The 115343-nt window shown below is 53.4% G+C and carries 114 protein-coding genes and 2 pseudogenes (1 of these 116 cut by a window edge); 37 read left to right on the plus strand and 79 right to left on the minus strand.

The genetic code is table 11. The annotated features are described in order from the left end of the window. Window positions 1-364 (plus strand): annotated as a pseudogene (locus tag C0557_RS21860) (Shufflon protein B); the annotation flags it as partial. Between the two features lie 37 nt (window positions 365-401). On the opposite strand, the gene pilV reads toward C0557_RS21860, so the two are convergent. The 26 genes from pilV to dnaB-PI form a co-directional block, all read right to left on the minus strand. Then, entirely contained in the window at window positions 402-1736 is a 1335-nt protein-coding gene (gene pilV, locus C0557_RS21865; RefSeq protein WP_371813217.1) for a shufflon system plasmid conjugative transfer pilus tip adhesin PilV, read from the minus strand. Window positions 1737-1741: 5 nt separating this feature from the next. Continuing rightward, window positions 1742-2398, minus strand: a complete 657-nt coding sequence (locus tag C0557_RS21870) for a prepilin peptidase (RefSeq protein WP_208661026.1) — start codon at window positions 2396-2398, stop codon at window positions 1742-1744. Next, window positions 2395-2874, minus strand: a complete 480-nt coding sequence (locus C0557_RS21875) for a lytic transglycosylase domain-containing protein (protein WP_208661028.1) — start codon at window positions 2872-2874, stop codon at window positions 2395-2397. The genes C0557_RS21870 and C0557_RS21875 overlap by 4 nt, the downstream gene beginning before the upstream one ends. 4 nt (window positions 2875-2878) lie before the next feature. Further along, window positions 2879-3475 (minus strand): type 4 pilus major pilin, encoded by a 597-nt coding sequence (locus tag C0557_RS21880; protein WP_059012631.1) that lies wholly within the window; start codon window positions 3473-3475, stop codon window positions 2879-2881. A 9-nt stretch (window positions 3476-3484) separates the two neighbouring features. Next, window positions 3485-4600: a type II secretion system F family protein gene (locus tag C0557_RS21885; RefSeq protein ID WP_208661030.1), complete on the minus strand. Its 1116-nt coding sequence runs from the start codon at window positions 4598-4600 to the stop codon at window positions 3485-3487. Then, window positions 4590-6164, minus strand: coding sequence for a GspE/PulE family protein (locus C0557_RS21890; RefSeq protein ID WP_208661032.1), 1575 nt, complete (start codon window positions 6162-6164; stop codon window positions 4590-4592). Before C0557_RS21890 ends, C0557_RS21885 begins: the two co-directional genes overlap by 11 nt. A gap of 7 nt (window positions 6165-6171) precedes the next feature. Further along, window positions 6172-6669, minus strand: coding sequence for a type IV pilus biogenesis protein PilP (gene pilP / locus C0557_RS21895; protein WP_208661034.1), 498 nt, complete (start codon window positions 6667-6669; stop codon window positions 6172-6174). Next, window positions 6656-7936: a type 4b pilus protein PilO2 gene (gene pilO2 / locus C0557_RS21900; RefSeq protein ID WP_208661036.1), complete on the minus strand. Its 1281-nt coding sequence runs from the start codon at window positions 7934-7936 to the stop codon at window positions 6656-6658. The genes pilP and pilO2 overlap by 14 nt, the downstream gene beginning before the upstream one ends. Window positions 7937-7938: 2 nt before the next feature. After that, a complete protein-coding gene (locus tag C0557_RS21905) occupies window positions 7939-9612 on the minus strand; it encodes a PilN family type IVB pilus formation outer membrane protein (RefSeq protein ID WP_208661038.1) in 1674 nt (557 codons plus the stop codon). Window positions 9613-9631: 19 nt separating this feature from the next. Beyond that, window positions 9632-10075, minus strand: coding sequence for a type IV pilus biogenesis protein PilM (gene pilM / locus C0557_RS21910; protein WP_208661040.1), 444 nt, complete (start codon window positions 10073-10075; stop codon window positions 9632-9634). Between the two features lies 1 nt (window position 10076). Then, entirely contained in the window at window positions 10077-11363 is a 1287-nt protein-coding gene (locus C0557_RS21915; protein ID WP_208661042.1) for a TcpQ domain-containing protein, read from the minus strand. Between the two features lie 231 nt (window positions 11364-11594). Beyond that, window positions 11595-12026, minus strand: coding sequence for a DUF29 domain-containing protein (locus tag C0557_RS21920; protein ID WP_208661044.1), 432 nt, complete (start codon window positions 12024-12026; stop codon window positions 11595-11597). Window positions 12027-12155: 129 nt separating this feature from the next. Continuing rightward, a complete protein-coding gene (locus C0557_RS21925) occupies window positions 12156-12638 on the minus strand; it encodes a GNAT family N-acetyltransferase (protein ID WP_208661045.1) in 483 nt (160 codons plus the stop codon). Then, on the minus strand, window positions 12629-12913 hold the full coding sequence (locus C0557_RS21930) for a DUF1778 domain-containing protein (protein WP_059009374.1): 285 nt from the start codon (window positions 12911-12913) through the stop codon (window positions 12629-12631). The genes C0557_RS21925 and C0557_RS21930 overlap by 10 nt, the downstream gene beginning before the upstream one ends. 283 nt (window positions 12914-13196) lie before the next feature. Beyond that, window positions 13197-15077 (minus strand): reverse transcriptase domain-containing protein, encoded by a 1881-nt coding sequence (locus C0557_RS21935; protein ID WP_208661047.1) that lies wholly within the window; start codon window positions 15075-15077, stop codon window positions 13197-13199. Window positions 15078-15643: 566 nt separating this feature from the next. Continuing rightward, entirely contained in the window at window positions 15644-16192 is a 549-nt protein-coding gene (locus tag C0557_RS21940) for a single-stranded DNA-binding protein (RefSeq protein WP_208661049.1), read from the minus strand. Window positions 16193-16267: 75 nt separating this feature from the next. Next, window positions 16268-16762: an STY4534 family ICE replication protein gene (locus tag C0557_RS21945; RefSeq protein ID WP_059011811.1), complete on the minus strand. Its 495-nt coding sequence runs from the start codon at window positions 16760-16762 to the stop codon at window positions 16268-16270. Window positions 16763-17393: 631 nt separating this feature from the next. Next, complete coding sequence (locus tag C0557_RS21950; protein WP_208661050.1) at window positions 17394-19406, minus strand: DNA topoisomerase III; 2013 nt, start codon at window positions 19404-19406, stop codon at window positions 17394-17396. Window positions 19407-19422: 16 nt separating this feature from the next. Then, on the minus strand, window positions 19423-20142 hold the full coding sequence (locus C0557_RS21955) for a PFL_4669 family integrating conjugative element protein (protein ID WP_208661058.1): 720 nt from the start codon (window positions 20140-20142) through the stop codon (window positions 19423-19425). A gap of 688 nt (window positions 20143-20830) precedes the next feature. Next, window positions 20831-22063: an STY4528 family pathogenicity island replication protein gene (locus tag C0557_RS21960; protein ID WP_208661059.1), complete on the minus strand. Its 1233-nt coding sequence runs from the start codon at window positions 22061-22063 to the stop codon at window positions 20831-20833. A 78-nt stretch (window positions 22064-22141) separates the two neighbouring features. After that, a complete protein-coding gene (locus C0557_RS21965) occupies window positions 22142-22372 on the minus strand; it encodes a hypothetical protein (protein ID WP_208661061.1) in 231 nt (76 codons plus the stop codon). Continuing rightward, on the minus strand, window positions 22372-22971 hold the full coding sequence (locus tag C0557_RS21970; protein WP_208661063.1) for a DUF2857 domain-containing protein: 600 nt from the start codon (window positions 22969-22971) through the stop codon (window positions 22372-22374). The genes C0557_RS21965 and C0557_RS21970 overlap by 1 nt, the downstream gene beginning before the upstream one ends. A gap of 84 nt (window positions 22972-23055) precedes the next feature. Then, on the minus strand, window positions 23056-23799 hold the full coding sequence (locus tag C0557_RS21975; protein WP_208661066.1) for a DUF2786 domain-containing protein: 744 nt from the start codon (window positions 23797-23799) through the stop codon (window positions 23056-23058). Beyond that, window positions 23789-24046 carry a TraR/DksA C4-type zinc finger protein gene (locus C0557_RS21980; RefSeq protein ID WP_208661068.1) on the minus strand — a complete coding sequence of 86 codons (258 nt, stop codon included), beginning with the start codon at window positions 24044-24046 and terminating at the stop codon, window positions 23789-23791. Before C0557_RS21980 ends, C0557_RS21975 begins: the two co-directional genes overlap by 11 nt. Continuing rightward, on the minus strand, window positions 24039-25754 hold the full coding sequence (locus C0557_RS21985; RefSeq protein ID WP_208663092.1) for a ParB family protein: 1716 nt from the start codon (window positions 25752-25754) through the stop codon (window positions 24039-24041). Before C0557_RS21985 ends, C0557_RS21980 begins: the two co-directional genes overlap by 8 nt. A gap of 5 nt (window positions 25755-25759) precedes the next feature. Further along, the gene (gene dnaB-PI, locus C0557_RS21990) at window positions 25760-27127 is read right to left on the minus strand and encodes an SPI-7-type island replicative DNA helicase (RefSeq protein WP_208661070.1); all 1368 of its coding nucleotides are present in this window, start codon (window positions 27125-27127) and stop codon (window positions 25760-25762) included. 241 nt (window positions 27128-27368) lie between these two features. Here dnaB-PI and C0557_RS21995 point away from each other — a divergent pair, with 241 nt between their 5' ends. Further along, a complete protein-coding gene (locus C0557_RS21995; RefSeq protein WP_208661072.1) occupies window positions 27369-27791 on the plus strand; it encodes a hypothetical protein in 423 nt (140 codons plus the stop codon). Between the two features lie 71 nt (window positions 27792-27862). Here C0557_RS21995 and C0557_RS22000 read toward each other — a convergent pair whose 3' ends face one another. The 3 genes from C0557_RS22000 to C0557_RS22010 form a co-directional block, all read right to left on the minus strand. Then, window positions 27863-28747, minus strand: coding sequence for a ParA family protein (locus tag C0557_RS22000; RefSeq protein ID WP_208661074.1), 885 nt, complete (start codon window positions 28745-28747; stop codon window positions 27863-27865). A gap of 682 nt (window positions 28748-29429) precedes the next feature. Then, complete coding sequence (locus tag C0557_RS22005; RefSeq protein WP_208661076.1) at window positions 29430-30299, minus strand: hypothetical protein; 870 nt, start codon at window positions 30297-30299, stop codon at window positions 29430-29432. Window positions 30300-30410: 111 nt separating this feature from the next. Next, complete coding sequence (locus C0557_RS22010) at window positions 30411-30995, minus strand: RNA polymerase sigma factor (RefSeq protein ID WP_208661078.1); 585 nt, start codon at window positions 30993-30995, stop codon at window positions 30411-30413. Window positions 30996-31229: 234 nt separating this feature from the next. On the opposite strand from C0557_RS22010, the gene sctW reads away from it, so the two are divergent. Genes sctW through sctU form a run of 11 tightly spaced genes read left to right on the plus strand, consistent with a single transcriptional unit; the run spans window position 31230 to window position 41743 of the window. Further along, window positions 31230-32399 carry a type III secretion system gatekeeper subunit SctW gene (gene sctW / locus C0557_RS22015; protein ID WP_208661080.1) on the plus strand — a complete coding sequence of 390 codons (1170 nt, stop codon included), beginning with the start codon at window positions 31230-31232 and terminating at the stop codon, window positions 32397-32399. Further along, the gene (sctV, locus tag C0557_RS22020) at window positions 32396-34489 is read left to right on the plus strand and encodes a type III secretion system export apparatus subunit SctV (protein ID WP_074772736.1); all 2094 of its coding nucleotides are present in this window, start codon (window positions 32396-32398) and stop codon (window positions 34487-34489) included. The genes sctW and sctV overlap by 4 nt, the downstream gene beginning before the upstream one ends. Window positions 34490-34499: 10 nt before the next feature. Then, entirely contained in the window at window positions 34500-35411 is a 912-nt protein-coding gene (locus C0557_RS22025; protein WP_208661082.1) for an FHA domain-containing protein, read from the plus strand. Beyond that, a complete protein-coding gene (gene sctN / locus C0557_RS22030) occupies window positions 35411-36766 on the plus strand; it encodes a type III secretion system ATPase SctN (protein ID WP_208661084.1) in 1356 nt (451 codons plus the stop codon). The genes C0557_RS22025 and sctN overlap by 1 nt, the downstream gene beginning before the upstream one ends. Beyond that, window positions 36750-37217, plus strand: coding sequence for a hypothetical protein (locus tag C0557_RS22035; protein ID WP_208661087.1), 468 nt, complete (start codon window positions 36750-36752; stop codon window positions 37215-37217). Before sctN ends, C0557_RS22035 begins: the two co-directional genes overlap by 17 nt. Beyond that, window positions 37214-37834: a type III secretion system HrpP C-terminal domain-containing protein gene (locus C0557_RS22040; RefSeq protein ID WP_208661089.1), complete on the plus strand. Its 621-nt coding sequence runs from the start codon at window positions 37214-37216 to the stop codon at window positions 37832-37834. Before C0557_RS22035 ends, C0557_RS22040 begins: the two co-directional genes overlap by 4 nt. Further along, on the plus strand, window positions 37831-38919 hold the full coding sequence (locus C0557_RS22045) for a FliM/FliN family flagellar motor switch protein (protein ID WP_208661091.1): 1089 nt from the start codon (window positions 37831-37833) through the stop codon (window positions 38917-38919). The genes C0557_RS22040 and C0557_RS22045 overlap by 4 nt, the downstream gene beginning before the upstream one ends. Beyond that, entirely contained in the window at window positions 38916-39581 is a 666-nt protein-coding gene (gene sctR / locus C0557_RS22050; protein WP_208661098.1) for a type III secretion system export apparatus subunit SctR, read from the plus strand. The genes C0557_RS22045 and sctR overlap by 4 nt, the downstream gene beginning before the upstream one ends. A 7-nt stretch (window positions 39582-39588) precedes the next feature. Further along, window positions 39589-39852: a type III secretion system export apparatus subunit SctS gene (gene sctS / locus C0557_RS22055; protein WP_208661100.1), complete on the plus strand. Its 264-nt coding sequence runs from the start codon at window positions 39589-39591 to the stop codon at window positions 39850-39852. Beyond that, entirely contained in the window at window positions 39852-40655 is an 804-nt protein-coding gene (gene sctT / locus C0557_RS22060) for a type III secretion system export apparatus subunit SctT (RefSeq protein WP_208661102.1), read from the plus strand. Before sctS ends, sctT begins: the two co-directional genes overlap by 1 nt. 2 nt (window positions 40656-40657) lie before the next feature. Next, on the plus strand, window positions 40658-41743 hold the full coding sequence (gene sctU / locus C0557_RS22065) for a type III secretion system export apparatus subunit SctU (RefSeq protein ID WP_208661110.1): 1086 nt from the start codon (window positions 40658-40660) through the stop codon (window positions 41741-41743). Between the two features lie 67 nt (window positions 41744-41810). On the opposite strand, the gene C0557_RS22070 is transcribed toward sctU, so the two are convergent. The 11 genes from C0557_RS22070 to C0557_RS22120 all read right to left on the minus strand — a co-directional run bounded on the left by C0557_RS22070 (window position 41811) and on the right by C0557_RS22120 (window position 50696). Further along, window positions 41811-42632, minus strand: a complete 822-nt coding sequence (locus C0557_RS22070; protein ID WP_208661112.1) for a type III secretion protein — start codon at window positions 42630-42632, stop codon at window positions 41811-41813. Window positions 42633-42665: 33 nt separating this feature from the next. Next, window positions 42666-42851 carry an HrpT family type III secretion system protein gene (hrpT, locus tag C0557_RS22075; RefSeq protein WP_208661114.1) on the minus strand — a complete coding sequence of 62 codons (186 nt, stop codon included), beginning with the start codon at window positions 42849-42851 and terminating at the stop codon, window positions 42666-42668. Then, a complete protein-coding gene (gene sctC / locus C0557_RS22080) occupies window positions 42848-44950 on the minus strand; it encodes a type III secretion system outer membrane ring subunit SctC (protein WP_074772701.1) in 2103 nt (700 codons plus the stop codon). The genes hrpT and sctC overlap by 4 nt, the downstream gene beginning before the upstream one ends. Before the next feature lie 69 nt (window positions 44951-45019). Continuing rightward, the gene (locus C0557_RS22085; RefSeq protein ID WP_208661116.1) at window positions 45020-45253 is read right to left on the minus strand and encodes a type III secretion protein HrpF; all 234 of its coding nucleotides are present in this window, start codon (window positions 45251-45253) and stop codon (window positions 45020-45022) included. Window positions 45254-45324: 71 nt separating this feature from the next. Continuing rightward, the gene (gene sctL, locus C0557_RS22090; RefSeq protein ID WP_208661118.1) at window positions 45325-45921 is read right to left on the minus strand and encodes a type III secretion system stator protein SctL; all 597 of its coding nucleotides are present in this window, start codon (window positions 45919-45921) and stop codon (window positions 45325-45327) included. After that, a complete protein-coding gene (locus C0557_RS22095; RefSeq protein WP_208661126.1) occupies window positions 45908-46495 on the minus strand; it encodes a type III secretion protein HrpD in 588 nt (195 codons plus the stop codon). Before C0557_RS22095 ends, sctL begins: the two co-directional genes overlap by 14 nt. Beyond that, window positions 46492-47289 (minus strand): type III secretion system inner membrane ring lipoprotein SctJ, encoded by a 798-nt coding sequence (gene sctJ, locus C0557_RS22100; RefSeq protein ID WP_074772690.1) that lies wholly within the window; start codon window positions 47287-47289, stop codon window positions 46492-46494. Before sctJ ends, C0557_RS22095 begins: the two co-directional genes overlap by 4 nt. A 7-nt stretch (window positions 47290-47296) precedes the next feature. Then, window positions 47297-47671 (minus strand): EscI/YscI/HrpB family type III secretion system inner rod protein, encoded by a 375-nt coding sequence (locus tag C0557_RS22105; RefSeq protein ID WP_208661129.1) that lies wholly within the window; start codon window positions 47669-47671, stop codon window positions 47297-47299. Window positions 47672-47731: 60 nt separating this feature from the next. Beyond that, complete coding sequence (locus C0557_RS22110) at window positions 47732-47941, minus strand: hypothetical protein (protein ID WP_074772683.1); 210 nt, start codon at window positions 47939-47941, stop codon at window positions 47732-47734. A 93-nt stretch (window positions 47942-48034) separates the two neighbouring features. Next, window positions 48035-49003 (minus strand): sigma 54-interacting transcriptional regulator, encoded by a 969-nt coding sequence (locus tag C0557_RS22115; protein ID WP_208661131.1) that lies wholly within the window; start codon window positions 49001-49003, stop codon window positions 48035-48037. Between the two features lie 1072 nt (window positions 49004-50075). Beyond that, window positions 50076-50696 carry a lytic transglycosylase domain-containing protein gene (locus C0557_RS22120; protein ID WP_253073758.1) on the minus strand — a complete coding sequence of 207 codons (621 nt, stop codon included), beginning with the start codon at window positions 50694-50696 and terminating at the stop codon, window positions 50076-50078. Between the two features lie 55 nt (window positions 50697-50751). On the opposite strand from C0557_RS22120, the gene C0557_RS22125 reads away from it, so the two are divergent. Beyond that, window positions 50752-51681, plus strand: a complete 930-nt coding sequence (locus tag C0557_RS22125; protein ID WP_208661140.1) for a lytic transglycosylase domain-containing protein — start codon at window positions 50752-50754, stop codon at window positions 51679-51681. A gap of 125 nt (window positions 51682-51806) precedes the next feature. Here C0557_RS22125 and C0557_RS22130 read toward each other — a convergent pair whose 3' ends face one another. After that, complete coding sequence (locus C0557_RS22130; RefSeq protein WP_208661142.1) at window positions 51807-52679, minus strand: cycle-inhibiting factor; 873 nt, start codon at window positions 52677-52679, stop codon at window positions 51807-51809. A gap of 161 nt (window positions 52680-52840) precedes the next feature. Beyond that, window positions 52841-53368 carry a hypothetical protein gene (locus C0557_RS22135; protein WP_208661144.1) on the minus strand — a complete coding sequence of 176 codons (528 nt, stop codon included), beginning with the start codon at window positions 53366-53368 and terminating at the stop codon, window positions 52841-52843. A 612-nt stretch (window positions 53369-53980) separates the two neighbouring features. Here C0557_RS22135 and C0557_RS22140 point away from each other — a divergent pair. Next, complete coding sequence (locus C0557_RS22140; protein ID WP_208661146.1) at window positions 53981-55171, plus strand: hypothetical protein; 1191 nt, start codon at window positions 53981-53983, stop codon at window positions 55169-55171. Window positions 55172-55195: 24 nt separating this feature from the next. Beyond that, window positions 55196-56395 (plus strand): hypothetical protein, encoded by a 1200-nt coding sequence (locus tag C0557_RS22145; protein WP_208661148.1) that lies wholly within the window; start codon window positions 55196-55198, stop codon window positions 56393-56395. 242 nt (window positions 56396-56637) lie between these two features. Here C0557_RS22145 and C0557_RS27595 read toward each other — a convergent pair whose 3' ends face one another. After that, the gene (locus tag C0557_RS27595) at window positions 56638-58224 is read right to left on the minus strand and encodes a methyl-accepting chemotaxis protein (protein ID WP_208661150.1); all 1587 of its coding nucleotides are present in this window, start codon (window positions 58222-58224) and stop codon (window positions 56638-56640) included. Window positions 58225-58871: 647 nt separating this feature from the next. On the opposite strand from C0557_RS27595, the gene C0557_RS22155 reads away from it, so the two are divergent. After that, entirely contained in the window at window positions 58872-60893 is a 2022-nt protein-coding gene (locus C0557_RS22155) for a carbohydrate-binding protein (protein ID WP_208661159.1), read from the plus strand. Between the two features lie 68 nt (window positions 60894-60961). Here C0557_RS22155 and pstS read toward each other — a convergent pair whose 3' ends face one another. The 6 genes from pstS to budA form a co-directional block, all read right to left on the minus strand. Next, the gene (gene pstS / locus C0557_RS22160) at window positions 60962-61999 is read right to left on the minus strand and encodes a phosphate ABC transporter substrate-binding protein PstS (RefSeq protein WP_074772664.1); all 1038 of its coding nucleotides are present in this window, start codon (window positions 61997-61999) and stop codon (window positions 60962-60964) included. Between the two features lie 423 nt (window positions 62000-62422). After that, complete coding sequence (locus C0557_RS22165) at window positions 62423-63976, minus strand: MFS transporter (RefSeq protein WP_208661161.1); 1554 nt, start codon at window positions 63974-63976, stop codon at window positions 62423-62425. A gap of 405 nt (window positions 63977-64381) precedes the next feature. Next, the gene (locus C0557_RS22170) at window positions 64382-64549 is read right to left on the minus strand and encodes a hypothetical protein (RefSeq protein ID WP_208661171.1); all 168 of its coding nucleotides are present in this window, start codon (window positions 64547-64549) and stop codon (window positions 64382-64384) included. Between the two features lie 259 nt (window positions 64550-64808). Beyond that, complete coding sequence (locus tag C0557_RS22175; RefSeq protein WP_208661173.1) at window positions 64809-65579, minus strand: (S)-acetoin forming diacetyl reductase; 771 nt, start codon at window positions 65577-65579, stop codon at window positions 64809-64811. A 17-nt stretch (window positions 65580-65596) separates the two neighbouring features. Then, window positions 65597-67276 (minus strand): acetolactate synthase AlsS, encoded by a 1680-nt coding sequence (gene alsS, locus C0557_RS22180; RefSeq protein WP_208661175.1) that lies wholly within the window; start codon window positions 67274-67276, stop codon window positions 65597-65599. A gap of 22 nt (window positions 67277-67298) precedes the next feature. Next, window positions 67299-68078: an acetolactate decarboxylase gene (gene budA, locus C0557_RS22185; RefSeq protein ID WP_208661177.1), complete on the minus strand. Its 780-nt coding sequence runs from the start codon at window positions 68076-68078 to the stop codon at window positions 67299-67301. Between the two features lie 107 nt (window positions 68079-68185). On the opposite strand from budA, the gene C0557_RS22190 reads away from it, so the two are divergent. After that, window positions 68186-69058 (plus strand): LysR family transcriptional regulator, encoded by an 873-nt coding sequence (locus C0557_RS22190; RefSeq protein ID WP_208661179.1) that lies wholly within the window; start codon window positions 68186-68188, stop codon window positions 69056-69058. Window positions 69059-69093: 35 nt separating this feature from the next. Here the strand turns inward: C0557_RS22190 and C0557_RS22195 are convergent, their stop codons facing one another. From C0557_RS22195 to C0557_RS22205, 3 genes are read right to left on the minus strand one after another with little or no spacing between them, the layout of a single operon-like run. After that, window positions 69094-69450: a DUF1971 domain-containing protein gene (locus C0557_RS22195; protein ID WP_064563660.1), complete on the minus strand. Its 357-nt coding sequence runs from the start codon at window positions 69448-69450 to the stop codon at window positions 69094-69096. A gap of 23 nt (window positions 69451-69473) precedes the next feature. Beyond that, complete coding sequence (locus C0557_RS22200; RefSeq protein WP_074772646.1) at window positions 69474-69803, minus strand: DUF1869 domain-containing protein; 330 nt, start codon at window positions 69801-69803, stop codon at window positions 69474-69476. A gap of 10 nt (window positions 69804-69813) precedes the next feature. Beyond that, window positions 69814-70146, minus strand: a complete 333-nt coding sequence (locus C0557_RS22205) for a DUF1971 domain-containing protein (RefSeq protein WP_043956556.1) — start codon at window positions 70144-70146, stop codon at window positions 69814-69816. Window positions 70147-70357: 211 nt separating this feature from the next. Here C0557_RS22205 and C0557_RS22210 point away from each other — a divergent pair, with 211 nt between their 5' ends. Beyond that, window positions 70358-70945 carry a flavin reductase family protein gene (locus tag C0557_RS22210; RefSeq protein ID WP_208661181.1) on the plus strand — a complete coding sequence of 196 codons (588 nt, stop codon included), beginning with the start codon at window positions 70358-70360 and terminating at the stop codon, window positions 70943-70945. Between the two features lie 42 nt (window positions 70946-70987). On the opposite strand, the gene C0557_RS22215 is transcribed toward C0557_RS22210, so the two are convergent. The 4 genes from C0557_RS22215 to C0557_RS22230 form a co-directional block, all read right to left on the minus strand. Continuing rightward, window positions 70988-72073, minus strand: coding sequence for a pectinesterase family protein (locus C0557_RS22215; RefSeq protein WP_208661183.1), 1086 nt, complete (start codon window positions 72071-72073; stop codon window positions 70988-70990). 364 nt (window positions 72074-72437) lie between these two features. Further along, complete coding sequence (locus C0557_RS22220) at window positions 72438-73472, minus strand: ABC transporter ATP-binding protein (protein WP_208661185.1); 1035 nt, start codon at window positions 73470-73472, stop codon at window positions 72438-72440. A gap of 1 nt (window position 73473) precedes the next feature. Next, window positions 73474-75048, minus strand: coding sequence for an iron ABC transporter permease (locus C0557_RS22225; protein WP_208661187.1), 1575 nt, complete (start codon window positions 75046-75048; stop codon window positions 73474-73476). A gap of 22 nt (window positions 75049-75070) precedes the next feature. After that, window positions 75071-76087, minus strand: a complete 1017-nt coding sequence (locus C0557_RS22230; RefSeq protein WP_074772631.1) for an iron ABC transporter substrate-binding protein — start codon at window positions 76085-76087, stop codon at window positions 75071-75073. Between the two features lie 340 nt (window positions 76088-76427). Between C0557_RS22230 and C0557_RS22235 the strand changes: the two genes are divergently transcribed. After that, window positions 76428-76664, plus strand: coding sequence for a hypothetical protein (locus C0557_RS22235; protein WP_007370154.1), 237 nt, complete (start codon window positions 76428-76430; stop codon window positions 76662-76664). Window positions 76665-77011: 347 nt separating this feature from the next. On the opposite strand, the gene C0557_RS22240 is transcribed toward C0557_RS22235, so the two are convergent. After that, window positions 77012-77503: a hypothetical protein gene (locus C0557_RS22240; protein ID WP_253073759.1), complete on the minus strand. Its 492-nt coding sequence runs from the start codon at window positions 77501-77503 to the stop codon at window positions 77012-77014. A 410-nt stretch (window positions 77504-77913) separates the two neighbouring features. Between C0557_RS22240 and C0557_RS22245 the strand changes: the two genes are divergently transcribed. Both C0557_RS22245 and yghU read left to right on the plus strand, forming a co-directional pair. Then, window positions 77914-78471: a thioredoxin domain-containing protein gene (locus C0557_RS22245; protein ID WP_208661189.1), complete on the plus strand. Its 558-nt coding sequence runs from the start codon at window positions 77914-77916 to the stop codon at window positions 78469-78471. Window positions 78472-78530: 59 nt separating this feature from the next. After that, window positions 78531-79394, plus strand: coding sequence for a glutathione-dependent disulfide-bond oxidoreductase (yghU, locus tag C0557_RS22250; protein WP_208661191.1), 864 nt, complete (start codon window positions 78531-78533; stop codon window positions 79392-79394). A 33-nt stretch (window positions 79395-79427) separates the two neighbouring features. Here the strand turns inward: yghU and hybG are convergent, their stop codons facing one another. From hybG to yghX, 11 genes are all read right to left on the minus strand, one after another. Then, window positions 79428-79679 (minus strand): hydrogenase maturation factor HybG, encoded by a 252-nt coding sequence (gene hybG / locus C0557_RS22255; protein WP_074772620.1) that lies wholly within the window; start codon window positions 79677-79679, stop codon window positions 79428-79430. Between the two features lie 7 nt (window positions 79680-79686). Continuing rightward, window positions 79687-80025 carry a hydrogenase maturation nickel metallochaperone HypA gene (gene hypA, locus C0557_RS22260; RefSeq protein ID WP_208661199.1) on the minus strand — a complete coding sequence of 113 codons (339 nt, stop codon included), beginning with the start codon at window positions 80023-80025 and terminating at the stop codon, window positions 79687-79689. Next, window positions 80018-80500: a hydrogenase-2 assembly chaperone gene (gene hybE / locus C0557_RS22265; RefSeq protein ID WP_208661207.1), complete on the minus strand. Its 483-nt coding sequence runs from the start codon at window positions 80498-80500 to the stop codon at window positions 80018-80020. The genes hypA and hybE overlap by 8 nt, the downstream gene beginning before the upstream one ends. Continuing rightward, a complete protein-coding gene (locus C0557_RS22270) occupies window positions 80490-80987 on the minus strand; it encodes a HyaD/HybD family hydrogenase maturation endopeptidase (protein WP_208661209.1) in 498 nt (165 codons plus the stop codon). Before C0557_RS22270 ends, hybE begins: the two co-directional genes overlap by 11 nt. Further along, window positions 80987-82690: a hydrogenase 2 large subunit gene (hybC, locus tag C0557_RS22275; protein WP_074772611.1), complete on the minus strand. Its 1704-nt coding sequence runs from the start codon at window positions 82688-82690 to the stop codon at window positions 80987-80989. The genes C0557_RS22270 and hybC overlap by 1 nt, the downstream gene beginning before the upstream one ends. Continuing rightward, window positions 82687-83859, minus strand: a complete 1173-nt coding sequence (gene hybB, locus C0557_RS22280; RefSeq protein ID WP_208661211.1) for a Ni/Fe-hydrogenase cytochrome b subunit — start codon at window positions 83857-83859, stop codon at window positions 82687-82689. The genes hybC and hybB overlap by 4 nt, the downstream gene beginning before the upstream one ends. Next, on the minus strand, window positions 83849-84829 hold the full coding sequence (gene hybA / locus C0557_RS22285) for a hydrogenase 2 operon protein HybA (protein ID WP_074772605.1): 981 nt from the start codon (window positions 84827-84829) through the stop codon (window positions 83849-83851). Before hybA ends, hybB begins: the two co-directional genes overlap by 11 nt. A 2-nt stretch (window positions 84830-84831) precedes the next feature. After that, on the minus strand, window positions 84832-85950 hold the full coding sequence (hybO, locus tag C0557_RS22290; protein ID WP_007370143.1) for a hydrogenase 2 small subunit: 1119 nt from the start codon (window positions 85948-85950) through the stop codon (window positions 84832-84834). A 243-nt stretch (window positions 85951-86193) separates the two neighbouring features. Next, complete coding sequence (locus C0557_RS22295; RefSeq protein ID WP_074772602.1) at window positions 86194-86481, minus strand: DUF2623 family protein; 288 nt, start codon at window positions 86479-86481, stop codon at window positions 86194-86196. Between the two features lie 66 nt (window positions 86482-86547). Further along, complete coding sequence (locus C0557_RS22300; protein WP_208661214.1) at window positions 86548-88197, minus strand: methyl-accepting chemotaxis protein; 1650 nt, start codon at window positions 88195-88197, stop codon at window positions 86548-86550. A 986-nt stretch (window positions 88198-89183) separates the two neighbouring features. Next, a complete protein-coding gene (yghX, locus tag C0557_RS22305) occupies window positions 89184-90071 on the minus strand; it encodes a YghX family hydrolase (protein WP_208661216.1) in 888 nt (295 codons plus the stop codon). Window positions 90072-90235: 164 nt separating this feature from the next. On the opposite strand from yghX, the gene C0557_RS22310 reads away from it, so the two are divergent. Beyond that, the gene (locus C0557_RS22310; protein WP_208661218.1) at window positions 90236-91276 is read left to right on the plus strand and encodes an aldo/keto reductase; all 1041 of its coding nucleotides are present in this window, start codon (window positions 90236-90238) and stop codon (window positions 91274-91276) included. Window positions 91277-91330: 54 nt separating this feature from the next. Here the strand turns inward: C0557_RS22310 and C0557_RS22315 are convergent, their stop codons facing one another. Together C0557_RS22315 and C0557_RS22320 are read right to left on the minus strand one after the other, a co-directional pair. Further along, entirely contained in the window at window positions 91331-91825 is a 495-nt protein-coding gene (locus C0557_RS22315; RefSeq protein WP_074772584.1) for a TIGR00645 family protein, read from the minus strand. Between the two features lie 87 nt (window positions 91826-91912). Beyond that, window positions 91913-92419: an ESA_00282 family adhesion-associated protein gene (locus C0557_RS22320; RefSeq protein ID WP_208661220.1), complete on the minus strand. Its 507-nt coding sequence runs from the start codon at window positions 92417-92419 to the stop codon at window positions 91913-91915. Window positions 92420-92521: 102 nt separating this feature from the next. On the opposite strand from C0557_RS22320, the gene C0557_RS22325 reads away from it, so the two are divergent. Both C0557_RS22325 and C0557_RS22330 read left to right on the plus strand, forming a co-directional pair. Continuing rightward, window positions 92522-92926: a hypothetical protein gene (locus C0557_RS22325; protein ID WP_074772578.1), complete on the plus strand. Its 405-nt coding sequence runs from the start codon at window positions 92522-92524 to the stop codon at window positions 92924-92926. A 1-nt stretch (window position 92927) separates the two neighbouring features. Then, window positions 92928-93383: a cytoplasmic protein gene (locus C0557_RS22330; protein WP_208661222.1), complete on the plus strand. Its 456-nt coding sequence runs from the start codon at window positions 92928-92930 to the stop codon at window positions 93381-93383. Window positions 93384-93464: 81 nt separating this feature from the next. Here C0557_RS22330 and exbD read toward each other — a convergent pair whose 3' ends face one another. After that, entirely contained in the window at window positions 93465-93890 is a 426-nt protein-coding gene (gene exbD, locus C0557_RS22335; RefSeq protein ID WP_007370131.1) for a TonB system transport protein ExbD, read from the minus strand. A 6-nt stretch (window positions 93891-93896) separates the two neighbouring features. Beyond that, window positions 93897-94628, minus strand: a complete 732-nt coding sequence (gene exbB, locus C0557_RS22340; RefSeq protein WP_208661224.1) for a tol-pal system-associated acyl-CoA thioesterase — start codon at window positions 94626-94628, stop codon at window positions 93897-93899. A 252-nt stretch (window positions 94629-94880) separates the two neighbouring features. Between exbB and metC the strand changes: the two genes are divergently transcribed. Both metC and C0557_RS22350 read left to right on the plus strand, forming a co-directional pair. Beyond that, window positions 94881-96068 (plus strand): cystathionine beta-lyase, encoded by a 1188-nt coding sequence (metC, locus tag C0557_RS22345; RefSeq protein WP_043956530.1) that lies wholly within the window; start codon window positions 94881-94883, stop codon window positions 96066-96068. Window positions 96069-96183: 115 nt separating this feature from the next. Beyond that, window positions 96184-96843: a DedA family protein gene (locus C0557_RS22350; RefSeq protein ID WP_074772567.1), complete on the plus strand. Its 660-nt coding sequence runs from the start codon at window positions 96184-96186 to the stop codon at window positions 96841-96843. A gap of 31 nt (window positions 96844-96874) precedes the next feature. Here C0557_RS22350 and C0557_RS22355 read toward each other — a convergent pair whose 3' ends face one another. Then, window positions 96875-97774, minus strand: a complete 900-nt coding sequence (locus tag C0557_RS22355; RefSeq protein ID WP_208661226.1) for an AraC family transcriptional regulator — start codon at window positions 97772-97774, stop codon at window positions 96875-96877. Window positions 97775-97968: 194 nt separating this feature from the next. Here C0557_RS22355 and yqhD point away from each other — a divergent pair, with 194 nt between their 5' ends. Next, window positions 97969-99132 carry an alcohol dehydrogenase gene (yqhD, locus tag C0557_RS22360; RefSeq protein ID WP_208661228.1) on the plus strand — a complete coding sequence of 388 codons (1164 nt, stop codon included), beginning with the start codon at window positions 97969-97971 and terminating at the stop codon, window positions 99130-99132. Window positions 99133-99233: 101 nt separating this feature from the next. After that, window positions 99234-100061, plus strand: coding sequence for a 2,5-didehydrogluconate reductase DkgA (gene dkgA / locus C0557_RS22365; RefSeq protein WP_208661230.1), 828 nt, complete (start codon window positions 99234-99236; stop codon window positions 100059-100061). Window positions 100062-100123: 62 nt separating this feature from the next. Here the strand turns inward: dkgA and C0557_RS22370 are convergent. From C0557_RS22370 to C0557_RS22390, 5 genes and pseudogenes are all read right to left on the minus strand, one after another. Continuing rightward, window positions 100124-102375, minus strand: a pseudogene (locus C0557_RS22370) (YgiQ family radical SAM protein). An 83-nt stretch (window positions 102376-102458) separates the two neighbouring features. Further along, on the minus strand, window positions 102459-103871 hold the full coding sequence (gene ftsP / locus C0557_RS22375) for a cell division protein FtsP (RefSeq protein ID WP_074772552.1): 1413 nt from the start codon (window positions 103869-103871) through the stop codon (window positions 102459-102461). 72 nt (window positions 103872-103943) lie between these two features. Further along, on the minus strand, window positions 103944-104681 hold the full coding sequence (locus C0557_RS22380) for a 1-acylglycerol-3-phosphate O-acyltransferase (protein WP_208661240.1): 738 nt from the start codon (window positions 104679-104681) through the stop codon (window positions 103944-103946). Between the two features lie 223 nt (window positions 104682-104904). Continuing rightward, window positions 104905-107163 carry a DNA topoisomerase IV subunit A gene (parC, locus tag C0557_RS22385; protein ID WP_208661242.1) on the minus strand — a complete coding sequence of 753 codons (2259 nt, stop codon included), beginning with the start codon at window positions 107161-107163 and terminating at the stop codon, window positions 104905-104907. A gap of 117 nt (window positions 107164-107280) precedes the next feature. Then, window positions 107281-107670 carry a YgiW/YdeI family stress tolerance OB fold protein gene (locus C0557_RS22390; protein WP_208661244.1) on the minus strand — a complete coding sequence of 130 codons (390 nt, stop codon included), beginning with the start codon at window positions 107668-107670 and terminating at the stop codon, window positions 107281-107283. Window positions 107671-107817: 147 nt separating this feature from the next. On the opposite strand from C0557_RS22390, the gene qseB reads away from it, so the two are divergent. From qseB to C0557_RS22430, 8 genes are all read left to right on the plus strand, one after another. Then, entirely contained in the window at window positions 107818-108477 is a 660-nt protein-coding gene (gene qseB, locus C0557_RS22395) for a quorum sensing response regulator transcription factor QseB (protein ID WP_074772542.1), read from the plus strand. Beyond that, window positions 108474-109820, plus strand: a complete 1347-nt coding sequence (qseC, locus tag C0557_RS22400; RefSeq protein WP_208661252.1) for a quorum sensing histidine kinase QseC — start codon at window positions 108474-108476, stop codon at window positions 109818-109820. Before qseB ends, qseC begins: the two co-directional genes overlap by 4 nt. Before the next feature lie 106 nt (window positions 109821-109926). Next, complete coding sequence (locus C0557_RS22405; protein ID WP_074772536.1) at window positions 109927-110508, plus strand: NAD(P)H-dependent oxidoreductase; 582 nt, start codon at window positions 109927-109929, stop codon at window positions 110506-110508. A 34-nt stretch (window positions 110509-110542) separates the two neighbouring features. After that, window positions 110543-110857, plus strand: a complete 315-nt coding sequence (locus C0557_RS22410) for a putative quinol monooxygenase (protein ID WP_035889666.1) — start codon at window positions 110543-110545, stop codon at window positions 110855-110857. 283 nt (window positions 110858-111140) lie between these two features. Beyond that, on the plus strand, window positions 111141-112052 hold the full coding sequence (locus C0557_RS22415; RefSeq protein ID WP_208661260.1) for a LysR family transcriptional regulator: 912 nt from the start codon (window positions 111141-111143) through the stop codon (window positions 112050-112052). A gap of 102 nt (window positions 112053-112154) precedes the next feature. Beyond that, window positions 112155-112562, plus strand: a complete 408-nt coding sequence (locus C0557_RS22420) for a DoxX family protein (RefSeq protein WP_208661262.1) — start codon at window positions 112155-112157, stop codon at window positions 112560-112562. Between the two features lie 10 nt (window positions 112563-112572). Continuing rightward, complete coding sequence (locus C0557_RS22425; RefSeq protein ID WP_208661264.1) at window positions 112573-113529, plus strand: glutathione S-transferase family protein; 957 nt, start codon at window positions 112573-112575, stop codon at window positions 113527-113529. 12 nt (window positions 113530-113541) lie between these two features. After that, the gene (locus C0557_RS22430; protein ID WP_208661266.1) at window positions 113542-114150 is read left to right on the plus strand and encodes an alpha/beta hydrolase; all 609 of its coding nucleotides are present in this window, start codon (window positions 113542-113544) and stop codon (window positions 114148-114150) included. 35 nt (window positions 114151-114185) lie between these two features. Here the strand turns inward: C0557_RS22430 and C0557_RS22435 are convergent, their stop codons facing one another. Then, on the minus strand, window positions 114186-115343 hold the 3' portion of the coding sequence (locus C0557_RS22435) for a formimidoylglutamate deiminase (RefSeq protein ID WP_208661268.1). 210 nt of this gene lie beyond the right edge of the window; 1158 of the gene's 1368 nt are visible here — the last part of the coding sequence; its start codon lies off the right edge, out of view — the gene reads right to left on this strand; it ends in the stop codon at window positions 114186-114188.

The raw sequence follows: 115343 nt of genomic DNA on the forward strand, positions 1-115343 counted from the left end.
ACACTGTCAATCCGGTGTGTGGCGGGGAAATGTCAGCAACGGTAGTTATAGCTATGTAGGTACCTTTGATTCGCAGTACAACGGATACAATTCAGGAACAACAACGATGACTGTTTATGCCCAGGGCGGTAACTCTATTGTTTCACGCTCAGTAAAAGATGGGGCGTGCGTAAATACATGGAATTTATCAGGAATCGTTAATGGGGTAACAGTGTCTTACGGTAATGATAACAACCCTGAATGGTCAAAATCTGGCTCAATCACTTTTGAAGTTCCTGCGAATACGGCTTACACAATATTATCTACCCCTCTGCCATCAGAGGGGTGCTCTCCAGGCCGTTTTGGTGTTAATCAGTATCAGTAAAGGCCCATTGCCTGTTTTCAGGGCAGGCTGCAGGCAATCACAATGTGCAAAAATGCGTCTCGAAATACGTATCCCAGGGCACAAACATGTACGACTGCCCCGTCATATAGGCATTGTCCGTTGCACCGGCCGGGCAGTTACATCCACCTGTAACGGGGTTTGCCTGACAAAGCACCTGGATATCCGGCACAAGTGAGCCGTCTGACGAGTACCTGCGGAGAACATACTGACCGCCTCGGGGGGCCGGGGTTTTCCACACACCGGATTGACAGGAAAGTATGGCACCAGATGCATCACGGCTTACGAGCCCGTTTGGTGAGCAAGCAGCGCCCGCCGTGTTAACGCCATCGAGCTGCAGAACTTCCCCCGTGGACAGGCGTCCGTCTGCACGCACGCTACCTCCACGTACCTGACCGCCGGTGTAAATATTTTTGTTATTGACGGCCCGGACCCAGTCATTATCTGACATGTAAAAACCACCACCGTGGGTCTCATCGAGCCAGCCTTTACCGTCCCGCGTAATGAACCAGCCATTATTAGAACGGATATCGTTATTGGCTGTAATGGCATTACCGGCAGTGACATTTGAACCAGCAGTCAAGTTCTGCCCCGTCACCGTACCGTTTGCGGTGATATTTCCACTGGCCGTTACGTTGCCGCTAAAAGCGCCCGTTACGGCATTAACTGTACCGGTATTGTTCAGGTTATTGCCGCCCATATCGATACTGGTATGCATGGTATTGAGATCGGGCTTGCCGGTGACCGAAAATCGGTAAAGCCGGTCACTTTCACCGCGTGAGACGCCCAGTTCGTCAGCGGTCAGCAGAGTGGCGATATGCCCCTGTGTGCTGCTGACACCAAACTGTGCGAGAGGAACGGTCCAGCTTCCCATTGCTCCGGTCGCAATACCCGATGTCCAGACATAACCACCCATGCCGGTGGATATATCCATTGATATCTGGCGCAGCGCAAGAAACGGAAGTGCAGAGCCATCATGCGTGTAGACCATCGCCTGCAGCTGGTCGGTGTTGGTGGCATTGCGTATAACCGCAGCGGAATAAGCCTGGCCGTCAATGGTGGTCTCACTGAAGCCCTGTTCCAGAAAACCGGTATTTTTCAGCATAGCGGGTGTCACAATGACCGGCGCGGTGGTGGTGGCGCTGGTGAGCAGCGTATCGTAATAACGCCCGGTATAACTTTTTACGGCCTGCGTGAAGCGGGACACCTGCGCTGAGGTGTTCATCCAGGTCCGTTTCTGCATCCAGTCGCTGATGAGCGAATATCCCCATACGCTGACCAGCAGCAGAATCAGTAAAGCCGCACCCGTACTGAGAATAGCCCAGCCACGATCGGTTGTTTTTATTGAGTTCACTGGCATCACCATGTAATAAGCGGCTGATAAAGTTCAGGCAGTGTCACTGACATCGCACCGGCACACAGCCAGGGGCCCATCGGCCCGCCCTCGCTTATGCGACGGACGGATAACTGCCACAGGACAAAAAACATCACACCGGTCAGCAGGGCATAAAGCCCAACGGTTCCACCGAGCCATGCGGCAATGGCACCGGCCAGCCACACATCGCCCAGCCCCAGACACTCGCGACCATGAATCTTCGTTGAGGCATAACGCCAGCCGCCGAAGATCAACATCGCGATGACCGCAGAAAGGAGATGTTGGGTAAACCCCGGGTGCAGAAGTGCGGCCGCCAGCCCCGCCGTCAGGCAGCTCACCGTCATTTCGCGGGGCAGCAGTCCCGTCAGCGCATCGGTAAGCGTCATTCTGAAAAGAAACAGGCTGAGGAAAAATGACAGCAGGCGCGTCATCGCCGGTGCAGGTGCCAGCAGCATGACGCTGACAGCAGCGGCGTACAGCCAGACTATCCCGGGAGGCACAGGGGCACTGCGCCCGTTCCAGTGACCTGATGTCACCAGGTCAATACGGACGAGGCTCGCCATAAAATTAAACAAACCGAGGCTCAGTGGAAAAATGATGCCAAGCGTTGGCCACGGCATACTCAGCGTCAGCAGTGTCACAGTCTGATCCCCCGTTCTTTCAGTAAAAGGCGCCGGTAAATGGCATAAATCCGGTTGGCGTAAGATTCGCGCGTTTCGTGGCGATCCTGACGAAAACCAGCGTTGTAAGAACCCAGACAGTTCCAGCTGATGCCGCATACCTGAAAATGTTTCGCCAGAATCCATGTACCAATCTGCACATTGAGACAGGGACGGGTCAGCAGATCCTGTGAACTACGGATAACCCTCTGCGCTATCAGCGCCGGGATGTGTGAGGAGTTGACCTGCATCAACCCGTAATCAGTGCTGAGCGCACGCCCGGTCTTTTTATCGCGGTTAACATTCGTAATCCCCGGACGCAGACTGCTTTCGCCGGTGGCAATGGCCTGAATCAGCAGCGGATCGATGTGGTACTTTGTCCCTGCTGCGTCGAAGCAGAATGCCCCCGCGCGGGGGCTGAGCAGGATAAACAGCAGGAGAGCAGTCAGGCGCAGCATGTCATCAGCCGTTGTGCGTGAAGACCAGGGTGTTGTTACCGGTCATGCCTGTGTCAGCGGTACAGGCTTTGCCGGCATCTTCGGCGCTGACCAGGCCGTCACTGTAGTCGGTGCTGTTAAGGCTGATGGCACTGAACGCGCCACCGGAGCCGAGCTGGGTGGCAATGGAGATACAGTCGGCCTGCGGCACTTTCTGTGTGGTGACGGAGAAACCATTATTGAATCCGTTTGATGCCACCGGTGCCATGACAACCTGGCCGCCATAGCTGTTCCACATCGTCGCCGTGCCGGAACTGGCCGTCCCCTGAATCGTCCAGCCGGCCTTCGGCGCGCCCCCCTGCTGGATAAGCGTGCCGGTCATGGTGGTGCCACTGGTAAAGTTATACCCACCCTGGGTCTGCTTGAGCTGCTGGGCATTGGTCACAACTGTCTGGATATTTGAGGTTTCCACCGCAACAGATTTTTTGCCGGAGAGACTCCAGACAAGCGCCCCGACAATGCAGATGACGATAACCGTAAACAGGGCAATGCTGCCGTGCTCAAGGATGCCCCAGCCCCGGTCTGGCTGGCGCTGGTAATAATGTGATGTCTGAGATGACATAGTCGTTCCTTAATGTATGTTGAAGGTGTTCATGTCCTGAATCTGCATCACCATCAGCAGGATGAGTAAGAAGAAACTCATAATCAGAACGAGAGAAAAGAGTTTGGTAACGTTTGCCCGCCGGGCCACACGCGTCAGCGCCTGTTCGAGCCAGCGGTCGGCATAGTTCGTGATGAGTGACGCAGCACTGTTGCCTTTATCCAGCAGAGAGAGGTAGTTCACCGCCTCGCGACTTGGGAAGTCGTAACCGCTCTGGCGCAGCGCCATGCCCAGAGAGTTACCGTCGGTCATACACTCCATTGCCCCTTCGATACGCTCCTGCAGCCAGGGCGGAGCGAACTCGTTCAGGATCTGCAGCGCCTTGAGCTCCTGCACGCCGGCACCCAGCAGGGCCCCGATATTCATCAGGAACACCGCCCCCTGCAGATCTTTATAAACCGACCAGGGCAGCAGATAGTCGGCCAGACGACGCAGTTTTCCCCGCCAGCGCGGTAGCGACCAGAACGCCAGAATGACTCCCCCAACAGCGGCACCCGCTGTGGTCATTCCCCACTTATCCGTCCACTGTGCCACGCCGTTCATCAGCCCGAGTGCACCGGTCCAGCGTGCCGGGTCAGACATTTTGCTTAAGGTGGGCACCAGTGCCAGGTTGTTGGCCAGCAGCAGCCCCGCGCTCAGCAGGGCCAGCGCTGACGGAAAGACCGAGGCAAAAACCACCTGACCGAGGATGCGCCGGCGGGCGACAATCAGCTTGTCAGCCTGCATCAGCGCGCCGGGAATATTGCCGGTTTCCATCCCCGCGCTGATAAGCGCTGCCTCTTCATAAGGTGCCCAGGCAGCAAGCACATCCTGCAGGGAGCGCCCCTCACGGTTGTCCTTAACCCCTTCCAGGCAGTCCTGTACCAGCTCATGATAGGGGTGCCATCGCTGACCAAAGTCGGTATGCACCTCGCCTATCATGGTCAGAGCCTCTTTCAGCGGTTTGCGGTTTTCCAGCAGGAAGCGCAGGGTTTCGTAAAACGGCTGGCGATACTGACCCGTAAACGTTGCCCTGACCAGGCGATACCGCAGCATTTCCGCCAGCGACATGTCACGCTCAGGCGAAAAACGGGTCTTAACCGACATAGGGCACCTCACACTGCATGATGTCGTCCTCGTCCAGCGGACAGATAAGATCGCCTTCCACCGGATCAACGCGCCCCTCCCCGAGATAACGCAGCAGATGCATACGGCGGGTGATACCCCCCTGGTTTACCCAGTACTGACGGGCAACGGCCGGGCCGTGAGACAACCAGAGCTGCATCAGTCGGGCATCCGTCCGGACCACCTCGGCAATGGCCGTGCGACCGGTTACGCCGCGGCTGACGATGCGACCTGTCAGCGGCACCGTTTTCTGGCAGTGAGGACAGCCCTCGTGATTACGGAAGAAAAGTTTGCTTGTGTCGCACACCCCCTCCACGGTGCAGTATTTTTCCAGGCGCGCGCGGGTTTCGCCGTCAAGCTCAGGCGCTTTCACCTGCCAGGGAATACGGCATTTTTCACACAGCAGCGGCACCAGACGCTGGCCTATCAGGCCAGTAATGAGTGCGGCATCCGCCAGAAGGTGGCGGTCAATGCCGAAGTGCTCCATTCGGCGCAGGGAACCGATGGGGCTCTGGGTATGAAGGGTCGAGAACAGCGCATGGCCGGTTTCACTGGCGTAAATGGCGGCGATCAGGGAATACAGGTCACGCATTTCGCCGTTCAGGATGGCATCCGGATCGAGACGCAGCGCGGAGGCGTTGGCGTTACTCCAGGCGCGGCTGATGGCCTCCGGCGAGTTGTCAGCTGGCATGACGGGGGTCTGGATGGCGCCGGGGATACGTCCCTCCGGCGGGTTTTCCAGCGTCAGCAGGCGCTTTTTTCCCCCGGTCAGTTTCAGCCATATATCGCTGAACACACGCAGCGTGGCGCTTTTGCCGGAACCGGTCGGCCCGGTCAGCAACACCATGCCTTCCGGCAGGCGCAGGATCTGCATAATGAGCTTTATCTGCTCCGGCAGAAAACCCAGCTGCGGCAGCCCGGGAATGTTATCGCCGTCATCAGGAATGAGTCGCATGACCACAATAAGCCCGTCGGGCGTGGGGCGGTGTTCATAGCGGGCGCCATACAGACCGGCACGGCGGGCAAACTTCGCATCAATGCGCCCTGACTGCTCGCGGCCAGCAAAAAATGACTGCTCGCGTACGTCGCACATGGAAAGATAGGAGGTGGAGGCCAGCGTCATTCCCTCCACATCTTTCACTTCATCAACCACTTCCAGTTCGCCGTGAATGCGCAGCTGGACGATACTGAGCTTACGGTCGGCGCTGATTTCAATATGGATATCAGACGCACTGAACTCGTTCCCCAGTCTCATATAGCTGATGACTTTATCCTGCGACACGCTGATATCACGGCTGTTAAGGTCAGCCTCATTGACGCTCTGAGACAGGGCCAGCCCCTGACGTTCTGCCACTTCGCGCCGGCGGTTCAGCTCGCTCAGCGCCACAAACTCGGTTTTTGCCGTCGGATACTCGCGGGTGACATCCATTACCCAGCGCTGTATGGCCGGTTCTTTTCGCCGGTTACCGTCGATAAGCAGCGTCACGCCGCCAGACGGATGCTGTTCGGCAAACACAAAATCCATAATATCTTTATCGGGCGTCATCGTGGCCTCAGAAGGAGAGTTCAGAATCGTCACTGAGGCGCACGAGCGTGGACGTGACCTCCGTGACCCGTTTTGACGTGCCGGGGATCTGGTCGCCTTTTACCACCTCGGTTACACCACCGTCCGGCAGCACAATGCGGGCGCGCAGCTGTGTGCCGCGACCGTAAATCTCCTGCAGGCGCACACTGCCGGTGCGCTTCTCCGTGACAGATGTCGCGGCCGGTTGTGACTGGGCCGGTTGTGTCATGAGCGGTGCTGAGGGTTGCAGGGATGTCGCCAGATAATTACGGTCGGTACTCTGCCCGGACTGGCTTTCACGCAGCTGCTGTTCCAGACGGGCTGTCTGGACTTTCTGCTCCAGAATCAGGTTCCTGGCCTGAGCGGCTTCCAGCTCACCGAGGGTAACGTTTGGTGGCAGTACATCACCGGTGGTGGCTGACAGCGCGGGCCCGCTGAGCAGAACGGACAGCAGCAGCCCCGTCCGGGCGGGATTAATTCTGCGCATAAATGCTCCCCTTCATGGTGTATCCGAACTGCCCCTGCGGGCTCATGGTGATGGACACGCTGGTCAGGCGAAGCCCCGTGGCATCAAAATCCTGCAACAGGCGCTCAGGCTGCAGACGCGAGCTGACGGAGAAGGTAAATTCCCGCCAGTCCTGTACGGGCGCGATTTTCTCCTGGCCGGGTGCGACGGCAGGTGGCTTCACCTCGGTGAATTTCACGTCCAGGTTGCGGCGCTGCAGGTGTGAGATCAAGCGCATCAGCTGCGCATCGGCACCGGGCAGGGCTTCATCGGTGTACTCACTGACGTTGTATTTACGGAAGGGGATGAAAACATCCCCGTTTTTACCGCCTTCCTGCAGGTTGAAAACCGCCGCATGCCCCAGCAGTTCGCGGGCGCGGCGGGAGAAGTCTTCAACGGTTGAGCCGGGTGTGGCGACAAATCGCAGCCGCAGTCCTTCCGGCACACACTCACCATCGGTGAAACGCCAGCCGGCCACCGAAGCAAAGACCGGCTCCCGCGTCAGCCAGCAGTTGCTGAGCAGCACTGACACCGGCGGCTGTGAGGCCCACGGGTGCGGTGCACGGGCCGGGGCAACCGGTTTTTCCGGTGTCATCGCCATGCGGGCACGAAACGCCGCAGCGGCAGCCGCCTGTTCAGCCTTCTGCTGTACGGCGTCATACCAGTAAGCGCCGGAGGCGACGGTGACGGTCACTATGACGGCCGGCAGCATGAGTGACAGCAGTGTCCGGCGTTTTTGCAGTCGACAGCGCTTCAGCTGCGCAGCACTCAGCCGGTCCGTCAGTGACGTGGCATCGAGCCCGTCCTCTGCCGTGGCCGCACAGCGCAGGCCCGGCGCATCCGCATCGTTAAAGCGCAGAAAGTTCTGTGCTGCAGACTCAATGAATGCCCGTGAGCCGGTCACATCACCCATCACGGAAAGCTGACCACCACTGGCGGCAAAGAACACCCACAGGTCTTCATCCCGGCTCAGACGGTAAATGCCCCAGGCATTACCGCCCTCGGACAGCTGAAAGGCCACGGCCAGGGCATAAAGGCGGTAGCGCACGCGTCCCGGGGAGACTACACCCGCCATTGATGAGTTTCCTCTGCCGGCCGTCACGCAGTGGGTGTCCGACGAGGCCCTGTTCCGCAGACGGACCATGAATGCGCTCCGCTGCGGCACCCAGTGAAGACCGGCCATCCAGTCCCGCCGGTGGTGGGTGATACGAATACCGGTGCGGCGCGCTGTTTTTTTCTGTGATGACATAGTTACCTCAGCAGAACAGGGGTGATCATGATGACGAGCGTGGTACGGCCGCGCGTGCCTGTCTGACCGCCGCCCAGAATAAAGTTGCCCGGCGTGAACGTCCCCTGCTTATCCGCCGAGACGTTCTGCTGTTCAGAACCGGTCAGCACCAGCGTCTGGCCGGAACGCAGGTTGACCTTACGGGCGAGCCCTTCGGTAGAGGTGTCTGCTGTATCATTGCGGGTATTACCGTCCCGGCTGATAAAGCTTTTGATATCCGGCGGGCTGGTATAACTGAAGGCAAACTGCAGCTGCACATCACCGTTTTCCTGAATGAAGGGCAACATTGTCATGAACAGACCGGTGGTGACGTTGGTCGTGGTCATCGTTGACGTCACCCCCACGTTGGCGGTGGCCGTCGAACTGGAGCTGGTCAGCATCCCGGTGGATTTGGAGAGCTGATAGGCCACCGGCGTCAGGTTGGCGGTCGGGTCGGTCTGATTCAGCGCCATGCTGACGTTACCCTGCTCAGACAGGGCATGAATCAGCAGGCTGGAGCCGGAGAACTTCGCGGCATTGCCGCTGGCCGTATCAAGAATGGAGATACCGGCGCTGGCGGCGGATGAGGAGGCGTTCGCCATTGATCCGGTCAGGTTGGCACCCACGTTCTGCAGCGATTTATAGACCAGCCCCCAGTCCAGCCCCATCTGCTCGTTACGCGTCTGGTTGACGCTGACAATCTGGATATTAAGCTGGACCTGTCGGCTCAGAACCTTGTTCTGATACTCGATATAGCGTCCGATGCGGTTCAGCACGTCAGGCGTATCCGTGACGCTCAGCGTCCCCGTGGCCGCCGACAGCCAGAACCGGCCGGATTTTGGCGTCACCATCTGCTCAACCGTTTTTTTGATGTCATCGTACAGGTCGCTGTTCATGCCATAGTCGGTCTTCTGGTTCGAGCTGATGTCGCCGGTTGTCCCCCCGGACATACCGCCACCGCTGCCGAGCTGATTACCGGAGCCGGAATTGATGGAGGCACTGCTGTTCACCTTCGTATTGAGGATAACGAGCTGGAAGGTACGCGTATCCTGCTGATAGAAATACACGCCGCTGCTGTCGCTGCGCCATGACAGTCCCAGACCACTCGCCGCCATATCCAGCAGTCCGCGGATATCGCCCTGATATTTCAGGCCACGGATAAGCGAGGGGGCCTGCTGAGCAGTGACCGCCTGCGAAGACGTGGTGCCCATCTGGGCGAGAGGTACCCGGCCGTTATCATCCGGTGCGGGCAGATTACCGCTCATCTGTGAGGTCACGACCGATCCGGTGGAAGCACTGGTCAGTGCGGCAAAGGCATCCGGCGTGATGGAGACACGCACGCCGCAGAGCGCAGTGATACGCTGCCCCAGCTCAGGCAGCGAAATACCCTCCGGACGGTTAATGGTTATCTGGCAGGCGGGCAGGTTCTTCTCATCCGGCGTGGAGATGACCGGCGTGACAGGCTGCAGGTTCACCCAGGGTTTATCGGACCAGACAACGGTGGGCTGTGTCAGGGTCTGGCGGCTCTGCAGTACCCGCTGAGCGGTATCGGCCTGACCCGTGGCCTCCTTGTCCATTTTGCTGATTTCATTCAGCGAACATGATGACAGCGCTAACGCGGCGGCCAGCGCTGTCAGGCAGAAAGGTAAACGCGGCATCCGCAGCTCCCTGATGAGGTTAGTTGAGGTAAACAATGCTGCCCTCCGTCACGCCGGACGGCAGGGGCAGGTTCATATCAGTGCCATCCGCCATCCGCAGCCGCCCGCCGCTTACAGTCAGCGCCAGCGCCGAGGTCACGGACTGCGTAAGCAGTGCCGCAAACACGCCGTCGGTGGCGGGCACCCAGACCCAGAGGCGTCCCCCCTGTATCACGGTCTGAATACGGCTGTCAGGCACAGGGATGATGCCGGCCTGTGCAGGTGACACCGTGCCGTCAGCCACCGTCCGGCCGTGGCGCCAGTTGTTCACCGCATCTGCGGTGCGCAGCATGTCGGTGGCAAGCTGGTCAGGCAGAGTCTGCTGCAGCGCCAGCCGGACGTGTTCAGCGGAGTGACGCTGCGCATCACCGGCCATCAGCGCAATGACCAGACAGAAAACAAATATGGGCAGCGCATAGCCCATATCAGTGCCCTCCGCCCGCGGGGGTATCGCTCACCGAAATCAGGCACTGAATGCGGTTGGCTTCGGCAAACAGCGGTTTTTCCGCTTTTCGGTAGAGGTCAAAGACCTGTACCAGGACGGATTCAAAGTTGCCGTGAAACACCAGAGGCGCATCAATGCGGTAATCCAGTGATACCGGCCAGATGACCACCCAGTTCCCGCCATTGCTGCACGTAGCCTTTGATGCCCAACCGGTCAGGGTCTCTTTCAGCGTGGAACCCGGCTCGGCACGCCACGTCTGGCCGACCGGGAGGGGGGTGACCGGCGTACTCGGTATATATGAAGTGGCTGTCTGACTGGAGACAGGTGGGGCCGGCGGCAGTGAAGTGACGGGACGGACGGGCACAGTCTGGCGGGCAGCATTCACTGTAGTCGGCTGTACAGTAACGGGATGAACCGCAGTCACAGGGGGTTTCTGAGATGAGGCTGCTTTCGGTGCAGCTGCAGGTGGTAGCACCGGCGGGCTTCCGACTGGCGGCAGCGCAGCAGATTTCTGAGCTGCCGGTGCCTGCGCCGCTGTCAGTACTGGTGACGGGACGGCCAGACTCTGCGGCTTAAGTACAGGTTTTTGCCCGGAGCCCTGGGTGCTGTTGATGCGCGTATCACCGGTAAAGGGATTACGCGGCACGGCATTGACTGTGCTGGCTGCCCCTGCAGTCTGAGCTGGCTGTATGACAGGCGGGAGGCTAACTGATGCATGCTGTCGCGCAAGTGTGACCGGAACCGCTAACGGTGCAGAGAAGCTGCGATACTGGTCCCGCAGTTCAAAGCAGATTTCGCGGTTAACTTCATCCACCTTCAGTCGCCAGGCGGGTCCGGCCACAATCTGCAGGGCTTCACTTAGCCGGACCGGACCGATATCCCGCTGAACGGCCGGCAGTGGACGGCTGAGAAGTTCTGAAAATGCGGATGTTGTGGCTGAGCACAGTGAATAACCTGACTCCAGCAGCAGATAGCGAAAGCCTTCACCGACCGTGTTGACCAGCTGCGCCGGCATGCTGATATCGACAATCTGATTGAGCGGATCGCGCTGCGCATCGTCCGGGCGCGTGCTGACCAGCGTATAGCGATCGTACCTCACCACGTCGGGAGCACGGTTGCGGTAAATATCATCGAAGCGGGCGGGCTGCTGATAGCGGCCGGTTGCAAAGGGCGCGGGATCAGAAACCGCGCTGCTGCAGCCAGCTTGGATAACTGAACAGGCGAGGAGGGCGGCGCCCGTTGTCACACGTCTGGAAGGTACTGCCATCAGGATTCACCCCAGGATTAGTCTTAGTCAGGAGTGCTATTCTGGCGGTGAAGAAAAAACGGACAACGTGAAACTCTGACTGCCAAATAAAGAAAAAAGCCGGGACTCTGGGCCCGTCAGGCTGTCAGATCAGGTTTACGGACTGCCGGAGGCTCGGCAAAACCGATGAGAATTTAAAATCCCCATAAAAAAAGCGCCCTCAGGCGCTTTGTGGTCAGAAATGCTGACAGATCATTCCGGGTAAAATTCCTGCGACAAAATGTGTCCCATATCCCAGATGCAATCTTCAGGAAAAACATCGAGCTGTGTTTCCTGCGCGGCAGAAGACACCGCATCGGCCCAGACTGCCGCAATCCAGTCAGTATCAGAAAGCGCAGTTTTAAGACTGGGTGTTTCTTTTATATGAAGTGCCAGCACTTTTCTTTGTTCCTTAATGGTTCGCTGCCAGCTGCAGCCACGACGCCCCGGCTGGAACTTCCATTTGAGAAGATGCGCCAGCAGAACGGCTATGCGACAGGCAAATTCGCGCTTTTCGCTTTTACCCACGTCCTCGATCTCCTCGGCGATATTAGCTATATCAATCTCAGAGAACCGACCGGCACGGAGTAAAGCCGCCTGCTCCTGAGCCCAGGCAACAATGTCAGCTTCATATCGTGTGTTCATGGTTGATCTCCAGTGACATTCCTGATTAATACGTTGTGCCAGAAGAAAGATAAGAAAAACGCCGGAAAACCGGCGTTTAATGTGATTTCAGCTCCGGGTGTTCAACAGATGACTACCAGCATGAAACCATCATATTTTGTAGAATAACGTGTTAGTCGCAATCGGTGACGGCACAAAGCCAAAGTATTCGTAGAACGCTTTAGCCTGCTCATCAATTGCATGTACCATGATAGCCTTGATGCCGACCTGATCCGCCAGATTCGAAACGCGTACCACGGCATCATTCAGCAACCATTTCCCGAAGTTATTGCCCTGAGTAGATACATCGACTGCAAGGCGGCCCAGCAAAACAACCGGTACGGGATCGGGCATATTCTGTCGCAGGCTACGGCTCAAATCGACATGACTCACTGAGCCCGTCGCAATGGAATAATACCCCACCACACGCGCAGTACCTTCAGGACAGATGACGAATGTACGGGAAGCATTGAGATGCTGATTCTTCATCGCACGCCGGCGAAGCCAGTCATCAAGTACCTCATTCCCGCAATCGAACGAGTGAAGGACATGCTCTTCTGTCAGTAAAGCAGGCGCAGTGACATTTATTTCCATTCAGGTTTTACATCCATCAGCCGCTGACGACCTTCAACATTCTGCACAGGGGCTTCGAGCTGCCTGATGAATTCCTGGTAACGGGCATCATCAAGAACGAACACGCGCTGGTCCAGAATAATGTTCTGGGCCTCATGCACAGCCCTTTCAATGATGAAATCAGTACGGTTTTTGTTAACCAGACTCGCAGCATAATCAATCACTGCGCGTTCTTCATCCGTTGCACGGATATTGATTTGCTTATCTCGAACGGACTTACGGACAGTAGTTTGCATAATTACTCCTGTTGGTAACAAATTGCTATACACGCATGATAGCCTGAATGGTAGCAAATTGCTATACATAGTTTTCAGCTTAAGCTGAAAAAGAAAGCGCCAGACTGAACTGGCGCATGAGAGGGTATAATTATATGAATCCGTTAAGAAATTGCGTAAATGGCTTTCCGGCAAATGCCATACCCGTGCCGTTGGGTAGGGCACGTGCGCCCAGAACGGGTTAGCCGTTGCCCCCCCACCGAACCGTACGTGCACATTTCTGTGCATACGGCTCTCCATTGAATCAAACAAAGGTTCTTTGGTCTGGCAGTGTTCCTCGGTGAAGATTGACGTGACAAATCCGGCAGATCACTAATGTTTTCCTGTTACGGGCAATCATCAGTTTCTTCCAGTTATCTGTACCTGACTTAATATCCTTAAGTTTCCTCACATGGTGGACTTCAAAAGGACCGGTTCTGGTACCGCAATATTCACATTGGCGTGCAGCCATCCTGTCCAGCAATTCAGTTCTGCCAGAATATTTATGCGTATTCGGCAATATATCTGGTGAACTATGTTTTGGCGCACTTCTGTTTTTGAGTCTAAATACCTCCAACTCATATACCTTTCCATTACGATTTTCCCGATAAACATACCTGCCATCCGCTTGCCTTAATCGCTGTGCGATTTTGGTGCGTGACGTCCGATGTTTACCTGCCAGCGTCTTATAAAGACTATTTTCCCATATCCAATGCAACTTATTGAGATAGAGAACGGGGGCAAGATTGTAGTAATTCGCGTAACCGCGCATTTCGGCATTGTACTGACCAATGATTTCATAGTCAGACATGTGCATCATTGCTGGCCGACCAGTGCTATTACCATATCCACCATCGTAATTCCCATAGCCACGTAGAGAGCAGAATTTCAGGATTCTTTCCCTCGGTACGCCCAGATGGATATGTTCCGTTATCGTACGTTTTACCGCATGAGTTTTACTTCCATCTGTATTAAGCCCTACAACACATTTGACCTGTTTGCTTTCACGGCGTGTTTTAATTTCATAACCGAGAAAAGTGAATCCTTTCTTAGGGTCAATAATGCCGGATTTCTCCTTTGATATCTCCAGGTGAAGTTCAGTTTCAACAAAATCGACAACTTCCTTCATTATCTTTTTTGCCTCACTTTTACTTCCTATCACACCAATCAGAAAATCATCAGCATATCGAACATACCGCATTCTTTTGAATTCAGTATCATCCATAATAACACTGGATAGCGTGCGCAATTGTTTCTCCAGTTCATCCGCTTCATATTTCCATTTTTGGATTTTCTGCTCATCAGCAGGCATTCCTGAAGCGCCGAAACCTTGCCTGATCCATTTAATACGATTTGCCCGGTTCTGTAGTGCTCTTTTGTATATGGGATTGGGTTTCCTCCGTCCCCCTTTGCCGAACTCGCTGATTCTATTTTTCATAAACTCATCAAGTTCATGGAGAAATACATTGGCAAGAATAGGGGAAATAATACCACCTTGCGGTGTCCCACTGTGGGTGCCAAAGTAACGCCAGTTGTCCAGATAGCCAGCTTTCAGGAACTTCTTGAGAAACGCCAGAAATTTGTTATCAGCGATCCGCTTACTCAGGAACTTCAGCAGCAGGTCGTGGTCAATGTTGTCGAAGTAACCTTTGATATCAACATCACATACCCATTTTGTTCCTTTCCAACCGTTTCTGATTTCTTTTAATGCAGAGTGACAGGAACGTTTAGGCCTGAATCCATAGCTCCAGTCGCTAAACACTGGTTCATAGATTTCTTCCAGTAACATCCTCATTACTTCCTGTATTAATTTATCGTCTCCAGTTGGAATACCTAATGGACGTTTCTTTCCATTCGGTTTTCTAGCATCTTTAGGTATGTGTGTGCGCCTGCAAGGTTTGGGTTTATACGAGTCTGAGTTTATAAGCTGAATGAGATTAATAATCCTGTCCACGCTCATCTCATCCATCGTATTATTATTTATTCCTCTCGTCATGGCTCCCTGATTAGAATAAATATTGGCATAGGCCTGCGCCCAAAGATCTTTATTGCTACACATGATTTTGTGCAGCTTCTTGATCTTATGGCCTTGTGTACTGGCTTTGTTTATACCACTTAGAGCATTGAGTGTTCTTTGTGATAGCACTGACTATCGAACCTCGCTTCTATTAGTATAGATCCAACTGACTCCCTTCCCCCTTACGAATATAACTTCACCGATAATTACTTATCGACTTATATATTTTTTCAGATTGGTTAGCCAATTGCGACTCCATTACAGAGCTACGTTGGGTACTACGGAGTCTCCGTTACCGTATTGGTTAATGACTTAACCAACTTAGGTAATCCCGTATTTCTTTGTAGTCAAGGTGCATCCCACTTAGGTTCCACTTACGTTCAATTACCACTCTCACCGAGCAGGTGCCAATATTGTTGGATATAGTAGCCTTCTACACATAATTACTATAAATATTGGTATGACTCCTGAATAACCGTGAGCCATAGATATCCCGAAACCCACTATGAACTATGATTCAACCAATCAGGCTTAACCATATGGGACTTGCAATGGCTGGCGCAAAGTAGGTTATTTCCCCGCAACCAGCCTTTTCCTGACATGCTACACTCCCCTCCCTCTTTCGAGGTTCAAACCCATTACTGGGTAAGGATAAGTCAGGCTTGCAATAGGCACTCCAACAGCCTATGATTAACTCAATGACTTGAATTAACCACTTGATTTACAAAGCAAAACGGCGCACCCAGAAACGGTATGTCATCGTCAAAGTCCATCGGTGGCTCATTCTGCGGATTTCGTGGCGCTGACTGGCTCTGCTGAGGTTGCTGAGGCTGACCCCAGCCACTCTGCTGACCTGACGGCGCATTATTTCCACTGGTGTTGGTGCTGTTGCTACGGCTACCGCCCAGCATCTGCATCGTTCCGTTAACGCCCACAACGATTTCGGTTGTCCAGCGGTCAGTACCACTGTTATCCGTCCACTTGCGGGTGCGCAACTGACCTTCGATATAGACCTGTGAACCCTTACGCAGGTATTCACCGGCAACCTCAGCCAACTTGCCAAACAGCACGACACGATGCCATTCGGTATTTTCACGGTTTTCACCGCTCTGTTTATCACGCCATGATTCTGATGTGGCCAGACTTAAACCGGTCACAGCTTTACCATTTGGCGTATAGCGTACTTCGGGGTCCTGGCCTAAGTTGCCGACAAGAATGACTTTGTTGACGCCGCGTGCGGACATAATGATTTCCTCTTAAGAATGGGGTTGAGAGGAGCACATCCACCGGGATGTGTTCCGGTGGTGTGTCCGTGGCGCTTAGAATGAGTTCGGATCGTACTCTTTAGGAGCAGATGAACCGGATTCCGGCGTCTGGGAAGCATTAGGTGCTGTATAGACAACGTCCTGCCCTTTCTTGATAAACTCAACCTTAATCAGGCGAGCCTTCAGGGAAGGACGGCTTTCACCGGCATGATCACCCGACTGCAGGGTGAACACTTCAGCTTTAAGCCCACTGAGAACGAAACCGATTAACACCTTTTCCTCTTCATCCACCGCCTTCTGGCAGCGATTGATGAGTTTGGTGTTATCGGCGCCCGCGACAGTGACGTCGAAACGCTGGTAACTGGCATTATCTGTCGGACCGGTCAGGGCATTGATAACAGCGCAGGTGAACTCGCCATTACCACTCTGAACACGGCGGATCGAACTCAGATAGCCGATACCGTTAACGTTGAGGTTGAAATACTCTTTTTTCTGAGTACCAGAAGCAGAGCCGTTTGAAGCAGGGGTTTGAGTCGTAGTTGCAGTCATGATGGTTTCTCCGGAGTAAAACTGAACAGGTTGCGGAGAAACATCTGTCCCCTACGGGAAGTGTTTCCCGCAGGGAGGTCAGCAAGGTTTGCCGACTGGCTGAATTGGTGAAATGGACCTTAACCTGGTCATCAGGTCCCTGTTTGCAAAGGTTAACAGGTTTGAACCGCCCGAAAGCGCCATCTCTCAGGTTATGATGGCATTGGCATGTGATTACCCTAAGGCGTCCCTCTCAAATCACCGGAACATTGGCAGTTGTCGGAACGACAACGATTAGCCTCTTTATCATTCATTCAGATGTCATGGATGTCAACGCCGTCGCGTGCAAAAAATCATCAGTACACAAAAATAAAAAAGCGGCGCCCTGCGGCACCGCCTTCTGAGGTCTGCACCATCGACCTGAGGTTAACCTGCACATGGCAGTTGCTCCGCAGGCTGAAAGGGCCCGGCACGGGTTTCACGGAGTTTATGTGCCTTACCGCCTCCCGTTCAGGTGTGGACGGGGCCGGTCAGACTGTATTCAGGCAGCACATGCATTAGATGCTGCCTGAACCCGCAGTCACGGGGTGCGGCTTCAGAGCCGGGGTCACAATAACAGAGGCCACAACGCCCCGCAATCGGAGTCAGGGGATTAATTCTTCTTTGATTCAGGAGACTTAGATCTGCGCGGCCGTTTCTTTTTGCTGCTCCCGATGTTGATGACGCCTTTGCACGCCGGATAACGCTGGCAGCTCCAGAATTCCCCTTTCTCTCCCCTGCGCAGACGGGTCTTACCGCCGCAAAGTGGGCAGGCTGGTGAGGGCGGAATACGGATACGCACCTGCTGCTGTGCGCCCTGGCTGACCAGGTTTCGCGTCCAGCCGGCCTGCCGCTGCAGAAAGTTTTCCAGGGACATTCGACCGGCGGCGACCTCATCCAGCGCCTGTTCCCAGAGCGCCGTCATGCCCGGTTCGGTCAGCTGCGGCGGAAGGGCATCAATCACATCGGCACCCAGTTCGGTCGCCATTATTTTGCTGCCTTTACGCATAATAAAGTGACGGTTCAGCAGTTGTTCAACGATGCCGGCACGGGTGGCTTCAGTGCCCAGGCCCGCATTGTCTTTCAGCACCTTACGCAGCGCGATGTCGGTGACAAAAGCCGCAGCGTTCATCATGGCACCAATCAGGGTGGCAAAGGTATAGTGCGCCGGCGGACGGGTCATCAGCTGCGTGACCTCTGCACCTGTTACCGCGCAGCGGTCATTCTGCGCCAGCGGCGGCAGGGCAACGCCTGCTTCATCATCCTCCTGAACCTCATCGTCACCGGCTTTGTCAAACAGGACCTTCCAGCCCTTTATCACCTCCGTGCGCCCGGTGGTACGGAACAGTTGCCCGCCGATGTCGAACTGCAGCCGGGTAATGTCAGATTCATGCAGGGGGAGGAACTGAGCCAGATAGTTACGCCGGATAAGCAGATAGACGTTACGCTCGGTCTCCGTCAGCGCGGACAACTGAAACGCGTTGCGGGTCGGGATGATACCGTGGTGTGCCGTGATTTTTTTGTCGTTCCAGATGCGCGAGGTAAATGCTCTGTCGAGGCGTGCCAGTACCGGCGCACATTCCGGATCGGTGAGGCCGATGGCATCGAGCACACCGGCAATCTCCTCCCGCATGGATTCGGGCAGGTAACCGCAGTCTGTGCGGGGGTAGGTGGTGGCTTTGTGCTTTTCATACAGGCTCTGCGCGGTATCGAGCACCTGCTGCGGAGACATATCCCACAGCCTGCCACAGGCCTGCTGCAGGGACCCGAGCGAGAAAGCCAGCGGCGCAGCGGCTTTTTCGCGCTTTGTGTCGCATTCTGTCACCACGGCCTGACCTGTCTGCCGGCAGAGCTGCGCCACCTGCTGCGCGATGTTCTGGTGAATACAGCGCTTTTCCTCATCAGTATACACCTTCGCCGGCACCCATTGTGCCGGAAAGGTGAGCCCCCCGGCCGAAATGAACGCTTTAACCTGCCAGTAAGGCTTTGGCACGAAAGACGCGATTTCCCGGTCCCGGCGGACAACCAGCGCCAGGGTTGGAGTCTGCACGCGGCCGACCGAAATCACGCCGTCGAAGCCGGCCTCGGCGGCACGCAGGGTATAAAGGCGGGAGAGGTTCATCCCTATCAGCCAGTCGGCCCGGGCGCGCCCCAGTCCGGCGTGATACATTCCGAGTGTGGCCTGACCGGGGCGGAGGTCCTGCAGGGCTGCCCGGATGCTGAGTTCATCCAGCGCAGACAGCCAGAGCCGCTGTACCGGGCCTTCCCAGCGGCAGTAATCCAGCAGCTCGCGCGCAATGACCTCACCCTCACGGTCAGCATCAGTGGCAATGACCACGTCATCAACCTGACGCAGCAGCCGCTCGATGACTTTAAACTGATCCTGCGTCTCTTTTTTGACAACAACCTGCCAGGGTGCCGGCAGTATGGGCAGAGCAGAGAGCGACCAGGGTTTACCGTACTGCTGACCGTAGGCCTCCGGCGGGGCGGTTTCCAGCAGGTGACCCACTGCCCAGGTGACAGTGACGCCACCACCCGCCAGAAAGCCGTCACCACGTCGGGTGGCACCGAGAACCCCGGCAAGATCACGCCCCTGGGAAGGTTTTTCACAGATATAAAGCCGCATACCTGCCTCCTGCGACTCAGACTGCCTGATAACGCAGGCGCAGCAGGTTCACGCTCGCTTCATTCACCGGCGGTGAAAAGGCTGAGCGCTTTTCTCCGAGCAGAACGGCACGATCGGGCTCACCCGCCTCCTGACAGGCTTTCTGCCAGACTTCATTATTCTCAACCGCATCCAGACGGGTTGCGCCGGTTTTACGATATCGCAGCACGCATCCGTAAATTTCCCGCAGAAGGCGGCTGCCATCGCTGAGAAGATCATAGCGATGGGTACGGGAAATAACCCCATAGTGCGCTGCCTGAAGAACTCTTTTAGCAAACTGATCAAACCCCATCAGCAGGAACACGCAGCGATACCCCAGCGGAGTACCACTGAACACGGTCAGGTCCAGTGGTTCGGCAGCCTGGGCATCGCTGATGGTCACACCGGCCGGAATGAAGTTCATCTGCCTGTCCAGCGTTTCAATCAGCGTATTCATTTCTTTGCCGGCATACTCAATTTTTTCCTCCAGGGCCAGCATGGCCATATCTGCCCAGGGATCATTCTGAAGTGAGTCTTTGTTAATGAGGTTGGCACGGTAAAGGAACTGGGGCATTCCCATAATGGGTTGCTTTCCCTTTTTACCGTCCTCCCGCTTTTCAGCTTTTCTCCCTTCCCATAAACCGATCGCATAATTGGTATGGAGTTCAATATGAAGTTCGGACTGGAGCGCACCGGCCCGTTTTTGCTTTTCTGCCATCGTTGTCGTCACCTGTATTCAGTTAAGAAGAGCTGGCATAGTCCTGAATCACACGCATGACCAACAATGTGAAACTCATAACGCCAATTAAGAAATTAACATCTGGTTGTTTTTTTGATCTTGTTGCGCCCCGCAGTAAGCTCACTTTTTAACTACTTTGCAGCCCACAATGCCATTCACCTTTGAGCCACTGTTGCGCCTTGCAGTGTTGTTTATTTTTCAACCTTGCTGCGCCCCGCAGCAAGCTCACTTTTTAATCACTTTCGCAGCCCATAATGCCATTCACCTTTAAGCCACTGTTGCGCCTTGCAGTGTTGTTCATTTTTTAACCTTGCAGCGCCCCGCAGCAAGCTCACTTTTTAACCACTTTTGCAGCCCACAATGCCATTCACCTTTGAGCCACTGTTGCGTCTTGCAGTGCTGTTCATTTTTTAACCTTTCCGCGCCCCGCAGCAAGCTCACTTTTTAACCACTTCCGCAGCCCACAATGTCATTCACCTTTGAACCACTGTTGCGCCTTGCAGTGCTGTTCATTTTTTAACCTTGCTGCGCCCCGCAGCAAGCACACTTTTTAACCACTTTCGCAGCCCATAATGCCATTCACCTTTAAGCCACTGTTGCGCCTTGCAGTGTTGTTCATTTTTTTACCTTTCCGCGCCCGCAGTAAGCTCAAATTTTAACCGTCTGCTTATTTGGCAACACTCTGTCGAATGCTCGCGATCATCGCCTTGACCTCTTCCGCAGAAGGCCGGCTCGCAGGCTGAACAGGCAGGGTGGCTGCCGGTACAGCACGCATGCCGGTTGTCCGGGGATTGTTGCTGCCGGAACCGGCAGGTGCCGCGGCTTCCGGCAGATTCAGCTCTCCGCTGCGGGCACGACGCAGCATCGTGAACAGCCAGCCCACCGGGTTGTTGAGCCTGCCAAGCCGCAGTTGCTCGCGCAGCATGTCAGCCAGCGTTTTCGCTACCGTTTCAGGCAGTGAGGCCATCTGGGTTGTCAGCATCTGACGGTCCTCGCTGTTCAGCCCGTTCACAAAATCGTCAGGCAGAAAATGCGCTCCACCCGGTACGTACGTTTTTTTATTCACACTCTGTGTGAAAGAACGTACGTTACAGTCCGGATTTCGGACTCCGATGTAACTCGTTGATTTCAGACTGAGTCCTGATTCCGGACTCAGTGTTTTATCCGGTGACGGGGTACTGAGTCCGTTTTCCGGACTCAGTGAATCTGGATTGTTTTTTATGCTTTTCTGACTGAGTCCGGAATCCGGACTGCGGGGCAGGGACTGGCGATGACGGACCATCTGCTCAGGCGTGGACGGCACGCTCAGGCGACTTTCGATAAGGGCCAGGCGACTGTGACGGTGACGCATCCCCGGGTCCTGAAGGATGTCATTCACCACGGCCAGCGCGGTCATGCGAACCGCTTTATTACGGCTCAGGCAGCTCTCTTCAACAAGGGTCAGCCAGCCCGGGTCAAAGGTTTCAGCGTCACGGTAACCCAGCGGTTCATCATGCTGGGCGTAGATGTTGCCCCGGACGCGGCCACGGTCATCGCGTACCCGCTTACACAGGCTGAGCCAGCCGGTCAGGCGCAGCATCAGCAGAACGCGGCTCACCGTATCCCTGGAGGCTTTCTCTGAATGCGCGGAGGCAAGCTGAACCTGCAACTCATCGTAAGTCGGGAAGATGGCACCCTCATTCTGCTGCGCGTAAAGCCTTATCATCACCCAGGCGGTTTTATCCAGTGGTGACAGGCGCGTATCCAGGAACAGCCTGCGCGGAAACGCATCGTGGACGTTACCCATGAACAGCAGCCCGCTGCGCTCCTGGCTGACATCGCCGGTATCGGCGCGCCGCTCAAGATTCTGCTGCATTCTGGCGAGCGTGTGCGCCACAATACTGTCGGCCGGAATGGTCATTTTATGCTCTCCTCTTCAGCCTGAGACAGCACAGTGCCGGGATAAACCCGGCACTGTATGGTCATCAGCGGCAGTCCGTTACCTGCGTATTTCACGGTTGTAGGTCTCATGGTCCATCAGCCACCACTGCAGGCCGCCGTCTTTGCTGAGAATTCGCCAGAACGGCCCCACGTCTATCTTGAGGTAGCCATTCATCGCCAGCCGGCGGAACACCTTTTTTCCGCAGCATGCAGCATGAAACAGCTGCTGCGAACGGCGACGTACTGCCGGTGACACCTGCTGGCGGGGAGAAAAATCGCCCATTTCCATCACGCCTCCTTACGCACCTGAGGTTCAGCCTTGCGTGAGGCAGTATTTGCCTCACGACACCACTGGCAGACCCGGCTCCATACGGCCGTCAGGGAAAGACCCAGCTGTTCGGCTGCGAGCATCATCGCCTCCAGCGCCTGGTGGGAGTCAGGGGATGACAACCCGGCCGCTTTCCACTCGTCCCATAGCGCAGCGTCCTGTGGCTCTGTCAGGGCCTGAGTTCGCCCCTGACGGGACTCAATACCCATCAGACGGCGGCGTGCACTCACCTCCGAGGGGGACAGACCAAAGTATCGGTCAATCAGCTCCATCGATCCGCCGAGCTCCAGTGCGCGGTCAATCATCATGAAGCGCTTCTGCTCATTGCGGGCCTGATTCAGCATCAGCCAGAAGTTTTCATGATTCAGGGTGACATCGAGCACGGAAACGTGTGACTGGCTGAGGTAGTGCAGTTCATCAAGACTCAGATGGCTCAGCGCGCGGATTTCCTCAACCGACATACCCAGCGACTCACAACGGCGGATATTGCCGTTTTTGACGTCCATCAGCAGTGAGGACAGAATGGCCGTGGTGGCCTGAGAAAGATTATGCTGGCTCACAGGCCACCTCCTGATATCGCCTGGTCAGCGACAAGCAGAACATCGAAAAGCCAGCCCGACAGGCAGGCACACCATAAAAGAAAATCAGTCATGTGAATGTCCCCCTGCCGCAATCTGCCGGGTAGCCTGTGCGCCACTGAGGCCATGATGCAGGTCGGTATCACGACCGGTGAGAAAACCGGCCACCCGGGCCGCTCTGTCACCGCGACAGTGACCCGCCACCCGGACAGTCAGACCGGCCAGCGTATTACCTTCATGACGCAGAGACAGCCAGCGCTGCAGTACGGCGTTCTCTCCCTCTGAGGGCGCGAACGACTGCAGCACCTGCCAGACGCCGGATACCCAGCCTTCACGGAACTGGTCTGCCCGGCGACGGCGCGTGCGCAGAAGAATGCGGCGGGTACGATATCCGGCCATGTGGGCGTCAGTCGCTGCACGCAGCTGGCGCTGGAGAACGGTATAGATGTAGAGCGCCACCTCCGGCCGTTCGCTGAAACCATAAAAGTGCAGTGAACGGCGCACGCTTTCCACACCCTGTGTACTGACATGAATATGCCAGCCAAACCAGCATCGGCACCCCGTGGCGATACAGCCCCCTGTTGCCAGCGAGTTAAGCCAGGCCGGCACCTTTTCCGCATCACTGGTCAGGCTGAGGCAGACTGTTTCAGTGACGTCACTGAGGGAAAGCATGTCCGGCGTCAGGCCGTGACGTTGCATCAGGCGCTGAGCCAGTGCCACCGCGCGGGCGGCTTCATGAGGGTTGCTGTTGCGGGTGCCCAGCGCCATCAGACGCCGGATACGGGCGGTAATTTTTACGTTATCCGACATGGCGCATCCTCCTTCCGCCAGAAGCATGGTGACGGCCCTGCCGCTCTTTCACGTCCTGGCAGCCGGCACAGAGTTCCACGCCGGGAACCGCCCGCTGGCGGGCAACCGGAATATCTGCACCGCAGCATTCGCAGAACGCTTTTGACGGTTTTACAGAATGCACCTGTGCCCGGATGGCATCGATGCCGCGCTGGGTGAACAGGGCCGTACTGGCCTGCGCCATTTCATCGTTCAGGTCATCAGACATTGTCCCCTCCTTTTGCAGCCAGTCGCTGCAGCTCGCGCAGACGGCGGATAACGCGGATAAGACGCAGGGTCTTTACCACGGTGATATCGTCGAATACAGCTGTGTCAGCCGGTGACTGAGAACCGAAGAAATTCAGGCAGAACATGAACATGTTGAACTGTCTGTTGGGGAGCGAGCCGGACAGACCGGCAAGAAACAACGAGAATTCACTGCCGGTTTCAGAAACGGAAAAGCCAGCTGACTGAGGGTGTTTATCCTCACGCACATTATCCGCGCAGCCCATCGCCTCAGCGATTTCGAAGACAAGCCGGTAGGCCATATCCTGCAGGTGCTCAATATCATCCTGGAGTGCCGGGATGTGCCAGATATCGCTGACCGGCTCAAGGCCGGTTGCCGCGAAGGCAACTGAGTTCACGCCAGCAGAAGAGGATTCCTCCTGCTCACCGAATGCCGATACGAGCTCACTGTTCCCAAAATCAGGCAGAACAGTGCTCTCAGCACTGCCAGCAGAGATGCCACTCTCTCCGGTAATAACCGGACGTCCGCCAAACAGGTCATTCTGAACCTCACGACGCGGTTCACTGCCGGCAGTAACAAATGGGCTGTCCGGCAGAACGGCACTGTCAGGCAGTTCCGGTGCGGGTTCAGGCCGCCCCTGCGTGGTCAGCGTACCGCTGCGCAGGCCTGTGAGCGGCGTTTCAGATGCAGTATCCGGAGGCAGGACAGTAACCTGTTGCTCAGAAAATTGACGGCCTGCCGCTCTTTCCGGCGGTGGCGTCATAGCCGGCAGTGGCGGTGGATCACCAAACTGCTCACGGCGTTTCTGCTCACGGGGGTCCAGTTCAATCAGCCAGCGATCATAGTTCAGGCTTGAATGGGGCAGCGCCTTAACCAGTTGGCCGATGAACTCATCCCTGAAAACATCAAGAGCATAGCTGTCCGGTTCGTCAAAACACCGGCACGTTGCACCAAAGACATCATCAAGTGCGCAGTCAGGTTTGACGTCACTGCTGAACGATTTCCAGACTTTCATGGCTGAGGAGCGAAGGCTCAGGAGCGGTGTTACCTGACCGCGGCTCATACCACTTTCGAGAAGGTTTGGCATATAGGGATATAGATAATTAAGCGTATCCTCCATCCGGCTCACACTGGAATTATCAATGGGATAGCCTTCCTGGCCGAGCAGATCAGACAGCTCCCGGAGGGTCACAGACCGACCAAGTTGTTCTTCATAAATGACGCGTGCCTTATGAACGCCAAAGGCTTTCTCGATATAGGTCAGATCACCGCGTACCTCATTTTCTGCCAGGTGGCCGACGAGACATTTAAGCCGCCCTGGCCACGGTTTAAAAATGGTGTGAACCCGATAAAAACGCTCATCGCTGGTTTCCTGCCACAATTCGCAAAGGATCTGATACCGGGTATTGCCGCCGTCACTGAAGATATAGACGTCCTCACCGTCCGGATCGCGTGTCACTTTGGGAATGGAATCCAGTCCACGCGCACGCACGGAGGCTTTAATTTCTTCATAACGCGGATTGCGCCCTTTACGGGGGTTGTCAGGATTCGGGCGCAGCTGGTCGAGAGTGAGCACCATTGCCATCTCGCTGACCGGCAGTGGCACCTCCGGCGTCTCCGCGGTCTGAGACGGTGACTTACCCCGCTGCAGCATGGCTGCACCGAGATTAATGTGACGCACGTTGTTCACGTTGCTCATGCGTACCTCCCTGACCGATCAGCGATATCAGAAAAACGGGTGTGGCGCCCTTCATACCGCAGGCGGATCGTCCCTGTTGGACCTTGCCGCTGTTTGCTGATGATGATTTCAGCAACACCTTTATCCTCGGTATTTTCGTGATAAACCTCATCACGATAGATAAAGACAATAACGTCAGCATCCTGCTCAAGTGACCCCGAATCACGTAAGTCACCGTTATTGGGGCGTTTATCAGCACGGCTTTCCAGTTGGCGGTTCAGCTGTGACAGCGCCACTACCGGACACCCCATCTCTTTGGCCAGCGCTTTAAGGGAACGTGAGATTTCAGCAATCTCCTGAGTGCGGTTTTCCTGATCCGGGCAGCGCATCAGTTGCAGGTAATCAAGCCCGATGATCGAGGGATGACCATAGCGGCGGGCATTACGCCGTGCACGGATACGCAGTAATGAGGGGGTAAGGTAGCTGGTATCATCGATAATAAGACTGTCGTTCAGATCACCCATCAGCAATGCTGCCGCGTTTGAGGTACGAGCCCAGTCCTCGTCGTCCATGAGGCCGCTCTTTAGATGCGTGAGGTCAACGCTGCCAAGCGAAGCGAGCATACGCATCAGGATCTGATCGGTTGGCTGCTCCATGCTATAAAGCTGCCCCTTTGAACCCACTTTTTTCTGAAGTGAGTTGAGTAAAAGGCTTATCAGCAAAGCCGTTTTACCCATTGAGGGGCGTGCCGCGATAAGAACCAGGTCGCCCGCCTGGAGACCGCTGGTCATGGCATCAAACTCGTCAAATCCGGTAGGGGTCCCGGTGATACCGTCAGGCACATTACAGCGCCGCTCCAGCTCTGGCAGCAATTTTTCCATACCATCAATCAGTGTGACACCCTGTTCCGGTTCACCACGCTCTGCCAGTCGGGTAATTTTCTGCTCGGCAGCCTCCATCACCCTTTCGATATCGGTTCCGGGCGCCCTGACGGATTCTGTTATCTCCGCGCCAATAGCAGCCAGCTGCCGCGCCCGGCTGTTTCTGGCCACAATGTCAGAGTAAGCGGCAATATTGGCCGCACTCGGGGTATTTTTACTGAGCTCAGCCAGGTAGGCGAAACCACCCAGTTGTTCAAGGGCATCTTTACCACCGCGACTTTCAATACTTTCGGCAAGGGTAATCAGGTCAAGTGGCTTTCCGGCCGCAACCAGACGGGTCATTTCCTGAAAAATAACCTTATGAACTTTTTGAAAGAAATCATCAGCATTAAGACGGAGAGCGACTTCATCCCAGCGCTCGTTATCCAGCATCAGACCACCGATAACGGACTGCTCCGCATCAGGCGAATAAAGACCCGGGATATTTCTGCGGTTGTCAGACATACGCACCTCCACTGAGGGAAGGCATTACCGCAGGGCGCTTCATTACACTTGCCTCACACGATAACTCTCGTCTTTTCAGAGAACTGACATTAACGCAAACATACGTAAAGGGTGCCAGACGAACAGCTGCCGGGAGTACACTCCCCGAGACTGTCTGCACATTTTCAGGCCGGTAAGTTTGGCGACCCCGGAATGAAGGTGCGGACAGCATATTCATATCAACATTTTTGAAGGAGAATCTATGAATACACATGCACACCTGCCGTCCAGCGGCGCACATGCTCAACTGCCGTCCGGCATTGATTTGGTTTATAACGATGACGTTTTTGACAATCTGAGCAAACGTTTCTGGGAAGAAGCGAAGAAAGCCCCGAAAGAAGAACGTCAGATGGTCTATCGTCTGTTGTGGTTGGGGGAGTGGCTCAGCAAAAGCAACCAGTGGAAACAGCAATTCCGAAAATGCTCGCCGAAAGATGCCCTGCATTATGCAGTAATCCGTCGCCATCACCTGCTTCCTGCAGATGTGTCCAAAATGTCCTGGGCCGAACTGTCCCTTGCTCTTACAGATGACTGGACTGACTTCGCCGGTCTGAAGCAATTGCAAACCCGCATCGAGAGAAAACTCGACTGGCTGGATACGCCTTTTCGCTTTGAGGCTGCGTGATTGTTTGCCTGCTGGCAGCTCATGCTGCCAGCATGTCAAAACTGATTCAGGGGTTGGTTTAACGTCAGACATTATTCCCCCTCACCAGCGTTTGCTAATGCATCAAACTTCTCTTTCCATTCAGGGAAAAGTTCACAGGCGAGTTTGTGCATAGAATCAAACGCAGAATCACTTTTACGGCTGGTTTTCTTCTCAAGGCGGTGCACGGGCTGACCGGCCGCATGCCCCTGCTTGTAAACATCCAGATCATAAATGCGTGTCTGGAGCATATCGATGAAGATCTTATTCGCATGCTGGCTGTAATCACCGCTCAGTATGATGCTCTCAGCTTGTTCAACCGTAGTTTTGGCAAGCAGCGTATAATCCATGCAGTTCACCAGCATACGTATGCGTGGAAGACTGATACCAAAAGCCATGTACGGGAGCAGCTCTTCCATCAGAGCAACGGTGCCGCGCATAAATTCACGTACATCAGGCAGCACCGGCTTGACCATTCCAATCATTTCACCGGTAGCTGCAAGAATAATCAGTTCCGACATCACCGAGCGTGAACCCTGTGAATCAATCAGGATGACGTCATACTGGCTGAAGACCGGGTTTGATAAGGCATTGCGGAGACGCACGCGTCCGTCAGCAACATTGAGCATATAGGTAGGTAAAAGGTTGCGGGGATCATTGGAGACGATGACGTCAAGATTATCGATCTCGGTGCGCGAAATAATGTTTTCGGTCTTTGAGAGGTCTACGGTCTGCATGAGCAGTTCATAGAGGCCACATGGTGCTTCGTATGCTAAGGGATAGATACTGCTGGCAGTAGGCTGGGCGTGGTCGCCGTCAATAATGAGGGTTTTTATGCCTGCATCGGCGAGAAAACCGCCGAGATTAGCGGCCTGGGTTGATTTCCCCTCGCCACCTTTGGTAGAAACTACGGGAACAACTTTCGTTTTTGAATGCATTTCGTCACCTGAATAACATTATTCAGATGAGAACGATTGCTCACTTCACTGCTTTCCAAAAACACGGGGATTGAAAATCCCCGTGTCCTTGGTTCGATTCCGAGTCCGGGCACCACTATTTAAAGAACCCAGCCTATGGCTGGGTTTTTGCTTTTCTGTTTCCGGACTCTCCATCGAACTTCGTTCGATTATTCGCCGCAGGCGGCTCACCCCTTCGGGGCCAGCGCGACAAGCGCGCTGTTCAACGCCTGACGGCGTTAGTCCGGGTCCGGGCACCACTATTTAAAGAACCCGCCCAAAAGGCGGGTTTTTGCTTTTCTGTTTCCGGACTCTCTATCGAACCAATGCTTCCTGGACCACCGGAAGTGTGATGCCCGGCGCCGGGTTTTATGCAGCAACGAAAGCAGCATTGCTTGCAATAATGCGTACACTTGCCGTGGAATGAGGTAATAGCTTTTAGATCAGGACCATGTGATGAAATCATTTTTATGACATGGTCGCTGGCAATCGCGGTGATTTCTCCACAGGAGCGCGACCTTCTCTACGGCTGAATCAGTCTCACCGCGGCCTCTGCGCACGAGCGAGATAACCATCCATTGCGGATTTTCTGTTTCCAGAAGTGAATGAGTCACTTAAGCGGAATACTTACAACAGTAAGCTAAAACCCGCTTTTAAACTGTAGTCACAAAACCTGACTTAAAACATTTCCCGGAAAAGCATCCGAATTACCGTGGAAGAAAGAATTGACTTCTGTTGTTGATGTTCTGGCGTTGGCAAAATCTTTGTATTTAATAATCGCGTTATTGTTGAACCCCGATCTGAATTCACTTGCCCAGGTATTAAGGTACTCGGTAGAAGGAAAAACGTTATCAAATTGTCCGCCGGTCGGATCAATGGCAATTTTGATACCCTCCTCAGGGCAAGCGACAACCACATAGTGTGTTTTAGGAACCGTATCGTTTTTGTTAAACCAGATATACATCGCTCTGGTAAAGTGCGGAATGTTTTGATAGTTCAGCATCTTTTCTACTCGTTGTGCGCAGTCAAAACATTTCTCTCGCGGGGAGAGCATCATCGACTGAATTTCATCATCGTTACTCATATAATTATCGATATCTTCAGGCGTTGATAACCCTGCTCCCCCTCTCAGCCCCGTATAGGGTGCCAACATCCAGGCCTGTTTTCCGCTAAAAAAATCCTCCCTCCCATTAATTATCCGGCTTTCTGCCAGGGTGGTTTTCTTTAGCGTGGCAATATGCGCTCCGCTATCCCGATCTTTAACATGGAATTCAGCCGGATTTTCAGGATTAAATTGCCCCACGACCTTGTTTTGATGTCCATCATTAGATAAAAAAACAACAACATCATAGCCAGAGGGTAATTGTTCTCCATTTTTGTATACCGAATTTTTTATCGGGTCGTTCTTTTCAGGAACGTCAGGATACGCGTCTGCTGCCGTGCGGGGGAGTGATTGATTCGCCTGAGTATTTTGAAAATAACTATTCGCATGATCAGAGAGTTGTACAGCAGTAAAATCAGCGGAAATTTTCATAGCGTATTCCTGATATTTAACAGATAAAGGGTCTGATTACGTCTTCCCAAAATATAAAGCTGTATCAGAAAGTGATTTCCCCCCCTTCCCTGGATGGTTAACGACATGACACTACTCCTCCGACTGCCAGTCGACTTCATTTTTTAACGTCTGGCGTAGTCGGGACAGCCGGGATCGCACAGTGCCGACAGGAATCATTAATTCGTCCGCGACTTCCTGATAACTAATATCGTGATCGACAATCAACTGAAGGATCTGCTGGTAATCCGGCGGCATCCTGGCAATATGCCTTAATACCTTGTGCAACGTATCTTTATATTCCGTAATATCATCAGGAAGATCGTTTTGTGTTAACACATTGTCGTTCAGTTCATCATGTAAATAACTTACCTTGAGCGACTTATAGTGATTTTTTACCAAATTAAGGGCAATACCAAACATCCAGGTTTCAGGCTTTGATAATCCTCTGAATCTATGACAATTGCAGAGGACTTCCAGCCATGTTGACTGTACTAAATCTTCCACATCAGACGTATTCGCTACCCGCTTGTGAATAAAATTATAAAGCCGCTTCTCATTTTCACGCATCAGAATCTCCCAATAGGCAGGATTTAAATTTCCTTCTAATGCTGCAGGTTCAAAACAAAAAATTGCTGACATAATCGCATCCTCATTATTAGCAAGCGAATCTTTCATAGCAAAAGACATGCCACGCCAAGAAATGAGTCAACGTCTTATTTTCATTAAAAAAAGCAAATACCCATAAAATATTAATGAGAATAAACAAGCACACCTGGGCGCTTATTTTTACGCAATTTCTTGCACAACCCCTATTAAGAAAAAACACAATGTAAATATTCACCCGTACAGGGAACCGGGAAAGAAACGCCATTACACATCAGTAAGCATGCAAGCCGAGGCGTAAGTGCAATGAATATGAAAATCCCACAGCACTATTTACACAGACAGCCGCAGGAACTGAGGCAGCAAGAGAGCCTGCTGGATGCGTTAAGCCCGGACGAAAAGAGCCAGCCCCGCGATCCCAATGTGAGAACGCGGCAAACCCGCGTCGCCAGTACGCCGGGAGATGTCGCCACGTTGCTGGCTGAAACAAATGAAATGCAACACAAACGCGATGAACAACGAGTCCTGAGCCGCAATCAGATTCGTGGTCGCATTGCGCTGACGAAAATCGAGCGCCTCACCGATCTTTACCAACTGCTGGAGAGCCCTGATCCTGCCGCCCGGCAACAGCGTCAAAAGAAAATTGAACATCTTTTATCCAGCGATAACGCCCCTGACGCCGGGCAATGGGTTGCGGTAACAGAGGGCGATCCCGTGCTGGCAGATACGCTACTGCGTGCCGCGTTGAGTACTGCGCAACGCCTGGGGCAACAGGAGAAAATTGATGCAATCAACACGGCATTAAAAACGCTGGAGCAGACGTTTGCACAAGAGATCGGCGCGGGTATCAATACGGCAGAGGCGATCGCGGCATTCACCACGCATCCGGAACATAAACTGGCTATGCGCCAGCTTTACTACAGCGCAGTCATCGGCCAGCAGTCCGTGGAAACCCTGTTTGATGTCTTGCTGGAAAAGTTCGGTAGCAGCCGCTTTGAACTGGCATTACGCACCATGAAACGCGCTCTGGCAGACGATATCGCCGCCCTGGCTCCCTCCTCACCACGCAGAGCCTTACACCACATCGCCACTGCGCTGAATGACGCCAGCGCTATCAGTACCACGCTGGTGATGGTTGAGGATTTTCTTGCAAATCTGAAGGGAAAATTCGCTGACGTCACCACGCCCACAGACTCGCTTATCCGTTCTCTGATAGGTATGTGCCATAGCGGTTTTCAGTCTCACCAGTTAACGCAATTAGGCCCACAGATTGTTGGCCAGAACCCGCTCCATCAATCCTTTTTTTACAACCAATTCCTGATGTTGGTGGTAAAGCTCCCCTCCTCGCTGTGGAAAAACGATCCAGCCGATCAACAACGGGCAGTAAAAATGGTGCGCATGCTCACCAGTGAATATCGCGCCTGGGAAGAGAAGGTTCGCCCGCGCGCGGCTGCGAGGGTGAATGAATCCAAATGAACATGTTGTTTGTCGTCCTGAACAGGATCGCTATCAGCGCCATGCAGCGTTCGGAAATTGTCGGTGCCACTATCGCGCTGGCGGTGGTTTTTATGCTGATCATTCCGTTGCCATTACCGCTGATCGATACATTAATCGCTATCAATATTAGCGCCTCGTGCCTGCTGATTATGCTGGCAATGTATCTGCCTAAACCACTGGCATTCTCAACATTTCCTTCCGTGCTGCTGCTAACCACGATGTTTCGCATGGGTTTGTCGATATCCACGACGCGCCAGATTTTGTTGCAGCAAAATGCCGGACATATCGTTGAGGCTTTTGGCAACTTTGTGGTGGGAGGCAACCTGGCGGTAGGGCTGGTGGTGTTTTTCATCCTCACCGTAGTGAATTTTCTGGTGATAACCAAAGGCTCGGAGCGCGTGGCGGAAGTTGCCGCTCGTTTCACCCTTGATGCCATGCCCGGCAAGCAGATGTCTATCGATAGCGATCTGCGCGCCGGCTTAATTACCGTGCAACAGGCCAAAAGTAAACGTGAAGATTTAGCGAAAGAGAGCCAGTTGTTTGGCGCGATGGATGGCGCAATGAAGTTCGTGAAAGGTGATGCTATCTCTTGCCTGGTGATCCTGTTTATCAACCTGGTCGGCGGCTTTTGCATTGGCGTTTTGCAATCAGGAATGGATGCCAGCGACGCCATGCATATCTATTCTATTCTGACCATCGGCGACGGTCTTATCGATCAAATTCCGGCATTATTGATTTCTCTGACCGCCGGGATGCTGATTACCCGTGTTTCCGGCGATGAAGAGGTGATTGATAACAATATCGGCCGCGAAATCACCCAACAACTTACGAGCCAGCCGAAAGCGTGGATTATGGCGGGCTGCGGTATGTTCTGCTTTAGTCTGTTGCCGGGTATGCCCACGCTTATCTTTATCGTCCTGGGAGCCATTACCCTGGGCTCCGGTTTGTTTCAAATCTGGCGCGCGCGCATACAAGTACAACAACATTCCGTCCAGCAGATCGCGCCGGAAACCAACGGCGAAGAAGATCTGCGCACCTTTAATCCCAGCCGTCTCTATTTGCTTATCTTTCCCGCTTCCCGCATCGGCGATCCGGCGGTAACCGCGCTAATCGAGGATATTCGCCGTCTGCGCAACCGCATTGTCAACCAGTTCGGCTTTACTCTGCCGGTATTCAATATCGAGTACAGCCCGCAACAGGCGGAGGATGAGTTTCGTTTCTGCATTTATGAAGTCCCCAAAGTGATTGGCACTCTCGTCAACGGGCGACGGATGATCGACAAAAAGTGGCAGGAGGAACTGGGCGATAACGCCGATGCGCAGCCAGGCAATGCGCTGCGAAATGAAAACCAGTGGCTATGGTTAGGGGAAACGCATCCGCTACTGCAACGTGAAGATGTGGTCTCCTGGGACGCGCATCAGATGCTGTTGGCGCGGATGGAAGAAGCACTGTTTGCCAGCGGGTCGCGCTTTATTGGCCTGCAGGAAACCCGGGCAATCATGACGTGGATCGAGATGGAACAGCCTGAACTGGCGCAGGAGTTCCAGCGTATGTTTCCTCTCCCCTTGTTTAGCACCGTTCTGCAACGCCTGGTTTCCGAACGTATCTCGTTGCGCTCGGTGAGAACGATCTCCGAATCGCTGCTCGGACACAGCCAGAACGGGCGCGACATCGACATGCTGGTTGATCAGATTCGTATCGATATCAAAGAACATATCTGCCACCAGTACGCACAGAATAACAGCATGCAGGTCTGGCTACTGACGCCGGAAACCGAAGAGGTACTTCGCGATAGCCTGCGCCAGACGCAAAACGAGACCTTCTTCGCCCTCGATCAGCAGCATTACGCAAATTTGCAGGAGCAACTGCGCGATATCTTCCCGCCGTTTCGTGCATTTAATGGCGTATTGCTGACGGCCCAGGATTTGCGAAGCCCGCTGCGCTTGCTAATTCAGAATGAATTTCACCATGTTCCGGTCCTCTCCTTCGCCGAGTTGCAGTTCAACCTCCAGGTCAGCGTGATGGGGCGCATTGCGCTCAGCAGTACGCCTGATTCCTTCGACGCATAAGGAGCCCATCATGTTCGAGCTACGAGTTCTGAATGGGTTACAGGAAGGCGCGGCACTGCCACTGAGCGGCGAATCATGGTCCATTGGTAACGCCGCGGAACGGGAACTTCAGCTATCTGATAACGGCATTGAACCTCTTCACTGCCAGCTTGCATTGACGGCTGAGGGCTGGAAACTCACCCCCTGTGCAGGCAACGTTGGTAACCATCAGGGTGAAAAGAGTGATGTTCCGCTGCTGCTCCAGCCGGGTGATATTTTTACGCTGAATGGGATCTGGCTCAGCCTTGACGACGCGGCCTCGCCGTGGAAAAAGGCTCCGCCAGGCAGCCCCATCATCGCGGTTGCCGCGCAAGATAATACGCCGCCAGCAACCAGTGCGGCACCGGTGAGTTTCGCGTCTGTCCTGCCGCGCTGGGCACAGATCGCCGCCATGACGCTCTTACTTCTGCTGACCGTCACAATCACCAGTTGGATTCTGCAACCCGGCATGGCGCAAGAAAACGCTAACGAATCCCTGAACGTCCGGCCATTGCTGAAAGACAACGCCGCATTGCGCCAGGTGCTGGTGCAAAAATTACGTGAACGCGAGCTGTGGCCGCAAGTACAACTCATTTCCAGCACCAATGGCATCACCCTGAGTAGCGAGCTATCACCGGAGCAACTGCCGGTCGTTCGCCGCATGGTAAAAGCGATCCGCGATGAATATCAGCTTGGCGTCGCGCTGAATGACGATACCCGACTGAAAAACATTTCCCTACCCTTTCGCATTATCCAGATCACGTCCGGCCTGCGCGCCAATATCGTCACGGAGGGCGGTCAGCGCTTGTTTATCGGAGACGAACGCGACGGATGGCGCCTGACCGAAATTACGGATGACCATGTGAAATTCGCGGGCCGGGAAAACATTACGGTGAAATGGTGATGAATATGACGGCGCTGGAAAACTGGTTCGAGGAACGGCTGAATGCACTGACACAGGTGTCGGCGGTTTCAGCACAGGGCAAGATCACGGGTATTAACGGTATTTTGCTGGAAAGCAGTTTACCGCAGGCGCGGATTGGCGATCTGTGTCGCATCAGCCGCACGCAAGATACGGAAATCATGGCGGAAGTGGTCGGTTTTAACCCCAGCCATACCTTACTTTCCGCGCTCGGCCCTCTTGATGGTATCGCCCAGGGCGCACGCGTCACGCCGCTGTTTCAGCCACACAGTATTGTGGTATCAGAGCAGCTCGCTGGCAGCGTGCTTGATGGTTTTGGCCGCGCGATCGATGAAAAGAGCCTCTCCGCCTTCGCGCTTGCCAGTGAGAATGACAATACCACCCGCGTTCTGGCTGATGCGCCATCGCCAACAGAGCGTCCCCCCATTGATACCGCGTTGCCCACCGGTCTTCGCGCCATTGACGGCCTATTGACCATCGGCATCGGTCAGCGGGTTGGCATCTTCGCCGGGGCCGGCTGCGGTAAAACCACGCTGCTGGCGGAAATCGCGCGTAACACGCCCTGCGACGCCATCGTCTTTGGAATGATTGGCGAACGCGGACGCGAGCTGCGCGAGTTTCTGGACAACGAACTGGACGCGGAATTACGTGCCCGTACCGTATTGGTCTGTTCGACGTCCGATCGCAGCAGTATGGAGCGCGCCCGCGCGGCCTTTACCGCCACGGCTATCGCCGAAGCGTTTCGCGATCGCGGCAAAAATGTGCTGCTCATTATCGACTCGTTAACGCGCTTTGCTCGCGCCCAGCGAGAGATTGGCCTTGCGCTGGGTGAGCCGCCGGGACGAGGCGGTTTGCCCCCCTCTGTTTATACCTTACTGCCAGGTTTGCTGGAACGGGCCGGGAAAACGTCGCGCGGCGCAATTACCGCGCTCTATTCAGTACTGATAGAGCAGGACTCGATGAACGATCCGGTGGCGGACGAAGTGCGATCGCTGATCGACGGGCATATCGTTCTGGCGCGTCGTCTCGCCGAACGCGGTCACTATCCGGCCATTGATGTGCTCGCGAGTCTGAGTCGCACCATGGGCAACGTGGTGGAAAAAGAGCACGTCAGCGACGCATCGCGTATCCGCCAGTTAATGTCGGCGTATCAGCAAGTGGAAATGCTGATACGCCTGGGGGAATACCAGCCAGGAAACGACGCCACCATCGATGCCGCCGTCCAGATGCAGGACGAGATTAACGCCTTTTTGCGTCAGGCCAACCATGCTCCCAGCGATTTCGCTCTCACCCGTCAACAATTACAGGAAGTCGCTCATCATGCGCCGTCACATTGATACTGAAACGCCAGCCGACATCGATCCCCGCGAACAAGAATTACAGCGTGTTCTTACCGTGCTGTTGCCGATCCGTCAGCAGCGCCTGAACCGCAGCGAACGCCTGCAACGCAAACAGAAACAGCAGCTACAGCAAAGCCAGCAGACCTACCATCACGGTACACAACAGTTGCAGCAGAGCCAGCAGCGCTATCAGCAAATGGTGGACGCTTTTACCAAAGCGCATCAGGGGAAAAGCGAGCCGCAAAGCCAGTTATACGACGCGATAAATACTGAGCAACGGCAGCGAACCGACATGCTGTGCCAACAACAGCAGGTCATCCTGCTGCACCAGGAGATGCAGAAGCAGCAATTGCTGACGGATGACGCACAGCGCGAAGTGCAACGCAACCAGCGTGACGTCGAGAAAATCGAATATCTGCTGAAAATCAGCGGGGTGACGAAGCCATGATCAACAAACCTTCGCGCCGCCTTGCGGACTGGCACGACGCGGAACAAAACAGCCAGCCCACTAGCGTATCACCGCTCCCCGCCAAGAATTCTCCGCGCCAGAAACTGCCTGCACACCCGCTGTCACAAAGGGCTACGGTTCACCACACCACGCAAACGCCGATGAAAACGCCTTCCGGGGTTGCGGATAACGCACCGCTGGGGCGTGACAAAGAGGCGTTCAGCCAGTGGCTCAACGCAGAAGATGCGCCGTTGGCTCTGGCCACACTGTGGTTGTCTGGCAATCCTGATGCGTTACGCCAGTCAGCGCAGGAAATGGCGCCCCCGGAAAGCGCGCAAGCCACCGTGCTGTGGCAACAAATTGAACCTGCGCTTAGCCAGAATCTGGCGGCGCAAGCCGCGTTTCCGGCCCGCTTCAGCCTGCTGCTGCCGCTGTTGGGCGAGGTACACGCGCATGTCGGCTTACTGAGCGACGGCGGGATGGATATTGCGCTCGGCTTTTCGCCTTCGTTGTATGACCGCGTGCGCGGCAGCGAACTGAGCTGTCGCGAGGCGCTGGCGCGCCGCACGGGGAAACGGATACGTCTGCGTTTTCAACATCAGGATACGTTGTCATGAAAATCGATTTTACGCCGCAAACCTGGGACGAAGCCCGCGCCCGCCTCTGGCTTGGCAGCGGCTGGCGTTATCCGTTTACCCTCGGGGAGAGGCAAGGCGAGCTGTATCTGCTGCCCGCGCCTGAAAGAGACGAAGACGATGGACTGGCGCGTAGCTTTCACAGCGACGCCGGTCTGCTGATCTTCAGCCATCCCTCGCCGCTGCTGACGCTTCTGGCTAACTGCCCGGCGCTGATGGGGGAAGATGACAGTAATGACGACTGGTACTGGCCTTTTTTCAGTCAACAACTCAGCCCGCAAATTATCGACTTATTTGGTCCGTTGACGAGAGTACTCACCGAGGCAAAAACGGCCCCCGGCTTAACGCTACGGCTGCATGCCTATCTTGGCGAAGAGCACGCCTGGAGCAATTTGCGCATCACGCCACAGACATTGCAGCAGTTGGCCAATCGCCCCGGCTGGCAACGTCGATGGAATACGTTGCATCAGGGCATACCGCTAAGCCTGCCGCTGATCATCGCTACGTTGACACTCTCTGTACGCCAGCTTGCGGCGCTGCGTTGCGGCGATCTGCTGATGCCTGGGCGTCTTTTTTTTACGCCGCAAGGCCAGGGCTGCGTGACGGTCGCCCGGCAACAATTCCAGGGGCAACTGACAGCCACTTTTACGTCAGGCGAACCCGAACGGTTTCTCATTACATTGAAAAAGGAGTTAACCATGTCTCACTCTCAGGAGCCGTTGTTACCGGAAGACGATCGGGGCGTTAGCGCAGCGGGAGCCGATGAAGAAAAACAAAATGTAGATGTTCCTGCGGAGAAAATGCCAGCACATGACGCCAGTTTTGATGAACTGCCGCTTGAGCTCACCCTGCGTTGCGGCACGCTGAAACTGACACTCGGCGAACTCCAGCAACTGGACGCGGGTTCAACGGTACTTGTCGAGCATGCCTCGCCGGGAGAAGCCCTGTTGTGCCACGGCAATTTTCCGCTGGCAAAAGGCGAACTGGTGAATGTTAACGGTAGCCTGGGGCTGCAAATCACCCACGTTCTCTGCAACCGGCCGCAAGCGGCAGACGGCACGTTATGACCGAAAATATTAGTTCATTCAATCCGTTGGCGCTGGCCATTTTACTCGGCGCACTCTCGTTATTGCCGCTGGCATTGATGATCACCACCAGCTTTCTGAAGATTTCAATGGTACTGATGCTGACGCGCAACGCGCTGGGCGTACAGCAGGTGCCGCCGAATATGGCGCTATACGGCATTGCGCTGGCAGCGACGCTGTTTGTGATGGCCCCCGTTTTTAACGGCATGCAGGAACGCTTCAAAGAACATCCCATCGAAACCAGCACCGCGGAAAAGCTGGAGGAGAGCCTGATGTACGGCATACAGCCGCTAACCTCGTTTATGAGCCGCAACACCGATCCTGATGTGGAAACGCATCTGATGGAAAACAGCCAACGTATGTGGCCTAAAAAGATGGCAGACGAAGCGATACAGAACCGCGACAACCTGCTGCTGTTGATTCCTGCATTTGTCCTGTCTGAGCTGCAAAACGGCTTTAAGATCGCGTTCCTGATTTTCATCCCGTTTGTGGTCGTGGATCTGATCGTGTCCAACGTCCTGCTGGCGCTGGGGATGCAGATGGTCTCCCCGATGACTATCTCCCTGCCGCTGAAAATCCTGCTGTTTGTGATGGTCAGCGGCTGGACGCGATTACTGGATGGCCTCTTTTATAGCTACCAGTGAGGCGGGCATGGATATTATCTATATGTTTAAGCAGGCAATGCTGATGGTGGTCATGCTCTCGGCACCGCCGCTGGCGGTTGCAGTTATCGTCGGGATCGTCGTTTCGCTGTTGCAGACGGTGATGCAACTTCAGGATCAGACGTTACCCTTCGCCATTAAGCTGGTGGCGGTGGGCGCGACGCTGGCGCTTTCAGGCCGCTGGATCGGCGTACAGCTTATCGATCTGACGCAATCGGCGTTTACCATGATGTCCGCGGCAGGGTCGTTATAATGCTGGTGCCGATGATCGACTCGCTGTTTACCGCCATGCTGGGGCTGGGGCTGGGTATCGCACGTATTTTCCCTTGCGTACTGATTGCGCCAATTTTTGCTTTCTCGACGCTAAAAGGCATGGTCCGCACGGCCATCGTGGTCTCTCTGGCGCTTTTTATTACGCCCACGATCGTGCCGCAGATATCTGCCTTATCGCTCAGTGCCTGGGCGATGGTTGGGCTGGCGCTGAAAGAGATCATCCTCGGCCTCGTTCTTGGGCTGTTGCTGGCGTTGCCCTTCTGGTTATTTACCTCGGTCGGCGCATTGTTCGACAACCAACGCGGCGCACTGGCTGGCGGGCAGCTCAACCCGACGCTGGGGCCAGATGCCACGCCCCTCGGCGACATGCTCCGGCAGTGGTTTATCATGTTGCTCATTCTGAGTTTCGGCCTGCGTCTGGTGACGCAGGTTATTTGGGACAGCTACAACGTGTGGCCGGTCAATGCCTGGCTTCCGGCATTCAGCCAGGCGGGTTTCGCCGAACTCCTTAAGCGCATCTCCGGTATGTTCGTCGATATGGTGTTGTATGCCGGGCCGCTGGTGTTGCTGCTGATGTTGCTGGATTTTTGCATTGGTATTCTCAGTATTTACAGCCCGCAGCTACAGGCCACAGTTCTCACCGTCCCGGTGAAATGCCTGGCCGGGACACTGTTTTTTATTATTTATCTTCCAACGCTTGAATATCTCGCCAGACACCAGTTGCTGTCGCTGCACGATCTTATCCCGCATCTTTCGCACATTCTGCCGCCTAAAAGGAAATAGTGATGGGAGAAAAAACCGAAAAAGCCACTTCGCAAAAACTACAGGACGCACGTAAGAAAGGCCAGGTTAGCCAGAGCCAGGATATTCCCAAACTGCTGGTGATGCTCGGCGTGATGGAAACCGTCTTTGCATTGATGGACGACAGTATGAGGAAGCTGGTCGCGTTAATGTCGCTACCGCTCCGGCGGCTGGATCAGCCTTTTGTACTGGTGGTGGGAGAAATTGTCAGCGCCGCACTGCTGACACTTCTGGTGTTCTTTATGCTTACCGTCGGCGTGGTTATTCTGCTGCGCGTTCTCGGCGGCTGGCTCCAGTTTGGCCCCCTGTTCGCCACCGAAGCGCTGGCCCCGAAGTTTTCTGCACTTAATCCACTCAGCAAACTGAAGGAGATGTTCTCCGCGCGCCAGTTTATACAGATCCTGACCAGCCTGTTAAAAGCCATCGTCATCAGCGTGGTGTTCTGGCTGCTTATCAAACCGCGATTGCCGCAACTTGCCGCCATGTCGGACGGCTCTCTGATCGGTTTCTGGCACGATGCCGCCGCCATGTTAAAAACGCTCTCCCATACCATTATTGGCGTGTTGCTGGTGTTCGCCATCGCCGATTTCGCGGTGCAAAAGTATTTTTTCCTCAAGCAGAACCGCATGAGCCATGAGGATATCAAGAATGAATACAAGCAAAACGAAGGCGATCCCCACACCAAAGGACACCGGCGCCAGTTGGCGCGCCAGCTGGCGAATTCACCGCCCAAAAAAGTAACGCCCAAACAGCTGGAAAAGGCCGATGTCCTGCTGGTAAACCCTACCCATTTCGCGGTGGGGTTGTACTACCGGCCGGATGAAACGCCATTGCCGATACTCCTGTTCAAAGCAGAAGACAAAGAGGCGCAGGATCTGATTACCCTGGCGCACCAGGCCAATATTCCTACGGTGCGTTATATCTGGCTGACGCGCACGCTATTTCGTACGACCGATGAAGGGAGTTATATCCCGCGTGAAACGCTGAAAGCGGTAGCGCAAATTTATCGTTTGCTGCGCAGCCTCGAAGACCATCTTCGCGGCGAGTTAATCGAATTCGACGAAGAGTAAAACGCGACCGACAAAAACGGGCCGGGGGTGATTTCCCGGCCCGTTGTGGGTGACCCGATCTGGGGTTTCAGGAGAGTAATTTTAAGGCATCCTGTTTTATGTTGCTGGCATACAACTGCGCATCCGTATTGACCAGCGCAGAGATATTAGGCGCAGAGCCCTGAGGTGCGGAAATCGTGCCGCCAGTCATCACCATCTGTAGATCATTTTTCGCGATCTGGAACTGTTTCAGTGAATCGTTGCTTAATGGTTTGCCGTCTTTAAGCGCGTCTTCCCAGCTTTTGGGGTTCTCCGCGCCATTCGGGCTAGTGGGGTTGCCGAAAATCTCCGGGTGTTGATCCATAAATTTACCCAGTTCAGCTCTGATCTGCGGCGAAGCGCCAGCAACTTTTCCGCCGCCGTAAAGTGCCCCCTCGACACCTTTTACCGAACTGGCACTCACATCCATCAGCGCGCCCAGTCCCGCTTTATTGGCCAGTTCAAAACCCATGATATTGCCGAGTTGATTAAAATCCCGGCTGTTATGCAGTGACAGCATATTCTGTAGCGGCATCCCGCTGATGCCTTCCATCATTCCCTTGGCCAGCCCCTGGTTGAAGGCATTCATTTCATGCTGGCCCGAACTCATCGTAAAGGGGCTGTTATGCGGCATAATGCCCATGTGTCTGAGCACCTGATCCATGAGGTTGTCCCGCAGAGAGGGCGCACCTGACTCATGAGACTGTCCCCCACCAGAAAACAGACTGTTGGTTAATTTTTCAGCGAGATTGCCAATCATCGATTCACCCATATTTTTCAAAAGATTTGCCGCTGCTCCCTGCGGTGTAAGGCTGACTAACGGTGATATCTTGTTAAGCATCCCCAGCGTTCCACTAATTAATTGACTCATAGCGTTAACCTCATATATCAGGATGATTGCACTTCAGCGAACGGGAACCAGGGAGTAATCCTGTGTACCATTACGCATATCCGACGGCCACCAGATGACCAGTTGGTGACTCGCCGACAAAGGACGGCACTGGGCTGAACCGCAGCCATTACCGTGATAAGAAGAGCAGTGGGAAAGCAGAGCGCACAGCAGCGCCAGCATGAATAAACGCAGCCTCATCGTGGCTCCTTACGTTCTGCAATGGGGGACAACAGAGAATGGCGGGAACGGCGAGCGCCGTCGCGCGTCTGCCAGGCAACGTAAACTTCCGCCGACGCTCCCGGTTGCAGTAAAGCGCCCGGCCATACTGCAACGGCCAGCACTTCATCGTCGCGGCATACCGCCTCATCAAAACGCAGGGGTTTCAGGGTGATGTTTCTTATCACGCCGACCGTTATCTGTATGTTGCGGTTGCTGTACCACTGACTGCGCGAGACGTCGTACTCGATACCGTTGAGGTTGTCGCATAACCCCGCCAGACTGACTCCTTCGCCGCCTGCGCTAAAACCGAGCGGTATTTTATCTTCCGCCAGATCGCGCATCGCATTTTCGACGTCACCTTTCATGGAGACGTACTTCTGCCGACGCTGGACCTCACTCATCGCGTCGCTCAGTTGGTTGCGTGATTCATCACCGATATAGCGGGTCGGATCGACCTGATCCCCCACCAGGTGCGGCGTGATAATAAACAGTCGTTCGCGTTGCGAGGTTTCATGCCGGGTATAGGAAAATAACGCGCCAATAAAGGGGATGCTGCCCAGAATCGGGATGCGGCGGCTAACATTGCCGGTTTCGCGCGAGTGGAAGCCCCCCATGACCAGCGAACCACTCTGTTGCACCAGCGCCTGGGTACTGACAGTCGCGCGCTGCGCACCGGTCGCCTCGCCCTCGGCGCCCCGGTCCACTTTGCCATCCTCGATATCCACCACCAATTGAACCGTCCCTTTACTGCCGCTGCCAATGGCACGCGGCACCACCTGCAAACTGGTCCCGGCAGTGACAGGTTCGATATCCACGACGCGTTCACCGGTAGCGGTAATGAAAGCGGTGTCACTGAGATCGATCACGGCGGGCTGGTTTTCCAGCGTCAGTACCGATGGATTGGCGACAATTGAGGCATTTCCCTCCCCTTCCAGCGCCTGAATCTGCGCAAAGAAACGGCGGTAATCCGTGACAAAAAGCGTGCTGCTGCCTTGCAACATTGAGGAACCCACAGTCACGTTGCCAAAAGTGCCGCCAGGGTTGGCAGAGAGTGTTGAAAGGGCGTTACGGTCAACATCCACGATCAGCGCGTCGATCTCCACCAGCTTTTGCGGGATGTCGATTTGCGACACCAGCGCCCGGTATTGTTCACGACGTTTAGGATCGTCGCGCACTAACAGCGCGTTGTTACGCACGTCCGCTGAAATCATCGGGTTCATGCCGGGAACGATGGGATCGTCGTCATCGTTAATACGCGTGTCCTGACTTTGCACTAATTGGGATAAAATGCTGTCCGATTGTTCTTCAAACGCGCTAGTGGTGGCTTTGTGACCGGCATCGTCCCCCGCGCGCACGCCCGATGCAGTCCGGGGGTTTTTCTTGCCAAGCAACTCATTAATGATGCTGGCCACGCCCGGCACAAGCAGCGTTTTGTCGCGGTATTTAATCTGACGATCGGCCACTGAGGCATAGCGCAGCGGGAAGACCATCATCTCCTTATTCTCTTTGTTATCCTTATCCTGCACGCTGAAATCGTTCACCAGAGAGACATATTCCGGCGGTCCGGTGACCAGAACGACGCCATCATCCGGCAGTTCGCCCCAGCCGAATTTCGGCTCCAGCAGGCCAATACCTTCCAGCGCCTGTTTCAGGTCGGGCGCGGCATCGGCCGAGATATGAATGCGCTTAGAAACCTGCGACGATTGCGGACTGATATAGAGCGTGTCGTTGTAGACAAACCACTGGAATCGATACTCCAGCGCCAGACGGTCAAGAAAAGTGGCGGCACTGTCGGCGCGCAACCGCCCATTAACGGTGCTGTCCGGAATTTCGCCCAGATGCAAATTCACGCCGTGACTGCTGGCGAAATCCTGCAAAACCGTACGCAAGGGTGTCTCCTGCGCCGCGTAAGCGTAAGCGCCGTTTTGCCATTCGGCAGGCACCCGCGCCAGGGCGCTATTTGCGTAAATACCCAACGCGCTCGCCAGTAAAAACAGGATGACGCGTAACAAACGAGCAAACGCATGCAAGGCGTCGCTCTCCCTGTCTTCGCCCCGGGTAAGGAGTGTTCTCAGCATTATTGATGCATCCCGAATGATGTTGACTGCGCAGTACAAGAACGGCTCAGAAACGAGCCGTTCCGGGCATTAGTTAATCGAGTCGATAATCTCTTTACTCAGATTGTGTTTCAGGGAACCAAGCTGGCTTGCGGTGTAATTCGCGGCGGACTCTTGCAGCAGTTCCTGTTTAAAGGCCATGACATCGCCGATCCCCGGCCCGCCTTCCAGTGAGAGTGTCCCTTGCGCAAATTCAGCAACCGAGTGGTGAACGCGCGCCAGCTGCAAATCCAGGTTTCGTTGAATATCGTAGGAATTACTCATACTTTCCTCCTTTGGGTGGATATCACTTAGTAAGTGGGAAGTTTTCCTGAAAGTTCCTTGCGGCAAAAAAATTATGCCTGCAGCGTGTTCAGCAGCCGTTGTTGCAGATGTTCCCAGTTCACACTGAGTTCACCGTTGGCGGTTTGTAATCGCAGTTGATGTGTTTCAAGCGCGTCGTCGGTCTGAAGGAGCCAGTCGAGGCTTGCATGAGCCTGCAACCAGTTGCCGACGGCATCAAACTGGGAGGGATGGCACCAGAGCGTGGCGCTGCGCCCTTCTTCATGTTTCTGCGCCTGTAATATCTGGCGCAACAGGGCGCTTATTTTTTGCTCTTCACTGGCCCGGGCAAACAAATGAGCGAATACAGCGCTGACCAACTGTTGCGCCTGCGACACCAGCTTTTCCTCCTGCTGCGCTCGCGCCTGCCGCCACTCTTCAAGCACGACTTCGGCGTTTTGCAGAAACTGCATCTCGCACTCAGCCCGTGCTGCCAGTACCTGTCGTTCAGCTTCTTCACGCGCAGCCGCAAGGATCTGCCCGGCCTCCTGTTTCGCCTGGCGCAGCAGCGCCTGAGCCTGCCGATGTTCATCCAGCACTTTGCGGGGCAATATCGTGCCCTCGTCAGCCGTCAGCGAGGGAGGCAGAACAATTTCTCTAACTTTCCACATGCGACGCCTCATTTTGCTGCTGAGTGCGCCAGATAACCGCATCCCATAATGTCTGGAGCTTGTTGCCGGGTAATGGGCGCGAAAACGCGGGAAGCTGGGTGACAGTCTGGTGATCAAAACAGAAACGCAGCCGTAGCCAGGTGGAGACGGGAAAGAGCGATGCCAGTAAAACCAGCGCCATTCGACAAGGTTCAGTCGTGAAATCCAGCGCTGACGGTAGCCACTGTTCCGGACGCAGCGCTTTGCTAATTCGCAGGCACCAGAGGCGCTGCTCATCATCCAGATCCGCGGTCATGCTGTGTTGCTGGCAAATTTCACTCGCCAGCCGCAACATTAACTGGCGTTGCGAGGCGCCCGCCTGCCACAACGCCAGCAGACGGGTATCCGGCGCACCCGGCAACGTGTCGGGCACGCTGAGCTGATGCGCCATTGCCGTGTGGTGAAAGCGGGATAGCCGGGTACGCCACTCCGGAGCGAGGCGGAAAAATGGCAGGTAGTGCCAGCTGGTATCTGCTTCAAGCCAAAAGCCCCGCATCCACCATTCAAGCCACTCGATTTCCATATCGCGCATCATTTACGTCTGCCCGAATCCGCTACCGACGCCGCAGCCAACTTTTTCTTTGCCAGCCGTTTCTGAATGCGTGGTTTCAGCACCATCACCGCGCCAGTGAGGAGCAGTAACCCCAGCACAATAAAGAACCCCTGCTTGACCGTAGCGTATTCAGACAACGTAAAGCGAAATGGCCCAAGGATGACCTGTTCAATATGATCGTGGTACACCTCGGCAGGGACAAAAACGATAGAAATTACGTCATCGCTTTTTCCCGCAAGCCCAGGAATGCTGGCCGCCACCAACTGGCGAATTCGGGGTCTAATGCTGTCGGGATCCAGATCGGGCGTGTGTTTAATAAACACGGAAGCAGAAGCGGGCTGTACTGGCTCGCCAGGCGCTACGCGTTCCGCCAATACGACGCTGACGCGCGCCACAACCACACCGTCGATTTGCGACAATGTGGCTTCCAGTTCCTGTGACAACGCGAAGATATAACGCGCCTGCTCTTCCAGCGGGCTGGAGATAATGCCGCTTTTTTGGAATTCCTCACCCAGATTGGTTCGGGCCTTATGCGGAAGCCCGCTGGTATTCAGAATTTGCACAGACCGGGCGATGTCATCGCTATCAACCCGTATCGTTACGCCCTCTTTATCAATCTGCTTATCCACCGCGATATTGTAGCGGGAGAGTTCGGCAATGATGTCGTTAGCATCATTTTCAGAGAGCCCGGTGTTCAGCACGACCAACGGGTTACATCCTGTGAGCGAGAGGGCCAGCAGCGCAGCCAGAAGTGATTTTCGCCAGAATTTTTGCATGATGCGATCACTGCATGTTGGTGAGTTTTTCCAGACCCTGAACTGTTTTAGACACAATTTTGGCGTTCATCATGCTTTCCAGATAGTAGTTGGAAAGCTGGCTATCGACCTGGTTCAACACCAGCGGGTCGGTCGAACGGGAAGCCTTACGCAGCGCGCTATCCATGCTTTTTTGATCGCTTTCAAGATTGTTGAACGCAGAAGAGAGCTGGTTGAAGAGATTGCTGGTGCCATGTGCGCTCAATGAAGCCGTCGCGGCTTCGGGCTGCTCAAGGACGGAAGAGAAAAAAGCGACATCGCCGCTCTCGGGTTGCATCCCGGCCGGTGCCAGAGCGTCATTAACCGGCAAAACATGTTGTGATGCAGAAGAGGTGATCTTCATGGTAAGTACCTCAGCAAATTAAAAAAACAGGGAACCCATGAGAAAGGGCTCCCTGTTGCTTTAAAACTGAATTTTGTTCTGCGCCAGCGAGCTGATCATTGTCGTCACTGAGTTCGCATAACCCGATACGAATGCGTTTTTACGATCGCGTTCTGCTTTAGCCACATCATCCTGCATGGATTCACTTTGTACATTATCCATCTCAGACTGGTACTGATTACGCAGAGCATCGCTGTTACCGCTACTTACACCGTTAGTCGTATTGCTCATGACCTTACTCCTCATCAGATTTAGGATTGAATGACGTGTCATTCATCTGTTGAGTATTGCGGCCAGCTGACGCGTTCCCGCCGGAATAAAAAATTAATCCTGCCGGGACGAAAGAGATTTAATGCGTTGGTATAGCGTGCGTCGCGGTACTCCCAGTTCATTAGCAGCGCTCACGATGCGATTGGAATGGCGGATCAGGCAATCTTCAATCAGACAATATTCGATGCGCCGCATGCGGTCGCGCAGGCGCAGACACTCATGCTCCGGGCAACTATCATTGTTCAACGGCGGTATTCCGAGCACAAACCGTTCTGCCGCACCACGCAGCTCGCGAATATTCCCCGGCCAGTTATGCAACAATAAGCGCTCCACAAGTTGCGTGGACATCTTTGGCAATGCACACCCCAGCCGTTGTGCTGATTCATCAGAAAATTTACGGAAAAGCGGAATAATACATTCAATTCGCGTGCGCAAAGCGGGTAACGCAATCTTTACGGCGGCCAGACGGAAATAGAGATCCTGGCGGAAAAACTTCTTTTCAACCAGCTCATTCAGCGGTTTCTGGCTGGCGACAATCACACGTAACTTCAGCGGCACGCTTTGCGTGCTTCCAAGCCGGCAGATGGTACGGCTCTCCAGAACACGCAAAAATTTAACCTGCAGGCTCAATGGCATACTGTCGATTTCATCAAGAAACAGTACGCCATCATTGGCGCTTTCAATATAACCCGCCCGAGAATGGTTGGCCCCCGTATAGGCGCCCGCAGTGACGCCGAATAGCTCGCTTTCAGCTAACGACTCGGGAATAGCCGCGCAGTTTATCGAAACAAAACGGCCCTTTAACCCGGAGTTATTATAAAGCCGCTGAGCCAGGGTATCCTTCCCGGTACCCGTTTCCCCCTCCAGTAATAAATCAACGTTAAGCGGCGCTATGGTGTTTAGTAAAGGCATTAAATCACGATGAATATCCTCCATATAATTGAGTTCATCGATTTCTTTTGCATCACCCAGTACTACAGGTAACTCCATTATTGTTCTTGTTGCCATTTCATCTTTTTTCATATAGCTCAATTCCGGACCAGTTCAAACACATAACAAATTATTAGCGCTTGCTTATTGTTAACAATTCATCACTTAAATACTCATCCGCAAAACAATAAGAATCATCTTATTTAATAAATAAACCGCAACAATAGGCAGAGCAATCCCCGATAAAAATATCAGGGGATGTTTTCAATAAAAAAATAAAACCAGTAAATCTCCCTTCAGGAACCAGCATAACTATTAGCTATATTTATAAATAGCATAAAATATCCTGATGGAATATCCGTCAGCACGGTAAAAACAGGAGTACTCACCGTTGCCCACCCTGACCTCATTGAAATAAAAAAACAAAAATTAATAAAAATAAAGAACAATAAACCATGATTAAAAATAATTTAAACATTAAAAACCAACTCAATAGGATTCAACTATTGATTGAGCACAGGACAAACGTGACAAAATAAAAATAGTGCATTAACATCCAGCAATTAATTAGCTTTAAATGTCACATTTTTACTAAAAACTGGAATAATATTCCATTTGCCATGCAAATAAAACATATAAATTCATTATCATTTTAAATGTATTTTTTACTTTCATCAAAATTAAGAATAATCATGCGCAAGCCAAAAACCTCCTTCAGAATATCCACCTTATTCCCTTCAATATGACAACACTGCAAAAAACATCATGCACTCTATAATGTCCCCCTATCGACTGACAGAATTACAGGTCAGCACAGATCGCTAAATAGCGGGCTCGCGGTTATGATCGCCCCCTTCTTTTTATTAAAGGGGGGAGCCTGATTTATTATCAATAAGTGGATATGCGGTTCAGCTCTTTACAACCCAGGAGGGGAAATAAGATCTTATTTCGCTGAAACAAGAATCCTCTGTTACATAATTCTCTTGACAAAAAAGATAATAAAAATTGCACAGGATTGCGAAGAGTGGCGTTTCATCGGCTCTGTATACGCAAGCGCGGTTCCTGCCGGGAGGCGCGTCTCGTCATGGCGTCATACCTCATCTCCTTGTGGGCGTTTAAATACAATTCGATTTGTGAAAGCAGGCCGGGTTTAATTTCATCCTTTTTATATTTTCTGACTTACCAGGCGTTCAGCGAGCATCTCGCTTTGATACTGATTCTTTTCCTGTAGCAACTTAATGTAGATATTTTTAATTTCACGTGCATAGCGCATCCGCAGCGTTTGCCGGGCGGGAGAAGAGCCCGCGTTATACATGCCGACGGTGTTCCAGGAACGACCATAATGTTGAAAAAGGCCATGCAATACCCACGCGCCTGTCGACACGCAGGTACAAGGTTCAAGCAACAAACGTTCGGGCGTGATCCCCAGGCGGGCCAGACGGGCAAAATGCGTACTGTTAATCTGCATCATACAAACATCCTGCGTATGGTTACGATTAGCCTGGTTTACGGCGGCAGGATTCATTCCGGACTCTTTAATCGCTATTGATTTAAGCAGCACAGGCGAAATACCAAATGCCCGTCCGACAGTATTGAAACAATCGGCGTGAGCGAATGGCGAAATGCAGAATGTGAAAAGGCCAATTTTCAGGAGTTTCATTTTTCTTTTCTCAACGGACGGTATTTCTGGGTGACATTCGGTAAGGGAAAGTTCCGACAGAGAAAACACAAATAAATAAGTGGGAACCAGCTCGATGGTGCGGTCACTTAAGCTATATAAAACCAAACCATTCTTAATTGATGGATTGTGGCTTTGTCACCACTTCGTTGAGGAATATCCTATGCAAATTACGTCAAATGCATCCCACTCTCCGCTTACTGACATTCCCGATGCAAATTTGTCACCGGCAGAGGATGGAAAATTCTCAGGAAATCATATTTACCGGGCAAGCGCGAACGCTTCAATCGCACCGCGGCCTGTCGATTTCAGTGCATCACCGCAGGGGAGTAAGGTCGATAAACCGACATCTCCGGCAGGTTCTTTCGGAGGGAGTGAGGTGAATTCCTCCGAAGCCCTGGTGAAAATGATGCAAATTATGCTGACTGAACTGATGCAGCTACTTTTTAAAATGCTCGCCAGCTTTCAGGACCCTGCTAACGGCCAATCGGGCGGAAGCTCTGTTGACGGTGGAGGAGATAGCAGAACCCCTTCGTTCAAACTATCACCGAATACGACATCGCCAGCAATGGGATCTGGCAGCCCGGTTAATGCTGACACCCCTGCGAATACAGCGGCAGAGACGTCAATGCCTGGTTTGCCGCCACAATTACAGCCGTTCAGTAAGGAATATGCCGATGCAGCAAAAGAAACTGGCGTTCCTGCCAGTACCCTGGCAGCGCTGACCTGGACAGAATCACGCGGCAATGTCCAGGCGACCTCGACCAACCCCGGTAACGGGGAGACGGATGGCGGTATGAATCAGATAAACCCGGATACCTACGAGGCGATGCGCCAGAAATACCCGGATAAATTATCCGGCGATGCGAACGATCCGCACAACCAGATCCTCTGCTCCGCTCTGATGTTGCGTGATTATCAGCAACAGTTCGGCGGGAATATGGATGCAGCGTTACGCGCATATAATTCCGGGCCGAATCAGGTCAATCTGAATGACTTATCCCTCGTGACGCTTGGTAACCCAAACTATATCAATGAGGTTAACAGTACGGCTGAAATTATTGCATCCGGCCAGGGTACTGTCCCGGCTTGACCATTGACGGACTATTTATAAAAAATTGCCCATATAACAACCTGACATAATAAAAGAGTGGTGAATTTTACCTTGACTTGCCTTGCTGTCATATTGATAAGCCACTCACCGTACGACTCAGGAGGTTAACTACAACGGGCCTTGATAGCAGCAATATTACTTTCCAGGTTTTTTGGGTCATATTCAGCTAACTGGAAATTAAAGCCCTGATAATTACGCGAGTTTAAACGCTCAAGGCGCAACATTTTCGGATTGCTGTCAATATCAAATAGCTTTGCAATATGTTCGGGATCTATATTTCCATGCGCCATATTTATAAAGTGCGCATTGATATCGTTCAGCGACAGCGGGTGTGAAGCTTTTTTATTCATCCAATCCCTGAAGCGCAATGGGCGTGTTGCACCATCGCCTAAATCTGACTGATAAAGAAACGCATCGCGTTGTGGCTTCGCATTGTCAGGAAGATCAATCACGTAGGCATGTCCTAACCGTGAGTCGTTAACGCGCAGAACAAAATGCTTATCGGCAGATAAGTTGACTAATTGCTGCTGAAGTTGTGGCAGGGATAGCGTTTGCCCTCGCTCGAAATCGTAGCTGAAATGATCGGTATCGAGGAACAGCTTCATCACGTTATTAGCCGTTACGCCACAGACTGGTTCATTGATGCGCTTGCTGCTCCCCAACATCGCTTCCACCTCCATTGTTGAGCATCCCCACTCTTTGGCTGTCTGTTCGATATTGTCATCGATCGCTTTCAGCAATGCGGACGGGCTTTTATGATGGATGGGTATAGCGTTGTCAATACTGTTTAACAGCACGTTAGCTCTCAAATTGAAGGAGCTTAATATGGCAAAATCCAGGACGTGTTGGGTGGAGAGGTTATATACGCTGCGCGAAGACGAAATATCTTTTTGAACGGCCAGACTTTGCGGGTTGGCATAAACGTGCATATTTAAATCAGGATGATTCGAATAAAAAGGAGGGATTGTATTTTTCATCACGGCCTATTCCTGTCGTTGTATCATCATGCTTACAAGGCGAAATAAAATCAGCACAAAATATTTCTCTAATAAACTCATAAATCATCTTCATATTCGTGAAAGTGGCGTGACGTCACGACCCTCATGTGAATACATGGGTATTCCCTTCATTTTCAATATCACTTCGCATTATTATATTGCATACTAAAATACTCAATACCGAACAGCGTTCTGTATTTTCGCCAGGTATTATAGATGAGTAAAAGCTCAGACAGACTATTCAATTTTAACTTATGCAGAACAATGTTTTTATAATTACTAGAAATTTTGGAATTAAAACTAAACAAGGAGGAGATTTCATAATTTGTTTTGCATGCCAAAAGTGCCAGCAGAACATTATTTTCAACGTTGCTTAAATGGGCCTTTCTTATTCTTGGCTCATTTAAATTTCGTTGAAAGAGCTCCAGTTCATAACTAATTTCTTGTAAAGGGGATGATTTATGTACCCGCCTCACAAGAGGGGAAAATAAACATAAAAAAGACGAATCATCACCATTAACAATATAATGGAGAAGTTCTTTTTGTAGAAGAAGAAGATATTCATCACCGCGATCATATAAAACCACGTCCATGCAATGAAAATGACTTGTTTTTGAAAAAGTCTTCATTCCCATAAGAACATACCGATCGAATGAAATAACATCCATTGACAAATCCCTTACGTGATTTTTTAAATACATACCCTGACGCTCAGTTAACATATGTAATATATGATGACATCAGGAGGAAATTTTATTGCAAAACTTATAACGGACTTTAAAAATAGCGGCTAAAAAAAATCGAAACATGCTTTGAGATAGCATGACGGAATGTCAAAACAGGCCTACTGTAACGTACTGCGAAGTTTATCCAGTGCTGCGTTTACGTCGGCTCAATAAATAATCTAAGCACAACCCATCAATTTAATTCGCAAATTAAATAAAAACTTAATGGGATCACAACATCGTCACCGGATAAGTTTCTCTAACTGAGTGTAAGTCTCGTCATATTAGTTCCAGGCATTTTTGTATTTTTATCTGAGAGAGGGAATGCAGACACAGGAGCTGCATAGGGAGGCATCAGTGAGCCCGATCTGAAGGCATAATACCCTTCTTTAAAGGTGGATATTCGCGTTCAAATACAACCCCTCCCTTTATCGTGATAACACAGGTGTTCCCATGCTAACGACTGAGATAATGAACTATGCATCCGGGAACTACGTTCTTCCTCAATACACTAAAGTGAAAATTTCATGACGCTGTGTTGAGGCTTGCGTACCGATGAATATTTCCAATTACAACCCGCCAGTGAATACCCATAACCTGTCTGAACATCGACATGATCAATCGTCTATGCAGAATACCCAGCACAGCAGGGATATTCAGCGACCGGGAGATGGAAGCATTTTTATCAACAAACAGCGAGTAGAGCTCACCGCGATGAATACTTCAGGCTTTGTCTCTTCTTTTCGCACCAGTGTCGAACGCCGGATGATGCATCGTAATAAGCTGGTGATACCTGTCCGTTACGCAGAAAGATTGCTGAAAGGTGAAATAAAAGACATCGCTAAAAGCGCCAGCCAGGATATGTATGAGATAGCCACTAAGCAGCTAAATCGCACCTCCGAAAAATATCAGCAAATACAGCAAAAAGCGCTCGATCATCTTGCTGGTTTTTCAGAAGATGATATTACAAACATATATAATGCACTACTGACTTACCAGGATGTGTATGGTGATAATTTTTTGATGAACGTGGCCAGCATGGGTTATAAAAAACTGGAAAGTTATCTTTGTGCACAAGACGAAAAATATAATGACCCAAAAGAAATAGAAGATTTCCTCCATGAATTTAATGAGCATTATGAAGATAATATCATCATGGACAATCTCGGCCTGCAATACTCACGTGGGCGGCTGGAAAATGAAATATCAGACAAAGCAAAAATTCTTGACCATTTTTTACATACAGCTCCGCGGCTGAACGATATTCCTTTACTTAAAGGTGCGGCGGGCCTCAATAATTCTCTCAGTACCCAGGTCGACGGAAAATTAATGGTTAACTCTCTTTTACAAGGGAAAGGATTGCATTTCAATGGTTTTCTGAGCACAACTTCAAGTTATGAGATCGCCCGTCGATTCTGTTCAAGTGAATTAGGGAGACCAATTTACAGTATTGATCTCATGGATACGAGTGATGAATCCGAGGTGCTGAGACGCGACATATTGCATGCGCTTGAATCCCCTGACGGAAAGATCGAAAACATTTTATATTCATTTAAAGCAACCAATGTTGCGGGTATAAGCATGAGAGCATTAAAAAATGTGATTAGATCTGAAGGTATTAATAAGAGTCTGGATGCAGAAGATGAAATACTTCTCGCACCGGGTCATTACCTTATTCCTGAAAAAATAGTGCGTTTGCAATATGGTGTCGCGATAACGGGCTCTCTTGCATATGGAAGAGAATAAAGATAACGGTAGAGTGAGGTTTATATGCCACTAAATATTTCCAGCAACAACCCGGCTTATGATATCCATAACCAGTCTGAACATTCAAACTCTCCGTCACCTGTTCATCATTCTCAGGAAAACAATCCCATTCTGCAGCGGCCAGGCTTTAGCCATGTTTTTATTAAAAACCAATATGTTGAACTAACCCCAATGAATACTACGGGCTTTGTCTCTTCGTTCCCATCCCCTATAGAAAAAGAAATGTTACATCGCGGCAACATGATGATTCCTGTTCGTGTTGCGAAGCGATTATTAGTCGATGAATCAAGTTACCTCTCTGAAGTCGCCAGCCAGGATATGCATCGTATGATGATGTCAGAACTTAACCAATATCCCAATAAACTGGCCCAACTTCAGCAAAAAACACTGGAGCATGTTGGGTCATTTTCAGGTGATGATATTGGAGACATCTATAGTGCTCTTCTGGCTTATCAGGATTTATACGGTGATAATTATTTGATGAATATCGCCTGCCTCGGTTATACAAAGCTGGATGAGTATCTTCGCAATCAGGATGATGTATTTAAAAAACATGAAAACATAAACTATTTTCTTAAAAAATTTAACATTAAATATGACGATAATATCATCATGGATGAGCTTGGTTTGAAATATTCACTCGGTCGACTGGAGAATGAGATAGTAGGACAGGCCAAAGTGCTGGATCATTTTTTAAAAACAGCGCCTCGTCTTTCAGGCGTCACTCTGTTTAAGGGAGCGGGAGGTCTTGATCAACCCTTAAGCACTCAGGTTAATGGAAGTCTGCTCGCACAATCTCTGCTGCACGGACAGGGGCTACGTTTTAACGGATTTCTGAGTACAACCTCAAGTTATGAAGTGGCTGATAATTTTTGCTTCAGTGAAATAGGTGGCCCCCTTTATACGATTGATCTTACTACTAATAGTGATGAATCTGAGGTGCTAAGGCGAGACGCATTGCATTTCCTGCAAGATGATGACTTAGAAGTAGAGAATATTATGTTTTCCTTTAGGGCAAAAAATGTCGCAGGCGTTAGCGTTAAAAGCATAAAGAACGCAGCCGAGTCAGGGGAATCAGCAAACGCACTGGACGATGAGGATGAAATACTCCTCGCCCCTGGCCATTCTTTTACCCCCGAAAAAGTGGTGCGTATGGAAAACGGCTTTACTGTCATCGGGACGCTAACATACGAAGAGGAATAAACCTTCGCTAAAACCCGGCGCGGCATCAGGATGATGGCAAACCCGGTTTTTAGTATCACAGTCAGTTACAGCGCGCGGCGCTCGCGGGTCTGATGTTCGGTATAACGTCATGCGCCAGGACACGTTTCCTCATTATTAACGCTTTTTTTTGCTGCACCGCGATATTCCCCTGCGGCACGGGTTAACCACATGCAACCCATGCCGGAACAGATAACAGAGAAACGGGAAAGTTATGAGGGAGTTTAAGCCACAGTTAATTGGTCGCTGGAACGCCTGGCCGCTTCATTATTCACACGGAAAGTGGATATTGCCTGCGCCAGCGCGCTGGCTTGCATCTCCAGTGAATTGGCGGCGGCGGCGGCTTGTTCAACCAGCGAGGCGTTCTGCTGAGTGACGCCATCCATCTGCGAAACGGCAAGATTAACCTGATCGATCCCGGTGGCCTGTTCGCGCGAAGCATGTGATATTTCCGCAACGGTATCAGTCACATGTTTAACGGACGTCACAATCTCGCGCATGGCAGCCCCCGCCCGCCCGACCTGCTCAGTCCCCGCGTTGACCCTGTCCGTTGAGTTCTGGATCAAGTCTTTAATCTCTTTAGCCGCTGAAGCGGAACGCTGAGCCAGCGTACGCACTTCACTGGCAACGACCGCAAAACCTTTCCCTTGCTCACCGGCTCTGGCGGCTTCAACGGCAGCATTGAGTGCCAGAATATTGGTCTGGAAAGAGATGCTGTCAATCATGGAGACAATGTCAGCAATTTTGCTGGAGCTTGTCGCAATTTCGTCCATGGTCTGCACCACTTCCGATACCGCTTTTCCGCCCGATTCGGCAATTTCTGACGCTTTAAGAGCCAGCAAATTCGCCTGGTACGCGTTGTCAGCATTCTGCTTCACGATGGAGGCAAGCTGTTCCATTGATGCCGCTGTTTCTTCAAGCGAGGATGCCTGTTCTTCCGTGCGGGATGAAAGATCTAAATTCCCTGCGGCAATCTCCCGGGAACCCACATGTATTTCATCCACCCCGTTTCGAACCTGCGCCACTAAATTGCGCAGGCTCTCCTGCATACCACGAATAGCGTTGAGAAGTTTGCCGATTTCATTATTACCGGCCACCTGAATATTTATTGTTAAATCACCTTTGGCGACGGTATCAAGATGTTCAATAGCATTGTTTAGCGGCCGTAATATCACATTACGAAGAACATACAAAACAGCAACACTAATTAAAAGAGCAAGCAACAATCCCACAAACATCACCCATAATAACTGCTGGTATTGTCTTTGTTGCTCATCCATCAAATTATTAACAGTTTCATTGGTGCTTTTTTGATATTTTTCGAGCGCGGCTGAGAAACGCCCGCCAGCTTTATCAATTTGCTGTACGTTAACGTCGTAGTAACCTTGTACGTTCCCAGCCTTAAGCAGTTGCTCAGCTTTTTCAAGGAGTGTATTCAGCGCGCCAGCCGAGGTAACCAGCTCGGTTTTTATCTCTTCATCCCGGCTATCCATCACCGGTAGAGTTTCAAATTTTCGCAGGTTGACCAGCATCCTTTCGTGAGTGGTCTGAATATTTTTAAATACCCAATCTTCAGTTTTTCCCTCCTTTAACAAGCTTGCATAGACCAGCGCAAAACCGGCACGCGTACGGGCCGAGTCTTTGTAGATATCATTAACCAGGATCACCCGACTGTCAGAATTATGAATAAATTCAGTCGTGTTTGTTGAACGTGTAAATGCGAAAAAACCTACAGATGAGATAGCCACAATAATCAATACAAATATCGATATTGCACCTGACAGCGCCACCCTGACAGAAATATTTTTCATTAATAGATCCTTACCTGCGTGTTCCGTAAACCCTTATGTTATCGGTAACACATCATCGGCAAGGCCGCTGGATTGTTTAATCTCTTTCTGTAAATTTTTTAAGTCTGCCGTTGCGCTCCTCTTACAGGCTATTAGCAGCTGGCTGCGGTAAGAAAAAAACTTAAAAATGAATACTGGCTGCAATTAAGCTTGTGCTACGTCGGAATAGCGGGTTTACTTCCGCAGTGTTTACAAACGCGATGGCTTTCGACCATTAGCAACATTAACCAATCAGGAGGGGAAATGCATACGTTGGGAATGATTACCGGTGCAGCAATTGTGTTCTTTATTTATTTTTTGGTTAAAAAAAGACGCCATTCGGCCTCAGGCAGCAAAGCGCAAAAAAAGGATTAAACTGTTTTATCGGGGTCATTTCCTGGCCCCATAGCACGCAGCTTCTTTTCATGTAGTGCCGCGAACCGGCCTTCCCCACCGCAGCCTGACCATCGTTAAACCCGTTTAGCTACAAAAGAATACTTCCCTGCCGATAATTATATTTCTTATCCTCTGAAGAAATTACTGATATTCGTTGCGCCCTCTACTCATATTCTCTCGTTTTTCTTGCCAGTAAACTCCCACCATTATTTAACGCAAGGAAAGGGTTATCCATGAAAATTAAAATTATCGCGCTGGCCGTGGCGCTTTTCAGTGCCAATAATGCATTGGCTACCGAAAATATCTCTCTTGATATGTATCGTCAGTTATTACCCAAAGATTCCTCAGGCCAGATTGATTATGACCTGCATCTGGCGGATAAATTGTCGCTGCCGTATCACTGCAATATTAAGCAAGACAGTGAAGGCCGTTATGAAATCGATCTGGATAACTGCGAACATCATGACCTTGACTGGAAAAAAGATCGTTCCGGCGTGGTGAAACTGGATCTGCTGGGTGATAGCTCCGATGCCACCATGGTTGAACATAAACTGTGGGCCATGGCCTTCGCGCAGGCCTATGTCAGCACCATGATCCAGATGCAGTTCGGGCTGGACAAAGAGAACGGTACCTTTGATTTGCAGCGTCCTTTCGGCGTGGGTGAGAGCTTTGGTAACTATTTCGCACGAAATATGGGGCCGAACTACTTTGTCTCTAAAGGGCTTCAGGAAAGCTCATTAGGCCGCGATCTTCCGGCGCCATCGGAAGAAGGGGATGACGGCGTGCTGCAAATTGAATATCCGGGCAGCGCCTGGAGTGAATTGCAGGGAACGGGCGGCGGCGGTTTCCCGCGTATTTTTGGCATGATGCAGCCGAAAAAAATCCTCGACTCCTTCTCCGGCCCGGCACGCAATATTATTGGTTCAGCCGTAACCAGCGGATTTTATAACGGTTCGGTGATTGGAATTAATACCGGTTCTCTGCCGTGGGATAAAAATAAGACCGATACGACAGTGCGTATTCAGGACTTTATTCAGGGCAGTAAAGATAAAGATACATTAGCGATGGTAATGAGCTACATGTACAACCGTGGCCCGTACTCCGTGAAAGAACTGCTGCTGAAAAGCGAGCAAAGTTTCCAGCATTGTATGGCGCTGACAGATCATCTGGAGAGCGATCCGGCCTGTTTCGTTCAGTTGAATGATTTCGGCACTCGCTATATTCGCCAGATCCCGTATGTCACTCAAATGCTTAACGAAGCAAGCCTGAAAGAAGAAACCCGCTATGAAACGCAACTGACGCGCCTTGATGTCAGCAACTACGTTGATCTGCTGGCACGCTATGGTTTCTACAGCAATGCAGAGATGGCGAAAGCCAAGCCTGCCGCGATGGCCCGCTTCGATGAACTGGCGAAAAACGGCGAGATTTCCTGGTCTCACGATTTTGCCAAAGTTCTGGAAGCGCTGATGGTGGAACTGCCGGTCACCCAGTTTGCCGAGAAGAGCGCCATTGACGAGTCGCTGGTTTCCACGCTCACTAACAGTGACGACCAACGTCTGTTCCTCTCCGTGGCGGATAATGTGGGCACGATCGTCTCGCACGACTGGCTGGAGCCGAACGCTAAAATCGCGCTGATGCCGGGTAGCCAGGTGCAGCAGGCCGCATTTGAAAATGGTGCAGGTATGGATTGTGCAACGCTGATCCAGGATCAGCTCAGCAGCCTGGACGGTGCGGCACCGGTGCATATTTTCATTCAGCAGGAGAATGGCCAGTGCTCGATCAGCCAGGAAGGGGATGAAACCCCGTCCGAAAAACCGGGCGTTCCGCAGAACGTTCAGGCCAGCAATATCACCACCACCACCGTCACTTTAAGCTGGAAAAAAGTGGCCGGGGATGTCGCTCGCTATCAGGTATACCGTAATGGTGAACTGCTCGAAAGCCCGCAGTCAGAGTCGTTTACCGACAGCAATCTGAAGCCAGGCACTGCGTACGTTTACCAGGTCGCGGCAGAGCTCAGCAACGGTTTAGTGTCAGAGCTCAGCGCTTCGCTGAATGTGAAAACGTTAACGGATGATGCGGAAGAAACGCCAGCACCGGGTGACCTTGCGCCGTGGGCAGAAGGCACCGTATATAAAGCTGGCGATCGCGTGTCGTTCAACGGCAAAACCTATTCCTGCCTGCAAGCGCACAGCGCTATTGTCGGCTGGGATCCGGTCAGCGCTCCGGCACTCTGGAAGCTTGAAAGCGCCCGTTAATAGCGCGCGTTGGCAATAAAAAAAGCCCGGTACGCAAGTATCGGGCTTTTTTGCATGGTGAGAGAAAATCAGAACAGCGCTTTGCCGGAAGCGTCCTTGACATTCGCTTTCCAGGCGGCACGAACCTGGCTGGTTACAGAATCTGGCAGCGGCGCATAATCGAGGCTGCTCGCAATCGCGCTACCGTTTTTGTAAGACCAGTCGAAGAATTTCAGCACTTCTGCGCCTTTCGCTGCGTCATCCTGTTTTTTGTAGACCAGGATAAAGGTCGTGGAGGAGATCGGCCACGCGTCTTTGCCTTTCTGGAAGGTCAGATCCTGGGCGAAAGATTTGCTCCAGTCAGCCCCTTTAGCGCTGTTGCTGAAGCTCTGCTGCGACGGTTCAACCACTTTGCCGTCGGCATCAAACAGTTTGGTCCAGGTCAGGTTGTTCTGTTTGGCATAGGCGTATTCCACGTAACCAATGGAACCAGGCAGGCGCTGTACAAAAGCGGCCACGCCGTCGTTGCCTTTACCGCCGAGACCAACCGGCCAGTTAACGGTTGAACCTTTACCGATTTTGCTTGCCCAGTCTGCGTTCACTTTAGACAGGTAGCTGGTGAAGACGAATGACGTACCGGAGCCATCTGCACGACGCACAACGTTGATATTGGTGTCCGGCAGTTTTACTTTTGGGTTCAGCTTAGTGATTTCCGGATCGTTCCATTTTTTGATGGTGCCCAGGTAGATATCACCCAGCGTTTTACCATCCAGAGTCAGCTCGCCGGATTTCACACCCGGGATGTTCACCGCCAGCACCACACCGCCGATCACTGTCGGGAACTGGAACAGGCCATTTTTTGCCAAATCGTCATCGCTCATCGGGGCGTCGGATGCACCGAAATCAACGGTTTTTGCAATGATCTGTTTGATACCGCCAGAAGAACCAATCCCCTGATAGTTGACCTGAGAACCCACTTGTTTCTGATATTCAGCGGCCCACTTTGCGTATACCGGAGCGGGGAAAGTACCGCCTGCGCCAGTCACATTGGTTGCTGCGAAAACGGTAGTCGTAGAAAGCGCAAGTGCTGCGGCCATCAGGCGAACAGATGCATTAAACGTTGCCATAATCTCTCCAAAAACGAAAAAGTTGATAGATTTTTGAATAATTTTGCGGACGGAGGGAAGGATAGAGCGCTTATATGACAATTTTGTGTCATGACAAAAAATAGAGCGGCATCAACCAGCATAAAAAAAACTCCGGGCAGTAACCCGGAGGAGTGAATGAAAAGCGAAATAAAAATGAAATTAACCTAAGGGTTAAAATGTGCAACCCGGCAATCATAGATTGAGCGAAGTTGCAGTAGCCGGGGATTATTAGATAGTGAAAAAATCGCAGCTATATGACAAAAGCGCCGAAAGAGTGTAAGTGTATTTTTCTACGCATGACCATATTGTTACATTTTCCACAAGGCGACGCTGACGCTATTTATCGCCGCCCGGAAGACTTTCCATCCTGTTATTTTCCGGGCGGCGCTTTACTTACGCCGGTTATTTCCGTAGTGCCATAGCGTTATTTAGCATGACCGGCTCAGACTGGCCCGCAGAATCTTTACACCATAGTTTTTCATAGGCATAACCGGTCAGATCTTCCACCACCGCGCGCGCTTGCGGCGCAACATTCTGTTTCAGACCGTTCGCTTTCAGACGATCAAGTTCATCAACGAAAATCTTATGCGTGCGCTTATTCAAATGGAATGTCAGCGCCTGCCACAATGCCACCAGTAATAACCCAACGGTACCGACAAACAGCAACATCACAATGGTGGTCACCGCTTCCTGCGGCTGTACCTGGCTGCCTTTAACGAAGCCGCCGCTTTGCAGCAACAGACCGACAATAAAGGTGGCAATCGCGACGGTGGTTTTGCGTGAGAAGGTCATGACGGCGGCAAACAGCCCTTCCCGGCGCTGACCGGAAATCATTTCGTCAATATCCGGAATGAACGGGAAAACGTTCCACGGCGTGAACTCCAGCACACAGCGGCCAACCTGATACACCCCGGCAAGAATCACCAGCAATACCACTTTGTTCTCCGTCGGGAACTGGTACACCAGGAAGAAACCGCCCAGGCACAGAATCATCACGCTGTAGGCGAAAACATAAAGCCGCGATGGGCCATATTTAATCATCGCCACACCCGCCGCCAGCGTTACCGGCAGCCCGACGATACTCATCGACAGCAGGGTTCCCGCCAGTGAAGAGGAGACGTGCAGGCAGTAGACGCAGAAGAAAACAAACACCGTGTTATAGACATCTTTTGCTGTGAATGAGAACAGATAGATAGCCAGATGTTTACGAAAAGCCCGCACTTTGAGCGTTGAAGCGTAATCTTTAAACAGGGTGAAAAGCGCCTGCAATTTCTGGCTCGCGCTGGTCGGCTGGTAGCCTTTTTCCATCTCCGCCAGCATTTCCGGCGTTAATTCACGTTCCCAGGTGACTCGCCAGGAAATAAACACGCAGAGCATAAACAGCACGGCAAAAACGATACCGTTAATCAGGTAGGCATCGGCGTTTTTCTCCCCCAGCCAACCAATCAACACGCCGGGAATAAACGTGGCGAGAAATGTACCGGCAGCGGAAAGAAACATACGACAGGTGGAAAGTTTGGTGCGCTCATTAAAGTCTTTGGTCATTTCCGAAGGCAGCGTTTCCCAGGGAATAAGCACCATTGCCGCAATAACTTCAAATGCCAGGTACACGGCGAGATAAAAGAGAAAACTCATCCCGTCGAGCCATAACAAAATATAAACCAGCATTAATGGCGCGCCGATCAACAGGAAAAACCGGCGGCGGCCAAATTTCTTGCCGAAATAGTTTTTGTAAAAATGGTCGGTAAAGCGCCCCATAAATAAGCTGACGATAGCATCAACAATACGGGCAATCGCCACGATCGAAGCTGCTTCAATCGGCGACAAGCCCACGAAGGTGGTATAGAAAAAGAGTAACCATGCACCAATAACGGTAAATGCGCCGCCGCCCATAATATCCGTCATGCCGTAGCCGATACTGACGGGAATGGTGACTTTCCGGTTTTTGCGGATCATAGTATCTCTCCGCGTTTATGCAGCTTACCCGCCAGCGGGAAACCGTTAACCCAATGAGTTTGTTGTTTATTTGTCATGGACATCAAAACTCCGTAAGCGAATCTTCGTTCAACCATGTCCAGCCTGAAGCCGGGATCGTTTAGGCAAATACATCACGGCTTTCACGGTATCGCCCTTACGGTTTTTGTGTCTACTACCATACAAGATAAGGTGTTTGAATTGTGACCGAAGGCTAAGGGTGTAGAAAAAAATCTCCTAAAAAGGCAGAAATGAGAGGTGAAACGCAATTTCAAAATGGATTTTGGTGGGGTAAGAAAATAAAAAACCCGCCTGTTTTCGGGCGGGTTCTAATCCGGTACGCACAGTTCATTCCAGTAGCTGTAGCGCATCACCAGATGGAAGCGCTCATTTTTCATCGTAAATCCATACAGAAGGATGATAATCAAGGCCGTAGAGCAGACCGAATGGGATCATCAGCGCCACATGGCGACCAGAATCATATTCCCCCTCCTCCACCTGTACTGGCAGCACAGGAGCAAGTCGCTCAAGCCACTGTTGCAATATTTTCTTCATCCGCGTGTTCTCCGGTTAAGGGTTGACCTTTTCAGTTAAGCGCAAACGCTTCCATAACCCAAACGAGAATTTTTGCGCTGGATTGCCGAAAATCGCATATACCGCAGCTGATCATTGTCGCGAACAGCTGGCGATATAGGTTCGCCATCTGACGCACCTCATTTAAAACGTTTATAGATGAGAATGACCTTCATTGCGGGATATAAAAAAGCCCCTGCGCGATCGCAGAGGCAAGGCTGTGTCCGAGCCATCAAACGTATTAGTTAAATACCATACCGCCATCAATCAGCAGGGACTGACCGGTCATATAGTCTGAATCCGGCCCTGCAAGATAGGAGACGCAAGCTGCCACATCTTCAGGTTCTGACAGGCGCCCAAGCGTGATGCGTTTGGCGAACTGTTCGGTACCGTAACCGAGCGGTTTGCCCGCGGCTTCAGAGACCTGGCGATCGATTTCGGCCCACATCGGGGTTTTCACAATTCCCGGACAGTAACCGTTAACCGTAATGCCCAGCGGCTCCAGATCGCGCGCGGCGGTCTGGGTTAAACCGCGCACGGCGAATTTGCTTGAGCTGTAAACCGCCAGTTCCGGGTTGCCGACATGCCCGGCCTGTGAGCAGGCATTGATGATTTTGCCACCGTGTTTTTCCGCTTTAAAAGCGCTGACCGCCGCCTGAATCCCCCAAATCACGCCTTTGACGTTGATGTTATAAACCTTATCCACCACTTCCGGGGTGATCGATTCAATAGGCGTTGAAGGCGCAACGCCCGCATTATTGACGATGACATCAAAGCCTTTTAGCTTGCTTCTGGCCTCTTCCACCGCGGCAAAAACCTGTTCGCGATCGGAAACATCGACTGTCACAGCAATCGCGCTGCCCTGATGGCTGTTGATCTCGTCGGCCACGGCTTTGGCGGTGGCGGCGTTATAGTCGGCAACGGCGACGGCAAAACCATCTTTCGCCAGACGCAGCGCAATGGCTTTACCAATTCCCTGACCGGCACCGGTCACGAATGCGACTTTTTTCATCACTTCTCCTTGGTTATTCAAAGAATCTGGTTAAGGTTGAGCTGGCCCATCAGCAGCGGGTTATCGCTGTAATCCACCGGAATGGCGACGACTGCCGGGCCATCTGTGTCCATCGCTGCACGCAGGGTCGGTTCAAGTTCCGCTGTGCTCCCGACGGCAAAACCTTTCGCGCCAAACGCTTCGGCATAGGCTTTAAAATCCACCGGCCCGAAATTCACCCCGGAAAGACGCTGGTATTTTTTCTCTTCCTGAATCGCCACCATGTTGTAGGCGTTATCCACCCAGATGATGTGCAGCACATTCGCGCCGAGGCGCACAGCGGTTTCCAGCTCCATGCTGGATTGCAGAAAACCGCCATCGCCGGAAACCGACACCACTTTGCGCCCGGGGTTAACCAGCCAGGCACCAATCGCCCACGGCAAGGAGACGCCCATCGTCTGTTGACCGTTAGAAATCATCATCTGACGAGCGCGGAAGCTGTAGAGATAGCGAGCGATCCAGATGTGAAAACTGCCCATATCGACCGTCAGCGTCACGTCGCTATTCACGATGTCCTGCATCGCCCGCACAATGCGCAGCGGATGAATGGCGAACTGGTTAAGCTGTGCGCCTTTGCGATTGAGCAAATCGCGCTGGTTGCAGCGATCAATCAAAATCTCCGACGCGCGCGGGGTGAGGATGAGCGGTTTTTCAATCTTCGCTGCCAGTTTGTCCAGCGTGCTGGCGATGTCGCCAATCAGCTCAACATCCGGAATATAGTTGCGCTCTTCATAGGCGGGCAGCACATCAATATGCACCAGTCTGGCGCTACCGGTATTCCACATCGCAGGTTCATATTCCACCGGGCTGTAACCAATACAGATCACCAGATCCGCCAGATGCAACAGCCGATCCCCGGCCTGGTTATTGAATAAGCCAACGCGTCCGGCGAAACGGCTGAAATGTTGCTGGTTGACTGCGCCTGCCGCCTGGTAAGTGCTGGTGACCGGAATGTGGCTTTTTTCCAGCAGCAGATGTAGCGCCTCGATATTCTCCTGTCGGCTGGCCATCAGCCCAAGCAAAAACACCGGGTTTTCCGCCGCGGCGATCATTTTTGCCACGTCGTTAATCATCGCCTCCGGCGCAGCGCCTAATGCAGGAGGCGAACCGGCAGGCAGGATCGCGCCGCTGGCGGGCCGATCGGCAATATCCTGCGGCAGGCTGACAAAAGCGCTGCCTGGTCGCCCCTGTTCCGCGGCGCGAAACGCATTCGACACCACTTCGGCAATGGCATCAGAAGAAGGGACTTCTACGGCGTACTTGGTCACCGGGCTAAACATCGCGACGGTATCCATGCTTTGGTGCACCAGTTTGGCTTTGTCGGCGCGTTTAACCGCGCCGCCCAGCGCCACCACCGGATCGCCTTCACTGTTCGCGGTCGCCATGCCGGTGATAAGGTTGGAGCAGCCGGGCCCGGAGGTGACCAGCGCCACGCCCGCCTTGCCGGTAATACGTCCGACCGCACCTGCCATAAAGGCGGCGTTGGCTTCGTGACGAACCGGAATTATTTTGATGGATGAATCCAGAAGGGAGTCAAAAACTTTATCGATTTTCGCGCCTGGAATGCCGAAAACCTGTTTAACGCCCTGAGCTTCCAGTTGTTTCACCACCATGTCGGCGCCATGCGCCCACTGCTGCGTATGGTTTTCATTGCTCATTAGTCACTCCTTTGTCTGTGTCTCAACTCTCTACCGAACGAATTGCGGCATCGAGATTATCCGGGTGCAGATCGGCCTGAAGAAACGCCGCATCCGCGGGCAAATCAACCATCAGTTGGTGGATCTCACCGAAGGTCAACGTGCCGTGATCCAACTGGTAATCCAGCAAATGGCCACCGCCGCGCCGATCGTCGGTAATAAAGTGTTCGTGATAACCGGCAACATTGATTCCCTGCATATGCTGCGGCGTGCGGAAGCCGACCAACACGCCCGCGCGGCTGTTAAAGCGAAAAACCGGCTGATCGTCGAGCACGTCGGTCATCGCCCGGTAAGGCGGCATCTGGCGCGGTACGGTGCGGGTATGCGCATGGCGAAAATGGCCCTCAATGCGCAGGGCGCAAAAGAGGTTGTCGGAAGGAATCTGTTTATCAATGATCTCGTGCAGTTGTTGCCGGCTGACGGGAGCATCAAACTGCTGGCTGTAGCTCGGCCGGAACCAGGTCATCACGGCGAACGGCGTTTTTTGCTCGGGGCGCGCCTCCCTGGCGCTGCCATCTGCACGCAACTGATAGACTTCGCTGTTGAAGGCAATCAGTTCGCCATCCAGTTCATTAAACGTGCCGAGTCCAAAATCGCCGTGATTGAGTAAATCCTTAATCGTGGTATTTCCTTCGTAAACTCCACTTAATAGCGCACTCATTAGCGATGTTTGATATATCACACATTCAGGTTTGCTTTTAGAAAAAGCACGAATTGTTTCACTTAGATTTTCTTTGCAGGAACAATCAGTTAGATTAGTCATCCTCTAATACCTCATTGAGTAGACCTTTAGAAAAGCTGATTAAATATTGACTCGTTTCAGCGAGAGATTCCAATATACAAACCATCAAGGTTTGAGATGTTTTCGATATGGAACTTCGTTATCTACGCTATTTTGTCGCCGTTGCGCAGACGCAACATTTCACCCGCGCGGCGGAAATACTGGGCATATCACAGCCGCCATTGAGCCAGCAAATTCGCCGTCTTGAGCAGGAAGTGGGAACGCCGTTATTTCACCGTTTAACGCGCGGCGTGGAGCTCACCGATGCGGGCGAAGCCTTTTACGAAGATGCCTGCCAGATCCTCGCCTTAAGTGATGCCGCGCTGGAAAAAGCCAAAGGCATCGCGCGGGGGATCAACGGCAAGCTCTATCTTGGCGTGACCAGTTCCAACGCTTTTCACATCCGCATTTTTGCCGTGCTGCGCCAGTTTCAGCATGACTATCCGCAGGTCATGCTCCATCAGAAAGAGGACAATATGGCGACGCTCATGCAGGAGCTGGATGAAGGGCTGATCGACGTCGCTTTTGTGCGCCTGCCCTGTGAAAACAGCAAAATATTTAATCTGAAATTGATTGATGAAGAGCCGATGCTGATTGCGTTGCACCGCTCACATCCGCTGGCTGATGAAGCCGAACTCGCGCTGTCGGAGCTGTGCGACACGCCTTTGGTGATCTTCCCGCAGGCGGTAGCGCCGGGGCTGTACGAACTGATTTACAACGCCTGTCTGCGCGCCGGCATCGATATGAGCCACCCGCAGCAGGCATCGCAATTCTCTTCATCGCTGAGCATGGTCAGCGCAGGATTTGGTTTCGCCATTGTCCCGCAATCCATGTCCTGCTTTAGTCATCCGCTGGTGACGTTTCACCGCATCAAAGGTGAAGTGTTGAAAACAGACGTGGCGCTGGCGTGGAGGAAATTTGAGCGTTCACCGGCGGTGAAGCGGTTTATTGATAACTTCTGAACGAAAACGCCCGGTCTGCGCCGGGCGCATGGCGTTTAGCTGCGGTGCGTATTGACCACCTGACCGATCCCTTTTCCTTCCAGCGCTTCGTGCGGATCGGCAAAGAAATCAATATTGAAGTACGTGTCATCGGTAAGTAATTCAATGTGATGCCAGTATTGCGGTGGGCTGATGCCAAAGTGCCCGGCTTCAATCACCACTTCCACTTCCGGCGTGGTGTCGTGCTCACCGGCAAAACCGAAATACTTCACCGCGCCCTGCATCACCGACAAACGGCCATAAACGCCCTTTTTGGTATTGTGATGGGTGAGCAGCGCCTGCGGTACCGTCTCTTTCGTCCAGAAAGGCGTGGAGCGGGTATGGCGGAAGTGAAGCGGAATTTGATAGGCCATCATGAACCTCCTGAAGCGTCGTATTACCAGCCACACACATTGGTTTCTTCATCCGATTCGTAGCCACGGACAATGTTAATCAACTCTTTTACCGAATCGGCAGCATTAAGCGGATCTTTCAATGCATCAAGGCTGGAAAATTCTTTATCGACAGAAACGCCATTATTGTTGTTCGTAACCGTCAGAACATATTCACTGTTATTTTCGCTAAACCCGGCAGTCAGCTCGGCAACCGCTTCTACGGCGACATCCGGCACATATAACGACATCGGCTTCAGCCATATTTTTTCTTTCGTTTCATGCTTGCCGGAATGAGAAATCGCTAAAGAATAGCCTTTATTTTCAGTCGTCATGATAAATACCTCACTCTTCTAGCAAAATTTTCGGGTCAACATAGAAATCGACGCTAAATATTGTGTCGTCGGTTAATGCTTCAATGTTGTGCCATTTTTCCGGCGGAAAGACGGCAAATTCCCCGGCATTGATCGTCACGGTTTCTACCGGTTGCGGGCTGGTTTCATCCGCGTAGCCGTTATAGCGGATCGCCCCTTGCGACACGCTCAGTCGCGGGTAAACACCCTGCCGGGTACCGGCGTCCAGATGGCGTTTCCAGATAGACGCCGGGGCGGTTTCTTTCGTCCAGAACGGCGTCGTGCGGGTGTGAACATAGTTTGCGGGTATGGCGATACGTTGCATGTTTCATCCTCAAAGTTCTCAGCAAGCGGTGCTCACCGGGAGGGGAAAAGCATATGTTGCATATCATATACCTCTTTGAAAATTTGTGGACTACTTTTTTTAGTGGCTATTTTATGATGATTCTCGCTACTCAAAAAGGGTTATTGTAAAAGACCATTAACAGGGTGAAAAATAGTCTCATTACGGCTTTAAATATAAGGGAAAAGGGACAATGAAAAGCAAATCAAAACTCAACTCATTCTATTATGGCTTTCCTGTTTTTATGGTCACAACGCAAGACAGCGAAGGGAAAAATAATATCTGCGCCGCTTCATCATCAATTTCACTTGGCGAGAAAATTATTATCGGAATAAGTAAAGGTAGCAAAACACACAGTAATTTAGTTGCCGGTTCCGATGCGGTGATCAATATTCCCGATCATACCTTGTGGGAGAAAGTCGAGCAGGTTGGCAGGCTGACCGGCGGCGATATGCTGTCGGAAAACCAGACCAAATGGGGCGTGGAAATCTGCCATGATAAATTCGCTAAAGCCGGGCTGACTGCGGAAGCCTCGATTGACGTGGCACCGCCGCGTATTGCTGAATGCCCGATTCAGGCGGAATGCCGTTTAGCGTCCATCAGCGATAAAGGCCGTTTTATTCTCGCCGAGCTGGATATTGTCAATCTGTGGGTAGAAAACCCACTCTTAGGTGAAAACGGCATTGTCGATTCCAGCAAATGGAAGCCGCTTATTTTTAATTTCCGCGAATACGACACCGTTGGGGATGCGCTGGGCTTTAACGTTAAATATGGCAACTGATGACGATAATTGCCCCCGTTACCGGGGGCAATACTTAAAAATTTACTCCAGCAGGGTTTTATCCCAGCCATCAAAAATCGCGGCCAGGCTGTATTGCGCTGCGTTCGCCTTCGTGAGCTGGTAGCGCGCGCCGCCCTGCCCGGCACCAGGCCCGCGATTGTCGGATTCATAAAAACGGCTATCTTCCGGGTAGAACCAGATTTTATTTCCGGCTTTATCTTTGCCGGACATTTTGTCCCAGCCGTAAATATGGTCATCAATCTCGCAGTGAATAAACGCCGCCAGGCCAATGGCATGCGGATCGGCATAGCGCCCGTCACTGAATTCAGTGGTTGGATGCCACGGACGCCCGAGCGCAAAGCTGTTTGCCGGTACACCCGGCTCTTTGCTTAATTTACTGTTGATAATAAACAGGCCAAATTTCTGATCGATCTGGGTGGCGGGTGCGGTGATATAGCCGTACGGCGGGTCGGTATCATTGCGGTTGCGGGCAATAATGTCGCAGCGGTCAAATACCGCAATGCCAGGGCCAAAGATAAAATCGACATGACCGCTCACTTCACAATCGGTGAAATAACTGCGGCTGCCGCTTTTGCTGTAGAAGGTGTCCTGATATCCCTCCAGCCGGACATGGCGGAAACGCGCCTTATCCGCGCCTTCAGAAATCATCAGCGCGACCGCCTGCGTATCTTTTAGCTTTTTCGGATCGGTATCCGCCAGCGCGGCATTGGCCGGAAAATCAAAGCTGTTGCGGATGGTCAGGTTCTCGATCGTCACGCCGGTGGCGCGGATCTCCACCGTGCTGGTACGCCCGGTTCCCCACTTTTTCCCGCTGGTATCCAGCGCGCCCGCCGGGGTATTCGCCTCAATCTGCGTCCGATCTTTTGACTGCCCCACCAGCATGACCGGTTTTTCAATCACCAGCCGCTCGTTCCAGCGTCCCTCTTTGATCAGAATGCGCCACGGTGTACCGCTTTTCGGCGCAGCGGTCAGCGCCTGGCTGATGGTGGCAAACTCACCCGCCTGCGGCGTGGCGGAAACGACCGCGTTCCACTCTTCTGCCAGCGCAGTGAACGGGCTGGCGCCAATACAGGCCAGCAACAGCGCGGAATAGTACAGTGTCTTCATCAAAACTCTCCTTCGTTTTTCAGGGTGTCAGCCAGCGCGCGCAACGAATGTGTCTGGCGAATTTGCCATTACGGGCAAACAGCCTGGCAGCACAGTAAATTCCGGAGGGTATTGCCCAGGTATTCTCCTGAAAACAGATCCTCCCGGCCTTACAGCACCGGCGTAATCGAGAGTTTCTGTTTCCTGGAAAATGCGAACTTAACAAAATGCCGGAACGCGCAATGCACATCCGGCTAAGAGAAGGTGTTAATTATTATAGAGATAAAAACAAAACGAAGTTTTACACATTAAAAAACATCGTTTTGAGATCGAATTCAAAAATATGACAGAGGACAAACAAGCCCGCTGCAAAGCGGGCGGGCGATCACAAAGCAAACACGCGCGCGCAGCCGTTAATCTGGATATTGACCTTCATACCCGGCAACCAGCCGGGCCGCGTAACGGTCTGCACGGTAATGTGTTCGTCTGTATGCGCAAAAGCGAGCGTCAGCGCGGAGAGGTAACCGACGAAATCGATATCCACGATGTGCGCCTGCGGCAGACCCGCAGCGCTATCGCACGGTTCGACGCTGATTTGCTCCGGGCGCAGCATAATGCGCCGCGCGCCGGATGCCGACGCATCATCAACCGGAATATCGCCAAGCTGGCAGCGCGCTTTCCCTTGAGCCACCTCGGCTGGCAGAATCAGCGCGTCGCCTAAAAACAGCGCTGTTTCTTCATCCGCTGGCTGCGAATAGACCTCAAAGGGCGAGCCAATCTGGGCAAAGCGCCCGTGGCGGATCACCGCAATCTGGCTGGCGAATGACAACGCCTCTTTCTGATCGTGTGTGACCAGAATCGACGCCACGCCCGCCTGAGTCAGTAAATCTGCCGTCGCTTTACGCGTGGCGGCACGCAAACCGGTATCCAGCGCGGAGAAAGGTTCATCGAGCAGCATCAGCGCCGGTTGTTGCGCCAGCGCACGCGCCAGAGCGACGCGCTGCTGCTGGCCGCCGGAGATCTCATGCGGCCAGCGCTGGGCCAGTTTGCTATCCAGCGACACCATCGCCATTAACGCGTCCACGCGCGCACGCTTCTCATGACGGGAGCCGCTCAGCCCCCAGGCAATGTTTTCCCCCACGCGCAGATGCGGGAACAGCGCACCTTCTTGCGGGACAAAACCAATTTTACGTTGATGGGCGGGAACAAACTGATCGCCAGCAAACAGCGGCTTTCCGTTCATCATCATCTGCCCGCTGTCCGGCCGCTCAAACCCGGCAATCAACCGCAGTAACGTGGTTTTCCCCGAGCCTGACGGGCCAACAATCGCCGTACGGCTACCGGGTGGAATAAGCAGGTTCACACTGTCCAGCACACGTGCGGAGCCAAAGGATTTGGAAATATTGCTCAGTTCTAACATCTTAAAGACCCGACAGTTTTTGTGATTGCTTATAGAGAAGGCCGGTCAACGGCAGGGAAATCAAAATCATCAGCAGCGCGTAGGGCGAGGCCGCAACATAATCGATCTCGCTGGTGAGCGCCCAGAAACCGGTCGCCAGCGTGCGGGTGCCAAGCGGTGAAAGCAGCAGCGTGGCGGTCAGTTCATTGCTGACGCCGAGAAAGACCAGCGCCGCAGCCGCCGCAGCACCTGGAGCCGCCAGCCGCAGCGTGACGCTCAACAGTGCTTTGCCGGGCGAAGTGCCAAGGCTTTGCGCCACCTGTTCCAGCTCCACCGGCGCTTGCGCAATCCCGGCGCGCAGATTGATGAGCGCTCTGGGCATCAGCATCAGCATATACGCCAGAAACAGCGTGACTTCGGTTTGGTAAATCGGTCGGGCGTAATGGATAGTGACGGTGACCAGCGCCAGCGCGACAACAATGCCCGGCAGCGAACTGGTGACGTAGTTGCATCCCTCCAGCACGCGGATCAACGGACTCGGATGGCGCACCGCAAGCCAGGCCGTCGGCAGGGCAAACGCGGTTGTCAGCAACGCGCCGCAAAATGCCAGAAACAGCGTCTGACGCAAAGAGAGCCACAAATCGGCGCTGGACCAGTTCGCCAGCCCGCCAAGCCACAGCCAGCGGGCAAGCACCACCATTGGCGTACCGAGCGCGAGAAGAGCCATCACCAGCATCAGCGCGAATCCGCACGCCGAACTCCCACGCCGAAGCACAAAGCGATGCTGTTGGCGCGCTGCGCCTGCGCCGACGCGGGCATAACGCGCTTTACCGCGCGCGGCGGTCTCCAGTAATAACAACGCCAGGCAGCAGAGAGCGAGCACACCCGCCAGCATGTTGGCAGCCGGGCCGCTAAAGGTGGACTGAAACTGGTCATAAATGGCGGTGGTGAAGGTATCAAAACGGATCATCACGAACAGGCCATATTCCGCCAGTAAATGCAGCGCAACCAGCAGCGCACCGCCGCAAATTGCCAGCTTGAGTTGCGGCAAAACCACGCGGAAAAAGATGCGCCACGGAGGCGTGCCCAACGAGGCCGCAACATCTTCAAGACCCGGATCCAGCCGACGTAATACGGCGGCTACCGGCATATAAATAAAGGGAAAATAGGCCAGCACCGCGAGAAAAACGGCAGCGGGCAAACCGTTGAAACCCGGCGCGACGCTAACCCACGCATAACTTTGCACAAACGCCGGGATCGCCAGCGGCGCAACGGCCAGCAGCGACCAGACGCGCCGCCCAGGCAGCGTGGTTCGCTCCGTCAGCCAGGCCATGGCAACGCCTGCCGCCACACAGGCCGGAACGGCGCAGGCAATCAGTAAAAAAGTGTTGTTGAGCAGCTCACCAACGCGCGGGCGAAAAATGAGCGCCTTCACCGTCGGCCACCCGGTATCAATACCCACCCCAATAACAAATCCCACGGGGAGTAAAGCAAGCAGTGCCGCAAAAGTGGCTAATACCACCAGCACCCCGGAAGGGCGGCGCCGGACGGTTTGGCTGGCCGCGCGGCGTGTCGCCGGAAGACTCAAACTGGACATAAGACGCTCATTCATACCGCAATTACAGGAGACCGGCCTCGGTCATTAACTCGCTCACTTTTTTGCTGTTCAGCGCAGAAGGCTCAACTTTTGGCGCATCCAGTTGATTCAGAGGCACCAGTTTCGCGTTGGAAGCCGCGCCCGCACCAACGGCATATTCAAAAGCGGTATTGGTACGCAGCATATCCTGCCCGGTTTTACCGGTGATCCACTTGATGAAGGCCTGCGCCTGTTTCTGGTGCTTACTGGAGGCTAAAACACCGCCGCCGGAAATGCTGACAAAAGCGCCCGGATCCTGATGCTTGAAGTAGTGAAGCTGGGTGTTTTTGCTGTTTTCGCCGGTTTTGGCCTGATCAACAAAGTAGTAATAGTGGTAGATAACGCCGCCATCAATCTGCCCGGCATTCACCGCTTTTAAGACGGTGCTGTTGCCTTTATAAGGCACGAAATTGGTTTTCATGGCTTTCAGCCAGTCGAGCGTGGCCTTTTCACCTTTCAGCGTGAGCATTGCGCTGACAATCGCCTGGAAGTCCGCGCCTGACGGAGACGCCGCCCAGCGGCCTTTCCATTCTGGTTTGGCTAAATCCATCATTGATGCCGGAAGCTGCGCTGCGCTGATTTTGGTCGGGTTATAAACAAACACCGTGCTGCGCGCGGCAATACCGATCCAGCGGCCATGTGCCGGGCGGAACTGCGCCGGAACCTGCTTCAGAGTGTCGGCATCCAGCGGCGCGAACAGATTGGCATTATCGACCAGCGTCATTGCCGGTGAGTTTTCGGTGAGGAAGACATCCGCCGGAGAAACCTTTCCTTCCTGAACAAGCTGGTTGCCCAGTTCCGTGTCGCCGCCGTTACGCAGCGTCACTTTAATACCCGTTTCTTTGGTGAATTCATCAACCCAGGATTTTGTCAGGTTTTCATGCTGCGCGTTATACACCACGATCCCGTCGTCGTTAGTGGCGGCAGATGCCGCAGACGCGGCGAAAACCGAAGAGATGACCAGTGCAATTGAACAGAACGGCAAAAAGCGATTCTTCATCCTCATTCCTTTTAAAATAAGTGTAATAGCCAGTGCATGCGACCCGGCAGAAGTTTAATACTAGCAAAGGTGAAATGAGAATCGAAATAATTATCAAAAAGAGCGTTTCAAAATTAAATACCATAAAAATGCGAATAACTAAATTAATCTTCCGTTATTAACTACAGGATATTCTTAAGATTAAGACAACCTTAAGTTAAGCAGAAATATTTCATCTATTATTAAGCATGAGGTTCTGGCAACCGTTGATTTTCTTTGAGAGGATAACAAATTAGCATCTGAACACGCGGAATAAAATACAGGCATCGCATAACAGCCTGAAAAGGTAAACAAAATAGCTATGAAAAATAAAAAGATAGATACGATGGCAAAAGTGGCTATGCGCAGCAGAGGCTTGTCGGTCAAGGAGAGACGCGTTCGCTATCAGGGGAAAATTTTCACATTTAAATATGTATCCGGCCACTATGAAGTGTTCTTTAACGATGAAAAGGTCGATGTTATCGAAACAGAAAACATCAATCAGGCGATTGCCGACTACAAAGAAAAACACAACAAAACCAAACGCCAGATACCGTAAAAATTAACCGCATAATTAATGCGGTTGTACAACTCATCTTCATCATAATAACCCATCGTTTACCCGGCATATTCCTCACACAGCCAATATTAAGCCTGCTAAGTAAGTGGTGCATTCTGCCGTCAGTGAAAACAACAGCGATGTACCTTTTCTCGCGGGCGAACGCCAGACAGCCGCAATCCTCAGCAATAAATAGCTGAAGCAAAATGACATCGATACTGACTTAAACTAAATACACACCAACACGTTTACGATATTCAGCTCAGGCCGCCCATAACATATAAGATATATTTTATGGATAAATTCTGAATAGCCTTTGCCTTTATTACGGATTTACCGCCAGAGGATTATTCCAGATCCGTCGGCTGTGATTCTCCGGGAGTGAATGCCTGCACTTCCTGCGCAACCTTTTTCGCTTCCTGCTTGCGCTGCACATGTTCGCTGTTTTCTTTCGCGGCGCGGGCGATGTCTAATTCCTCCTGCGTCACTTTTTTGCCGGAAAAGGCGTCAATCATTTCCGTACTGCCGTCAGGATATTTAACAACCGTTACCAGACGTCCACCAAATTGCGGAATGCCGGTCATCGCCAGCGAATAATCAATTTGATGATTTTCGACTTCTTTCTTTTCTTCGAGCTGCTGCTCCGCCTTTATACCCTTCGCCTCTTTATGGCTTTCGGCGCGGCTGGAGAGCGTGACTTTGGTACTTTCATCCTGATGAGATTTGTTACCCGCTCCGCTTTCAGTGGTGGTGTGTAGATCGGCTTTGGTGGCCGTATTTTCTTGTGTTGCATTGGCAAGGTGCGTGGCTGCCTGAATCGCCTGAATCTCCTGCATCATTATCTCCGCTGCTGGTTACCCGGATAATTCGCTAATGACTCCTCCGATCTGAGTCGAAAAAAAACTCTCATAACGATTATCGACAGCGGAGAGAAACAGATTAATAACAAATAATGATGAAATAATCAGCGCTACAGACAAAATGTAAATAAGCAAACACAGAACAATCACATTAATAATTTACGTTAGAGTGGATTTATTAATTTGAATATCATTTAAGTTATCTCTTAAAAATTAATTATGTACATTGCAGCAGTGTTTATTTCTTATTGTTAAAACATTCATATGTGGAAATGCTATAGCCATCGACCACCGCGCGATAACCGCATCCGACGCCAAACGAACTCCCCACGCCTGCGGCATGCTGCTACTCTCAAACTCTCACAAAATGAAAAACAGCAGGAGTGACCATGAGCCAACAACCTTTACATGCCGCACCGCTAAGCTGGGGCCACGGCCCCCGGACTTTCGAGATCTTTATCGAACCCACCTGCCCCTTCTCCGTCCGGGCGTTTAACAAACTGGACGCGCTGTTAGAAGCCGTTGGCGAAGAGAACGTGACGGTCAAAATTCGCCTGCAATCACAGCCCTGGCATCTCTTCTCTGGTGTGATTGTGCGCTGCATCCTGGCAGCTTCGACGCTGCCCGATGGCAAAAACGCCGCGTATAAGGTGCTGCGCGCGGTTGCCGATCATCGTGAAGAGTTTGAATTTACGGATCATTGCAGCGGTCCGAATATGGATGCCACACCGCAGCAGATTATTGAACGCATTGAAAACTACAGCGGCGTGCAACTGGCAGAGGCTTTTGCTCGTCCGGAGCTGCAAACTGAAATCAAATGGCACTGCAAATACGCGCGCCAGAACGGCATTCATGTTTCTCCAACCTTTATGGTCAATGGGCTGGTGCAGGCCGATCTTGGCAGTGGTGATGACATCAGCGTCTGGGCGCAGCGCATCCTTGCCTGACCCCGCGACCACTTATACTCACTTAACACTTCAACACATCAACGAAAAGGCGGACCAAAATGTCAGACAACTATCAGCCACCGAAGGTCTGGACGTGGGATAAATCCGGCGGCGGCGCTTTCGCGAATATCAACCGCCCGGTTTCCGGCCCGACGCACGACAAAACATTACCGGTGGGCAAACACCCGCTCCAGCTCTATTCGCTCGGCACGCCGAATGGTCAGAAAGTCACGATCATGCTGGAAGAACTGCTGGCAAAAGGGGTTAGCGAGGCGGAGTACGACGCCTGGCTGATTCGTATCGGCGAAGGGGATCAATTCTCCAGCGGTTTTGTCGACGTCAACCCGAACTCCAAAATCCCGGCACTGCGCGATCACAGCACGACACCGCCGACGCGCGTGTTTGAATCCGGCGCGATCCTGCTGTATCTGGCAGAGAAATTCGGCCACTTCCTGCCAAAAGATCCGGCAGGACGCACAGAAACGCTGAACTGGCTGTTCTGGTTACAGGGCTCTGCGCCGTTCCTCGGCGGCGGCTTTGGCCATTTCTACAACTATGCGCCGGTTAAAATCGAGTACGCCATCAACCGCTTTACCATGGAAGCCAAACGTCAACTGGACGTGCTGGATAAACAGCTGGCCAACCATAAATTCATTGCGGGTGATGAGTACACCATTGCCGATATGGCGATTTGGCCGTGGTACGGCAACGTGGTGCTTGGCAATGTGTATGACGCCGCCGAATTCCTTGATGCGGGCAGCTACAAAAATGTGCAGCGCTGGGCACAGGAGATTTTCGCCCGCCCGGCAGTGAAACGCGGTCGCATCGTTAACCGTACGTTCGGCGCGCCGAACGAGCAGCTGCACGAACGCCATGACGCCAGCGATTTCGATACGCAGACCGAAGATAAACGCAACGCCTAATCTTCCTCACCGGGCGGAATGCCGCCCGGTTTCTTATCCCGCTGCCAGCTCGTCGCTCTCCATTTGTCGAAGCGCCGCAAGCGTCGCCAGCGCCTCCTGCTCGTCAATAATGCTCATGGCAAAGCCAACATGCACCAGCACCCACTGGCCGAGCAATTGGCGCGGCGATTCTTCGCACACCAGCGCAATATTGACATCGCGGCGCACACCACACACATCCACTTGCGCCAGTTGATGAAAATCGTCGCCAACGGCCACCACCTGGCCCGGTACGCCTATACACATCGTTGCCTTACTCCACTTCAATACTTTTGATCTGCACGCCGTCGCTGTGCTCAATATGCAACGTCGGGCAGTGACAGCGCGGACACTCATCGTGCCGGGTGATCTCTACCGACGCGCTACAGTTCCAGCACCACGCCTGCGCGGGTTTATGGATGATATGCAGCGTGCACCCCTGTGCCAGCGTATCGCGACAGGCAATATCGAAACCGAACCGCAGGGCGCTCTCTTCGATACAGGCCAGCGCGCCGATTTCCAGCCAGACGCCAGTCACGCGCTGCGCGCCGTGCTGCTTCGCCTGCTGTGCGATAATTTCCACCGCATTCTGGCACAGCGATAACTCATGCATGCTGCGCGCCTCGCTGGCCGAACAGCAGCGCACGGCGGCTTACGCTGGCATCCGTGACCGGTAGCGAGAGCGCCATCTTCAGGCAGTTATCCGCCAGTTGTACGCCCTGCTGCGGGCTGAGATCGGGCGTTAATGGCGACATCAAGGAGCAACTCAGGTACTGCCCCAGCGCCGGTAATTCGCCAACGGTAAAGGTCATCTCGCCGTAGGGCAGTTGCAACCCCAGCCGCTCGCTGACGCGCCGCACTGGCCAGCATTGCTGCGGGCCGGGATAGATGTGCAAACTCAGCATCCACGGCGTCAGCACACAGCCAAGCCACTGGTTTTCAAACAGAGTAAACGGCGTGGCGTACACCTCCATTTGCGGGTGCACAAACGGCAGCCCCTGCATTTCATGGGCGGCAATCGCCTTAAAAGCCTGCTGCACTTCGCGGTGCGGCGAAACGTCAAATCCTGGCAATTCATCATTGTGCATGAGCAGCCTCCCGTGGCGTCAGCACAACGCCGGATTCAGCCAATGCATCAATCACCGCCGCCAGCGCGCTATCAAGGCAGGCTTCCACCACCGGCGTCATGCCGATATGCGGCTCCAGCGAGGCTGGCGTAACGCCAATCAGCGTCAGTTTCGCCGGAAACTCACCGGTAAAACGCAGCGCCGACAGGACGTCCGCCAGCCCTAACTGGTGCGGAGAAATTTTATTGCTGAACAGCGTCGGCACTTCGTCATCACGCAGAATGATGATCCTTCCAGGCTCGCTTTTCCGGCTGACGATCGCGTCGGCAATAATCAGGTGATCGCGGTTAGCCATCGCGTCGAGCAGCTCCATTCCGGCGGTACCGCCATCCAGCGCTTCAACCTCTTCCGGCAGATGGAAGCGCTGCGCCAGCGCTTCCACAACCCGTACGCCAATCGCTTCGTCGGTCAATAAAATGTTGCCGACGCCCAGCACTAAAATCGACATCACAGCACCTTCACCGACACAACGTCGTTGCCATCCGCGTCCAGCACATGCACTGCACAGGACATACAGGGATCGAACGAATGCACGGTGCGCACCACTTCCAGCGGTTTTTGCACGTCCGCAACCGGTGTGCCCACCAGCGACAGTTCGTACGGCCCGGCGTCATCATTAAAGTTGCGCGGCCCGGCATTCCAGGTCGATGGTACAACCGCCTGATAGTTGGCGATTTTACCGTCTTTGATCACCACCCAGTGGGAAAGCATGCCGCGCGGCGCTTCCAGAAAGCCGACGCCTTTAAACTCGCCGCTCTGCGGAATGTCGGTTTTCGCATAGGTTTGCGTGTCGCCTTTGCCGATATTATCGATCAGCGCCTGATACTGATTTTGCAACACGCCGTGCAGTTCGCAGGCGTGAACGGTGCGGCCAATAATGCGTCCCAGCGTTGAATGTAGCTGCGCCACGCCGATCGTTTTACCGGTTAATTTCTGGTAGATAGCGACAATATCATTCAGTTTCGTTGCTGTAGTTTCGTGCTTCGCCGCCAGTTTGCAGAGCATATTGGCCAGCGGACCCACTTCCACCGTTTTGCCGTAAAAGGTAGGCGATTTCACCCAGGAATATTTGCCCTCTTCCTGCCAGCCGGTGTACTGCGGCAATGTCGTGCCCTGCCACGGCTCCTGCGGCGCCTCGTCTTTGTACCATGCGTGTTTCGCACTCTCCTGGATCCCTTTCACCATAAACGGATCGTCACCGGTGGTGATCGCCCGGAAGGTGCTGAGATCGGCATTTTCGATATACCCGCCGGGGAACAGGAAGCTGCCGTTGTTCGCATCGGTGGGAAATTCCGGCGTGCTGAGGTAATTCACCGCGCCTTTGCCGAGCGACAACCACTCGGGATAGAACGCGGCAATGACGGCGGTATCCACTTTATAAACCTGCTCAATAAAGCCCTCGAGGCGATCGATAAACGACTTCAGGTACATCAGGCGTTCAAGGTTCAGCACTTCAATGCTGTCAAGGTTGATCGGGTTGGCGACACCGCCGACCGCCAGGTTCTGGATATGCGGTGACTTACCGCCGAGCAGCGCCACAATGCGGTTAGCATCGCGCTGGCACTCCAGCGCTTGCAGGTAGTGTGCGACAGCTATCAGGTTCACTTCCGGCGGTAATTTCATTGCCGGATGTCCCCAGTAACCGTTGGCAAAAATACCCAACTGGCCGCTGGCAACCAGCGCTTTGATCTTATCCTGCACCGCTTTGAACTCACCTTCGCTGTTCAGCGGCCAGTCAGAGATCCCGTGCAGCAGCGCGGCGGCTTTTGCCGGATCGGCCTGCAACGCCGAGGTGATATCCACCCAGTCGAGCGCCGAGAGCTGATAAAAATGGACGATGTGATCGTGGATCGAGTGCGCGGCAAGAATAATATTGCGGATGTACTGCGCATTCAGCGGCACATTGACCTTCAGCGCACTTTCTACTGCCCGCACTGAGGCGATCGCGTGAATGGTGGTACAAACACCACAAATACGCTGCATGATGATCCAGGCATCGCGCGGATCGCGATCCTTCACAATCTCTTCCATTCCGCGCCACATGGTTCCCGAGGACCAGGCCTTTGATACGACGCCGTTTTCAATTTCGCAATCAATGCGTAAATGACCCTCAATGCGGGTCACCGGATCGATGGTGATACGTTGACTCATGCTTCGCTCGCCTCATGTCGCGCAGGTGTTTTTAACGGAGGAATAATCGGCAACAGACGTATGAGTAAGATGTATGCACAGACTTCAATTGCCACAAAACCAATAGAGATCATCAGCTCCTCCCCGGTCGGGAAGTAGCCGTATCCGTTGCCAGGATTGAACGCCAGCAGCGAATAGGAGAGCCGCCACAGCGCGCAACCTAACAGCATGCTGAGAGCGGCCAGGAACAGAACGCGGGAATCGTTGCGCCAGCGGGAAATGCGCAGCGCCAGCAGCGGGAACGCCAGCAGCGCCAGTTCCAGCCAGAATATCAGGCTGTAAAAATCCCCGGCGAATGCGTAATGCCACTTGCCGCGCCAGCTGATTTCACCGACGCGCAGCAGCAGGAACAGCGCCAGCAGAACGCTTATCACGCCCATCAGTTTATTGAACAGGCGCTTCTCATCCGGGCCGTTGCCGCGCAGGCTGGCCTGCATTAAGGAGCCTTCAAAGATAACGATCGAAAAGCCCATAATAAAAGCGGTCAGCAGTGAGAAGAGCGGCAGCATTTCGTAGCTTTGCCACAGCGGATAAACTTTGTATCCGGCGGCAATCATCAGCGAGCCCATCGATGACTGGTGCATCGTCGGCAGCAGCGCGCCAAGGGCGATGATAAAAAACATCACCTTATTCAGGCGGCGCAGCGAGACCTTCCAGCCCAGCCTTTCCAGCAGCGCAGGCGCAAATTCCAGCGCCATCACGCCGATATAGATGGTCATACAGACAGCCGTTTCGAACAGCACCGAATTAACGTTGAAGTATCCGGGAATGTAGAAATAGGGCAGATTCCAGTAACGGCCAACGTCAATAGTGATGGATAACCCGCCCAGCGAATAACCGAACAGGCTGCACAACAGCGCCGGACGCACCAGCGGATGATAATCGCCGCGATTGAAGACATAGACTGCCCACGCCAGCGCCCAGCCGCCGCAGGCGAAGCCGGTGCCGATCAGCAGGTCGAAGGCGATCCAGATCCCCCACGGATAACCGCCGTTCAGATCCGAGACCGATCCAAGGCCGAAGATCAGACGTTTGAGAATAAAGATCGCGCACAGCACGATCAGCGGGGCGAACAGTAGCACGGGTTTGCTCAGCAGCTTACCGCCCATGGCTTGTGGATCATGACTCATGGTCATCCTCCTCGTGGTGCTCATTCTTCGTATTGCGCCGCACCAGCGCCGTCAGACCTGCCAGCACCGCCAGCGGCAACATCATGCCTTTGTACACCGTATGCTGAACGTGTTCGGATCGCGCGCCGGTCGCCAGGGAGTCCAGCGCCGGTAAACCGAGATCGGTATAAGGCACGCCTGTCAGCACCAGCACCTGCGTGCCGCCGCCCTCTTTCTCGCCGTATAAGTGCGGGTAATAGTGCGGGACATCGTGAAGGTAAACATCGTCGGCATGCAGCGTCTGACGGGGATAGCGATATTCGGAACCCGGCTTCAGCGTGAGGCGTTTTTTGGCTTCGGCCAGCAACTCCTCGCGGGTGCCGTAAATCACCGCCCCTGCCGGGCAAACCTCCACGCAGCCGGGAAGCTCGCCTTTATCAAGGCGCTCGACGCCTTTCTGATTGCAGAGCTGGCATTTGTGGATCTGGCCGAACGGATTGTCGTAATCATATTTCGGCACGTCGAAAGGACAGGCGACCATACAGTAGCGGCAGCCGGTACAGACATCCGGGTTGTAGTGAACAATGCCGGTGACGGCGTCTTTCTTCAGCGCCTGTACCGGGCAGACCGACACGCAGTTAGCATCCACGCAGTGCATGCACTGTTTTTTGATGTAGGCATAGCCATTTTCGGCCTGGTCTTTGTTTTGCCCGTTGCCGCTGTGCCAGACCTGAATAATGTTGTTGGTATACGGAGAGAGTTTGTCGTTGTTCGACCAGGTTTGTTCACCCTGCGGGTTAGGCACCGGCGAGTTGATCGCCTGGCAGCGTGAAACGCAGGCCTGGCAGCCGACACAGAGCGTCGAGTCATATAACATGCCCAGCGCTCCGGGGATCGGCGGCCGGTTTTGCGCAGCGGCAAAACTGGCGGACGATCCCCCCACCAGCAGCGCCCCGCCGGACGCCACTTTGAGAAAATCACGTCTGTTCACGGCTATTCTCCCTGCGAATCAGCGTCGTTTTTCTTCTGTTGCCGCCCCAGCTCGCGCACCGTCATCACGCCAACGCCCGCCACCAGACCGACTACGCCACCCAGCAGGCCGACGGCCGTTGCTGACACCGTGCCGCCTTCTTTCAGTTGCACGTCGGGTTTTTCAGCGCGCGGTGTGGGATTTTCGACATGGGCAAGCTGAGAAATGCCTTTATGAAAGCCAACGCCTTCTTCATTACAGCCGTAACAAGGGTGACCGATAGCAACTGGCCATGCGCCACCAACATCGCAGAACTGTAACGTCGAGCAGTTACCCCAGGTTTCCGGGCCTTTACAGCCGAGGTGATAAAGACACCAGCCCTGCCGGTGCCCGGCATCGCCGAACTCTTTTGCAAAACGTCCGGCATCAAAGTGCGGACGGCGTTCGCAGTGTTCGTGGATCAAGCGCCCGTAAGCAAACGCGGGCCGGTTTTTGCTGTCCAGCGCCGGGGGTTTGCCAAAGGTGATGAGATGCGCCACGGTAGCGAGGAAATTTTGAGGGTTCGGCGGACAGCCAGGAATATTAATCACCGTTTTCCCCGGCAACACCGCCTGCAAACTGACCGCGCCGGTAGGATTCACACCTGCCGCCGCCACGCCGCCCCAGGCGGCGCAGGAACCGATCGCGATAATGGCGGCTGCGTTTTCTGCCGCCTTGCGAATATGGTCAACAATAGGCTCGCCGGCCACCATGCAATAAATACCGCCGTCTTTCATCGGAATGGAGCCGTCAACCACCAACACGTACTGGCCTTTATATTGCTCCAGCGCATGGTGTTTGTTCTCTTCAGCCTGATGCCCGAACGCGGCGGAAAGCACTTCGTGGTACTCCAGCGAAATGGTTTCCAGCACAAGGTTTTCAACGGTGGGATGAGTGGCGCGAAGCAGCGATTCGGTACATCCGGTGCACTCCTGCGCACCAATCCAGACAACCGGAGGACGTTGCGGATGGCTGATGGCTTCAGCCATCTCTGCGGCCGCCTTGCCGCTCAGCCCCATCGTGGCCGCCAGCGCGGCACACAGCTTCATAAAATCACGACGACTCACACCCTGGGATGCTAAATGTAAATTATCTCCTGCCATTTATTTTTTATTCCTCAGCCCGAACTAAGAATATTCTCCATCCAACAGGAAGAAGAGTGCTGCGATCGCTCCGACAATTAAGCACATAAAAATCAGGGGCATTATGCAAAAATGAGACGAGGATTACATTACACGGACTGGGTGTAGGGGTATTAGGGCACAAATGAACAAAAAAAAATGAAAGTCACCCTCGACAAAAGTGACCTTCACAAAAGAGAACTACATATTGAGCGAAGCGTATTGTTATGTTTCGAGGCGGTATCCCGCCATAAAAAATCGGATCACCGTGCTGGAGTGATTCTCGCGAAAGAAGTCCATCACCATCTCTTTATCCAACCCGTAGCGGCGAGTGAGAATGCCTGCTTCCCACGCGCTGAGTTGTCGATCGCCTGTCTTTTCAAACATGCGGTGCGAAAACCCAAGGACAAAACCCCGCTTATAGTCCGGGCAGAAATGCGCCACATTGCTGGCGCTATCCGCCTGTGCTGCATTCAGCCCGGCCATTAAACCTTTACCAAAATGGTTTTCCATCGTTATCACCCCCAATCGTTATATAAAAAATTATATAACGATCTGTTGCGAGGGTGATAGCGCTGATTAAAACGCCACCCACTCGTCCGACGATGCGGCAGATTTAGAAGTGGTTTTGCGCGACAAATCCGGTTTTACCAGCGCTGTCGTTGCTGAGTTATTCTGCTCGTTACTGGAAAGACGGAACTGCTGAACAGAACGTTGCAGCTCTTCTGTCTGGCGCTCCAGCGCCGCTGCGGCCGCAGAGATCTGCTCCACCAGCGAGGCGTTCTGCTGCGTGACGCTATCCATCTGGCTGATCGCGACGCCCACCTGAGAGATACCTTTACTCTGCTCCGCAGAGGCCGAGGCAATTTCTTTCATAATGGTGGTCACTTCGGTCACGGCCCGCAGGATACTTTCCATGGTGGTGCCGGTGTCATTCACCAGTTGCGCCCCTTTCTCGACGCGGCTGACTGAATCGGCTATCAGCGTTTCGATCTCTTTCGCCGCGCCCGCACTGCGGCTGGCAAGGTTACGGACTTCCCCGGCGACGACGGCAAAACCACGCCCTTGTTCACCCGCGCGCGCCGCTTCAACCGCAGCGTTCAGCGCCAGAATGTTCGTCTGGAAGGCAATGCTGTTAATCACGGTGGTGATCTCAGCAATTTTCTTCGAGCTACCGGAAATTCCGTCCATCGTGCTGATGACATCTTTAACCAGCGCGCCGCCTTTGCTGGCGGTAGCTGAAGCCACTTCCGCCAGTTGGCTGGCCTGGCTGGCGTTGTCAGCATTCAGTTTGACCGTTGAAGTCAATTCTTCCATGCTGGCTGCCGTCTGCTCCAGCGCGGCGGCCTGCTCTTCGGTACGGGAAGAGAGATCATTATTGCCGGAAGAGATCTCACTCGCCCCGCGCCAGATATTTTCGCTGCCGTGGCGGATACTGCTAACCGCTTCACGCAGGCTATCCTGCATCGCCAGCAACAGCGGCACGACTTTGCCGACGCAGTTACGACCAAAATCTTCCAGCGGCTGGCTGAGATCGCCCTGCGCCATCAGCGTGAAATGCGCGCGGATACGATCCAGCGGGCGCACCAGCATGGTGACCAGATAGCGGTCGGTAAAGAGCAGGATCAACAGGCCAATCACCATCGCTGAAATAATTGCCACGCGAGTGGTTTTCGTCTGGCTATCGACGACAACGCGCGTCTGATCGAGCATCTCACCCGCGGCTTTATTAAAGCTTTCGGTCGCCGCCCCAAAGCTGCGGCTTAAACCCGGCGTGACATTATTTGCTTGCTGGCGATAGGCGTCAGGCGTTCCCTGCTGTGCCAGTTGAAATTGCGGCGTGATCCCCTGTTCCAGCAGCGCCTGCCAGTTACTGATCACTTGCTCAGAGACTTTCTCATCTATCGGCCCTGGCGAAATCGCTTTAAACGCCGCCAGATAACGGGTCATATTGTCCAGCGCCTGTTGAACCGGCGCCATATCCGGCGAGCCACCCGCAGCTTTGGCTTCCATTACGCGGCTGAGACGAGTCACAAACCGAAAGTACTGATCATTGCCCTGGCTAAGCAGAGTCATCTGTGACACTAACTGGCGATCCACCTCATTGCCGTCGGCCACTTTTGACAGAGAAAAAACGCTATACAAACCGACGCCTGACCACATCACGCCGAAGATCCCGAGGATCGCCAGCATAACGGCTCGTATAGTAAAGTTACGAAGCATACTCATAATATTATCCTTGCGGTGAAGGTACATTCTCGCCTGCGGGCGAGACTTATCTCCGTTATCGGCATGGACAAGAAAATTCTGCATGGTAAAAGTGAAAAAAATGATAAAAAAATTTTTACCCTTATGCTTTTTCATCATGCTGTGCCGGGGCGGTACAGGATCTTATTCTGTCTCATCATCGGGTTATTAATCATTGTGATTCTCATGTCGTTTATTTACAAAAAATAAACATAACTAGTTGTTTTTTAACAAAATAAAAAATAAATTCCACTCAGATAATTGTTTCTTAAGTTAATGGTTTTAAAATCCATAATTAATAAGATGGAAAAAACAAACAGCCTCGTCGATATATAAAAAAGAAAAACACAAATGTTAATAACAATTAAAATAAGATTTTTTAAAAGTTGAACAAATGAATAACGGCACACAAACAAAGGATGCTTTTAATAATAAAAAAGTTATTAACAATAAATAAAAATGATGATTAAGGAGTATTGAAATTTACTTTAAGCAGGGTTAACTGATTATTTATTATTCTGACAACTGTGGTGCTTTTTCGAACTTACTGGCACGGACATCGCGCCGTAAGCCGCATGCACACTGGCCTGAAGCGATACAGCAGCGAACCTGAGAACGCAATCATGCACCCGATTTCAGCCGCTGTGAGAAGAAAGACTTATATTCGGCGCGGCATCCGTGCTATTTCCGATCGCTCACTGGCCTTTCGCCCGAAAGATTTTTCGCAGATATTTATCCAGGAATTTTCGCAGAAGAACAGCAACACCTAACGTAAATTAATAGCGCAGTTTTACTTGCAAACCGGATAATAAAAATGCGCCATTATCTTTACATAATGTGTCTTTTGCCACTTAACAGCATAAAAATCCGCAATAACGACTTCAAATACCATTGGAAATCACTAATTTATCATTAACGATACATTCCGCTACTGGCGATTTCCTGCTCTTTTTGCGGGAACGCTCCACTCAATGCAGATATTTTTCAAACCATCCAAGGGTTCGTTGCCAGGCCAGTTCCGCCGCCGCATGATCGTAGCGCGGCGTTGAATCGTTATGAAAACCATGGTTAACGGCCGGGTAGATGCAAGCTTCAAACACCTTGTGGTTGGCCTTCAGTGCCTGTTCATAGGCAGGCCAGCCTTCGTTAATATTTTTGTCCAGTGCAGCATAGTGGAGCAGTAACGGCGCCTTGATTTTTTCCACCCCGGCGACGGGCGGCTGGCGGCCATAAAACGGCACCGCACAAGCCAGCTCCGGGTAAGCAACTGCCGCTGCATTAGCAACGCCGCCGCCGTAACAAAAGCCGGTGATCCCGACTTTGCCAGTGGCATCCGGATGCTTTTGCAGAAACTCAATGGCGGCAAAGAAGTCATTCATCAGTTTTGTGGGATCGACTTTTTGTTGCAGCTCGCGTCCTTCATCATCATTGCCGGGATAGCCGCCAACGGAGCTTAAACCATCCGGAGCCAGCGCGATGTAACCGGCCTTGGCAACGCGGCGAGCGACATCTTCGATATACGGATTCAGCCCGCGATTTTCATGCACCACCACGACGGCCGGCACTTTGCCCGTCGCTTTTGTCGGTTTAACCAGATAACCGCGAACATCGCCGTGACCGTTGGGCGATGGATAGGTAATGTACTCGGGGCGAATATCCGGATCGGTAAATTCGACCTGCGTTGCCAGCGCGTAGTTGGGCTTGAGCAGATTGAACAGCGCCAGCGCGGTCATGCCGCCGACCGTGTATTTGCCAGCCATCTGTAAAAACTCGCGCTTGTTGATCTTGCCGTGCGCGTAGTAGTCATAGTAGTCGAGCAACTCTTGCGGGAAATCTTTCGCCGTCAAACGCGTCATTCTCTGTCTCCTCCATTTAGCCACTCTAAGCAAAGCATAGCGTTACAGTTTTTGCCCAAAAAATGCGCAGGTATAACCATAACCTTTTGATAAGCTGAAAACGGACGTAAGATAAAAACGCTGTTTCGATTTTCATATAAAAGCCAGATAAGAAAGGAGACATCATGCCCGGTTTCGCCAATCCGAATCGCTACGAACAGATGCAGTATCGATACTGCGGTAAAAGCGGCCTGCAACTGCCCGCGCTTTCTCTCGGTTTGTGGCACAGCTTTGGTTATGGGCAGGCGCGGGATTCGCAACGCGCCCTGCTGCGTAAAGCCTTTGACCTTGGCATTACCCACTTTGATTTAGCCAACAACTACGGGCCGCCGGCCGGCAGTGCGGAAGAGAATTTTGGTCGTCTGCTGCGCGATGACTTCGCCGCTTATCGCGACGAAATCATTATTTCCACCAAGGCTGGCTACGATATGTGGCCTGGCCCGTATGGTTCCGGCGGCTCGCGTAAATACCTGCTGGCCAGCCTCGATCAGAGCCTGAAACGCATGGGCGTTGAATACGTGGATATCTTTTATTCACACCGCGTAGATGAAAAAACGCCGATGGAAGAGACCGCAGCAGCGCTCGCCCAGGCGGTGCAAAGCGGTAAAGCGCTGTATGTTGGCATCTCTTCTTACTCCACTGAACGTACGCAACAGATGGCAGCGTTGCTACGCGAGTGGAAGATCCCACTGCTTATCCATCAGCCTTCGTACAACCTGCTGAACCGTTGGGTCGATAAAACCGGCCTGCTCGATACGCTGGAAGATAACGGCGTGGGATGTATCGCGTTTACCCCGCTGGCACAGGGACTGCTGACCGGCAAATACCTGAACGGCATTCCGGAAGGTTCCCGTATGCAGCGTGAAGGCAAGAAAGTGCGCGGTTTGACGGAGAAAATGCTGACACAGAGCAATCTCAACAGCCTGCGGTTACTCAATGAGATGGCGCAACATCGCGGGCAGTCGATGGCGCAAATGGCGTTGAGCTGGTTATTGAAAGATCAGCGCGTTACCTCCGTGCTGATTGGCGCAAGCCGTCCGGAGCAAATCGAAGAGAACGTACTGGCGCTGAATAACCTGACATTCAGTGAAGAGGAACTGGCGCAAATCGATAAGCATGTTGCCGACGGCGAGTTGAATCTGTGGCAGGCATCGTCAGATAAATAACAAAAAAGCCGGGTAGCGCTGCTTGCCCGGCTTTCCGCCCTCTTACGGCTTTTATCAGTGATTATGGCGCGTCAGACGATCCAGATATCCCATAACGAAAGCAGACAAAACAAACGTCAGATGAATTATCACGTACCACATCAGTTTATTGTCCGGGACGTTTTTCGCGTCCATAAACACACGCAGCAGATGAATCGAAGAGATCGCCACAATGGACGCCGCCACTTTGTTCTTAAGTGAAGTCGCGTCCATTTTGCCGAGCCAGTTCAGCTTCTCTTTGTGCTCGGCGATATCCAGTTGCGACACGAAATTCTCATAACCGGAAAACATCACCATCACCAGCAAGCCACCCACCAGCGTCATATCCACCAGCGATAGCAACGTCAGGATCAGATCGGCTTCCGCCAGGTTGAAGACATTGGGCAGGACGTGAACAATCTCCTGGAAGAATTTCAGCGTCAGCGCAAGTAAAGCGAGGGAAAGGCCAAAGTAGACCGGGGCGAGCAACCAGCGCGAGGCATACATTGCGTTTTCCAGAAAGCGTTCCATGTAGCGTTAGTGTCCTGTCAGATAACGAAACCGACGCCCAGTATATCTCAGGATGGCAAACATTTTGCAACACCTGGCCGGGCGGGGTTACACATCCTCCGGATTCACCCACGGCCGCTGATTCTCAGGCCAGACCAGCACCACCAGCGCCGGATAGGCTTCCATACTGAACTCGCGAAAACACTGGCGCAGATTGAGGACATCCAGATCGGACTGCGAGACTTTTTCACCGTTGACACAGCGTTTTTTTATATTGTCGTAATACTTATACACCGCTGAATTGAGATCGCTACAGCGACGCTGTGCTTCAAATAAACCCGGCGTACTATTTAATTCCGCCATGTTCATACGTTTAATTGTCGCATGAAGAAAATCAATATATTCATGGTTGACGCGCCAGTACCATACCGGAGTAATCGCGTTCATTAATACCGAAAAATGATCTTCGCCTTCCTCTTTCGACAATGGCTGATACTGCGGAGGGCGATTGTCAATTTCACTAAGGGGAGTGTTTTTATTGTACTCACGCATCAATAAAAGTACGCCGCCCGTCAGCAGCAATATAGCAATAACAGAATAAAAAATACTGTTCATGAGCAGGCTCCTTTTTTTTGATTTTAAAAGTGCGCCGTGATATTGTCAACGAACCTCACGCCCGCACTCCCTCTTCCTTGTTGATATTAAAGGACATTAGAAATGCTTCCCGAGAATCTTGTCCCGGCACGATTTCATATTTCTACTGCTGAAACCAGCCCTGGAGAAGAAGGAACAGAAACTAATTTAGCTCAGGGGAAAACAACCCTCGCCGATCATGCCAACGATATATTAGCTAATGCCAGCCGCGGTGGGCAGTCAAGAAATATGTTACTTGAAGAGCGCGATCGCCATATAAAAGAGCGTCTGTTGCGGGTGGTAAAAATCGAGACATTCGCTCGTCTGCTTAATGACTTACAAGAAGAGGGCGAGATTGAACCCCAAGTATTAAGTCAAATAATTACCGAAAAAACGCAGCAAATTAATGAAAACGGGAATGAGATTTGGCTTAACCTGATTACTCGCGAAAAGGACGGGCCACTATTTTATAAGCTTGGGGATGAATAACATGAGCGATGTCGATAATAATGTTTATTTAACTTTAATTGACAAAAATAGCGATGAATTTATCTTAGAGCACAATAAAGAAGCGCTGATACTCAGTAAAAATGAAACCATCGCCCGTATTGCCCATGAGCTGGTTTCCATTCCTGCGGCGCTCGTGCGCCTGAAATGGCAGAACCGCCGGGAAATCTACCCGTTACAGATAAAAGAGGAAATTTACGGCGCGGTGATCAATGCCATCATCGAGCTAAAGCCGGAACTGCGCGACAAAATCATGGGGCGACTGGAGGCTAACTACCAGCATTTGCTGGCGCGGGAAACCGCAACGCTGCGCCTGACCCGCAAACTCAGCGACGGCGAATACCATACGACGACGGTCACCACCGTCGCGCCAGAGGCAGGCAACCAAAAAGCCGCGCCGGAGAAGCAAGAAAAAACCGCAGGCACAAAATTAAAGTAAGCGCGTCGCCTTTTTATTCCCCACATATATCAGACATAAAAAAAGCTGGCCTTTGCCAGCTCTTATCACTCAGCACCGCGTTTAGTGTGCTTTAACCGTCTCTTCACCCACCAGACCGATTTTGAGATAGCCCGCCTGATGCAGGGTATCCATCACTTTCATCATCGTCTCGTAGTCCACGGTTTTATCCGCACGGAAGAAGATCGTGGTGTCCTTTTTACCTTCCGTTACGGCATTGAGCTGGTTAACCATCGTCTCGTCGGTTACCGGATCGTTGCCGATGAACATGGTGTTATCCGCTTTCACCGACAGGTAGACCGGTTTTTCCGGGCGCGGCTGCGGCTGGCTGGTAGAGGCAGGAAGATTCACTTTTACATCAACGGTGGCAAGCGGCGCGGCCACCATAAAGATAATCAGCAACACCAGCATAACGTCGATAAACGGCGTCACGTTGATTTCATGCATTTCGCCGTTATCATCCAGGTTTTCGTTAAGACGCATTGCCATAGAGCATCAACCTACACGTAATTTTGACGCAGTGCGAACCGGCTGCGCATTGCTGGCGGCCAGGTCAAGATCGCGGCTTTGCAGCAGCAGAACCTGCGCAGCAACATCGCCAAGCATGGCTTTGTAACTGCCAATCATGCGGGCAAAGACGTTATAAATTACCACCGCCGGAATTGCCGCTACCAGGCCGATAGCCGTTGCCAGCAGCGCTTCTGCGATACCCGGCGCCACAACAGCAAGGTTAGTGGTCTGCGTCTGCGCAATACCAATAAAGCTGTTCATGATGCCCCAGACCGTACCAAACAGGCCGATAAACGGTGAAATCGCGCCAATCGTCGCAAGATAGCCGTTGCCGCGCCCCATATGGCGACCTATTGCCGCAACACGGCGTTCGAGGCGGAAGCCGGTACGCTCTTTAATGCCGTCGTTGTCTTCGCTGCCTGCGGATAACTCCAGTTCATTCTGGGCTTCATTAATTAATGACAGGCTCAGACTTCTGGCGTGGAAAGAGGAGGCAATTTCGCTGGCCTGATCCAAAGAACGCGCTTCAGCCAGTTTCTGCTGCTCGCGCTTAAGGCGGCGCTTCTGCGAGATCATTTCCGCGCTTTTACTGAAGAACAGCGCCCATGTAGCGACTGACGCGAGAATCAGGCCGATCATCACAATCTTTACGACGATGTCAGCATGGTGATACATACCCCACACGGATAGATCCGTCTGCATCAAATTATTACCCACTGTGTATCTCCGAGACGCAAATCACAAAACCTGCGCGTAATAATATCAAAATGCCACCGAATTGATAGTGGTTCTCATTAGTATTTACATAGTGCCGTAAAGAGAGGCCTGTTTCTTTGCGCTAACACAGTAAACGCCCGCGCAAGGCACGGAATGCGAAAAAATTAACGCTCTGCCGCCAACATGGCGATGCATCAACGCGCAATCATGGTAGTCTGGACATCCAGACGTATAAAAACAGGTTGAGCAACAATGACGGCGAAGCATATAGATACCGCTCTGGTAAACGCAGGGCGCAGTAAAAAATACACGCAGGGTTCGGTGAACAGCGTTATCCAGCGCGCGTCTTCACTGGTATTCGACACGGTTGAAGCCAAAAAACATGCCACACGCAATCGCGCCAATGGTGAATTGTTTTACGGCCGTCGCGGTACGCTGACGCACTTCTCCTTACAGGAAGCGATGTGCGAACTTGAAGGCGGTGCGGGCTGTGCGCTTTTCCCCTGTGGAGCGGCAGCGGTGGCCAATACCATTCTGGCGTTTGTCGAACAGGGCGATCATGTGTTGATGACCAACACGGCCTACGAGCCAAGCCAGGATTTCTGCACCAAAATTCTCGCCAAACTGGGTGTCACCACCAGTTGGTTTGACCCGCTGATCGGCGCCAGTATCGTCAAGCTGATCCAGCCCAACACCAAAGTGGTGTTTCTCGAATCTCCCGGCTCGATCACCATGGAAGTTCACGACGTTCCGGCTATCGTTCAGGCGGTAAGAAGCGTCGCGCCAGAGGCGATCATCATGATCGATAACACCTGGGCGGCGGGGATCCTGTTTAAGGCGCTGGAATTTGACATTGATATCTCCATTCAGGCCGCCACTAAATACCTGATTGGCCACTCCGACGGCATGATCGGCACGGCGGTATCGAATGCACGTTGTTGGGAACAACTGCGCGAAAATGCCTATCTGATGGGGCAAATGGTCGATGCCGACACCGCCTATATGACCAGCCGTGGTCTGCGCACGCTGGGTGTTCGTTTGCGTCAGCATCATGAAAGCAGTCTGAAGATTGCCGAATGGCTGGCAACGCACCCGCAAGTGGCACGCGTTAACCACCCCGCACTGCCTGGCAGTAAAGGCCATGAATACTGGAAACGCGACTTCACCGGCAGCAGCGGTCTGTTCTCGTTCGTGCTTAATAAACGCCTGAGCAACGAAGAGCTGGCGCAATATCTCGACCACTTCAAACTGTTCAGCATGGCCTATTCATGGGGCGGCTATGAATCACTGATTCTGGCGAACCAGCCAGAACAGCTCGCGGCGATTCGCCCGGATGGCGGCGTCGATTTCAGCGGAACATTAATCCGTCTGCATATCGGTTTAGAAAATGTTGATGATCTGATTGAAGATTTAGTGGCAGGTTTCCAGCGCATCGTGTAAACCTGACGTTCGGGGCAGCAAGGCGGAAATTTCTTATTTCTTGCGCCCCGGATCAAGGTGTTTCAGGCGAGTTGGAGTACAATAGCCTCCTCTACGCAGTACCACAGGAAAGTCCATGGCTGTTATTCAAGATATTATTGCTGCGCTCTGGCATCACGACTTTGCTGCGCTGGCAAACCCACATGTTGTCGGTGTCGTTTATCTGGTGATGTTTGCTACGTTGTTTTTAGAAAACGGCTTGCTTCCTGCCTCATTTTTACCGGGCGACAGCCTTTTACTGCTCGCTGGCGCACTGGTTGCGCGCGGCTGCATGGACTTCATCTCCACTATCGCAATCCTCACCACCGCTGCCAGCCTCGGCTGCTGGCTGAGTTATCTGCAAGGAAAATGGCTCGGCAATACGCGGGTGGTAAAAAGCTGGCTGTCGCATCTGCCGGTGAAATATCACGAACGGGCGACTTATATGTTTGACCGTCATGGTCTGCTGGCGCTGCTGGCCGGTCGCTTTCTTGCATTTGTGCGCACGCTGCTGCCTACCATGGCGGGTATTTCTGGCCTGTCGAATCGCCGCTTCCAGCTGTTTAACTGGCTGAGCGCGCTGCTGTGGGTTGGCGTGGTGATGTCGCTGGGCTATGCCATCAGCATGATCCCTTTCGTCAAACGTCATGAAGATCAGGTGATGACCTTCCTGATGCTGCTGCCGCTGTTCCTGCTGGTGATTGGCCTTGTCGGCGCGGTCACCGTGGTGCTGAAGAAAAAGTATTGCAGCGCCTGATTCTCCCCTCTCCGCTCCGGGAGAGGGAAAATCACGCGCCCTGTATCAGGCGGATCCTTGCCACATCTTCACCCGGCGTCAGGCCGAAATAACGCTTAAATTCGCGGCTGAATTGCGACGGGCTTTCATACCCTACGCGTATTGCCGCCGCGCTGGCTTTCATCCCGTCATGCACCATCAGCATCCGCGCTTTGTGCAGGCGGAATGTTTTCAAATACTGCAACGGCGACGTGCTGGTAACGGACTTAAAGTTGTGGTGAAACGCCGAGACGCTCATATTGGCTTCCGCCGCCAGTTGATCCACGCTGAGGTTTTCCGTGTACTGGCTTTCAATCCGTTTCAGCACGCGGCTGATCAGGCTGAAATGCGTCTGACGGCTGACCAGCGCCAGCAGCGCTTCGCCACGCGGCCCGGTCAGTACGTGGTACAACATTTCGCGGATAATCTGCTTACCGAGAATACGGGCGTCCAGCGGATGCTCCATCACATCCAGCAAACGTTCTGCCGCGCAGAGGATCTCCTCTGACAGCACCGCCGAGTTGATACCGCTGGCCGCAGCGCCCGGGTGGAAATATTCGTCTTCACCAATATCCATCAGCAGTTCCTGCAATTGCAGGATATCGACATTTAAGCGCAGCCCCGCCAACGGCACCTCCGGGGTAGCGAAGGTTTCGCACTCAAACGGCAGCGGAACCGTCAGCAGCAAATATTCATTGGTGTCATAACGGAACACCCTTTCATTGATATAACCAATTTTATGGCCGGAAAAGAGAAAAACGATCCCCGGCTGGTACATCACCGGCGTGCGGGTTCCCGGCTGCGTACCGTACAGCAGGCGAATATCCGGTAACCACTCAGCCAGGCGGTTTTCGTTAATTTTCAGCCGTTTAACTTTTTCTGTCAGTTGCAGGCATATCTCTTCACGCTTCATTTTTCGCTACTCCGGCAAGACATTTTGACGAGCACAGTGTGCAGAGTTTTGTGCTTTTTCTCCAGATGCATGGAGAAACAGGCAAGACATCGGCAGGAATGTGCATTGAGAGAGTGGGCGCGCACGCCCACAATAACCGTCATCAGGCAGTCCGCTGCCTCTTTTTTTCACCTCTAGTTAGAAGGGAACGAGCAATGAACAACTTCAATCTGCATACCCCGACCCGCATTCTGTTTGGTAAAGGCGCGATTGCCGACCTGCGTGGGCAAATCCCAACTGGCGCGCGCGTGCTGATCACTTACGGTGGCGGTAGCGTGAAGAAAAACGGCGTACTGGATCAGGTTTACAGCGCGCTGGAAGGGCTGGACATTGTTGAATTCAGCGGTATCGAGCCAAACCCGACGTACGAAACCCTGATGAAAGCCGTAAAAATCGTCCGCGAAGAAAACGTCACCTTCCTGCTGGCCGTGGGTGGCGGCTCTGTGCTGGACGGCACCAAATTTATCGCCGCTGCAGCAAACTATGCTGACGGCATCGATCCGTGGCACATCCTGCAAACCGGCGGTCGCGAAATCAAAAGCGCTATTCCGATGGGGTCCGTGCTGACACTGCCCGCTACCGGCTCTGAATCCAATGCCGGTGCCGTGGTTTCACGCAAAGCCACAGGTGACAAGCAGGCATTCCACTCGGCGTTCGTCCAGCCGGTGTTTGCCGTACTGGATCCGGTTTATACCTACACTCTGCCGCCGCGCCAGGTGGCGAATGGTGTGGTCGATGCGTTCGTGCACACCGTTGAGCAGTACGTCACTTATCCGGTGAACGGCAAAATTCAGGATCGTTTTGCCGAAGGTATTCTGCTGACGCTTATCGAAGAAGGCCCGAAAGCATTGCAGGAACCGGAAAACTACGATGTTCGCGCCAACGTAATGTGGGCAGCGACACAGGCGCTGAACGGCCTGATTGGCGCGGGCGTACCGCAAGACTGGGCAACCCATATGCTGGGCCATGAACTGACCGCAATGCACGGGCTGGATCACGCACAAACGCTGGCGATTGTGCTGCCGGCGCTGTGGAATGAAAAACGTGAAACCAAACGCGAAAAACTGCTGCAATATGCAGAACGCGTATGGAATATCACTGAAGGTTCCGAAAATGAGCGCATTGATGCCGCAATCGCAGCCACCCGCAACTTCTTCGAACGCATGGGCGTACCGACGCGCCTTTCCGGCTACGGCCTGGACGGTAGCTCCATCCCGGCGCTGCTGGAGAAACTGGAAGAACACGGCATGACGCAGCTTGGCGAACATCACGATATCACGCTGGATGTCAGCCGTCGTATCTACGAAGCGGCGCGCTAAGCACTGAAAAGCCCGGCTTCCGTTTTTGGGTTTTTCGACCACACTTAATGCAAACCACCTTACCGGGCCTGTCCCGGTAAGCCTATTGAAAGGAGAAATGCATGACACATCCCACCGTGATTAAGCTTTCCGATGGCAACCTGATGCCGCAGCTCGGCCTTGGCGTGTGGAAAGCAAGCAACGAGGAAGTGGTAACCGCCATTCATAAAGCGCTGGAAGTGGGCTATCGTTCTATCGATACCGCAACGGCCTACCAAAATGAAGACGGCGTTGGTAAAGCATTAGCCAGTGCAGGCGTGGCGCGTGATGAACTCTTTATCACCACCAAACTGTGGAACGACGATCATAAACGCCCAGCGGAAGCCTTGCAGGAGAGCCTGAAAAAACTCCAGCTCGACTATATCGATCTCTGGCTAATACACTGGCCGGTTCCGGCAATCGATCATTACGTGGACGCCTGGAAGGGCATGATCGAACTGCAAAAACAGGGGCTGGTGAAGAGTATCGGCGTGTGCAACTTCCAGATTCCTCATCTGCAAAGGATCATCGATGAAACCGGCGTAGTGCCAGTGATCAACCAGATCGAGCTGCACCCGCTGATGCAGCAGCGCCAGCTCCATGCCTGGAACGCCACGCATAAGATCCAGACTGAATCCTGGAGCCCGCTGGCGCAGGGTGGCGAAGGGGTGTTTGATCAGAAAATTATCCGCGATCTGGCGGATAAATACGGCAAAACACCGGCGCAGGTGGTGATCCGCTGGCATCTCGACAGTGGGCTGATAGTGATCCCGAAATCGGTCACTCCGGCGCGTATTGCCGAGAACTTCAACGTCTGGGATTTCCGTCTGGACAAAGATGAGCTGGCGGAAATCGCCAAACTGGAACAGGGTAAACGGCTGGGGCCGGACCCGGATCAGTTCGGCGGTTAACGTTCTGTCCGGTTTACTGATAAACAAAACCCGGCGTTTTTTGCCGGGTTTTTTTATGGCTCTTAACGAACGCGCGGCGCGCGCTTTTTCGCCGGTGCCGCAGCGGCACTCTTGCCGTTGCTGCGCTGATGCACAATCGGCGTGTGTTTGGTCAGTGCCGGGCGCGACTGGCGATTCTGGCGGCGTGCTTCGCGCATCTCGTCCATCGTCGGCGCAGGCACCAGGCAATCACGGCGTGAACCGATCAGATGCTTTTTGCCCATGGCTTCCAGCGCTTCGCGCAGCAGTGGCCAGTTCGCCGGATCGTGGTAACGCAGCAGCGCTTTATGCAGACGACGCTGTTTATCCCCTTTCGGCACCACCACTTCCTCGCTCTTGTAGTCGATTTTCGACAGCGGGTTTTTGCCGGTGTAATACATGGTGGTTGAGTTAGCCAGCGGCGAAGGATAGAAGTTCTGCACCTGGTCGAGACGGAAACGGTGGCGTTTCAGCCACAGCGCCAGGTTCACCATATCCTCATCACGCGTGCCTGGGTGCGCCGAGATAAAGTACGGGATCAGATACTGCTCTTTACCCGCCTCTTTCGAGTAGGTATCGAACAGCTGTTTAAAGCGATCGTAGCTGCCCATGCCCGGCTTCATCATTTTCGACAGCGGCCCCTCTTCGGTATGCTCAGGGGCGATCTTCAGGTAACCACCCACGTGATGCGTCGCCAGTTCCTTCACATAGCGCGGATCTTCCACCGCCAGATCGTAACGCACACCAGAGGCAATCAGGATCTTCTTGATGCCTTTCAGGCTGCGCGCACGGCGATAGAGATCGATGGTCGGCTGATGGTTAGTGTCCATGTGCGGGCAGATATCCGGATAAACACAGGAGAGACGACGGCAGGTCTGCTCTGCGCGCGGCGATTTGCAGCGCAGCATATACATGTTGGCCGTCGGGCCGCCCAGATCGGAAATCACGCCGGTAAAGCCCGGCACCGAATCACGGATTGCTTCGATTTCATTGATGATCGAATCTTCAGAGCGGCTCTGAATAATGCGCCCTTCATGCTCGGTGATGGAGCAGAAAGAGCAGCCGCCAAAACAGCCGCGCATGATGTTGATCGAAAAGCGGATCATCTCGTACGCCGGAATACGGCTCTTACCGTATGACGGATGCGGCACGCGCTGGTACGGCAGTGCAAAAACGCTGTCCATCTCTTCGGTGGAGAGCGGAATCGCTGGCGGGTTGATCCAGATATAACGATCGCCATGTTTTTGTAACAGCGCACGGGCGCAACCGGGGTTAGTTTCATGATGCAAAATACGCGACGCATGCGCATAGAGCACCTTGTCGCTTTTTACCTTCTCGTAGGAAGGCAACAGCACATAGGTTTTCTCCCACGGTTTCGGGCGCGGCGGCTGGACGGTGACGCGCTTCACTTCCTGCGCCTGCGGTGCGACCTGTTTATTATCCGCGCACGGCAGATCTTCACCATAAGGATGCGGAATCGGATCGATTTTGCCCGGCGTATCCAGACGGGTGGAATCCACCCCGCTCCAGCCCGGCAGCGCTTCCTTAACAATGATCGCTGTGTTGCGAACATCGCGGATCTCCGCGATCGGCTCTCCGGCGGCAAGGCGGTGCGCCACTTCAACCAGCGGGCGTTCACCGTTGCCGAACATCAGCATGTCCGCTTTGGCATCGATCAATACCGAGCGGCGCACGGTATCAGACCAGTAATCATAATGCGCGGTACGGCGCAGGCTGGCTTCGATACCGCCGAGGATCACCGGCACATCTTTCCATGCCTCTTTGCAGCGCTGGGTATAAACCAGCGTGGCGCGATCCGGACGTTTACCGGCAACGTTATCCGCCGTGTAGGCATCGTCGTGGCGCAGCTTACGATCGGCGGTATAGCGGTTGATCATAGAGTCCATGTTTCCGGCGGTTACGCCGAAGAACAGGTTCGGTTTGCCCAGACGCATAAAGTCATCTTTGCTGTTCCAGTCCGGCTGGGAAATGATGCCGACGCGGAAACCCTGCGCTTCCAGCATACGGCCGCAAATCGCCATGCCGAAGCTCGGGTGATCGACATACGCATCGCCGGTAACCAGAATAATGTCGCAGCTATCCCAGCCAAGTTGATCCATCTCTTCGCGCGTCATCGGCAAAAAAGGCGCAGGGCCGAAGCAGGCCGCCCAGTACTGGGGCCAGGAGAAAAGGTCTCGATCCGGCTGGATCAGGGATATTGCGCTCATCTTGCTTCCAAAATTGGTAAAAAAATAATCAAAGGCCGGCGATTATACGCCGGATTGTAGCGGGAAATGAAGGAGTATTACGCGCTTGTTTCCGGTGCCCGAAAAGCTCAGGAAACATGAGCCTGATAAGTGCGTTATCAGGCTGTGGAATTTACGCCGACGGGTTGACCAGCAGTTGCCCCACCGAGCCGCGATCGGCCATTTCCAGCGTCTGGCTCTGGAACTGAAAAGGAAAGTGCGGCCATGAAGGCTGGCCGAACCACACCAGCAGTTCAACCTGCCCGTCGATCCACACCGTATCTTTCCAGCCCCGATCTTCCGGGAACGGCAGCGCGCCATTCACGTTGCGCACGAGGAACATCACGCCTTCAATGTGGAATGACTGCGGCATCTCTGCGCGCACGGTCCAGCGTTCCCATGTCCCTTGCTGAGCGGTGATATCAATACGCTGCGTGTCCCACAATTGACCGTTAATGCCCGGATCGCTGCCCAACGTAATATCGCGGCTGCGCGTCGGCGTGCCAGCCAGGACATCAGACGGCAGCAGGCGCATCGGCAGTGTATCAGTCACCAGCGGCAGCAGCCCGGTCGGACGCAGCGTCAGCACCAGCGTGGAGATCAAAATGCTGGAGGGTTCAAAGATGCCGCGCAGTCTGTCCATCAAACTCGCCGCCTCGCCGCAGGTGATCGACACTTCATCGCCGTTGGTCATATCCACCAACACTTCGCGACGCTCGCCGGGCGCCAGCGACAGTTGTTTCACGGAAACCGGCGCAGGTAAAAATCCCTGATCGCCCGCAATCACATGCAGCGCGCGGCCATCGCTCATTTGCAACTGATAGCGGCGGGAGTTGGAGGCATTCAGCAAACGCAGGCGCACCCACCCGCGCGAGACCTCAACGTACGGGCTTTGCGCGCCGTTCACCATCAGGGTATCGCCAACAAATCCACCGCTTCCCGGCTCGCTGTACTCCGGCGTACCGAAGTTATCCAGCCTTTTGTCCTGAATAATGACCGGAAAATCATCCACGCCGTAGTGGTTCGGCACCGGCAGCGATTTGCTGATTTCGTCTTCCACCAGCCACATACCGGCAAGACCGCTGTAAACCTGTTGAGCGCTGCGGTTCGGCGTGTTGGCGTGATACCACAGCGTCGCTGCGCTCTGGCGGATCGGCAGCACCGGCGCCCAGTCGTTGTTCGCCGTCATCATCCGCGCGGCACCGCCCATCAACGGGCCAGGCACCTGCAAACCACTGACGGTCATGGCGACATTCTCTGCCAACCGGTTACTGTAAATCAGCTTAACGTCGTCACCGTTCCAGACGCGAATGGTCGGCCCCAGGTAACGCCCGTTAATGCCGGAGACCTGCGCACGGGTGCCGGTAGCAAATGACCAGTGCGCGCGTTGCAGCGTCATAAATAGCGGCTGGCCGCGTCGCGATTCCAGCAGAGGAGGAACCGGCAGCGGGGGTTGCTGCCCGGCAGCATTTGCCCTCAGCGGCACCGCGCCTGCACAAAGCGCAACTCCTGATGCCTGAAGAAACTGACGCCGACTGAGTGACATATTTGCTCCGTGTAAAACTAACTCAATACGCCGAAAGCGATACCGCCGCCGGACTTTCCTGGTGACGAAAGATTAAACCCGACCGGCTGCTTCGCGTTCGGCAACTTCTTTATCCAGCTCTTCAATCTTTTTTGCCATCAGATCATGGCAGTGCATCGCCAGTTGGCGAACCTGATCTTTACCAAACTGCGCCACATCGATAGGCGGCAGCATCTCAACAATCGCCAGCCCGTTACGCAGGCGGTTAAGGTTGATTTTGTTAGAGGTGGTGGAAACGCAAACCGGGATAATCGGCACGCCCGCCGCAATCGCCGCATGAAACGCGCCGGTTTTAAACGGCAGCAGACCGCGTCCACGGCTGCGGGTGCCTTCCGGGAACATCCAGACCGAGATATTGCGTTTCTGGATCTGTTTCACCACCTGAGCAATGGTACCGTGCGCTTTCGCACGGTTATCACGGTCGATCAGCAGGTTACCGGCCAGCCAGTAAAGCTGGCCGAAAAACGGGATCCACAGCAGGCTCTTTTTGCCCACTGTCACCGTTGGTGGCAGCACAATGCTGGACGCCGTAACCATATCGTAGTTGTTCTGGTGGTTGGCGATGTAAATCGCGTTACCGAATTTCTCAGCGCCCGGCGGCAAACGGGTTTCCACTTTCAACCCAAGCACCGGCGCAAGGCGGCCAAACATATGGCCGAACGTGGCGACATGCTTAGGATTACGCGGACTAAACAGACAGTAGATTGACCCGAATACGCACACCAGAATGGAGTAAACAACAACGATGATCATACGAAAAATGAATAGCATAGCGACCTCTGAAGCCCATACCTTTGAGCATAATATCCATGCCTGCAATGACGCTAAAACAGGCTGTGCCACCAATGACCATTACCTGGTCTGGACTTTTGTGTTATGCGGCCTTTAAAACAACGTATTGTTAATCGCAATGCACGAATAAACAACGCTTTTACGGGAAATTTTACGTGTACATGCGCCTCTCCAGGAAGGAGAGGCGCACACTTTAGGAAGATTATTCTTCGCTATCGCCTGCCGTCGGACGGGAAGGTGCATCAATCTCCACGCGGTCGATTTTCTGCAAGCCGCGCATCAGCGTACCGCGGCGTCCGCGCTCGCCCTGCACTTTCTGCAACTCTTCCGGACGCAGTTTGATTTTACGTTTGCCGACGTGAATGGTCAGCGTGCTGAGCGGCGGCAGCAAATAAAGATGCGCCAGGCCATCAACACCTTTCGCCGCATCCGCCGACGGGATGCCGATGATCTTGTTGCCTTTGCCTTTCGACAACTGTGGCAGCTCGCTCACCGGGAACATCAGCATGCGCCCTGCGGTGGTGATAGCCAGCAGCATATCGTCATCGTTGTCGATCGCCAGCGGCGGCATCACTTTCGCCCCATCCGGCAGGCTAATCAGCGTTTTACCAGCGCGGTTCCGCGCGACTAAGTCGTTGAAGGTGCAGACAAAGCCGTAACCGGCATCGGAAGCCATCAGCAGCTTCTGATCGTCGCTACTCATGATCATATGCTCAACCGTCGCGCCCGGCGGCAGCGTCAGCTTACCGGTTAACGGCTCGCCCTGGCCGCGCGCAGACGGCAGCGTAATCGGATCGATAGCGTAGCTGCGCCCGGTGGTATCAATAAACACCACGGGCTGGTTGCTCTTACCTTTCACCGACGCTTTCCAGCTGTCGCCAGCTTTGTAGCTCAAACCCTGCGCATCGATGTCATGGCCTTTGGCGCTGCGCACCCAGCCCATTTGCGACAGCACGATAGTGACCGGCTCAGACGGCTGCATGTCATGCTCATTCATCGCTTTCGCTTCTTCACGCTCATGCAGCGGCGAACGGCGATCGTCGCCAAATGCCGTGGCATCAGCCTGCAACTCTTTCTTCAGCAGATTGTCCATCTTGCGCTCGGAAGCCAGGATCGCCTGCAACTGATCGCGCTCTTTTTCCAGCTCGCTCTGCTCACCGCGAATTTTCATCTCTTCCAGTTTGGCGAGATGACGCAGTTTTAACTCAAGGATCGCTTCCGCCTGCGTTTCACTGATGCCAAAACGCGACATCAACGCCGGTTTCGGCTCATCTTCAGTACGGATAATGTCGATCACTTCGTCGATATTGAGAAACGCCACCAGCAAACCTTCAAGGATATGCAGGCGCTTAAGCACTTTCTCCAGACGATGGTTCAGACGGCGGCGTACGGTATCGCGGCGGAACGCCAGCCATTCGGTCAGGATCTCCAGCAGGTTTTTCACCGCCGGGCGACCATCCAGACCGATCATGTTCAGGTTGATGCGATAGCTCTTTTCCAGATCGGTGGTGGCGAACAGGTGATTCATCACCTGCTCCATATCCACGCGATTAGAGCGCGGCACAATCACCAGACGCGTCGGGTTTTCATGATCCGACTCGTCACGCAGATCGTCGACCATCGGCAGCTTTTTATTGCGCATCTGGGCAGCAATCTGCTCCAGCACACGCGCGCCGGAAACCTGATGCGGCAGCGCCGTGATCACCACTGCGCCATCCTCTTTTTTCCACACCGCGCGCATGCGCACCGAGCCGCGACCGTTCTGGTAAATTTTACGGATTTCAGCGCGGGAGGTGATGATCTCTGCTTCGGTCGGATAATCCGGCCCCTGCACAATATCCAGCAGTTGCTCGAGCGTGGTTTTTGGCTGTTCAATCAGGGCGATGGCGGCGTTTGCCACTTCGCGCAGGTTGTGCGGCGGAATGTCCGTCGCCATCCCGACCGCAATACCGGTGGTGCCGTTCAGCAGGATGTTCGGCAACCGCGCAGGCAGCATTTTCGGCTCCTGCAACGTACCGTCGAAGTTCGGCACCCAGTCAACGGTGCCCTGGCCCAGTTCACTGAGCAGCAGTTCGGCATATTTCGACAGGCGGGATTCGGTATAACGCATGGCGGCGAAGGACTTCGGGTCGTCCGGCGCGCCCCAGTTGCCCTGGCCATCCACCAGCGGATAGCGGTAGGAGAACGGCTGCGCCATCAGCACCATCGCTTCGTAACAGGCGCTATCGCCGTGCGGGTGGTATTTACCTAATACATCACCGACCGTACGGGCGGATTTTTTAAACTTCGCGCTGGCGTTCAACCCCAGCTCTGACATTGCGTAAACGATGCGGCGCTGAACCGGCTTCAGGCCATCACCGATAAACGGCAACGCACGATCCATGATGACGTACATGGAGTAGTTCAGGTATGCGTTTTCCGTAAATTCATGCAGCGCAAGGCGCTCTGCCATATCGCTCATTAATCGAGATTCCTCAACGTATGCGACCGCCTGTGCGGCGGCAATATTGCCGCAGATACTACCTTATCTGCGGCTAAGAGTCATAGCGATGAGCGATTTTTCGCGCGCAGCAGGCGCTTACGGAGTGACTTTACGAATCTCTTTGACGTCGATTTCCACGGAATTCCAGTCTTTATCGACTTCGCCCTGAATTTCGACCGCATCCTGTGGCCCGACCGTCACGCCTTTCCAGCGCTTATGGCTAATCTCGATATTGATGGTGCCGGTTGCATCCTTAAATAAATAGGTATTGTCAGAGAGGCGCTCGACAATGTTGCCACGCAGCGTAACCCACGCATCGTCACGCAGCGATTTAGCGCTTTCGACGGTAGCTTTGCTGCTGTCCGGCCCGGTAAATCCACCGCTCTGCTGCGTGGAACCCGGACCGGTAAAGCCCCCCTGATTCGCCGCGAAAGCGGGGGCGGAACACAGTGCAATAGCGGCGATAATTGCAGAAATCTTCTTCATCTTTTCTCTCCCTTTTCCTGTGGTTTCCGCTCATTTAACCTGCAACTTCTTAACAACTTCTTAAGGGGCGAAAAGAAAAATTTCCGCTGTACATTACTTGTCACAAGCGGTTTAACTGCATGAAAGTCGAGTGTGAAAGGAGGCGATGTGCGCATTTTATTGATTGAAGATGACACGCTCATCGGCGATGGCATCAAAGCCGGGCTGAGCAAAAAAGGATTTAGCGTTGACTGGTTCACCGAAGGCAAGCAAGGTCAGAGCGCACTGTTTGCCGCACCTTACGATGCGGTGATCCTGGATTTGACGCTGCCAGGCATTGACGGGCTGGATATTCTTCGCCACTGGCGCAGCCAAAAACGCAGCGAACCGGTATTGATCCTCACCGCCCGCGATGCCATTGACCAGCGCGTCGAAGGTTTGCGCCTGGGCGCTGACGATTATCTGTGCAAACCTTTTGCGCTGGTCGAAGTCGCCGCCCGGCTGGAAGTGCTTATTCGCCGCACTCACGGGCAGACGCAAAGCGTGCTGCGACACGGCCCGGTAACCCTTGATCCGGCCAGTCTGATCGCCACGCTGGAGGGCGAAACGCTGGTGTTAAAGCCGAAAGAGTTTGCCCTGCTGGAGCTGTTGCTGCGCAACGCCGGGCGCGTGTTGCCGCGAAAATTAATCGAAGAGAAACTCTATAACTGGGACGATGAAGTCTCCAGCAACGCGGTCGAAGTGCACGTCCATCATTTGCGGCGCAAGCTCGGTAGCGCGTTTATCCGCACCGTTCATGGCATCGGTTATACGCTGGGAGACGCATGAAAATCGCCCGTCCACTGAGCCTGCGTCTGCGCCTGACCCTACTCTTCTTTCTGCTGGCGATGGCGGCCTGGCTGTGCGCCAGCCTGGTGGCCTGGGATCAGACGCGTTCAAAGCTCGATAACTTGTTCGATACGCAGCAAATGCTGTTTGCCAAACGCTTAAGCGTGATGGAATTTGAACAGCTTAAAAACCCCGCGCCACAGATCGCCAGCAAGAAGATCAAACACGGTCATCTGGACGATGACGCGCTGGCATTCGCCATCTATTCAACCGACGGCAAAATGCTGCTACACGACGGCGAAAACGGCAAAGAGATCCCTTACAGCTATCGGCGCGAAGGTTTTGATAATGGCCATTTGCGCGACGATGATGAACGCTGGCGTTTTCTCTGGCTGACCGCACCGGACAATACCTTCCGCATTGTGGTCGGCCAGGAGTGGGAATATCGCCAGGAGATGGCGCTGGACATCATTACCTCCCAGCTCACGCCCTGGCTGGTCGCCCTGCCATTAATGCTGATCTTACTGATCGTACTGCTGAGCGTTGAATTGCGACCGCTGAAAAAACTGGCGCTGGCGCTGCGTCATCGCGCGCCGGATCTCGCTCAACCCCTCAATACGCAAGGCGTGCCCAGCGAGGTGCGGCCGCTGGTCGATGCACTGAATCAGCTTTTTGCCCGCACGCACACCATGATGCTGCGCGAGCGGCGCTTTACCTCTGATGCCGCGCATGAGCTGCGTAGCCCGCTGGCGGCGCTGAAAGTACAAACCGACGTGGCGCAGCTTTCCAATGACGACCCCGAAGCGCTGCAAAAGGCGCTCTCCCAGTTGCATCGCGGCATTGATCGCGCCACACGCCTGGTCGATCAGTTGCTCACCTTATCAAGGCTGGATTCGCTGGATAATCTGGCGGATATCGAAACCGTTGCGCTGGAGAATGTGCTGCAAGCAGCCATCATGGATATCTACCACCCGGCGCAGCAGGCGGGCATTGAAGTGCGTTTACATCTGAACACGCCTTCCGTCAGCCGCGAGGGCCAGCCGCTGTTACTCAGCCTGCTGATCCGCAATCTGCTGGATAATGCGATCCGCTACAGCCCGCCGGGAAGCACGGTGGATGTCACGCTGGATACCCACTCACTGACCGTGCGGGATAACGGCCCCGGCATGAGCGAGGAGATGCAAAAGCACGCCGGTGAGCGTTTCTACCGCCCGCCTGGGCAAAGCGCCACCGGCAGCGGGCTCGGTTTGTCGATTGTTAAACGCATCGCCAGGCTGCATCACATGTCGGTTTCCTTCAGCAATCATCCTGACGGAGGCTTTGTCGCGCAGATAACGTGGTAGCGCGATTATTGCCCCCAACGTAAAAGTCTTTGCACATTTTGCCAATTTTTCCGTACCGATGTTCAGGGTAACATTGCCGTCATTCGATTTTGATTGAGGACATCCCATGAGCAACATTCTGATTATCAACGGTGCGAAAAAATTCGCGCACTCCAATGGTCAACTGAACGACACCCTGACCGAAGTCGCGGAAAGCTATCTGCGCGACCTCGGACATGATGTTAAAACCGTGCGTACCGACGGCGATTACGACATCCAGGCTGAAGTGCAGAACTTCCTGTGGGCCGACACCATTATCTGGCAGATGCCGGGCTGGTGGATGGGCGCGCCGTGGACGGTGAAGAAATATATGGACGACGTGTTCACTGAAGGTCACGGTTCACTGTACGCCAGCGATGGCCGTACCCGTTCCGATGCCTCCAAAAAATACGGTTCCGGCGGCCTGATTCAGGGCAAAACCTATATGCTGTCGCTGACATGGAATGCGCCGATGGAAGCATTCACCGAGAAAGATCAGTTCTTCCACGGTGTCGGCGTTGATGGTGTTTACCTGCCGTTCCACAAAGCGAATCAGTTCCTCGGTATGGAAGCGCTGCCGACCTTTATCACCAATGACGTGATTAAAATGCCGGACGTGCCGCGTTATATCGCAGAATATCGCAAGCATCTGGCGGAGATTTTTGCTTAACTGTGTAGCTGGACTTAGAAGGAGTTAGCCAATTATGTTGACAGTTATTGCCGAAATCCGTACCCGTCCGGGGCAGCATCATCGCCAGGCGGTACTCGATCAGTTCGCGAAAATCGTTCCTGTTGTGTTGCAGGAAGAGGGTTGTCACGGCTATGAGCCGCTGGTCGATCACGCTGCGGGCGTTAGCTTCCAGGCTACTGCGCCGGATTCCATTATGATGGTGGAGCTGTGGGAAAGCGTGGCGCATCTTGAAGCGCACCTGCAAACGCCACACATGAAAGCGTGGAGCGAAGCGGTCAAAGGCGACGTGCTGGAAACGCATATCCGTATTCTGCAAGCGGGTCTTTGAGCATTCCTCCTCACCGCGCGGCGAGGGAAGTGACGAAAGCCGGATAAGCGCAGCCGCTATCCGGCGTTTTTATTTCTGGCAGTACAGTTTCCAGCTCTGCGAAAAGCGCGCCAGCGCCTGCACATAGAAGTAATCCCCCAGCTACAGCATTCATCCATCCCTTCGCGATATCGCCGCGCGGGTGGGATTTTCTGACGTCACCTGGTTTCAAAACGCCGCTGACTGTTGCCCGTGGCGCGCTTTTGCTATGGTGAGGCACTGATAATTCTGCGGAAAAAGACGTATGGAACGGCTGGATTGCGATCGCATGTTTGTGGCGGTGATGGAAACGGGCAGCTTTACCGGCGCGGCGCTACGCTGCGGTACCAGCCACGGCCAGGCGTCAAAACTCATCTCCCGCCTGGAACAGGAGTTGGGCGTTAATCTGCTGCGGCGCAGCACCCGCTCGCTGACGCCAACCGAAGTGGGGCTGGCCTATTACGACCGTATCCGTCAGTTGCTGATTGATTACGATGCGCTTAACGATGCGGTACGCAACATCGCCAATGCGCCCTCCGGCTTGCTGCGCATCTCTGCGCCCGTCACGTTTGGCACTTCCCAGCTCACGCCGCATCTGGTGGCGTTTGCCCGCCGCTACCCGGAAATCGAACTGGATGTCAGCTTTGCCGACCGTCTGGTCAACGTGGTGGATGAAGGGTTTGATGTTGCCCTGCGCATCGGCGCGCTTTCCGACAGCAGCCTGGTGGCCCGCCGCCTGTGCGCGATCCGCAATGTGGTGGTAGCCTCGCCGGATTACCTTGCCCGACAGGGTGAGCCCACACACTGGCAGCAGCTTGAGCAGCACAGCCTGATTGTTGATACCAACTTCCGCGATCCCTGGCACTGGCCTTTCCTCGATGAGCACAAACAACTGCATCTTCAGCCGGTGCGCGGACACAGTAAATTTTCCAACGCTGAAGTGTGTCTTGAAGCTGCCTGCGCCGGCCTGGGCGTGGCGCGTATCCCGGTGTTTGTCGCCGGTAAAGCGTTGAAAGAGCAGCGCATAAAACCGGTGCTCACTGCCTATGAAGCTCCACCGCTGGCGCTGTTCGCCGTTTATCCGCCCGCCCGTTACCTGGCGCAGAAATCCCGCGTGCTGATCGATTTTCTGGTGGACGCTTTCTCGCTGCAGCCGGAATGGGAACAGGGGTGGTGATAATTTCCAAAATGGAAATAAACATCCCTGTTTTACGCGGATAATTTTCCAGCCGGAAAGACTTTACACTCCTCTCATCAACTGACTGAGAGGAACACCACCATGTTTGACCAACGCACTACTCCGTATGCCGCACTGATTATGCGCCTGGCGCTCGGTATTCTGTTTCTGGCGCACTTTAGTCTGAAATTTTTCGCCTTCACTCCGGCGGGCACCGCGAAATTCTTCGCCTCACTCGGTCTGCCAGGCTGGCTGGCGTATATCACCATGGCGGTTGAACTGGTCGGAGCGATTGCCCTGATCCTCGGTGTTTACGCGCGTATTGTGGCGATTGTGCTGATCCCGATTCTGCTCGGCGCTATCTTCACCGTTCATGGCCCTGCCGGTTTCTTCTTTACTAACCCGAACGGCGGTTGGGAGTTCCCGGCCTTCTGGATTGTTGGTCTGTTAACACTGGCGCTGACGGGCGACGGCAAATTTGCCCTGAAACCCACCCCGGTAAAAGGCTAACGGAGGCGGCATGCTGATTGAGGGTAAATGGACGGCCGACTGGCACCCGGTTCAGGCCACCGACGAGAAAGGCGGTTTTGTTCGCCAGACCTCCAGCTTTCGCCACTGGGTGACTCCGGACGGCGCGCCCGGTATCACCGGCGAAGGCGGATTCATCGCCGAACCTGGCCGTTACCATTTGTATGTGGCGCTCATTTGCCCATGGGCCTCGCGCACGCTGATTGCCCGCAAGCTGAAAGGGCTGGAATCGGCGATCAGTGTGTCAGTGGTTGAACCGTGGCTGCTGGATGAAGGCTGGCACTTTGGCGACTACCCTGGCGCTGACCGTGACACACTGAATCAGGCGGAATGGCTGCACCAGCTCTATACCCGCGCCGACCCGCGCTTTACCGGGCGCGCAACGGTGCCGGTGCTGTGGGATAAGAAAACGCATACCATTGTTAATAACGAGTCGGCAGACATTGTCCGCATGCTGAACAGCGGCTTTGGTTCGCTGGCAAACAACGCGGTCGATCTCTATCCGGCGCACCTGCGCGATGAGATCGACCAGTGGAATGCGGAGATCTACCCGAACCTCAATAACGGGGTCTATCGCGCCGGTTTTGCCACCACCCAGGTGAGTTACGAAGAAGCGGTGAACGATGTGTTCAGCCAGCTTGATAAGCTGGAAAACCACCTCGCCCGGCGCCCGTTCCTGTGCGGCACGCAGCTTACCGAGGCAGATATTCGCCTGTTCGTCACGCTGGTTCGCTTCGATGCGGCTTACCACGGATTGTTTAAATGCAATCTTCGTAAGCTGGCGGAGTATCCGCATCTGGATCGCTATCTGCGCGAAATGCTGGCGGTTCCCGGTATTCGCGAGACGGTGAATATTGACCATATCAAGCAGGGTTATTACTCGATTAAGGCCCTCAACCCCAATGGTATTGTTCCGCAAGGGCCAGATTTACGCGCTTACGGGCTGTAACAGGAAGCGATAATGAAAAAATTAATTGTGCTGTTGCACGGCGTCGGTAGCCGCGGCTCGGACTTGCAAGGGCTGGGGAAATACTGGTCGCAAACCCTCGACGATGTGATTATCGCCACGCCGGACGGGCCGTCGCCTTTTGATATGGGGCCAGGTTTCCAGTGGTTCAGCGTTAACGGCATCACCGATGAAACGCGCGCCGCGCGGATTGCCGAAGCCCGCAGCGCCTTTAACGCCACCATCAACGGCTTGCTGGAGAAATACGATGTGCAGCCCGGACGAGACAAGCTGGTGCTGAGCGGTTTTTCGCAAGGGGCGATTATGTCGCTGGATGCGCTGGTTAACGCCCAGTGGCCGCTGGCGGCGGTAGTAGCGTTTTCCGGTCGTCTGGCCTCGGCGCAACCGTGGCAACCTGCGCCGCATACGCCGGTGCTGCTGGTTCATGGCGCGAGCGATCCAGTTATTAGCTATCAGGAGAGCCAGCGCGCTGCCGAACAGCTTGGCGCGGCGGGTGTCGATGTTGACACCTATTTTGAAGCGGGCGTACCGCACACCATTACGGCGAACGGTGCGATGAAAGCGGCGAACTTCCTGCTGCCGCTGCTTAACCGCGTAGATTAAGAGAGCAAAAGGGATGCCGCCCGGCATCCCTTGTTTTACGCCACCAGTTGCTGCATGACCTTGATAAACGCGGCTGTCACCTGCTCTTCCTGCACGTGACGCCCCTCTTCAATCACCCAGCGTCCTCCGGTCATCACCCTTTTTATCGGGTTCGTCGAACAGGCGAAAATCCAGCGGTTCAGACGTTCACGATCGCCTGCGGCGGCAAGGAAGGGATCGCGGCTGTCGAGCAACAGCATATCCGCGCGCTCACCTGGCGCCAGTTGACCAATCGCCTGCCCCAGCGCGCGGCGTCCACCCTGCAATGCGCCCTGATACAACACATTGCCGATGTACGGTTCATCCGGCAGATGGAGCAAGTTGCGCCGCCGTTTGTTTAACCGTTGCCCGTACTCAAACCAGCGCAAATCCTCACTGACGCTGACGCTGATATGGCTGTCGGAGCCAATCCCCCAGCGCCCTTGCTGTGCAAGATAGTCTGGCCCCGGGAAAATACCGTCGCCAAGATTGGCTTCGGTGGTCAGACACAGGCCCGCCACTGCGCCGGAAGCGGCAATCTGTTGGGTTTCCTGCGGCGTAAGGTGCGTAGCGTGAATCAGACACCACCGCTCATCTACTGGCATATGCTGGTAAAGCCACTCCACCGGACGCAGCCCGGACCAGGCAACACAGTCATCGACCTCTTTTTGCTGCTCGGCAATATGAATATGCACCGGCTGCGGTTGCGGGCAGGCGTTGAGCACGCTCTGCATCTGCTCCGGCGTAACGGCCCGTAGCGAGTGGAAACACAGCCCGGTACGCTGCATCGGCTCAGCAGCAAGCTGCGACGTCAGCGTCTCATGCAGCGCCAGATAGCCTTCTGTATCGTGAATAAAGCGGCTCTGTCCGGCGGTCGCTGGCTGCCCGCCAAAACCGGCGAAGCTGTAAAGCACCGGCAGCAATGTCAGGCCAATGCCCGCTGTTTTCGCCGCTTGCGAAATACGCAACGCCAGCTCGGCAGGCTGCGCATAAGGTTTTCCGCCGCGATCGTGGTGCAAATAGTGAAACTCGGCAACCGAGGTATAACCGGCCTTCAGCATTTCGATGTACAGATAGCTGGCGATGGTTTCCAGCTGTTCGGGGGTGATTTTATCCACCAGCCGGTACATCAAATCGCGCCATGTCCAGAAGCTGTCTGCCGGATCGCCCACCAC

The organism is Kosakonia sp. MUSA4, from assembly GCF_013085925.1.
In the GTDB taxonomy this organism is placed as follows: Bacteria; Pseudomonadota; Gammaproteobacteria; order Enterobacterales; family Enterobacteriaceae; genus Kosakonia; species Kosakonia sacchari_B.

What these genes read in the sequence shown, in the direction of transcription:
- C0557_RS21875 (WP_208661028.1), bottom strand. Translation starts at nt 2,874, where the DNA reads ATGCTGCGCCTGACTGCTCTCCTGCTGTTTATCCTGCTCAGCCCCCGC.
- C0557_RS21880 (WP_059012631.1), bottom strand. Translation starts at nt 3,475, where the DNA reads ATGTCATCTCAGACATCACATTATTACCAGCGCCAGCCAGACCGGGGC.
- C0557_RS21885 (WP_208661030.1), bottom strand. Translation starts at nt 4,600, where the DNA reads ATGTCGGTTAAGACCCGTTTTTCGCCTGAGCGTGACATGTCGCTGGCG.
- C0557_RS21890 (WP_208661032.1), bottom strand. Translation starts at nt 6,164, where the DNA reads ATGACGCCCGATAAAGATATTATGGATTTTGTGTTTGCCGAACAGCAT.
- pilP (WP_208661034.1), bottom strand. Translation starts at nt 6,669, where the DNA reads ATGCGCAGAATTAATCCCGCCCGGACGGGGCTGCTGCTGTCCGTTCTG.
- pilO2 (WP_208661036.1), bottom strand. Translation starts at nt 7,936, where the DNA reads ATGTCATCACAGAAAAAAACAGCGCGCCGCACCGGTATTCGTATCACC.
- C0557_RS21905 (WP_208661038.1), bottom strand. Translation starts at nt 9,612, where the DNA reads ATGCCGCGTTTACCTTTCTGCCTGACAGCGCTGGCCGCCGCGTTAGCG.
- pilM (WP_208661040.1), bottom strand. Translation starts at nt 10,075, where the DNA reads ATGGGCTATGCGCTGCCCATATTTGTTTTCTGTCTGGTCATTGCGCTG.
- C0557_RS21915 (WP_208661042.1), bottom strand. Translation starts at nt 11,363, where the DNA reads ATGGCAGTACCTTCCAGACGTGTGACAACGGGCGCCGCCCTCCTCGCC.
- C0557_RS21920 (WP_208661044.1), bottom strand. Translation starts at nt 12,026, where the DNA reads ATGAACACACGATATGAAGCTGACATTGTTGCCTGGGCTCAGGAGCAG.
- C0557_RS21925 (WP_208661045.1), bottom strand. Translation starts at nt 12,638, where the DNA reads ATGGAAATAAATGTCACTGCGCCTGCTTTACTGACAGAAGAGCATGTC.
- C0557_RS21930 (WP_059009374.1), bottom strand. Translation starts at nt 12,913, where the DNA reads ATGCAAACTACTGTCCGTAAGTCCGTTCGAGATAAGCAAATCAATATC.
- C0557_RS21940 (WP_208661049.1), bottom strand. Translation starts at nt 16,192, where the DNA reads ATGTCCGCACGCGGCGTCAACAAAGTCATTCTTGTCGGCAACTTAGGC.
- C0557_RS21945 (WP_059011811.1), bottom strand. Translation starts at nt 16,762, where the DNA reads ATGACTGCAACTACGACTCAAACCCCTGCTTCAAACGGCTCTGCTTCT.
- C0557_RS21950 (WP_208661050.1), bottom strand. Translation starts at nt 19,406, where the DNA reads ATGCGGCTTTATATCTGTGAAAAACCTTCCCAGGGGCGTGATCTTGCC.
- C0557_RS21955 (WP_208661058.1), bottom strand. Translation starts at nt 20,142, where the DNA reads ATGGCAGAAAAGCAAAAACGGGCCGGTGCGCTCCAGTCCGAACTTCAT.
- C0557_RS21960 (WP_208661059.1), bottom strand. Translation starts at nt 22,063, where the DNA reads ATGACCATTCCGGCCGACAGTATTGTGGCGCACACGCTCGCCAGAATG.
- C0557_RS21965 (WP_208661061.1), bottom strand. Translation starts at nt 22,372, where the DNA reads ATGGAAATGGGCGATTTTTCTCCCCGCCAGCAGGTGTCACCGGCAGTA.
- C0557_RS21975 (WP_208661066.1), bottom strand. Translation starts at nt 23,799, where the DNA reads ATGTCGGATAACGTAAAAATTACCGCCCGTATCCGGCGTCTGATGGCG.
- C0557_RS21980 (WP_208661068.1), bottom strand. Translation starts at nt 24,046, where the DNA reads ATGTCTGATGACCTGAACGATGAAATGGCGCAGGCCAGTACGGCCCTG.
- dnaB-PI (WP_208661070.1), bottom strand. Translation starts at nt 27,127, where the DNA reads ATGTCTGACAACCGCAGAAATATCCCGGGTCTTTATTCGCCTGATGCG.
- C0557_RS21995 (WP_208661072.1), top strand. Translation starts at nt 27,369, where the DNA reads ATGAATACACATGCACACCTGCCGTCCAGCGGCGCACATGCTCAACTG.
- C0557_RS22000 (WP_208661074.1), bottom strand. Translation starts at nt 28,747, where the DNA reads ATGCATTCAAAAACGAAAGTTGTTCCCGTAGTTTCTACCAAAGGTGGC.
- C0557_RS22005 (WP_208661076.1), bottom strand. Translation starts at nt 30,299, where the DNA reads ATGAAAATTTCCGCTGATTTTACTGCTGTACAACTCTCTGATCATGCG.
- C0557_RS22010 (WP_208661078.1), bottom strand. Translation starts at nt 30,995, where the DNA reads ATGAAAGATTCGCTTGCTAATAATGAGGATGCGATTATGTCAGCAATT.
- sctW (WP_208661080.1), top strand. Translation starts at nt 31,230, where the DNA reads ATGAATATGAAAATCCCACAGCACTATTTACACAGACAGCCGCAGGAA.
- sctV (WP_074772736.1), top strand. Translation starts at nt 32,396, where the DNA reads ATGAACATGTTGTTTGTCGTCCTGAACAGGATCGCTATCAGCGCCATG.
- C0557_RS22025 (WP_208661082.1), top strand. Translation starts at nt 34,500, where the DNA reads ATGTTCGAGCTACGAGTTCTGAATGGGTTACAGGAAGGCGCGGCACTG.
- sctN (WP_208661084.1), top strand. Translation starts at nt 35,411, where the DNA reads ATGAATATGACGGCGCTGGAAAACTGGTTCGAGGAACGGCTGAATGCA.
- C0557_RS22035 (WP_208661087.1), top strand. Translation starts at nt 36,750, where the DNA reads ATGCGCCGTCACATTGATACTGAAACGCCAGCCGACATCGATCCCCGC.
- C0557_RS22040 (WP_208661089.1), top strand. Translation starts at nt 37,214, where the DNA reads ATGATCAACAAACCTTCGCGCCGCCTTGCGGACTGGCACGACGCGGAA.
- C0557_RS22045 (WP_208661091.1), top strand. Translation starts at nt 37,831, where the DNA reads ATGAAAATCGATTTTACGCCGCAAACCTGGGACGAAGCCCGCGCCCGC.
- sctR (WP_208661098.1), top strand. Translation starts at nt 38,916, where the DNA reads ATGACCGAAAATATTAGTTCATTCAATCCGTTGGCGCTGGCCATTTTA.
- sctS (WP_208661100.1), top strand. Translation starts at nt 39,589, where the DNA reads ATGGATATTATCTATATGTTTAAGCAGGCAATGCTGATGGTGGTCATG.
- sctT (WP_208661102.1), top strand. Translation starts at nt 39,852, where the DNA reads ATGCTGGTGCCGATGATCGACTCGCTGTTTACCGCCATGCTGGGGCTG.
- sctU (WP_208661110.1), top strand. Translation starts at nt 40,658, where the DNA reads ATGGGAGAAAAAACCGAAAAAGCCACTTCGCAAAAACTACAGGACGCA.
- C0557_RS22070 (WP_208661112.1), bottom strand. Translation starts at nt 42,632, where the DNA reads ATGAGTCAATTAATTAGTGGAACGCTGGGGATGCTTAACAAGATATCA.
- hrpT (WP_208661114.1), bottom strand. Translation starts at nt 42,851, where the DNA reads ATGAGGCTGCGTTTATTCATGCTGGCGCTGCTGTGCGCTCTGCTTTCC.
- sctC (WP_074772701.1), bottom strand. Translation starts at nt 44,950, where the DNA reads ATGCTGAGAACACTCCTTACCCGGGGCGAAGACAGGGAGAGCGACGCC.
- C0557_RS22085 (WP_208661116.1), bottom strand. Translation starts at nt 45,253, where the DNA reads ATGAGTAATTCCTACGATATTCAACGAAACCTGGATTTGCAGCTGGCG.
- sctL (WP_208661118.1), bottom strand. Translation starts at nt 45,921, where the DNA reads ATGTGGAAAGTTAGAGAAATTGTTCTGCCTCCCTCGCTGACGGCTGAC.
- C0557_RS22095 (WP_208661126.1), bottom strand. Translation starts at nt 46,495, where the DNA reads ATGATGCGCGATATGGAAATCGAGTGGCTTGAATGGTGGATGCGGGGC.
- sctJ (WP_074772690.1), bottom strand. Translation starts at nt 47,289, where the DNA reads ATGCAAAAATTCTGGCGAAAATCACTTCTGGCTGCGCTGCTGGCCCTC.
- C0557_RS22105 (WP_208661129.1), bottom strand. Translation starts at nt 47,671, where the DNA reads ATGAAGATCACCTCTTCTGCATCACAACATGTTTTGCCGGTTAATGAC.
- C0557_RS22110 (WP_074772683.1), bottom strand. Translation starts at nt 47,941, where the DNA reads ATGAGCAATACGACTAACGGTGTAAGTAGCGGTAACAGCGATGCTCTG.
- C0557_RS22115 (WP_208661131.1), bottom strand. Translation starts at nt 49,003, where the DNA reads ATGAAAAAAGATGAAATGGCAACAAGAACAATAATGGAGTTACCTGTA.
- C0557_RS22125 (WP_208661140.1), top strand. Translation starts at nt 50,752, where the DNA reads ATGCAAATTACGTCAAATGCATCCCACTCTCCGCTTACTGACATTCCC.
- C0557_RS22130 (WP_208661142.1), bottom strand. Translation starts at nt 52,679, where the DNA reads ATGAAAAATACAATCCCTCCTTTTTATTCGAATCATCCTGATTTAAAT.
- C0557_RS22135 (WP_208661144.1), bottom strand. Translation starts at nt 53,368, where the DNA reads ATGGATGTTATTTCATTCGATCGGTATGTTCTTATGGGAATGAAGACT.
- C0557_RS22140 (WP_208661146.1), top strand. Translation starts at nt 53,981, where the DNA reads ATGAATATTTCCAATTACAACCCGCCAGTGAATACCCATAACCTGTCT.
- C0557_RS22145 (WP_208661148.1), top strand. Translation starts at nt 55,196, where the DNA reads ATGCCACTAAATATTTCCAGCAACAACCCGGCTTATGATATCCATAAC.
- C0557_RS27595 (WP_208661150.1), bottom strand. Translation starts at nt 58,224, where the DNA reads ATGAAAAATATTTCTGTCAGGGTGGCGCTGTCAGGTGCAATATCGATA.
- C0557_RS22155 (WP_208661159.1), top strand. Translation starts at nt 58,872, where the DNA reads ATGAAAATTAAAATTATCGCGCTGGCCGTGGCGCTTTTCAGTGCCAAT.
- pstS (WP_074772664.1), bottom strand. Translation starts at nt 61,999, where the DNA reads ATGGCAACGTTTAATGCATCTGTTCGCCTGATGGCCGCAGCACTTGCG.
- C0557_RS22165 (WP_208661161.1), bottom strand. Translation starts at nt 63,976, where the DNA reads ATGATCCGCAAAAACCGGAAAGTCACCATTCCCGTCAGTATCGGCTAC.
- C0557_RS22170 (WP_208661171.1), bottom strand. Translation starts at nt 64,549, where the DNA reads ATGAAGAAAATATTGCAACAGTGGCTTGAGCGACTTGCTCCTGTGCTG.
- C0557_RS22175 (WP_208661173.1), bottom strand. Translation starts at nt 65,579, where the DNA reads ATGAAAAAAGTCGCATTCGTGACCGGTGCCGGTCAGGGAATTGGTAAA.
- alsS (WP_208661175.1), bottom strand. Translation starts at nt 67,276, where the DNA reads ATGAGCAATGAAAACCATACGCAGCAGTGGGCGCATGGCGCCGACATG.
- budA (WP_208661177.1), bottom strand. Translation starts at nt 68,078, where the DNA reads ATGACTAATCTAACTGATTGTTCCTGCAAAGAAAATCTAAGTGAAACA.
- C0557_RS22190 (WP_208661179.1), top strand. Translation starts at nt 68,186, where the DNA reads ATGGAACTTCGTTATCTACGCTATTTTGTCGCCGTTGCGCAGACGCAA.
- C0557_RS22195 (WP_064563660.1), bottom strand. Translation starts at nt 69,450, where the DNA reads ATGGCCTATCAAATTCCGCTTCACTTCCGCCATACCCGCTCCACGCCT.
- C0557_RS22200 (WP_074772646.1), bottom strand. Translation starts at nt 69,803, where the DNA reads ATGACGACTGAAAATAAAGGCTATTCTTTAGCGATTTCTCATTCCGGC.
- C0557_RS22205 (WP_043956556.1), bottom strand. Translation starts at nt 70,146, where the DNA reads ATGCAACGTATCGCCATACCCGCAAACTATGTTCACACCCGCACGACG.
- C0557_RS22210 (WP_208661181.1), top strand. Translation starts at nt 70,358, where the DNA reads ATGAAAAGCAAATCAAAACTCAACTCATTCTATTATGGCTTTCCTGTT.
- C0557_RS22215 (WP_208661183.1), bottom strand. Translation starts at nt 72,073, where the DNA reads ATGAAGACACTGTACTATTCCGCGCTGTTGCTGGCCTGTATTGGCGCC.
- C0557_RS22220 (WP_208661185.1), bottom strand. Translation starts at nt 73,472, where the DNA reads ATGTTAGAACTGAGCAATATTTCCAAATCCTTTGGCTCCGCACGTGTG.
- C0557_RS22225 (WP_208661187.1), bottom strand. Translation starts at nt 75,048, where the DNA reads ATGTCCAGTTTGAGTCTTCCGGCGACACGCCGCGCGGCCAGCCAAACC.
- C0557_RS22230 (WP_074772631.1), bottom strand. Translation starts at nt 76,087, where the DNA reads ATGAAGAATCGCTTTTTGCCGTTCTGTTCAATTGCACTGGTCATCTCT.
- C0557_RS22235 (WP_007370154.1), top strand. Translation starts at nt 76,428, where the DNA reads ATGAAAAATAAAAAGATAGATACGATGGCAAAAGTGGCTATGCGCAGC.
- C0557_RS22240 (WP_253073759.1), bottom strand. Translation starts at nt 77,503, where the DNA reads ATGATGCAGGAGATTCAGGCGATTCAGGCAGCCACGCACCTTGCCAAT.
- C0557_RS22245 (WP_208661189.1), top strand. Translation starts at nt 77,914, where the DNA reads ATGAGCCAACAACCTTTACATGCCGCACCGCTAAGCTGGGGCCACGGC.
- yghU (WP_208661191.1), top strand. Translation starts at nt 78,531, where the DNA reads ATGTCAGACAACTATCAGCCACCGAAGGTCTGGACGTGGGATAAATCC.
- hybG (WP_074772620.1), bottom strand. Translation starts at nt 79,679, where the DNA reads ATGTGTATAGGCGTACCGGGCCAGGTGGTGGCCGTTGGCGACGATTTT.
- hypA (WP_208661199.1), bottom strand. Translation starts at nt 80,025, where the DNA reads ATGCATGAGTTATCGCTGTGCCAGAATGCGGTGGAAATTATCGCACAG.
- hybE (WP_208661207.1), bottom strand. Translation starts at nt 80,500, where the DNA reads ATGCACAATGATGAATTGCCAGGATTTGACGTTTCGCCGCACCGCGAA.
- C0557_RS22270 (WP_208661209.1), bottom strand. Translation starts at nt 80,987, where the DNA reads ATGTCGATTTTAGTGCTGGGCGTCGGCAACATTTTATTGACCGACGAA.
- hybC (WP_074772611.1), bottom strand. Translation starts at nt 82,690, where the DNA reads ATGAGTCAACGTATCACCATCGATCCGGTGACCCGCATTGAGGGTCAT.
- hybB (WP_208661211.1), bottom strand. Translation starts at nt 83,859, where the DNA reads ATGAGTCATGATCCACAAGCCATGGGCGGTAAGCTGCTGAGCAAACCC.
- hybO (WP_007370143.1), bottom strand. Translation starts at nt 85,950, where the DNA reads ATGGCAGGAGATAATTTACATTTAGCATCCCAGGGTGTGAGTCGTCGT.
- C0557_RS22295 (WP_074772602.1), bottom strand. Translation starts at nt 86,481, where the DNA reads ATGGAAAACCATTTTGGTAAAGGTTTAATGGCCGGGCTGAATGCAGCA.
- C0557_RS22300 (WP_208661214.1), bottom strand. Translation starts at nt 88,197, where the DNA reads ATGAGTATGCTTCGTAACTTTACTATACGAGCCGTTATGCTGGCGATC.
- yghX (WP_208661216.1), bottom strand. Translation starts at nt 90,071, where the DNA reads ATGACGCGTTTGACGGCGAAAGATTTCCCGCAAGAGTTGCTCGACTAC.
- C0557_RS22310 (WP_208661218.1), top strand. Translation starts at nt 90,236, where the DNA reads ATGCCCGGTTTCGCCAATCCGAATCGCTACGAACAGATGCAGTATCGA.
- C0557_RS22315 (WP_074772584.1), bottom strand. Translation starts at nt 91,825, where the DNA reads ATGGAACGCTTTCTGGAAAACGCAATGTATGCCTCGCGCTGGTTGCTC.
- C0557_RS22320 (WP_208661220.1), bottom strand. Translation starts at nt 92,419, where the DNA reads ATGAACAGTATTTTTTATTCTGTTATTGCTATATTGCTGCTGACGGGC.
- C0557_RS22325 (WP_074772578.1), top strand. Translation starts at nt 92,522, where the DNA reads ATGCTTCCCGAGAATCTTGTCCCGGCACGATTTCATATTTCTACTGCT.
- C0557_RS22330 (WP_208661222.1), top strand. Translation starts at nt 92,928, where the DNA reads ATGAGCGATGTCGATAATAATGTTTATTTAACTTTAATTGACAAAAAT.
- exbD (WP_007370131.1), bottom strand. Translation starts at nt 93,890, where the DNA reads ATGGCAATGCGTCTTAACGAAAACCTGGATGATAACGGCGAAATGCAT.
- metC (WP_043956530.1), top strand. Translation starts at nt 94,881, where the DNA reads ATGACGGCGAAGCATATAGATACCGCTCTGGTAAACGCAGGGCGCAGT.
- C0557_RS22350 (WP_074772567.1), top strand. Translation starts at nt 96,184, where the DNA reads ATGGCTGTTATTCAAGATATTATTGCTGCGCTCTGGCATCACGACTTT.
- C0557_RS22355 (WP_208661226.1), bottom strand. Translation starts at nt 97,774, where the DNA reads ATGAAGCGTGAAGAGATATGCCTGCAACTGACAGAAAAAGTTAAACGG.
- yqhD (WP_208661228.1), top strand. Translation starts at nt 97,969, where the DNA reads ATGAACAACTTCAATCTGCATACCCCGACCCGCATTCTGTTTGGTAAA.
- dkgA (WP_208661230.1), top strand. Translation starts at nt 99,234, where the DNA reads ATGACACATCCCACCGTGATTAAGCTTTCCGATGGCAACCTGATGCCG.
- ftsP (WP_074772552.1), bottom strand. Translation starts at nt 103,871, where the DNA reads ATGTCACTCAGTCGGCGTCAGTTTCTTCAGGCATCAGGAGTTGCGCTT.
- C0557_RS22380 (WP_208661240.1), bottom strand. Translation starts at nt 104,681, where the DNA reads ATGCTATTCATTTTTCGTATGATCATCGTTGTTGTTTACTCCATTCTG.
- parC (WP_208661242.1), bottom strand. Translation starts at nt 107,163, where the DNA reads ATGAGCGATATGGCAGAGCGCCTTGCGCTGCATGAATTTACGGAAAAC.
- C0557_RS22390 (WP_208661244.1), bottom strand. Translation starts at nt 107,670, where the DNA reads ATGAAGAAGATTTCTGCAATTATCGCCGCTATTGCACTGTGTTCCGCC.
- qseC (WP_208661252.1), top strand. Translation starts at nt 108,474, where the DNA reads ATGAAAATCGCCCGTCCACTGAGCCTGCGTCTGCGCCTGACCCTACTC.
- C0557_RS22405 (WP_074772536.1), top strand. Translation starts at nt 109,927, where the DNA reads ATGAGCAACATTCTGATTATCAACGGTGCGAAAAAATTCGCGCACTCC.
- C0557_RS22410 (WP_035889666.1), top strand. Translation starts at nt 110,543, where the DNA reads ATGTTGACAGTTATTGCCGAAATCCGTACCCGTCCGGGGCAGCATCAT.
- C0557_RS22415 (WP_208661260.1), top strand. Translation starts at nt 111,141, where the DNA reads ATGGAACGGCTGGATTGCGATCGCATGTTTGTGGCGGTGATGGAAACG.
- C0557_RS22420 (WP_208661262.1), top strand. Translation starts at nt 112,155, where the DNA reads ATGTTTGACCAACGCACTACTCCGTATGCCGCACTGATTATGCGCCTG.
- C0557_RS22425 (WP_208661264.1), top strand. Translation starts at nt 112,573, where the DNA reads ATGCTGATTGAGGGTAAATGGACGGCCGACTGGCACCCGGTTCAGGCC.
- C0557_RS22430 (WP_208661266.1), top strand. Translation starts at nt 113,542, where the DNA reads ATGAAAAAATTAATTGTGCTGTTGCACGGCGTCGGTAGCCGCGGCTCG.